Below are 84,936 nucleotides of genomic sequence, written 5' to 3' on the forward strand. Positions count from 1 at the left end.
CTGCCCCTAGTACGAGAGGACCGGGGTGGACGGACCTCTGGTGCAGCAGTTGTCGACCAACGGCACGGCTGCCTAGCTACGTCCGGCGCGGATAACCGCTGAAGGCATCTAAGTGGGAAGCCGCCTCCGAGATGAGTTCTCTCTTTGGTAAGGGCCCTCCCAGACGAGGAGGTCGATAGGGCGCAGGTGCAAGCGCGGCGACGCGCTCAGCCGAGCGCCACTAATAGCCCGAGCTCTTCGCATCGCATGCCCCGCATGCGGCGGTCCCCGGTTCGATGCTCGCTGTGCGGCCGCCAGGGTGGCGCGCGTGCGCGCGCCCTGCGGCGAAGCCGCGCGAGGCGCCGAGCGCCCTGCGCGAGCGCGACCATGGAGGCGGGGATCGCCCGGTCCCGTTCCGAACCCGGAAGCTAAGCCCGCCATCGCCGAGAGTACTGCGGCCCCGGCCGCGGGAGGGCAGGACGTCGCGCTCGCGCAGGGCGCTTCCCGCGCCGAGGGGCCCCAAGGGGCCCCTTTTTCTTGCGCGCGGGGCGCCGGCTGTGCGTTCCGCGTGAGACTGTCTTCGCATCGGTGCAAAAGGGTATAATATCGGTATGTTCCGATTCCACCCTTCCCTTTCTGATGAACGAAGGAGCTGCCCTGTGAATGACAAAATGCAGGTGGCGCGTAGCGCTGCCGAAGAGGCCCTTGGCAACGAGGATAAATTCCTGCAGTTGATCGAGGCGTTGTCGGGTTCTTCGAGAAGGGCTCGTCAATCGGCCGCATCGGCGCTCTCCATTCTTGCCAAAGAACACGTCGATCTGCTTCTTCCGTACGGGGACAAGGTGGTTGACGCGCTCAATCGTCCCGAGGCTCAAACGCGTTGGGAATGCTTCGAGGTCATGACCGCGCTTGTCGATCAGGATTCCCGCTTGTGCGACAAAGCGGTGCCCGAGGCGGAGGGTTCTCTGTTCGACGAGGACAGCGGGCTTGTGCGTCTTGCCGCGATGCGGTTTCTCTGCAAGCTTGGCGCGACGACCGAGAGCCGTTCGGAGCGCGTGTGGCCTCTGATCGACGAGGCGATCCAGTGCTACCATGGCGACTACGAGTTTCAGGACATGCTGGGCGCGGTCGACGATTTTGCCGCTGGCAAGCTGTCTGCGCGCGTGAAGGGCGAGTTGGCGTCGCGGATGTCCTTTGACGCCGCCAACGGCAAAGGGGCCCTCAAGCGCAGGGCGCAGCAGATTGTGGAGCGCGTTCAAGCGTGATCGATACGATAGGCGGGCTTCGATGCCCGCCTCTTGCGTTGTGAGGCCGGTTTCGGGCGGTTGGGCAACGGCGGATGCGAAAGGGTCGGATGGGTCGGAACCTCTCAGGGCGGCTGCGGCGGTTTCCGGACGCATCGACAAGAGGAGGAGGTTTTCGTATGGCGGTCAAAAACGAGCGGTTCGCGGCTTTGCTGCAGGCGGGCGGGGCGGAGTACGCGTACTACTCCGTCGGCAAGGTTCCTGGATCGGAGCGTTTGCCGTATGCTCTGACGGTTCTTCTGGAAAACGTGCTGCGCAACGCCGAGACGCCGGAGGTTGCGGAGAAGCTGGCTGCCCGCATCGTGGAGGCGGGCAGCTCCGGCGCGGTGGGCAGCGAGGTTGAGTTCAGTCCCGCGCGCGTGCTGTTTCAGGACTTCACGGGCGTGCCGGTGTTCGTGGACTTCGCGGTCATGCGCGAAGCTTGCGAGCAGCTGGGCGGCGATCCGGCGAAGATCAACCCGCAGATCCCCTGCGATCTGGTGATCGACCACTCGGTCATCGCCGACGAGGCGGGGTGCGCGGGCGCGCTCGAGCGGAACATGGAGCTGGAGTTCGCGCGCAACCGCGAGCGCTACGACTTTCTGAAATGGGCGCAGGAGTCCTTCGACAACGTGCGCATCGTTCCTCCGGGGGCGGGCATCTGCCACCAGCTCAACATCGAGCAGTTCGCGCGCGTGGTCATGACGGCGGACGGCGGGGAGGGCAAGGCCCCGGTCGCGTATTTCGACACGCTGGTGGGCACGGACAGCCACACGCCCACGGCCAACGGCATAGGCGTGCTGGGCTGGGGCGTGGGCGGCATCGAGGCCGAGGCCGCCGCGCTCGGGCAGCCCATCACCACGCTCGTGCCGCGCGTGGTGGGCGTGCGCTTGACAGGCGAGCTTTCCGAAGGCGTGGCCGCCATGGACGTGGCGCTGACGTTTGCGCAGATGTTGCGCGAGAAGGGCGTGGTGGGCTCGTTCGTGGAGTGCTTCGGTCCGGGGCTTGCGAGCTTGAACGCCACGCAGCGCACCTGCATATCGAACATGACGCCGGAGTACGGCAGCACGTGCACGTTGTTCCCGGTGGACGGGCAGACGCTTGACTACCTGCGTCTGACGGGCCGCAGCGAGGAGCAGGTGGCGCTTGTGGAGGCGTACGCGAAGGCGCAGGGGTTCTGGAACGATCCGGAGGCGCCCGAGCGCATCTACGCCGAGGTGGTGGAGCTTGACCTGGGAGAGGTGGAGCGCTCGCTGGCCGGGCCGTCGCGTCCGCATGACCGCATCCCGCTCGCAGGCGCGCAAAAGCGCTTCCAGGCCGTGTGCGCCGAACGCGGGCTGGACGACGGCGCGCGTGCGCGGGTGGAGCTTGGCGGCGAGACGTGCGAGCTGGGCCATGGCGCCATCGCCATCGCGGCGGTGACGAGCTGCACGACGGCCACCGATCCGCGCATGATGCTGGCCTGCGGGTTGGTGGCGCAGAAGGCTGCCGCGGCGGGGCTTGCTCCCAAGCCGTGGGTGAAAACCATTTTGGCGCCGGGCAGCAAGGCGACCGAACTTTTGCTGGAACGTGCGGGCCTTATGGAGGGGCTGCGGAAGCTGGGCTTTCACACGTGCGGGTTCGGGTGCATGAGCTGCATCGGCAACTCGGGCCCTATAGCCGAGGAGCTGCATGCCGTGGCCGACAAGGTGGAGCTGGCAAGCGTGCTTTCCGGCAACCGCAACTTCGAGGGGCGCATCTCGCCCGACGTGTCGCAGAACTACCTGGCCGCGCCCGCGATGGTGGTGGCTTACGCGCTGGCGGGCACGATGGACATCGACCTTGCGCATGATGCGCTGGGCGCGCGCGAAGATGGCGTGCCGGTTTACCTGGCCGACATCTGGCCGACCGATGCGGAGGTGGACGCGTTGGTGGCCTCGTGCGTGGACGAGGACCTCTACGCCGAGGGCACGCGGGGCCTCTATGACGGCGACGCGCGCTGGCAGGCGCTTGGCAAGGAGCCGAGCGCGACGTTTGCCTGGGACGACGCGTCCACCTACGTGCGCCGTGCGCCTTACTTCGACGGCATGACCCGCGAGCCGTCGGCGCCCGCGCCCGTGGAGGGCGCGCGCGTGCTGGCGCGCCTTGGCGACTTCATCACGACGGACCACATCTCGCCTGCCGGCTCCATCGCCGCGGATTCGCCGGCGGCGCGCTACCTGGAGGAGCGCGGCGTGGACCCGGCCGACTTCAACACCTACGGCGCGCGTCGCGGCAACCACGAGGTGATGATGCGCGGCACGTTCGCCAATGTGAAGCTGCAAAACTTGCTGGCCGAAGGAAGGAAGGGCGGCTGGACGCGCGACTTCGGCACGGGCGAGGTTCGGCCTCTGTTCGATGCGGCCATGACGTACGGCGAAGCGGGCGTGCCGCTTGCGGTGGTGGCCGGCAAGATGTACGGCAGCGGATCGTCGCGCGACTGGGCGGCGAAGGGGCCGGCGCTTCTGGGCATCCGCGTGGCGTTCGCGGAGAGCTTCGAGCGCATTCATCGCAGCAACCTCATCGGTATGGGCATTTTGCCCTTGCAGTTCCAGGAGGGCGAGAGCGCCGAGGGCCTGGGGCTTGACGGGACGGAGCGCTACACGGTGGCGCCCATCGACTTCTCGGCCGGTTTGCCCGAGCCGCGCGTGGTGGACGTGACCGCCGAGCGCGAGGACGGCTCGACGACGACGTTCAAGGCGACGGTGCGCGTGGACACGCCGACCGAGGGGCGCTACTACGAGCATGGCGGCATCCTGCCCTTCGTCCTGCGGCAGCTTGTCGGTTGACGCCGTTTTGTAAAGACACGGTAACGGAGGCGCCCGGTCGCGATGAGCGGCCGGGCGCTTTGGTGTATAGTGGATCCTTTCAGTACGCGACATAGGGAAGGGTATGCCGTGAAGCAGACATCTGGGTTCGACGCGCTCCTCGAAGCGCTCAGGCAATCGGGCGTGAACGTCGACGGGGGCTTCGGCGGGCAGGGCGGGCGCTCTCCGTTCGGCGCCGATTCCGGCGGAGACGGAGGCAGGAGCGGGCGTCGCGGAGGGGGCGGGTCGAAGCCGCCGCACGTGAGCGTGGAGATACCGTTCGCGGATCGCATGGCGTCGTGGGGCAAAAGGGCGCTCATCGTGCTTGCGATCGTCATCGTCGTCGTGGGTTTGGCCGCCTACTGGTGGTTCCATCCGCCCATCAACATCCACAGCAGCGACACGTGGACGTTCGTGGCCGTGTTCGTCCTGCTGCCGCTGTTCTTGGTGTTCTGGAGCAAGTCGCGCAGCTACAAGACGGGTTCGGGCAAGGTGGAGGCGAACGCAGGGAAGGCGAAGGCGTTCAAGTGGGCGTCTTTCGTTCCGGTGCTCGTGGCTCTGGTGGGCGTGGCGGGGGCGCTCATGTCGCTTTCGATCTTCCCGGGCAACGCGGAGAAGTACGCCAACGTGCTCGCGGTGGAGGACAGCACCTTCACCGAGGACATCCAGGAGGTCAACTACTCCGAGATCCCCGTCATCGATCAGGATTCGGCCATTCGGCTGGGCAACACGCAGCTTGGCTCCATCCCCGAGTACGTGAGCCAGTTCGAGATATCGAACCTGTACAGCCAGATCAACTACAACGGCAGTCCGGTGCGCGTGAGCCCGCTGAACTACGCCGACCTGTTCAAGTGGTTCACGAACCGCGACGCGGGCCTTCCGGCTTACGCGCTGGTGGACATGACCACGCAGGAGGCGCAGATCGTGAGCCTGCCCGAGGGCGAGGGCATCAAGTACTCCTCCTCCGAGCCGCTTGCGCGCAACATCGACCGCTACGTGCAGCTGAAGTACCCGTTCTACATGTTTGACCAGAAGTCGTTCGAGATCGATGACGACGGGCGTCCGTGGTGGATCTGCCCGGTGCAGACGCGCACCATCGGCCTGTTCGGTGGCACCACCATCGAGCGCGTGGTGCTGGTGGACGCCGTGACGGGCGAATGCCAGGACCTGGCTATCGGCGACTGCCCGCAGTGGGTCGACCGCGCCTATCCCTCCGACTTGCTCATCGAGCAGTACAACTGGCACGGGGCGTACAACAGCGGCTGGCTGAACTCGTGGCTCGGCCAGCAGGGCGTGGTGCGCACGACGCCGGGCACCGACGGGCAGCTGGGTTACAACTACATCGCCAAGGACGACGACGTGTGGGTGTACACCGGTGTGACCTCGGCGACGGCCGACAATTCGATCGTGGGCTTCGTCCTGGTGAACCAGCGCACGGCCGAGGCGCACTTCTACTCCGTGTCCGGCGCGACCGAGGACCGCGCGATGCAGTCCGCCGAGGGCGCGGTGCAGGATTTGGGGTACTCCTCCACCTTCCCCATCCTCATCAACGTGGCCGACCGTCCGACCTACTTCATGTCGCTCAAGGACGGCGCGGGCACGGTCAAGCAGTTCGCGATGGTGGACATCCAAAGCTACAACAACGTGGCGGTGGGCGCGACGGTCGCCGATTGCCAGAAGTCCTACGAAGCGCTGCTGGCCACTAACGGCGTGCTGACGGAGAGCGGGTCGGATGCGGGCGCGCTTGAGGCGCGGGGCACGATCGACCATATCGCCCAGGCGGTGGTGGAGGGCAACTCGCACTTCTACGTGACGCTTGCGGAGGGCGAGGGCATCTTCGACTTCGCGCTGCCGGGGCTCATAGAGATCGTGGGCTACAAGGAAGGCGACGCCATCTCCTTCACCTATTTGGAGACGAGTCCCACCAACACGGTGCAGGAGATACTGGAGGCGCCGGGCGAGACGCCGGACGAAGCGGCGGACGAGGCGGAGGCGACGGGCGACGCGCAGGGCGACGCGGCCTAGCGCCGAATGCCGGCGCGCTTGGAGGCGTGAGGACGCGAAGGTTTCTGCGGGTTCTGCGAAAAGGCGGTTGACAGGTGGCGGGACGATACTAAAATATAAGAGCTGCTTTTTCGGAAGCGGCATCGCATAGGATTGTTCCGCTGCCCGAGACAGCAGGTACCGCAAGGTTCAATCGCGCCAGATCGCGGCCCGCCGAGGTGGTTCGACAAGCTTCGCGCTTCGACGACCCCTGTTGTCCCGAGGACGGCAGGGGTCGTTTCTTTTCCGAGCGACGATCCCACCCGCAAGGGGCGGAACCCGAGTTCGGGAAAAGGAGGTGCATTCATGCCCAACGCAAAGAACCAAGAGATGCTCGCCAACATCAAGGCGGATCTGGAGGGCTCTTCCGCCGTGTGGATTGTGGACTACTGCGGTCTGACGGTGAAGGAGATCCAGGCGCTGCGCGCGCAGGTTCGCGAGGCTGGCGCCGGCCTGAAGGTGTACAAGAACACCCTCATGCGCCTTGCGCTGTCCGAGTCCGACCTGCCGACGCTCGACGATCTGCTGGAAGGCCCGAGCGCGTTCGTGTTCGCCGGCGGGGACGTGGCGGCCGCTGCGAAGGTCGTCAAGAACTTCGCCAAGGCAAACGACAACCTGGAGATCAAAGGCGGCCTGATGGAAGGCGCGGCGGTTACGGCCGCCGAGGTGGAGGCTATCGCCTCGCTGCCGTCCCGCGAGGAGCTGCTGGCCCAGATTGCCGGCGCCATTTCCGGCGTGGCCCGTGGCCTTGCCGTGGCCCTCAACGGCGTGCCGAGCGGTCTGGCCCAGGTCACGAAGGCTGTGGCCGACCAGAAGGAAGCTGCCTAAACGCAGCATAGGCGGTGCGAGGCGCGCCGCCGCATGATGAAAGAGAACCAAGGCCGGCAACGCCCGGCCCCTTTGAAAGGATACTGACATGGCTGTTACCCGCGAAGAGATCATCGAGGCCCTGAAGGAGATGTCCCTGCTGGAGGCTTCCGAGCTGGTGAAGGACATCGAGGAGACGTTCGGCGTGTCCGCCGCCGCCCCCGTGGCCGTGGCCGCCGCCCCGGCTGCCGGCGACGGTGCCGCCGCTGCCGAGGAGAAGAGCGACTTCGACGTGGTGCTCGAGGGCTTCGGCGACAACAAGATCGCCGTCATCAAGGTGGTCCGCGAGATCACGGGCCTGGGCCTGAAGGAGGCCAAGGAGGTTGTCGAGGGCGCTCCGAAGCCCATCCAGGAGGGCGTGGCCAAGGACAAGGCCGAGGAGATCAAGGCCAAGCTGGAGGAGGCCGGCGCCGCCGTCACCCTCAAGTAGCCTCGCGCTCGATCGACCGAGGTTCGGAGCCCGCTGCTTCGCAGCGGGCTCTTTTGCGCTCGGGCCTCTGACAGGATGGCAACGGATTGTCAAACGAGCGGCGCGCGCGTGTAAGGTGGACGAAACGGAAATTCGGAAGGAAGGGGTTCGCTGTGCAAAGAGGATACCTGCGCACCGTCTGGGATGACGTCAAGAACTCCCCGGGCTGGTTCGGAAAGCTCGCGCTTTTGTCGCTGGTGGGGCTTGTTCCCGTGTTCGGTTTGATCGTCGTGTACGGTTACGCGTTCGGGTGGGCGCGCGACATCGCCTGGAACGTGCATGCGCCGCTTCCGGCGCGCGTGCTGGGCAACGAGGACGGCCGGCTGTACAGCCGAGGGTTCTTCGCGCTGGTCATATTCGCGGTGTGCATGCTTGTTCCGTGGGCGGTCGAACTTGCGTGGACCGTCGTGACGGGGGCGAGCGCGGCGAGCGGCTTGGGACGCGGCGGGACGTTCGTGCTGTTTGGCGCGGTTTCCTTTTTGTTTTCCCTGGTCATCATGGCGGCTCGTCTGTTCGTTTCGGTGTTGGGGTACGTGGGCGCTATGCGCATGAGCATCTACGGCCGCCTTGCCCCCGGTTTTCAGCTTGGGAGGATATGGGCCATGGTCCGCTACGATACCGGGGGCTTGGCGCGCATCCTCGGCATGGGCGTGGCGCTTTCGGTTGGGGCAAGCGTTGCGGCATGGCTTCTGATTGTGCCGATGATGCTCGCTGGGACCGCCCTCCTCTTCGGCGTGGGCGTGCCGGTCGTCCATACGAACGATCCGGCGGTTCTCGCCCTTGCGGCGCCGGCCCTTGTCGTGCTGGGCGTCGTCCTGTTCGCGGTCATTGCCGTGGTCGTGGTGATGGCGAGTGTGTTTTCGCTGGTCATGATTACACGCGCTTTGGGATACTGGACGCGCCAGTTCGACGTGCCGTCGTGGGGTGGGCAAGACGATCCTCTGCCTTTCGAGAGGCGCGCGGCGGGCGGATGGCAGGGGTGAGATGAACGCGTCGTTTCTGCCGGTGAGCCGGCGTGACATGGAGGAGCGCGGATGGGAGGGCGTCGACTTCGTGTACGTGTCGGGGGACGCCTACGTCGACCACCCCTCCTTCGGCATGGCCATCATCACGCGGCTTCTGGAGGCTCACGGCTACCGGGTGGGCGTGGTGGCCCAGCCCGATTGGAACGACCCGGCGTCGGTTGCGGAGTTCGGCGAGCCTCGGCTGGCGTTTCTGGTGTCGGCGGGGAACATGGATTCCATGGTGAACCATTACACGGTGGCCAAGAAACGTCGGAGCAAAGACGCGTACTCGCCCGGCGGCCGGGCGGGGCTGAGGCCGAACCATGCGGCGGTGGTGTACAGCAACCTGATTCGCCGCACGTTCAAAAGGACGCCCATCGTGCTGGGCGGCATCGAGGCCAGCTTGCGGCGGCTTGCGCACTACGATTACTGGTCGGATAAGCTCAAGCGCTCCATACTGCTGGATTCCGGCGCCAACCTGGTGAGCTACGGCATGGGGGAGCGCTCCATCGTGGAGGTGGCCGACGCGTTGGCGGCAGGGCTTTCCATCGAGGATCTGACGTTCATCGACGGCACCGTGTACCGAACGCGCTCGCTCGAGCACGTCTACGATGCGGTGACGCTGCCGTCGTTTCCGTCGATGCAGGCTGACAAGCTGGAGTACGCCCGCAGCTTTGCCGTGCAGTACGCCAACAGCGATCCGTTCACGGGCAAGCGGCTGGTGGAGCCGTATTCCGACCATGAGTTCGTCGTGCAGAACCCGCCCGCGGCCCCGCTTTCCGCCGAGGAGCTGGACGCTGTGGCGCGCTTGCCGTTCGCGCGGACCTACCATCCCAGGTACGAGCGGGACGGGGGCGTTCCCGCCATCGAGGAGGTGCGGTTCAGCCTGACGAGCAGCCGCGGCTGCTTCGGCGAATGCTCGTTTTGCGCGCTCACGTTCCACCAGGGGCGCATCGTGCAGGCGCGCAGCCGCGAATCGCTGGTGGAGGAGGCGCGCGCTTTGACGGCCGAGCCGGGCTTCAAGGGCTACATCCACGATGTGGGCGGGCCGACGGCGAACTTCCGCGCGCCGGCATGCGCCAAGCAGCTGAAAAGCGGCGCCTGTTCCGGCAAGCGCTGCCTCGCGCCCGAGCCGTGCCGCAAGTTGGAGGCGGACCATGCCGACTACCTGGCGCTTTTGCGCGAGCTGCGCGCGCTGCCGGGGGTGAGGAAGGTGTTTGTGCGCTCGGGCGTTCGCTTTGACTACGTGCTGGCGGACAAGGAGCACGGAGATGAGTTCATCGACGAGCTGGCCGCCCATCACGTGAGCGGGCAGCTGCGCGTGGCTCCGGAGCACGTGTCGGACGCGGTGCTGTCGGTGATGGGCAAGCCTTCGCGCGCGGTGTACGACCGTTTTCTGGAGCGCTTCGAAGCGGCCAACGAGCGTGCGCGGCGGAAGCAGTACGCCGTGCCGTATCTGATGTCGTCGCATCCGGGATCAACGCTCAAAGAGGCGGTTGAGCTGGCGGAGTATTGCCGCGATCTGGGGTATATGCCCGAGCAGGTGCAGGATTTCTACCCCACGCCGGGCAGCATGTCCACGGTCATGTACTGCACGGGCGTGGATCCGCGCACCATGAAGCCGGTCTACGTGCCGAAAAGCCCGCACGAAAAGGCGCTCCAGCGCGCCCTTGTGCAGTACCGCGATCCGAAAAACCGCGCGCTGGTGCTGGAGGCGCTTCGGCGCGCGGGACGGACGGACTTGATAGGGTATGGGCCGAAGTGCCTGGTGCGGCCGGAAAAAGGGTCCTGCGGGCGACCGGGCGGCGCGAAGGGTTCGAAGCCGTCTGGCGGCGGCCGGCAACCGAAGGGCGCCGAGGGCGGGCGACCGGGCGGCGCGAAGGGCGCGAGGGGGCGCTCGAAGAGAGCCGGGGGCCGTCGTCGAGATTGAGGGCGCGCGAAGGCGCGGGTTGTGGCACAATGCTGTCGGTCGGCTCGGGCTTTCGAGGCCGAACGGCCGCGTTGCCAGACGCCTTGACGGGAAAGGGGATCTGCGTGAGCGAGAGCAGGGACGTGCCGACCATGGGGGCCGCAGACGCCCCCGACGCCATCTACGACGCCCGCACGCTGGGCGCGCCCAAGATGGCGGTGTTCGGACTTCAGCACATGTTCGCGATGTTCGGCGCCACTATCTTGGTGCCGACCTTGACCGGGCTGTCCGTGTCCGCGACGCTTCTGTTCGCCGGCTTGGGCACGCTTTTGTTCCATTTCGCGTCCAAGGGCAAGGTGCCGGCGTTTTTAGGGTCGTCGTTCGCGTTCATCGCCGGTTACGCAGCCATAGCTCCGGGCGGGGAGCGAGACCTTCTGCCGTACGCCTGCCTGGGGGTGGCCTGCGCGGGGCTTCTGTACCTTGTGCTGGCGGCGCTGTTTCGCGTGTTCGGGCCGGCGCGCGTCATGCGCTTCTTCCCTCCGGTGGTCACAGGACCCATCGTGATCTCCATCGGTCTCATCCTGGCAAGCTCGGCCATTGAGAACGCTTCTGCGAACTGGCTTGTGGCGCTGGTGGCCGTGGCCATCATCGTGACGGCCAACATCTGGGGCAAGGGGATGGTGAAGATCGTCCCCATCCTGCTGGGCGTGGCGGGATCGTACGCGGTGGCGGCGGCTCTTGGCGAGGTGGATTTCGGCGGGGTGGCCGAGGCGGCGTGGGTCGGGCTGCCGGTGGCATGGGAGGACACGGTGTTCTCGGTGTTCGGGGCGAACTTCGACGCGGGGCTGGCCATCACGGCCGTCATCACCATCGTGCCGCTTGCGTTCGCCACGATGATCGAGCATATTGGCAACGTGTCGGCCATCAGCTCCACCTGCAACCGCAACTACATCTCCGAGCCGGGGCTGCACCGCACGCTTTTAGGCGACGGCCTGGCCACCATCCTTGCGGCGCTGTTCGGCGCGCCGGCCAACACGACGTACGGCGAGAACACCGGCGTGCTGGCGCTGACCCGCGTGTTCGATCCGCGCGTCGTCCGCATTGCGGCGCTGTTCGCCATCGTGCTGTCGTTCTGCCCGAAGTTCGCGGCCGTCATCGCCGCCATGCCGCCGTGCGTGATCGGCGGGGTGTCGCTGGTGCTGTACGGGATGATATCGGCGGTGGGCATCCGCAACCTGGTGGAGAACCGCGTGGACTTCACGAAAAGCCGCAACGTGCTGATAGCGGCGCTGGTTTTGGTGCTGTCGCTGGGCATCGCCTACAGCGAGGCCGGCGCCATCGTGGTGGCGGTGGGCGGGATGGCCGTGTCGCTGTCGGGTTTGGCCGTGGGGTCGGTTGCGGGGATTGCGCTCAACGTGGCGCTTCCGGGGCACGAGTACGTGTTCGGCGAGGCCGGCGGAAGCGACGCCGAGGGGCCGCTGCCGCTCGAGGGAAATTTGGAGGGGCTGGACGTCCGCTAGAAAGGCGCCTCTCGCCCTCGCCGCCGCTCCGCTTGCCAAAGGCCGTTGTGCGCATGTTGTGGAGTTGGGTCTAAATTGCCATTCTATGCATATCATATGCGTCGTAGCATCTTAACGATACATTGTATCATTAGAGAAAGGCAATCATCATGTCCCTCATCGGCAAGGAGATCTCCGAGTTCAGCGTCCAGTCCTACCAAGGCGGCGAGTTCAAGACCGTGACCAAGGACGACGTCTTGGGCCAGTGGAGCGTGTTCTTCTTCTATCCGGCGGACTTCACCTTCGTCTGCCCGACGGAGCTGGAGGACCTGGCGAACAAGTACGGCGAGTTCAAGGGCGCCGGTTGCGAGATCTACTCCGTGTCCACCGACACGCACTTCGTCCACAAGGCGTGGCACGACGCCTCCGAGCGCATCCAGAAGATCCAGTATCCGATGCTGGCAGACCCCACGCACGCCCTGGCGCGCGACTTCGAGGTGCTGATCGAGGCCGACGGCGTGGCGGAGCGCGGCAGCTTCATCGTGAACCCCGAGGGCAAGATCGTCGCCTACGAGGTGACCGCCGGCAACGTGGGCCGCAACGCCGACGAGCTGTTCCGCCGCGTGCAGGCCAGCCAGTTCGTGGCCGAGCACGGCGACGAGGTGTGCCCCGCCAAGTGGGAGCCGGGCGCGGAGACGCTCAAGCCGAGCCTGGACCTGGTCGGCCAGCTGTAGGCCTTCGCAAGCAATGGCGAAGGAGCAAAGCCTCTACGACGCCGTCATCGTGGGCGGTGGGCCTGCCGGGCTCACCGCCGCGCTGTATCTGGCCCGCGCCCGCTACCGGGTGGTCGTCGTGGAGAAGGAGCGGTTCGGCGGGCAGATAACCATCACGTCCGACGTGGTGAACTACCCGGGCGTGCCCCATGCGAGCGGCGCGGAGCTGGGAGAGGCCATGCGACGTCAGGCCGAGTCGTTCGGCGCCGAGTTCTTGCTGGCGGAGGCGACGGGCGTCGATGTGTCCGGCGATATCAAGACGGTGCGCACGACGCGTGGGGAGCTGCGGTGTTTGGGCGTGCTCTTGGCGACGGGCGCCCATCCGCGCCATCTGGGATTTGCGGGCGAAGAGGAGTTCTGTGGCCGCGGGGTGGCGTACTGCGCCACGTGCGACGGCGAGTTCTTCACCGGCAAGGAGGTGTTCGTGGTGGGCGGCGGCTTCGCGGCCGCCGAGGAGAGCGTGTTTCTGACCAAGTACGCCAAGCACGTGACCATCCTCATGATCACCGACGACTTCACCTGCGCGCCGGCCGCATGCGAGGAGGCGCGGCGCCATGAGAAGATCACCGTGCTGCCGCGCACCGAGGTGGTGGAGGTGTCCGGCTCAGGCGCGCTCGAGGCCATCCGTTACCGCAACCTTGACACCGGCGAGGAGGTTGAGCGCCGCGCCGCCGACGGCGAGACGTTGGGCGTGTTCGTGTTCGCGGGGTACGAGCCGGCGACCGAGCTGGTCCGGGGCGCGGCCGAGGTGGACGAATGCGGCTACGTGCTGACCGACGGCTCCCAGCGCACGAGCGTCGAGGGGCTCTACGCCGCCGGCGACGTGTGCGTGAAGAGCCTGCGCCAGGTGGTGACCGCCACCGGCGAGGCGGCGCTCGCGGCCACCGAGATGGAGCATTACCTGGCCTCGGCCCAGGAGAGGACCGGCCTGGTGCCCGAGCGGCCGGCGACGCCGGTGCGCGCGGAGCGGGGCGAAGCCCACGCCGCGCCGCCTTCGGCGGCGGGCTTCGGGGAGCTGTTCGACGAGGCGACCCGCGCGCAGCTCGACGCGGTGTTCGCGCGCATGGAAGCGCCGCTTGCGCTGAGCCTGTCGCTTGACGGCGGCGCGGCGTCTGCGGAGCTGCGCGCCTACATGGAGGAGCTTGCGCGCTTGAGCAGCGGCAAGGTGTCGGTTGAGGAGGCCGAAGGCGCGGCCGGGGACGCGGAGGCGCCGTGCGTGCGCGTTTTGCGCGCCGATGGGACCTGGACGGGCCTGGCCTTCCACGGCGTGCCGGGCGGCCACGAGTTCACCTCGTTCGTGCTGGGCCTGTACAACGCCGCCGGCCCGGGGCAGCCGATCGACGAGGAGCTGCGCCGAAGGATCGAGGGCGTGGAGGGGCCGAAGCGCCTCAAGGTGCTCGTGTCGCTGTCGTGCACCATGTGCCCCGAGACGGTGGCGGCGGCCCAGCGCGTCGCGGCCGGCAATCCGGGCGTGACCGCCGAGGCGTACGACCTCAACCATTTCCCGAAGCTGCGGGAGCGCTACAACGTGATGAGCGTTCCCTGCCTGGTGGTGAACGACGGCGAGCAAGTGAGCTTCGGCAAGAAGGACCTGCGCCAGGTGCTCGACCTGATAGGGTAAGGTCGCCGACCCGCCTTCGCGGCTCCCCTCGGTCTGCGTTTTGGCACGGGCTCGCCGGAACGCAGACCGAGGGGAGCCGTTTTTTTTCGGGCGAGAGCGCGGCCCGTTGCGTGAGCGGCGGCTCGCGCGCCTCGGACGGCTGCTTTGCGCTTGACCAATCCATAGATAACAAGTAGGATTATTCGCGACACAGAAGAATGCCCGCTTCGTCCGGCGTGCGGTTCGGCCGGGACGGCGGGATCAGGCGAGAAAGCAGGCGCGTCATGACCATCCACAAAAGCGTAACCGATCTGATCGGCGGGACCCCCCTTTTGGAGCTTGCGAACTACGAACGCAGCCACGGTCTGAAGGCGAGGATAGTGGCCAAGGTGGAGTCGTTCAACCCGGGAGGGTCGGTGAAGGACCGCATAGCGAAGGCGATGGTGGACAAGGCGCTGTCCGAGGGCCTCATCGGCCAGGACACGGTCCTCATCGAGCCCACGTCGGGCAACACGGGCATCGGGTTGGCGGCCATTGCCGCCGCGCGCGGCATGAGGATCATCATCGCCATGCCCGAGACCATGTCGGTCGAGCGACGCAACCTCATGCGCGCCTACGGAGCCGAGCTGGTGCTGACCGACGGCGCGAAGGGCATGAAAGGCGCCATCGAGCGCGCCGAGGAGCTGGCGCGAGAGATTCCCAACTCGTTCATTCCGGGGCAGTTCGAAAACCCGGCGAATCCCGCTGTGCACGAGGCGACGACCGGTCCCGAGATCTGGCGCGATGCCGAGGGCTCGGTGGACGTTCTGGTGGCCGGCGTGGGCACGGGCGGCACGATCAGCGGCACGGGCGCGTATTTGAAAAGGCAGAATCCCGCCATTCGCGTGGTGGCCGTGGAGCCGGCATCGTCGCCGGTGCTTTCGGAAGGGCGCGCCGGGGTGCACAAGATCCAAGGCATAGGGGCGGGCTTCGTGCCCGACACGCTGGACGCAGACGTGTACGACGAGGTGCTGGCTGTGACCGACGAGGACGCGTTTTCCGCGGCTCGCGAGCTGGCGGCCAAGGAGGGGCTGTTGGTGGGCATTTCCTCCGGCGCCGCCGTGGCGGCCGCCACGCAGGTGGCGAGACGGCCGGGAAACGAGGGGAAGACCATCGTGGTCGTGCTTCCCGACACGGGGGAGCGCTACCTGTCCACCGCCCTGTTCGACTTCGAGTAGCGCGAGCCGGCGAGCGCTTGGGTGGAGGGCGTCCCGCGAAGGGGCGCCCCCTTCTTTCCGTGCGTCGTTTCCCAATATGTGGTAATTTCACTATCAATATATGGTACGATGGGCGACCGAAAACCGATTCGCAGACGAAGGATGGGCCCATCATGCAGATTTCCAAACGCAACGGCGCGAGGGAGCCGTACTGCGCCGACAAGATCAAGCGCGCCATGGCGGCCGCGTTCAGGAGCGTGGGTTCCGTGCTGGCCGACGAGGAGGCGGACCGGCTTGTCGCGGGCGTCGAGCGCGCAATGGCCGATGCGGCGCAGGGCGGCGTCGTTGCGGTGGAGGACGTGCAGGATCTGGTGGAACGCGCGCTCATGGAGGCCAACCGCTACGAGGAGCTGAAAAGCTACATCCTGTACCGCGAGGATCGCGCCCGCAAGCGCGCCTCCCGCGAGCGCCTGTGCGCGCAGCTGCCCGGCATGCCCGAGCTGCCGGGCGTGCTGGCCGCCGTGCAGAAGGAGTTCGCCGGCGAGGAGTACGAGCTTGCGCATTTGCTGGGCAAATTCCAGTCGTTTGCGAAGCCCGACGCCACCGACGATCAGAAGCTGGCCATGCTCGTGAAGGCGGCCGTGGAGCTGACCACCCAGGAGGCGCCGCGTTGGGAGATCATCGCCGCGCGCCTGCTCATGGTGCAGTTCGAGCGCGCGCTCGCAGAGCGCATGGCCGCCCGCCATATCGAGACGTTCGCGCAGAAGGTGGCCTTCCTCGCCGAGGAGGGCCTCTACGGCGACTACATCCTGCAGCGCTACGCGCCCGCCGAGCTTGACGAGGCGGCCTCGTTCATCGACCCCGCTCGCAACAACCTGTTCACCTATGCGGGTCTGCAGCTTTTGCTCGATCGCTACGTCATCCGCACGCACCAGGGCGCGCCGCTTGAGTCGCCGCAGGAGATGTTCCTTGGCATTGCGTTGCATCTTGCCATGGAGGAGCGCGCGGACGAGCGCATGGGCTGGGTGCGCCGCTTCTACGACATGCTGTCCACGCTCAAGGTGACCATGGCCACGCCCACGCTGTCGAACGCGCGCAAGCCGTTCCATCAGCTGTCGTCGTGCTTCATCGACACGGTGCCCGACAGCCTGGACGGCATCTACCGCAGCATCGACAACTTCGCGAAGGTGAGCAAGTACGGCGGCGGCATGGGCCTGTACTTCGGCAAGGTGCGCGCTTCTGGCAGCGCCATCCGCGGGTTCGACGGGGCGGCCGGCGGCGTCATCCGCTGGATCCGCCTAGCCAACGACACGGCCGTGGCGGTCGACCAGCTGGGCATGCGGCAGGGTGCTGTGGCGGTGTACCTGGACGCGTGGCATCGCGACCTGCCCGAGTTCCTGGCGCTGCGCACGAACAACGGCGACGACCGCATGAAGGCGCACGACGTGTTCCCCGCCGTCTGCTACCCCGACTACTTTTGGCAGCAGGCGCGCGACAACATAGAGGGCGACTGGTACCTCATGTGCCCGCACGAGATTCTGACGGTGAAGGGGTATGCGCTTGAGGACTGCTTCGGCGAGGAATGGACGCGCAAGTACCTGGAATGCGTGGCCGACGCGCGCATCAAGAAGCGCGTCATCCCCATCAAGGACGTCATCCGCCTCATCATCAAGAGCGCGGTGGAAACGGGCACGCCGTTCACGTTCAACCGCGACGCGGTGAACCGCGCGAACCCGAACAAGCACAAAGGCGTCATCTACTGCAGCAACCTGTGCACCGAGATCGCGCAGAACATGGGCGCCATCGAGCAGATGGAGCAGCGTATCGAGGACGTCGACGGTGAGCAGGTGGTGGTCACAGTGACGAAGCCGGGCGCGTTTGTCGTGTGCAACCTGGCAAGCCTCTCGCTTGGCCATATAGACGTGGACGACCCGCAGGAGCTGGCGCACGTCACCGAAAGCGCGGTGCGGGCGCTTGACAACGTCATCGACCTCAACTTCTTCCCCGTGCCGTACGCCCAGATCAACAACCGGCAGTACCGGCCCATCGGCCTGGGCGTGAGCGGGTACCATCACATGTTGGCGAAGCGCGGCATCAAGTGGGAGAGCGACGAGCACCTGGAATTCGCCGAGCGCGTGTTCGCCGACGTGCATTACGCGGCGGTGCGCGCGTCATGCGCTATCGCACAGGAGAAGGGCGCGTACTCGTTCTTCGAGGGCAGCGGCTGGCAGACGGGCGAGTACTTCCGCGACCGCGGCCTGACGGAGGGCCGCTGGGCGGAGCTTGCGCATGATGTGGCCGATCACGGCCTGCGCAACGGCTACCTGTTGGCCGTTGCGCCCACCAGCTCCACGAGCATCATCGCCGGCACCACGGCGGGGCTTGATCCTGTTATGAACCGCTACTTCCTTGAGGAGAAGAAAAACGGCCTCATGCCGCGCGTGGCGCCCGAGCTGTCCATGGAGACGTTCTGGTACTACAAAAACGCCCACCTCATAGACCAGTCGTGGTCGGTGCGCGCCTGTGGCGTGCGGCAGCGCCACATCGACCAGGCGCAGAGCATGAACCTGTACATCACGAACGAGTACACGTTCCGCCGCGTGCTCGACTTGTACCTGTTGGCCTGGGAAGAAGGCGTGAAAACCATCTACTACGTGAGGTCGAAGAGCTTGGAAGTGGAAGAATGCGAAGTGTGCTCATCGTAGGTTGATTGCGCTCGTGGGACGGGGAGTCTTCGGCGGTGCCCAGTCGCTCAGACAGTCCTCGCTTCTCTGCGGAACTCGCTTGATGGGCACCGCCGAGGACTCCCCTGGTCGCTGTCGGGCCTCCCGCGTCGCAGGTCGCATCGACCCTCTGATTCTCTTGTTGTCCGTAGTTGTCTTTCCGGAAGGATACGAAGTATGTCCGAACTGAAAAAGAAGCCGCTGTTCAACCCGTTGGGGGACACCGATGTGCTCGACCGGCGGATGATCGGGGGCAACACGACGAACCTTAACGACTTCAACAACATGAAATACGAGTGGGTGAGCGACTGGTATCGCCAGGCCATGAACAACTTTTGGATACCCGAGGAGATCAACCTGGGCGTGGACGTGAAGGACTACCGCAGGCTGCCTGCGCCCGAGCGGCGCGCTTACGACAAGATCCTGTCGTTTCTCATATTCCTCGACAGCCTGCAGACGGCGAACCTGCCCAACGTGGGCGAGTACATCACCGCCAACGAGGTGAACCTGTGCCTGGCCATCCAAACGTTCCAGGAGGCGGTGCACAGCCAAAGCTACAGCTACATGCTGGACACCATCTGCGAGCCGCAGGAACGCAACGACGTGCTCTACCAGTGGAAGGAGGACGAGCATCTGCTGGCGCGCAACGAGTTCATCGGCAACCTCTACAACGAGTTCCAAGACGACAAAAGCCCCGAAGCGCTTGCGCGCGTGCTGGTGGCGAACTACATCCTGGAGGGCGTGTACTTCTACAGCGGGTTCATGTTCTTCTACAACCTGGGGCGCAACAGCCTCATGCCCGGTTCGGTGCAGGAGATCCGCTACATCAACCGCGACGAGAACACCCACCTGTGGCTGTTCCGCAGCATTTTGCTGGAACTCAAGGAGGAGGAGCCTGCGCTGTTCATGCCCGAGTTGGTGGAGGAGTACCGCGCCATGATCAAAGAGGGCTGCGAGCAGGAGATCCGCTGGGGCCATTACGCCATCGGCGACGAAGTGGCGGGCCTCAACAAGCAGATGGTGACCGACTACATCCAGTATCTGGGGAACCTGCGCTGTTCGCAGCTGGGCTTCGAGCCTTTGTACGAAGGCCATGACCGCGAGCCGGAGAGCATGTCGTGGGTGAGCCAGTTCTCGAACGCGAACATGATCAAGACCGACTTCTTCGAGGCGAGGAGCACAGCCTACGCGAAGTCGAGCGCGCTGGTTGACGATTTGTAGGGGCGGCATGCCGGCGCGTGGCCCGGCGCTGTGCGCGGTGGGTTGACGTATCGTGGCGGCATGGGTCCGCCTCCCTGTTCGGGTGGAGCCTCTTCAGCGAACGAGCCGGTACGAGGTGCTGCGGCCGCCGCCCTCCTCCTTTTCGAGGATGCCCTTTTCACGGAGGTCGTTTATGTCGCGCAGGGCGGTGTCGGGGGACACCTTGCACATCTTCGCCCATTTGGCGGCTGTGAGCTTTCCCTCGAAGCCGGCTTTCAGCCGGCCGAGCATGGCGCGCTGTCGCCCGTTGAGCGCAACACCCGAAAGCGAGGTCCAGAACGCTTCCCGTTCGAGCACGCCGCGAAGCCTCTCCCGGCTTTGCTCGATGGCTCCCGCCAAGGCTGCGAGGAACCAAACGAGCCAGGACGTGATGTCGCCCGAGCCTTTTTGGGTCCGCTCCAGTTCGGCGTAGTAGGTTTCGCGATGCGAGAGGATGAAGCCCGCCATACTGTAGAATCTGCGCGGGCTGCCGTCGGCCCGCGCGAGCAGTTGCTCTGTGAGCGCGCGGGCGATGCGCCCGTTGCCGTCGTCGAAAGGATGGACGGTGAGGAACCTCAGGTGTGCGATCCCCGCTTTCAGCAAGGGTTCGGTGCTTTCGTCCTCGTTGAACCATTGTACGAAGTCCTCCATGAGAGGGCGCACTAAAGCGGCGTCGGGGGCTTGGAAATGAACGCGTTCCTTGCCGATGGGCCCGCTCACGACGCTCATGGGGCCGCTGCGATACTGCGCCGTGCGGATGCGCCGCAGGCCGCTGTATCCCGTCGGGAAAAGCGCGTTGTGCCAACCGAGGAGGCGCTTGTGGGTTAACGGTTCGTCGGCGTGCCTGGTCGCGTCGAGCATGATGGACACGATGCCGTCGACCTCGTGCGTATCGCGAGGGTCCTGGGGATCGTCCAGTCCGAGTTGGCGGGAAAGGGACGAGCGCACCTTGCGCGCATCGAGCTTGATGCCTTCGATGCGCGAGGATGCGACAACCTCGCCGGAAAGGGTGTCGCGCTCCGTTTCGGCCTCGATGCGAAAACCCATCTTTGACATGCTTCCCAGCAGATGCCCTTGGGCGAATCGCACGTTGGCCAGAAGCGGGAGCATAGTCGCGTTGTCCCAGGAAAAGTTCGTCCATCCAGTATGTTCGTGCAAGTACATGGTTGCAGTATAGCTCGTGCGGAGAATAAGCGTCTATTCTCCGCACAATATGCAGAGAATAGAGGGCGGAAAGAAGCAGCGAGAAGAAACCCGATGGTACAATTGCACAAGTGCGCGGATTGCGCGCGATGAGAGGAGGCTTTCGTGGAGTACAAGTGCAAGGTGACGGTGCTGGACAAACGCGTGTTCCCGGAGTTGCAAAAGGAGTATCTGGCCGATCCGCAGTCGGGGGCGTGCCCGTGCTTTGAAGTAGGGCAGGAGTTTTTGTTCGAGCGCAACGCCGAGCGCGACGACTTCTGGCACTTCGGGCGCGACCTTGACCCGAAGTTCCCGTGCGCGGAGGCGTGGGACTGCATCAGCCGCTACATCTACGCGGCGCTGCAGGGCGGATCCATCATGCGCGGCTGGACGAACGACGAACGCATGATGATCGCGTGCTGCAACGACGGAACGCGGCCGGTCATCTTCAAGATAGAGCGCATCGACGTCGAAGGGTAGGGCGGCGGCGGGCACAACGCTGGCGGGAAAGGGCGGGGCGCGTGCGGTTGGGCGCCCCGCCCTTTGCGTGCGGTTAAGCTTGCTTGATAGCGTCCACGGCACCGATCACGGAGCCGCGCAAACCGCTCTTCTCAAGCGCCGCCACGCCTTTGATGGTGGTGCCGCCCGGTGAGCAGACGGCGTCTTTCATGGAGCCGGGGTGCTCGCCGGTTTCTAGATGCAGTTTGGCGGTGCCCGCCATCATCTGGGCTGCCAGACGGTACGCAGCCTGTCGGGAGAGGCCGTGTTTCACGCCGGCGTCGCCGAGCGCTTCTAGAAACATTGCGGCGAAGGCGGGGCCGCAACCGGCGATGGCGGTGGCGGTGGGCAGCAGCGCGCCGTCCATCCATTCGATGAGCGCGATGGGGCTAAACAGGCGCTCGAACGCCTGCACGTCATCGGGGGTGAGCGAATGGCGCTGCTCGCAGGCGATGATGCCCGCGCCCACGGCGATGGGCGTGTTGGGAATGGTGCTGAGGTGACGGCTGCCCGGGGTGAGGATCTCCTCGTAAAACGCGAAGTCGCATCCGGCGGCCACCGAGATCACCGCCTTGTCGGCCAAAAGGTCGCGCACCGGCTCTGTCACCTGCTTGACGAGGTGGGGCTTCACCGCGAGGATGATGGCATCGCTCGCTTCGATCACTTGGCGCGCGTCCGCGCAGGCGTTCGCGCCGAACCGTGCGGTTGCGGCTTGGAGCTTGTCGAAGTGGGCCGCGCATGCGTGGATGCGCGATCCCGGGAGCGTGCCCGATTCGACGAGTCCCCGGGCCATCGCCTGGGCCATGTTGCCGAACCCGATGAAACCGAGTTCAACGCCTGCGCTTGCTTCGTGTGCCATTCGGTGCTCCTTTGCTGTGGAGGTGTGTTTGCGGGTGCGTGCCTGTTCCGTCAGATTGTACGCCAGGTGCGTCGCGCGCCCAAGGGGTTCGCTCATTCTGCGTATGTCGCTTATGGAAGAATTGGTGCAAATTAGCAATAATTTTTATTGCTAATTCAACATAGCAATAATTTTTATTGCTATGTCTTGATAGTGACTTTTTTTGTTGCTATAGTTTCCACTCTACGAAGAAGGTTCTGCGAGGGAGAGAAGTTTATGCAGCATTATGTGGCCCTCATAGCCGATATTAGACGGTCGCGTACATATCAAGCGCGAGAGCGGGAGTACTTGCAGGAACTGTTGGCAGAGTCGCTTCTTTTTGCCAACGAGCTTTTCAGGGGAGGGCTTGAAAAAGACGTTGTATTCAGCGCAGGCGATGAGGTTCAGGGGTTGTTTCGAGAGCCGGCAACGGCGTTTCTTTACTATCGACTTCTTTGCTTTTTGCTTGGTCCCGGAGTGCTACGGGGTGGTCTGGGCGTTGGGACGTGGGATGTTCGTCTTAAAGATGGGGCGTCAACGAGCCAAGATGGAGAGGTGTATCATTGCGCCCGTGCCGGCATCCTTGAAGCTCATAAAAAGAAGCGTTTCGACCTCGTTCTTCGCTCAACAGGACTTTCAGATGAGGCGTTGACGACCCTTATGGATCATTCGTTGAGCATAGGTAGGATGAGAACAGCGACCCAGAACGATATGGCGCTTGCAGTGGAGCTTTTTTATCCCGTGCTCTTTGGCCGAGGATCTGATGAATTTCCTGGCGATTTGGACAGGCGGCGTAAAAGAGTGCTGAATCTTTTGGCGACAGGTGTTTCGCGAAACCGGTCGGGATCCGTGTTGTTCGAAAGCTTGCAGCTGCTTTCCGCTGAAGAGAAAAGCAGCTTTTGGAAGCCGGCCAGGATTGAGATTAACCACTGTATGAAGTCGTTTCGTTGTCTTGAGGGGGATCTAGTGGGAGCTTCGTATGCGCTCTCCCAGCGCTCTGGTATGTCGCGTCAGGGGATCGATCGTCTCCTAGCTCAAGGTCGCGTCATTCAAGAGCGCAATGCTGCAGCGTTCTTCGCTTTTTTCTCAATGCACGAGTTCGGGCGGTGAGGGCTTTATGACGTTTGGGTTTGCTTTGGGGTTCGTGCTGCTAGGGCATGTAGTCGCCGATTTCTACTTGCAGACGAATCGCGTTGCCCGGAAAAAGAGCGAACGCGCCTCCTTGCTTGTCCTGCATTGCGGATGCTATGCGTTGTGCATGGCTCCGTTTGTTTTCGCGTCGCTTTCGTTTGAAAGCGTCGTTCTTGCTTGGCTTGTTTTGTCTCTATCTCATGCTTTGGTTGATTGCGGTAAAGCGCGGCTTGAGGGGAGAATCGAAAAACCTCTGGCTGTGTTCTGTGTTGACCAAGCTATTCATGTGCTGCTGTGTGTGGTGGTGGTTGCGACGCTCTTCGACGAGCGTCCAGCATTCGAGATTGCGGGGATTTTTGTTGGCGTTATGGATGCAACATCGGTTGCAGCGGCGCTGGGGATAAGTCTGACATTGTTGGTTGTTTGGCGTCCGGGGGCGATTTTCGTCCGCCTTTTGCTCGAGTCGGTGCGAATCAAGGGGTCGGACATTGTGTGCAGCGGAAAGGGTGCCGCCAATGGATTGCGGACAGGCCGTTGGATAGGAATGCTTGAGCGAACCATTGTTGCGGTGCTCGCATTTTGTAATCAATTCGGTGCGATTGCTTTCGTGCTGACAGCCAAGAGCATTGCGCGTTTTAAGATGCTCGACGATAAGGAGTTTGCCGAGTGCTACCTTGTTGGCACTCTCGCAAGTACTGCGTTCGCCATCCTTGCATCGTTGGCAGTTCGGGAGTTGGTCGCATGGAGTTAGCGGATCCCACTGAGCGCATGTTCTTCATTAGAGAGAGCGGAGCAGTTCCTTTTGGCGATGTTCCTGCTGACGTATATGAGTACGAGTATGCAGAGGGGAAGTGTCGGATCAGGCACGAAAAAGGAAAGAAAGCGTACTCTTATGGAAGAGTCCGCGTGAAAGAGGTTCGTCCAGTAGAGATGAAGGATCCGCAGCGGACGATTGTTAGAAGGAACGGTCGGACGTTTGACAACGTGGAGCGCATTGCGGTTTATGATGGCCATCTAGTCGTGCGTTTTTCGAACGGCAGTTGCAAAAGGTACGCAATCAATGAGGTGTCTCTTGAGAAAAACGTGCTTACGGATCCGAGGTCGAAGAGCGTTTTCGAATATTTACGGGCCCTCGCGTCTACGGATGAGCTTGTGAACGAAGAGACAGAGAGATCCGTGCTTGGAGGGCGGTACGACGGCATAGGAGCGGTCGCGAGTGGCACCATACTCTCCTGCTACTTGTCGGGTGACGATCCCGGACCTCAGCAAGGCGGTTCCAAGCCGCTAATCTTTCCTTTTGGTCTCAACGCAAGTCAGAAGGTGGCGGTTGAACATGCGTTCACTGACAGGCTCAGTGTGGTGCAGGGACCTCCGGGAACTGGGAAGACCCAAACTATTCTCAATATTATCGCCAACAACATCCTGCAAGGTCGCACTACGGCTGTTGTGTCGAACAATGCATCGGCTGTCGAGAACGTTGTGGATAAGCTCGGTCGAAACAATTTGGGCTTCATCTGCGCGCTGTTAGGAAAGAGCGAGAGCAAAGAGAAGTTCATTGCAAACCAGCCGGTGTATCCGCGTGACCTCAAAACCTGGGGCATGACCTCAAAGGATCGCACAAGGCTCCTTGCCGAAGTGGGTGCGTTGGTAAGCGGATTGGATCGGGCTCTTGAAGATCGCAAGCGCCTCGCCGAAATCGACGCATTGACGACGGCGTATGAGCGGGAGTACGAATACTTCAAAGCCTACATGGCAAGCCTTGACGCGGGGGCTATCGGGCCGCATGATCCGCGCTTGGGGCGATCCTCTCAGAGCATTCTCCGTTTTTGGGTGCGAGAGGGTCGGCGTGTTGAAGAGGGGCGCCCTGTTGGGTTGCTGTACCGTACCTATGTTTGGGCCGTTTTTGGCGGGTTCTATCTCAACATGATCGAGCGGGATAACTTCCTTACCATACCCCTATTGCAAGACGCATTCTATCGAGCGAAACTCAAGGAGTTGAGAGACGAGGCTCGTCTCCTCGAAGAGAGATCGTATGATTTTGAGGAGAATATGGCTGCCATAGAAGAAAAGTCAATGCGGGTATTCAAGGCCCAGCTTGCCGAGCGCTTCTCATCGAATCGGGGTCGCGGGGTGTTTAAGATTGAGGATCTTCGGAAGAGGTCGGCGGCATTTGTGAAAGAGTACCCGGTGGTGTTGAGCACAACGCATTCGATCACGACTTCCCTTAGTCCCGGTTTTAGGTACGACAGTGTTCTCATGGATGAGTCATCTCAGATAAGCGTGGTGGCGGGGGCATTGGCTCTCTCGTGCGCCGAGAGCGTGGTTGTCGTTGGCGACCACAAGCAGCTTGCTAATGTGGTGAAGAAGCCACGTGCGTATGAAGCCGACTACATCGCCGATGAGTATCGTGTTCCTGCTTGCTATCGTTATTCGAAGCAAAGCATGCTTACGTCGGTCCTCGACCTTTGGCCTGCGTTAGAGCCAACCCTGCTTAAGGAGCACTATCGCTGTCATCCTCAAATCATTGGCTTTTGCAATAAGATGTATTACAACAACGATTTGATCATCATGACGGAGGATGAAGGAGAACAGGATGTGCTCTCTTTTCATCGCACTGTACCGGGGAGTCATGCGCGGGGACGTAAAAACATGCGACAAGTTGGTGTGGTATGTGATGAGATCGTTCCCCAATTAACCAATTCGGGAATTCGGGATATTGGTGTGATAGCTCCTTTTGGGGATCAAGTAACCGAACTGAAGAAAGCGGTTCCCGAAGGCGTTGCAGTGGCGACGGTGCACAAGTTTCAAGGGCGCGAAAATGACGCCATTGTGCTTTCCACTGTCGAGAATTCTATTGGTCCTTTTGTCGGCGATCCCCAAATGGTGAACGTCGCGGTTTCCCGTGCGGTCAAAAGGCTTTGTGTGGTCGCGTCGCAAAACTCTCATGGACACAAGAATAATGATAATGATATTGAAGAGCTTGCACGCTACATCGAATACAACGGGTTTGAAATTGTTCAGAGTCAGATTAGATCCGTGTTCGACCTTCTATACAAGGAGTATGCCGAAGAGCGCGCAAGGTATTTAGGGAGGCGGCCACGTGTTTCTCGCTATGATTCCGAGAATCTCATGGCGACGGCATTGGAGGATATGCTTGCGACGGGGCGCTTCCCGTGCGTGTCGTTGAGGTGTCACGTGGGTTTGTCCACGCTGATAGGGGAAGATGTTGTCCTGTCGCCGCGTGAGGAGGAATACGTAAGGAATCCTCGCACCCATGTTGATTTTCTCTTCTTTCGCGAAATGAACAAACGCCCCTTGTTGGCCATTGAAGTTGATGCTTGGCGTTTTCATAAAGAAGGAACAAAACAGCATGAGAGAGATCGGATGAAAAATGCGATCCTTGAGAGGTGTGGACTGCCGTTGCTGAGGTTGCAAACTGACAGCAGAGGATGTGAGTACGACGTAGGTAAGGTTGAGAAGGCGTTGGAGCACTATATTACAGAGCGCGGCGATGGGATCGAAGAGGATGCTGTCTAGAAGCACTTGAACCTTCAGTTGGTCAGAAGGGGTCGACTCCTCTTGATCATGCGGCAAAATATAATATAGATAAAAATCATAATATTTCGCTTCAACACACTCAAGCGTGATATTCGATTTAGCTAAGAGGCGTGCGATGACGTCTCGTTTTTCCTTAAAGAGCCACAAGTTTGTAGTGGCTTTTTTCTGTAAGCGCGTGGTTTGCTCAAAGTTTTATGTAGCGCAAGGGTTGCGAGGATTCTCGGAGGATTTTCGACAAAGGCCGCACCGATGGGCTGCGGGATTCGTTATAGGGGGTAGAGGCAAGCGAAGGAGGCGAGGTTGAGGCGGCGGGTGCGAGGCGGCGAGGCGTTCGAGCGTCTGGTGGAGGAGCATTACGACGACGTGTTGGCGTACTGCCGGCGTCATGCTCCGTCTTGGGCCGAGGCGCCTGACCTGGCGCAGGAGTCGTTCCTGCGCTTCGTGCGCAGCGGGCGCGTCCCGCGTGAGGGCAAATCGGCCGCGTACCTGTTCGCCATTGCGCGCAACCTGTGCATCGACGCGGCGCGCAAGCGCCAAGTGCCTGCGGATTTGCTCGATGAGGACGTGCCCGATTGCTCGTCCGGCGCGGACCCGGCAGAGGCGCTTGTCGGCAGCGAGGTGGGGGCGTTGGTGGAAGCGTTGGACCCGGTGCTGCGCGAGGTGGTGGAACTGCGCTTTGACCAGGGGCTTAAGGTGGGCGAGATAGCGGAGGTGCTGGGTGTTTCGCGGTTTGCGGTGAACCGGCGGCTCAACCGGGCCCTTGCGGAGCTGAGGCGGGGCCTTGAGGGAAAGGACAACGTATGAGCGGAGCCAGCAGGAGAGAGATCGAAGGGCTGCTGCGCGCGCACTACCGCGGCGCGCGCGGCGTGCCGGACGCGGAGGGCAAGGCCGCATGCATGCGCGCGGTGCACGCGGCGGTGGCCTCGGATGGGCGGGCGCGCGTGCCGGCCCCGAGCGAGCAGGAGCGCGCGTCGGCCCGCGAGGCGGCGTTTCCCGGATTCGTGGCGACCCAGGCGCTTTTCGTCCGCCCGTGGACATGGGCGGCGCAGATCGCGCTCGTGGCGCTCATGGTGGCCGCATGCTTTCAGGCCGACGGCATGTCGTACGGCTTCTCGTGCGCGTCGGCGGCGTTGGCGGCGGCTACGGTGCTTGTGGGGCTGCCCGACCTTCTGGGCAGCGCGGCGCACGGCATGGCCGAGCTTGAATGCGCATGCCGCTTCGATTGCCGCGCCGTCGCCGTCGCGCGGCTCGTTGTGCTGGGGTGTTCGGACGTGGCGGTGGTCAGCGTCATTGCCGTCGCGCCGCCTCTTGCGTTGGGCGCCGACCCTTTTGCGGCGCTCGTGCACGCGTGCGCGCCCTACTTTCTCTCATGCGCGGGAGCGCTGTTCGCGGCGCGTCGCCTTGGGCGGGGCGCGTTGCCGGCGGCCTGCGCGTGGACGCTGGTCGTGGCGGCGGGGGCGTACGCTGCGTTCTCCCTTGCGCCGAGCGCGTACGCGCAAGCTTCGGCGTGGGCGTGGGCCCTTGTGGCGGCTGCGTCGCTTGCGTGGGCTGCCCGCGAGGCGTGCGCGTGGCTTCGCCGCATGGCCGAGGGGCTGGACGCGTTCTTGCCTTCCCCGGCCCCTCGCTGGTGACTTCGACGACAAGGAGCATGGCATGGAACTGACGATAGATCGGCTGACCAAGCAATTCGGCCCGAAGATCGCCGTCGACCGCGTGTCGGCACGGCTCGCGTCCGGCGTGCACGGCCTTTTGGGAGCCAACGGCGCGGGCAAGACCACCCTCATGCGCATGGTGTGCGATGTGCTGCGGCCCACCTCCGGCGAGGTGCGCTTTGACGGCCGCGATGTGCGTGCGCTCGGCGGCGCGTACCGCGCGCACCTGGGCTACCTTCCGCAGGACTTCGGCTACTACCCGGACTTCACGGCGCTCGATTTCATGCGCTACTTAGGCGCGCTCAAGGGTCTTGGCCGCCGCGTTGCGCGGAGCCGCTCGCTTGAGCTGTTGGAGACGGTGGGGCTTGCCGATGTGGCGAACGCCAAGGTGCGCACGTTCTCCGGAGGCATGAAGCAGCGGCTCGGCATCGCGCAGGCCGTCATCAACGACCCGGCGGTGCTCGTGCTCGACGAGCCGACGGCCGGGCTTGACCCGAAGGAGCGCGTGCGCTTCCGCAACCTCATCGCCAGCTTCGCGCAGGACAAGGTGGTCATCCTGTCCACGCACATCGTGTCGGACGTGGAGTGCGTCGCCGACGACATCCTTGTCATGCGGGATGGCGCGTTTCTCATGCAGGGGACGCCGGCGGACGTGGTGGCTCAGGCGGCGGGGAAGGTGTGGGAATGCCATGTGGATGCTCAAAGCGCCGATAAGCTGGCTGCGGGAAACTGCGTGAGCAACGTTCATTACGCTGCGGACGGGCATGCCGTTGTGCGCGTGGTTGCCGACGAGCCGCCGACGGCGGGTGCGCGTCCGCTCGAGCCCACGCTCGAAGACGTGTACCTGTACGTGTTCCGCGACGAGGCGCGCGACGACGCGCCGTCTTGGCGGATGTGACGGATGGCGGAGCGCCTTGACGCTTTCCGTTGGCGTGCGCATGATCGGTGACGAGGGAGGAACCATGTTCGATCTGATGGGATTCGAGTTGAAGAAGCTGCTTTCGCGCCGCACGTCGCTTGTTGCGTGCGCGGGCATCCTGGTTTTGCTCTGCGGCATCATGACGCTCAACATCGTGCAGCAGAAGACGACTTCGAACGCCGAGGAGACGTTGAGCGGCGTCGCTGCCATAGCGCAGCAGAAAGAGCGGGCTTGCGCGCATGCGGGCGTGCTTGCCACCGAGCGCGTGCAAGAGGAGGTGGCGGCGTACAAGGAGCTTGCGTTTTCGAAGGTGGATCCTGCCGAGGTGGAGGGCTTGAGCGACGCGGCGGCGTACGCCGTCATGCGCGAGGCGTACGACGACGAGGAGTTCCGCGCGATCTACGACCCCTATTACTCCTACCTGCTTTCGCCTTGGAACCCGGGCGGGCTTGAGCCGTGCCAGGTGGCGGCGACGCTCGATGAGGGTGCGGCCGCCGGATTCTACGAGGCTGTGGCCGACAATCTGCAGCGCGCGCTCGACGACGGCATGGGCGGCACCTGGGAGTACTCCGAAGCCGAGCGCGCCTTTTGGACGGACAGGCAAAAGGAAGTGGAGGAGCCGCTCTCGTACGGTTACGCCGGCGGCTGGGAGGACGTGCTGGCGTGCGTCGGCTTCCTCGCGTTTCCCATGGTGGCGGTGTGCGTGGCGCTCTCGCCCGTGTTCGCAGGGGAGTACCAGGACCGCACCGACGCCGTGCTGCTGGCCTCGCGTCACGGGCGCCTCAGGCTGGCGGCGGCCAAGGTGGCCGCGTCGCTTCTGTTCGCTGCCGCGTACTTCGCGTTGTCGGCGGGCATCGTCATGGGCGTGGCGCTGGCGTTCTTCGGCGCGGACGGGGCCGACCTGCCGGTGCAGGTGCTTGCGCTCGGCATCCCCTACGACCTCACGATGGCCGAGGCGGCGCTTGCGGCCGTGGGATTGGGCCTGCTCATGACGCTGGGGTTTGCCTCTCTTGCGCTGCTGCTCTCCGCGAAGCTGCGCTCGCAGCTGGCGGTGTTCGCCATCTGCGCGGCGCTTGTGTTCCTGACGGCGATGATCCCGACGGGCGGCAACGGCGCTCTGTTGCACGTGCTCTACCTGTTTCCCATCAACGCCTTGGTGGACCAGGTGCTCTACAACTCGCTCGTGTCGTATCAGGCGGGACCGTTCGTCATCGATTTGGCGGGGCTGCTGGCGGCGGTCTACGCCGCCTTGACGCTTCTCTGCGCGCCCTTGGCCGCCCGCGCCTTCAGCCGGCATCAGGTGGTGTGAGGGGGCGCGCATGCCGGCCGGCTCGCAAGCGTTTTGTCTGCGAGCCGGCCGGCCTTGGCAGGAATCTTAGACGCCCTTCGCCGCGTTCTCGCCGGCGAGCTTGCCGAAGGTGATGGCGGTTCCCAGGCTGATGCCGGCCACCGTCACGGGGTATTCGACCAGGAATCGTCCGCCGCCGGTGTTTCCGGTGACGTACAGGCCGGCAACGATCTGGTCGTTTTCGTCAAGCGCGTGCATGTCGAGGTCGCACTTGATGCCGCCGCAGCATACGAGCATGCCGGCCTGGTCGAACTTCACGCCGTAAAACGGCGGCTTCTCCACGGGGAACATGCGGCGCGCGTCCTTGCCGAAGTCCTCGTCGACGCCCTTTTCGCACAGCTCGTTGTAACGCTCGATGGAGGCTTTCACCCGATCGGCGGGCAACCCCATTTTCTCGGCCAGCTCTTCGATGGTGTCGGCCTGGCAGGTGACGCCGGCTTTGCGGAAGTCGCTGTCGCCGTTGAGGAACACCTCGTCGGTGACGTAGCCGAGGAACACCGAGTTCATGACCCAGGGCATGCGCGCGGCCTCTTCTGCGGTGAGGTAGTGGTTCACGTAGCCGTGGCCGGTGCCCTGCACCTCCAGCTGGTCGCGCCAGTTGTCGTCGATGATCTGCCAGGACACCCCTCCGGGCTGGCGCGAGAGCTGATCGGCGATGTTCTGACCGGGGATATCCTCGTTCATGAAGCGGTCGCCTTCAAGGTTGAGCTGCAAAAACGCATCCACTCCAAGAGGGCCGCCCATGTGGTGGGTCATCGGCGCGTAGGGTCCCAGCTCCATCGCGGCGCCCGCCCACAGCGCCATGCGGTGCCCGTCGCCGGTGTTGGCCTGGTTGCCTTCGCAGTCCATGCGCGTGTAGGAGCAGTTGAACTGCACGGCGTGGGGCACGAAGTGCTGCATCATCTCCTTGCTGCCGCCGAAGTCGCCGCAGCTCAAGATGACCGCTTTGCAGTTGAATCGGTAGTAGTCGCCTTTCTTGTCGCGGGCGTAGGCGCCCACGACCGCTCCGGAGTCGTCGGTGATGAGCTGCTCGCCGAACATCTCGTACTTGAACTCGGCTCCGGCCTCCCGCGCCTTGCTCTCGCAGTTCTCAAGGAGCCATTGGGCGCTCGGCAGCGTCATGAGCGATCCGTGGAAGTAGGGGTAGTACTCCTTGCGATGGTCGTAACCTTCGAGCGCGGGGAACATCTTGGGGCGGATGAACAGCTTCTGCGTCGGTTCGGCTATGGACGACTCGAGCAGCTGGAAATCGACGCCTTCCACGGCCCAGTCGAACGCCTCGCCGGAATGCTCGTACCAGTAGTTGAGCAGGCGCGGGTTGGGGCGGTAGCACATGTCTTTCATGAGCTGCATGACCACCTCGTTTTTGGGCGCCCACTCGATGCCGAGCTGTTTTTGGTACCGGGAGCCGACCACGCCGAAGTCCTGGGTGGAGGGGACGAAGCCTGTGTCCGATCCCTTGTCGATGCCGATGACCTTCGCGCCCGCCTCGGCGGCGGCGCGGGCTGCGGGGTTGCCGGCCGTGCCCGTGCCGATGACGAGCACGTCGCAATCGAACTCCTCTTTGACGCTTTCCGGGGTCGGCGGCTTCTCAAGGAAGCTGGGCGTTGCCGTCATGACGTCGTAGGTGCCCTCCTGGGCGGCCGCGCCTTCGGCATCCTGGCGGGCGGCTTGCTGCGGCGCGCAACCTGCGAGCGCGAGCGTCCCTAGGGCGCCTGCGCCGGCCGCGCCTGCAAGGAACTGGCGGCGTGAGAACGATTGCTTCGTCATGGGGGTCCCTTCTCTTCGTTTTCGCTGCTTTCCGCGAAATGGCTCGTCTCCCCGCCGTGTTGGCACGGAGGGGCGATGTGGAGGCTATCGTTTCGAACCAGAAGGCGAAAGCGGGAGCGGCGGGTGAATCTTTTCGCGGAGAGGGGGAGTTTTTTACCACTTTGCTCGCCGATAAGGTGATGGTAACCTCCGATCGAGGAAGGGAGGATCACGATGGAACGGATGGCGACGCTTGGCGGGGCGGCGCTGGCCCAGGCGCTGTTCTGGACATGGTTCTACTGCCTGCGGTACACGACGGCGCTTCAGTTCGGTTTTCTCGAGTGCGCGGTCATGGTGGTCGTTTCCCTTGCGGTGGCGGTGGCCATGGCGCTGCGTTCGCGGCTTGGGGCGTTGCACGCCCGACGCGTGGGGACGGTGGTGCTCGGCAGCGCTTTCGCGACGGCGGGCACGCTGCTCAAGGCGGGCGCGGTCCTGTCGGCCGATGTGCTTGCGGGGCGGATTGCCGGATGGTCGAGCTGCGTGTGCATAGGCGTGAGCATGTCGGTTCTGTTCGTCGTTGCGATGGAGCGCCTGGCGGATCTGGGGATGCGCGACACCGGCAAAGCGCTCTCGTTCGGAGCGCTGGGGGCGGTGGGCCTGTCGGCGGCGGTGTCGACGCTGCCTTTCGAGGGGTTCGCGTTCGCGGCAAGCGCGTTGCCGGTGGCGCTCGGCGCCCTTCTGCTTTCGCGACGCCCGTCGGCGGGGTTTTCGCCGTGCCGGCATCCGGCCGATGCTTCGGCGGATGGCCCTTGCGCTTCAGGCGATGGCGGGGGGGGGGCTGATGGCGGCGAGCGGGAGCGATCCGGGACCAAGCTTGTCGCTCCCGTCCGTCCGGTGCTCATGATGGGGGCGGTGGAATTCGCCGGGTGCTTCGCGTCCTTTCCGTTTGTGGCCGAGGGCGTGTCGTCTCTCTCGCTGGCGGTTGGGGCGGCGTTCGTGGCGCTGGTGTTCTTGGTTGGATGCTCCGTGCTGGCGGATCGGTTCGACGTGAGAATGCTCTACCAGGGGTCGTTGCCGCTCATGGCGGCCGGCCTTTTGCTCGGGCCTCTGCTTTCGCGGGATGCGCCGCTTGCGCCGTGCCTGCTTATCGATGCGGGCTATTTCGGGTTCCTCTTCCTCACGGTCACCGTGCTCAACGAGAACTGCCGCCGCCATGGAGTGCCGCCAGGCTGGGCGTTCGGCTTTCTGCGTTGCGCCTTGCTGGCAAGCCAGCTGGCGGGCGCAGGGCTTGTGTTTGCCGTGAACGAGGGGGCGCTTGCGCGAATGGAGGTCGAGCTGCTGTACTCGGCGTCTATGCTGCTGATCGTGGTGCTGTCGATGGCGTTTCTCAACGAGTACGATTTCGTTCGCAGCTGGAGGCTTTCGCGCGATGTGCCCGCCGACGTGCGCCCCGAAAACGCGCTCGAATCGCACGAGGCGCGCTGCGCGCTGGTGGCGCGGGCGTTTGGCCTCACTCGCCGCGAGGAGGAGGTCATGGTGCTTGTCGCGGCGGGCAAGACGGTGCCCCAGGCCGCCGATGAGCTGTTCGTCTCAAAGGAGACGGCCAAAACCCATCTGAAGCACGTGTACGCGAAACTCGGCGTCCACACGAAAGACGAGCTTGCCGCCTGCATCGATGGCCGGAAGGCCGGGGGCTTGCGGGAGGGTTCCGGATGAGGGGCGCAGCTTGGTTTGGCGCTCCTCCTTTTCGCATGGCGCGCCCAGCGAGGCGCCGCCGGGCGCGCCGAAAGGGGAGGAGGGGCGGGGGCTACTCCCAAAACCCTGATTTCCGCACTTCCTCCAGCAGGTCTTCCGCAGGCAGCAGCGTCGCGTCCGCCACGTTTGTCCCGGTTTCGTCCAGAAAGCGCTTCACCAGATGGTAGCCGCAGGCGTATCCGGCGCAGTACGGCAGGCCGACGGCGGCGTATCCTTGCGCGGCGGCGATGTCGTCGCCGTAGAGGTACGCCGAAAGCGCGGCCATGCCCTGCGCCTCGAGGGCCTCGCGGATGACGGGCTTGATGGCGTCCAGCGCATCGGCGCTCGTCTTCGTCACCCAGGGGCCGGCCAACTCTTCGCCGTACAACGCGACGGCGAAGTTCTCGGCGAGGCCTTCGCTCACCATCATCTCGCCCAAGGTGATGTCGTTGCTCCAGGCGATGAACTGGAAGCGCACGTTGTGGTTCGTCTCGTGGGCGAGGGCGGCGGGAAGGCGGCGCATCGTTTCGGCCGAGGGGACGAGCCATGCCAGCACGTAGCCGGGGATGCCGCCGTCGCCGCAGTACCCTTCGCTTGCGGCGAGCGCGGGATTATCGGGATTGCCCAGCAGCAAGGAGAACAGGTAGTCTTGCGTCGGCAGCGCGATGCCGCGCTCGGCGAACCGGGCGAGCGAACGTTCGACGGCCTGTCGGCTCGCGTCCCACAGCGCGTCGTTGCCGAGCAGCGCCACGGCGTCCGCCCAGCTCTCGTCCACGCGCTCGGGCGGCAGAATGCCCAGCATCTCGCTCGCCATCACCACGTCGTAGCCGCCGGGCTGCGCCGCGCGCAGCGGCACGTGGTAACAGTCCCACTTCGCTTTGAACGGCGCCATGAGCTCGTGGCGGTAGAGGTCGGCGCGTTTCTCGGGCGGGGCCGCCATCATGCGGGCGTACGGTTCGGCGGAGCGCAGGGCGCGCACGGTCGGCGGGGAAGCGGTCATGGAAATCCTTTCGTCGGGGTGTGTCAGGCGGCACCATCTTATGCCCTCACGTCGCGTGAGGGTCAACACCCCGCGTTGCGCGCGCTTTCGCCTCAAGCGTCGCTTGTTCGGTGCGGCTAGCGCTATGTTCGGACGGCCTGCTGGTTGAGAAGCGCTTCCGGGATGCGCGGCGCCCCATGGGCGCCGCCTTCGCCTACAGGTCCTCGAACAAGTCCTCGGCCGAGATAAGGAGCAGATCGCTGCGGGCGGCGGCCTTTCTTTTTGTCGCGTCGCTTGCCGGGCGCTTGGTGAACAGCGCAGTGCCTGCTCGGTTTTCGTCCGCGCGCTTGGGCGGCAGGATGTCCGGTGTTTTGCTCGACATCACTGTGTCGTAGCTATCGAGCAAGCTTTGCTTGAGCTAGCAGGTCGGTGGTCATGGATTCTATGCTTGAGAAGGTTGCGAATACGTTCCGAAACCCTGTTGCGAGCGGTCGAAGGCGAGGCGTGAGAGTCTGGATCATCTGTAACTGGCTCTCGAATTCCTTAACGTCCGGCGGCATCGAGGAGGATCGTTTTATTCCTTCTAGCGTGTTCTCGATACTGGTGAGGAGTTCTGATTTACTGGGCCCGTTCGGTAGTTGAGAGGCGATTTCAATGGCTTCTCGAATAAAGTTGTGCAGGTCGAGCCATACGTCGTTGATGCCAGTAAGATTCTTGCTCATCGCTTCAAGGTCGACGCTCGTATCTTGGGCAATGGCTGCACTCCAATTTATGAACGCGGCGGGCTGTTTCAACACGGGTGCAGGGTTCTCGCTCATGGTGCTCACGACGTTATTCATGCTTTCGAGCAAGCTGTTGCACGCTTCTTCGAAGGAGGGTATTTCCTCGGCGATCTCGGCCATCTTTTCTAGCAAGCCTTTTTCATCAGTTGGCTTCGCTGGGACGCTGCTTGGGAGGGGATGGCTGCCGACGGCCTCGCTTGCGTTCCTCTCGATAACCTTCCTTAGCTCGCTCACGAGTTCTCTTACGCGCTGTTTGTACGCTCGGTCTTGAGGTTCCAGGTCTTGAAGATCCGCGACGTTCCTGTATTGGTGCTTCTTTACGATTTTGTATGCAATATCGTTTTCTACGGAAAACCCTGCTTTGTCGACGTCTTGCCAAACGAGCGAAAGGATCATGCTGTTCGTCGAATTTTCGGTTTGCTGGTAGAACTTCGTCAATTCATCTCGGCAAGGGCCGCTTTTCAGATAGCGCGGTGTTATTGAGGGCATGATGAAGTTGGTTGCTTCGATATTCTGGTCGAGCGTGCGCTGCCAATCGGCGCCCCAGTCGATGGAGTCGACATCGGTGAAAAGGCTGAGGGAGCTTCCGAACTGAAAGCTGTATTCAGCGACGATGCTCTGGGCGAGCCGGATGATCGCTCCATCCAAGTGCTCGTTATCTTCGTGGCAATAGCTCAAAAAGATGCTGGCATCGATGACGGCCTTCTCTTGAGGGATAAGATCGATGCTTGTCGAGGAATGCTCGTGCGGTTTTTCTTCCATGGTGAATGCCCCTTCTTTCCAGAATGCAGCGATAGGGATGGCCCAAAGATCGTCCGACTCTTTGATGAACCGATCGCCCGTATATACGACGAATCCGCGAACGAACCGATCGTCTTCCGATAGCTTCCTCAGCCCATTGAAATCTTCCGACCTAATAGTGGAAGCCGACTTGACTTCGATTCCGATGAGCTTATGATCGCAAAGGAGGACAAGGTCGACTTCTTTAGGGTTCTTTCCCGGCTCGCGCCAATAGAAGCATTCTGCTCGTTTGTTCGACCATTGCGCTTCCGGAAGAATTTGATTGGCGACGAACGATTCGAACACCCCGCCAAATAAAGAGGGGTTTGCCGCGGGGTCTTGGCCTGCGCGATGGAGTGCGTTCGTTGTGAACGAGCTGTCGCACGGGTGGATTTTCGCGCGTGCGATAGTCTGCCGATGAGCCGCCAATCGAAGATTCGGAAGTGCGGTGATGAGAAAACGTCTTGTGAAAATACTGATATATCGCTCTATCGTTCGATTGTCGTAATGCAATTCGGCCGCAAGACGGCTGACGTTCAGTATTCCGCCGGGCAGCGCGAGCAGTTCTTGCAGGATGGTTTGCGCTACCGTCTTGTCGAGATACTCATCGGGAAGGATTGATTCCCCTAAAACATTGTCGATGTCAGAGGCGATTTGCAAGTTCCTCTCGTTCTCGCTCATATGCAATATGGTGGCTGCATAGCCAGGAAATCCTCCTATGTTGATTCTTCGCCGTAGCTCGTCCTTTGAAACAGAGCCTCGGAACGATTCGTTGGGAATTCCCTTCCAGAGATCGTCGATGAGGCTTCGGTTGATACCGGCGAGCTCTCTTTGAGTGAAAGGATATAAAGTGAGCTGCCTTGATCGGCGAGTGAGAGGGTTCTGCCCACCGAGACTGTATTTGTTGATAGAGGCAGAGCCGGTCAGTATGAAGATTGGGGAATCGCTTTCTATGCCGTCCACGCGCTCCTTGATCGCCAGCGGCAATTCGGGGATTCTCTGCGCCTCGTCGATGATGGCGGGTATGGGTAGGTCGGATACCCAAGATTCGAGGTCTTTAGAAGCGAGACGAAACGTGTTTCCATCGGCGAGCGTGAAGTATTGGTAACCGAGGTTTACGAATTCGCGATTCATGAGCATCGTTTTGCCTACTGCTCGTGCACCTTCAAGAACGATGACTTTGCTTTTCGCTGATTTTATCGTTTTAGCCAGCGATCTCACGATGTATCTGTTCTCCACCCTGCCCGACCTCCCTATGAGAAAATTTTATACCATTCAATGGGAAAAATTTTCTGCATTATATCATATAAAGTGATGCGAAAAGCGAAACTGTTTCGTAATCAAGGGTCTGAAGCGAATTGCAATCTGGCTTGGGTTTGGGTGTGGCGAGATGGGGCAGCGCTACGTTTGAGCGATCTGCTGGTCAAGGAGCGCCTCTAGGGTGCGCCAGGCCAGCTCGGCGCATTTGACGCGGGCGGGCATGCGGGCGATGGACTCAAGTTCGGCGGCTTCGTCGAGGTCTTCGCGCTCGGCGTCGGTGAGCGGCTTGCCTTTGATCATGCCAAGGTAGAGGGCGGTCAGGCGACGCGCCTCGTCAACCGTCTCGCCTGTGACGAGGTCGGCCATCATGTCGGCGGCAGCCTGGCTCACGGCGCATCCGTGGCCGGTGAACGCGGCCTCCTTTATGAGGTTGCCGTCAAGGCGCAGCGCGAGCGTGAGCTCGTCGCCGCAGCTGGGGTTCACGCCGTCGAGCGTGCAGGTGGGTTCGTCCATCTCGTACTTGTAGTCGGGGTGCGCGTTGTGCTCCATGAGCGCCGCAGTGTAGATGCTAGCCATTGAAGGTCCTCCAGACGGTGTCCAAACCGGCGATGAGCGCGTCGATGTCGCCTTCGTCGTTGTAGAACGCGAGCGAGGCGCGGCAGCACGACTCCACGCCAAGCCACGTGAGCAGCGGCTGCGCGCAGTGATGGCCTGCGCGGATGGCCACGCCTCTCTCGTCGAGGATGCTCGCCACGTCGTGCGGGTGAATGCCGCGCACGTTGAAGCTGATGGCGCCATGGTGCTTGTCGGGGTTGGGATGCCCGATGATCTCGAGGTAGTCAAGCGCGGCCAGGCGCTCCATCGCGGCGCGGACGAGCGCCTGCTCGCGTGTCTGCAGCGCATCCCAGCCGACGTCCTCAAGGTAGCTTAAGCCGGCCGAGGTGGCCACGATGCCGGCGGCGTCCTGCGTGCCGGCCTCGAACTTCTCGGGCACGGGCGCCCATACGGCGTCGGTTTGGGTGACCGAGGAGATCATCTCTCCGCCCGTGAGGAAGGGTGGCATGGCCTCGAGCAGCGCGAGCTTGCCCCACAGCACGCCGATGCCGAAGGGGCCGAGCGCTTTATGCGCCGAGAACGCGAAGAAGTCCGCACCGAGGTTCTGCACGTCAACCGGCATATGCGGCACCGATTGCGCGCCGTCCACCACGAGGTAGCCGCCGTGGGCGTGCACGCGCTTTGCCATGGCGTTGACAGGGTTCTCGATGCCGAGCACGTTCGACACGTGGGCCGCCGCGACGATCTTCGTGCGTGGGCCGATTTTCGCGTCAAGCTCCTCGGGCGTGATCACGCCGTTCTCGTCGGGGTACAGGTACACGAGGCGCGCGTCCGCCGCGCGGCACGCCTGCTGCCAGGGGATGAGGTTGCTGTGGTGCTCCATGATGGTGATGCACACCTCGTCGCCCGGCTCGAGCACGGTGGGGGCGAAGGAGCGCGCCACCAGGTTGAGCGCCTCGCTCGCGTTGCGGGCGAACACGATCTCGCGCGCATCCGCCGCGCCGATGAAGCGCGCGATGTGGGCGCGCGCCTGCTCGATGGCCTCGGTGGCCTCGACCGACAGGCGGTACAGGCCGCGCAGGGCGTTCGCGTTCATGTCCTCGTAGAACGCGCGCTGCGCGTCGAGGATGACGGCAGGGCGCTGCGCGGTGGCCGCGCTGTCGAGGAAGGCGAGGTCGGGGTTCGCGGCGAGCAGGGGGAAGTCGGCGCGGTAGGGGTTCGCGGCGATGTCGATGCGATTGCGGCTCATGCGAGTGCCTCCTCGTCTTCGTTTTCGATGTGCATGCCGCGTTGCGTGGCAAGGCGGCCGATGGCGGCGCGGGTGCGCGGGTCGGGCGCGGCGAGGGCCGCCTCCTCGAAGGCGGCGGCGGTGAACAAGCGCTCGGCGTCGTCGGGCGAGATGCCGCGACTGGCCAGGTAGAACAGCTGCTTCGGCGCCACGTGCCCGATGGTGGCGCCGTGGTTGCCGGCCACGTCGTCCTCGTCGCAGAGGATGACGGGAACGGTGCGGTTCGCCACGCGCTCGTCGGCCAACAGCACCGTTTCCTGCTCGGAGCCCGTGGAGCCCTTGCAGCCGTGCGCAAGCTCGATGGTGCCGCGCAGCGTTTTGGAGGATTCGCCGGCCAGCACGCCGTTCGCGTCAAGGTTGCACACGGTGCGCCGTCCGCGCTGATGGGCCACGTAGTTGAAGTCGCGCGTCTCGCGCGCGTGCCCCAGGTAGCGCGTGTCGACGTCGAGGCGCGCGTCGTTGCCGCGCAGGTCGGCCGCAAGGCCCGTGTAGGCGCGGCCTGCGCCGAGCACCGTTTGGCGCACCCGCACGCAGGCGCGCTCGTCAGCTAAGATGCCCGCGTCGTCGAGCGCGATCCAGCTGTCGTCGAGCGTCTGCGTGCTCATGATGTCCACGCGCGCGTCGGCGCCGGCGAACACGCGCAGCCGCGTGCCCACGACGCCCGCGCCCGGCTCGGGCGAGTCGAGCCCTATGGCGAGGGAGAGAAACGACCCGGGAGCGGCCACGACGTCGATGGCCGCCGCGTTGGCCGCGCCGTCCACGCCCGTGACGCGCACCGTGGCGCAGGCGCGCTCGCCCGTACGGGTGGCGAACACAATGGGCTCGCCCGCCACGAATTCAAGGTACTCGGAAGCCTCGGGTCCCATCCCGGTAGAGAAGACGTCGGCAGGCGAGAGGTGCCGGGCTTCAAGAGCCTCCATTTGAAAAGAGGAGAGAGCCGGCTTGTCGATGGCGACGCTTTCGCCGATGGCCGCCTCTTTCCCCGTGGTTGCCCCTCCGTCTATGGCAGCCCTGCCATCTTTGGCTGCAGCGGGGCTTTCCTGGCCGTCAACCTGGTGCGCAGCCGACGTCGGGAGGCTCGCGGGTTCGCCAAGGGATGCCTCCGAATCGGCTGCGCACGTGGCGGGTTGACCCCCGGCTTCGCCGGCGGCCATGAAAGAAGTGGCGGCCGTGAAGGGGGAGAAGGGGATTGCGGCCAAAGCTTCCTCGAACGCCCCGGCGTCTCCCCGCAGCCCTTTCTCGGCTTGCACTTCCACCTTCTGCGCGGCTTCCAGCACGGGCAGCTCAATGTTCACGTCGTTTACGCCCAGGCGGTGCCAGGTGGGGGCGGGCAGGGCGTTCGCGTGTTCTATCGTGAGGGTCTCCATTATCCGATGGCCCCTTCCATTTCAAGTTTGATCAGGCTGTTCATTTCCACGGCGTACTCGAGCGGCAGCTCTTTGGACACGGGATCGGCAAACCCGTTCACAATCATCGTGCGCGCCTCCTCTTCCGACACGCCGCGGCTCATGAGGTAGAACACCTTATCGTCGCCGATGCGGCCGATGGTGGCCTCGTGACCGATGTCCACGTGCTTGCAGCGGATGTCCATGGCTGGGATGGTGTCCGAGCGGCTCATATCGTCGAGCATGAGCGACTGGCACGACACGCTTGCAGCCGAACCGGTCGCGCGCTCGGTGGCCACGATGGACGAGCGGAACGTGGACGCGCCGCCGCCCTTCGAGATGGACTTCGTCTCCACGGTGGCCGACGTGTCGGGCGCCGCCAACACCGCCTTGCAGCCGGTGTCGAGGTTCTGTCCCGCGCCGGCAAACGTGATGCCCGTGAAGCTGGACGTGGCCCCCCGGCCCGCCAGGATGGACATGGGGTAGAGGTAGCCCACGTGGCTGCCGAACGACCCGCTGATCCACTCGACAGTCCCGCCTTCCTGCACGACGGCGCGCTTCGTGTTGAGGTTGTACATGTTCTTCGACCAGTTCTCGATGGTCGAGTACCGCAGCGACGCGCGCTTGCCCACGAACAGCTCCACCGCGCCGGCGTGCAGGTTCGCCACGTTGTACTTCGGCGCCGAGCAGCCCTCGATGAAGTGCAGGCTCGCGTCGTCCTCCACGATGATGAGCGTGTGCTCGAACTGCCCCGCGCCCTTGGCGTTGAGGCGGAAGTAGCTTTGCAGCGGGAAGTCGAGCTTGACGCCCTTCGGCACGTACACGAACGAGCCGCCGCTCCACACCGCGCCGTGCAGCGCGGCGAACTTGTGGTCAGTGGGCGGGATGAGCGTCATGAACTTCTCGCGGATGAGCGCCTCCCACTGCGGCTCACGCAGCGCCTCTTCGATGCCCGAATACACGATGCCCATGTCGGAGGCCGTTTTCTGCATGTTGTGGTACACAAGCTCCGAGTCGTACTGCGCGCCGACGCCGGCCAGGTAGGCGCGCTCGGCCTCCGGGATGCCCAGGCGGTCGAAGGTGTTCTTCACGTCATCAGGCAGGCTCTCCCAATCGCTTTGCTGGTCGGTGTTGGGCTTCACGTACGTCACGATGTGGTCCATGTCCAGGCCGTCGAGCGCCGGACCCCAGTCGGGAGTGGCGAGACGATGGTAGGTTTCAAGGGACTTCAGGCGGAAGTCGAGCATCCAGGCAGGCTCGTCCTTCTTGGCCGAGATCTCGCGGACGATGTCGGGCGTGAGGCCCGCGGCCAGGCGCTCGGCGTCCGTTTCGACGTCCGCGATGTCGTAGAGGGCGCGGTCGACGTCCTCCACGTAGGTGCGTTCCTTGGTCACGGCGGCCTCCTTTAGCGGGTTGCGGCGGTTTGGGCGGCGCGGTCCGCGCTTGCCGGCGACGGGTCGGCCTGCCGGGCGGCTTCGGCGCCGTCGCCGCGCGCGTTCGGGGCCGCGCCTCCGTTCCGGGCCGCGTCCTCGGCCGCGCGCTCGAACCGCTCGAAGCCGTGCGCGTCTATTTCGGCGACAAGTGACGCGTCGCCCTCGGCCACGATGCGCCCGCGCACCATCACGTGCACGCGGTCGACGTCGAGGCGCTCTAAGATGCGGGTGTTGTGCGTGATGACGACGAGCGCGCCGTCCGAGGTGCGGCGGTAGGCGTCGATGCCGCGCGACACCACGCCGAGCGCGTCCACGTCAAGTCCCGAATCCGTCTCGTCGAGGATGGCCAGCTTCGGCTGCAGCAACAGCAGCTGCAGCATCTCCAGCTTCTTCTTCTCGCCGCCGGAGAAGCCCACGCCCAGCTCGCGGTCCAGGTAGGACGGGTCCATGTCCAGTTTCTCGGCCAGCGCGCGCACGCGTTTGCGGAACTGCTTGCCCTTGAGGTCCAAGCCGTCGCGCCCCGCCGCCGCGGCGCGCAGGAAGCTTGACACCGGTACGCCGGGAATCTCCGCAGGCGCCTGGAAACTCAGGAAAAGGCCCGCGCGCGAGCGCTTGTCGGGGGAGAGGCCGGCGAGGCTTTGGCCGTCGAAGAGGATGCGGCCGCCGTCAAGGCTGTAGGCGGGGTCGCCCATGATCACGTGGCCGAGCGTGGATTTGCCCGCGCCGTTGGGGCCCATGATCACATGGGTCTGGCTTGCGCCGACGGCCAGATCGACGCCGTGCAGGATGGGGGAGTCCTCCGCAGAGGCCGAGAGGCTTTCGATGGAGAGGAGGGGCGCGCTCGTCTTCGTCATGTCCGTGCCTTTCTTTAATCCTATAGTTTTTATAGGATTAAAATACGGCGAGGCGCCGTATTGTCAAGGAGCAATCTGGTGAAGATGCTAGAATCTAGGGAAACGTCACAGAGGCGCGCTCATCCGGGCGGCTCGTTCGAGGGGGCGCCGACGCGCTTTCAGGCGGCAAGGCGGCTGTTTTTCGCAGGATGCGCGGGAGGATAGGGAAAGGACGGACGAATGCTCGTGTCGACGAAAGGGCGCTACGCTCTGCGGCTCATGGTGCGCGTCGCCCGAGGCGGCGAGGGCGGGCGGGTGTCGCTGCGCGAGGCGTCGGAAGCCGAGGGCATTTCGCTCAAGTACCTCGAGCAGCTGGCGCGGCCGCTTGTGCAGGCGGGCCTTCTGCGCAGCGTGCGCGGCAAAGGCGGCGGTTACGCGCTCGCATGCGAGCCGTCGGCGATCAGGGCGGGCGATGTGCTGCGCGCCGTGGAGGGCACGACCGCGCCGGTGGCGTGCCTGGCGCTTGGGGAGGGCGAGGAGTGCCCGCGCGAGGGCTTCTGCAGCACCGTGCGGTTTTGGGCGGGGCTCGACGATGTGATCGAGCGTTATGTGAACGGCACGACCTTGGCCGACCTGGCCGACTCGGCCGATTCCGGCCAGGTCGACCGCTAGCGCCTCTCAGGCGCCTCGGCGGGATCCGCGGGCAGCGGGAGCGTCCGGGGGCGGCCCTCGGCGTCCAGCTCGACGCGCAGCGGGCGGGCCTGGGCGGGATCTGCGACGGGGAAGTCGGCGCGGAAGTGCGCGCCGCGGCTTTCCGTGCGCGCGAGGGCGGTTGCGGCGAAAGCCTCGGCCAGCGCGAGCTGCCGACGCACGAGGGAGGCGTTGGCAGCCGCCGTCGCGTCCTTTGTGGCGCGCGCTTCGTCTTTCGCGCGGTCGGAGAGCTGCCGCAGGGTGGCGAGGGCTTGTTCTAGCCCGTCTGCCGTGCGGACGATCATGCACGACTCCGTCATGATGTGGCGCAGCTCGCGCGCGATCGCGGGGGCGTCGGGCAGCGCGGTTGCGGGGATGTCCGCAGAGAGCGAGGCGCCGTCCCCTCTGTCGCCGCGCCCCTGCGCCCAGGTTGCCGCCGCGCGTCCGGCGCGCCCGCCGAACACGAGGCCGTTCGCGCTCGAAAGGCCGCCTATGCGGTCGGCTCCGTGCATGCCGCCTGTGGCCTCGCCGCAGGCGAACAGGCCCGGCACGCCGCAGGATCCGTCAGAGTCGATGAGGATGCCGCCGTTGGCCGCATGGGCGTACGGCGCGATGCGCAGCTCGTCGGAGGGTCGCACGCCCGCCGCCTCCTCAAGCCAGTCGAAGTAGGTGCGCACGAATTCGGGAAGCTTTCCGCCTCCGGTGCGGTAGCGCACGACAAGCCCCTCCGGTCGCGCGGCGTCCATGGCGAGGTCGATCGCGCGCGACGAGAGCCGCGCGGTGAAGGGGCCGTGGCCCGAGCGTTCCTCGAGAAGCGCTTGGACGTCGGGTCGGCCCGCGAAAGGATCCGTGCCGTCCGGGTTGCGCAGATCGACGTGGCGAAACGTCTTCTCGTTGAACACGATGCCGCTCACGGGGCTCGCAAGGCCCGGCATCATCTGCATGAACTCGAGGTTGACGAGCGCGCATCCGTGCGCGAGCGCCACCGCGTGCGCGCCGCCCGCCACGTCGTTGGCGGTGAGCCGCCGCTCGAACAGGCCCCCGAACCCGCCTGTGGCGAGCACCGTCGCCTTGCTTCCCACCAGCTCGAAACGCCCCTTGTCGCGTGCGGCCAGCACCGCGCCCGCAACGGCGTCGTCCTGTTCCACGAGGTCGACAAGCTCGCGTCCGGGCAGCACCTCCACGCCGAGGCGCGCAAGCTCGCGTCCTGCCGCCTCCTCGTAGCTTTCGCGCACGATGCCGCGCCAAAGCCGGTGCTTGCGGTCGAAGCAGGGCACGAACTCCCGCTCGTCGGGGCGGTCCGGGTGCAGGAGGCGCACGCCGATCTTCTCAAGCCCGTCGATGGCGGCGGGGATGTCCCGCACGAACGTCGAGACGAGGCCGGGGTCGGCCACGCCGCAGCCGACATCGAGTATCGCGCGGACAAGATCGTCCTCGTCGTCGGGCGATTCCGGGCCCACAAGCCCCAAACCCCACGTGCCGGGGTAGAAGCTTGAGCCCGAGAACAGCGCGCCGGCGCATGCGAGCGCCGTTCGCGCGCCTGATCGCGCTGCATGCAGGGCTGCCGTGGTGCCGGCGATGCCGCCTCCCACCACGAGCACGTCGAACGTTCGCGTTTCCTCGATTTCCATGCGCTTCCTCTTTCTTGATCGGCCGCATCGCAACCTACCCCATGCGCGTTCTCGCGTCAAGCGCTTGGGGCCGGGGGCGGTTATGCGGAGGCGGGAGGCGACGCGGGCCGGGGTCCGGCGGGGGCATGTGTGGGCCGTCCCGCCCTCCTTCGCCCTGCTCTCCGCTAAGCCGCCGTTGACACGGACCCTGCAAGCGGTGGCTTGCCCGTGTCGACGGCGGTTTGGCAGAGAGCTGCCTCATCGAACCTCGACGCGGCCGCCTCCGACGTCCCAGCGGATGCCTGTGCAAGCGGCGAGGAAATCCCGGTCGTGGGAGACCACGACGAGCGCGCCGGGATAGGCCGCCAACGCCCGTTCCAGCGCCTCGGCGGAGTGAAGGTCCAGGTGGTTGGTGGGCTCGTCCATCACGATGAGCGCCGGTCCGTCCAGCACGCCTTCGGCCACCATGAGCTTGCGCAGCTCTCCCGGGCTCACGTTCTCGCCGGACAGGATGCGCTCGGCGTCCGAGTTGAGCTGCGCGACAACCGACAGGATGCGTCCCTTGCGGGCCTCGTCGGCCGCGCGCAAGCGCTCGATCGCCTCGCGCGCGGCTTTGGGCGGCACCTCCTGCGGCACCACGAGCGTGGGGATGTCGTTCGGAAGGCGCTCCAGAAGATGGTGGACGAGCGTTGATTTGCCCGCACCGTTTGGCCCCGCTATGCCGATGTGGTCGGTCCTGCCAACCGCCAGCGCGGGCAGGGAGAGCATCCCCTGCCCGCACGGCACGGCATGCGCGTCCATGAACAAGAGCGTCGGCCGGGGATGGGGCTTCGCGTCCAGCCAAAGGGACCCGTCGTAACGCTTGGCCACGCGGATCTGCCGCTCCTTTTGCCGCGCGCGGGCGGCGCGGGCCTCCATGGCGGACGCGAGCGCGCCCGCCTTGCCGTCTTGCCCGGTGAACACGGCCAGGCGTCGTTTGGCCCTTCCGTCGCTGTCGTGCTTGTCCAGATGGCGGGCGCTCAGGCGCGCCGCCGTCCGCGCGGCCTGGTGCGCCCGCGCGTCGGCCTCGGCGGCAAGGCGGGCCGCCTCCCGCTTGGCGGCCGCCTTCCGGGACAGAGCCTCTGCCCGCTCGCGCTCGCTTTGGGCGCGCGCCTGGTCGTAGGCGCCCGGCCGCTGCACCCAGGCGCCGTCCTCGTGCATGAGGCAGCTGCTTGCCAGGCTGTTCAGCAGCTCGCGGTCGTGGGAGATGAGCAGCCCTATGCCGGGGAACTTTCGCAGCGCGTGCGTGAGCTGAACCCGGCAAGGGGCGTCCACGTGGTTCGTGGGCTCGTCGAGCACCAGCACGTCGGGGCTTTGCCAAAGGGCGACGGCCGCCTGGATCTTCTTCCGCTCGCCGAAGCTCAGGGCGTCAAAGCGCCAGGGCATGTCATCCTCGATGCCCAGGCTTGCGCGCAAAAGGACGGCCTCGCGCGAGAAGTCGCAGGCGAAGTCCTCCAGCAGGGCGGGCGGTTCGGCGGCGCTTTGGGGGCAGTAGGCGCTTGCGAGGTGCGGAAACACCTCGCCGGCGTCGGGTGCCAGCAGTCCGCAGGCAATGCGGGCGAGCGTGCTTTTGCCGCATCCGTTGTCGCCGACGATGCCGCACCAGCCGACGGCGAAGGTGGCGGAGACGTTGCGAAGGGCCGGCTCGGGCGATGCGGGGTAGGTGTAGGCGATGTTGCGAAGGGTGAGAACCATAGATGACCTCCTGATGGCAAGAGGCCGTGCGCGGGCGGGTCGCAGGGGTTCGCGGAAAGGGCGGACCGGGCGGTCCGGTGGGCCAGGGGCATGAAGCTGCGATGCGGGTCCGCGCACGGCCGCGCCGCGTGGGCGCAGCGGACGTGTCGGATGGGCGGCATCGCTAGAACTTCATGTATCGCGCTCCTGTCGTCGGCGGGCGCTTGGCATAGGGGCGCCTGCGGGTTGGTTGCGCGCGAGAGTATAGCATGCGCGGTGCCGGAAGGCAAGGGCGAGGGGTTCGGCGGGGGCGGGGCGCGTGTGGCGAGCCGGCTTCGCGGGTGTTGGCGGGGAGGCAGCCCGATGCCGGCGAGCACGGGCGGGGCGAACGGACGTCTTCTTGCCTGCGCGCACGCGCGCGTCCGGGTATACTGTGCGCAGCGAGAGGACGACCGGAGAAGGAGGGGTTGTGCAGCTGGGCGTCACCATACCGTTGCAGCGGTTCTTACGGCTGCCGCGCCCGCCCTACGGCGAGGCGGACGATCCGCTGTTTTGCTGGGAGGCGCATCGCGTGCGGCTCGACGGGTGCGACGTGCTGCTGGCGGTGAACGCGAGCAACCGCTTTCTTGCAGCGGCATGCATGCAGCCGGGCGACTGGGCGGGCTGGGAGGGTGTTGCGGTCGCGTCGATGCGCGCGGCGCTTGCGCAGGCGGGCGTGGGCGGGCCTGCGGCGGACGCGTACTTGTTTTTCGCCGGAGCTCCCGAGGTCACGCGCACCCACGGGCGGCGACCGGTGGCGTTTCTCAACGTGCTGGCGGACAAGCTGCTCTCGGGGCCGGCGCGCGTCGACCCCGAGAGCTCCTTCCAGCCCGAGCTGTGCCGCTTCGCCAACGACGAGCTGCCCGGCCGCGCGGCGGGCTTCGAAGGCTTGGGCCTTGCGTCCGAACGCTTCGCAGCCGATCTGAGGCGGCTCGGCATAGGAGAGCCGACCTAGGCGTGGCGCGTGAGCGCAAGGCGATGCAAAGCGCAAGGTGCGAGGTTTCCGCTTCGCGCAGGGTTAGGCGGCCGTTTCCTCGCTGCCGGACTCGGCGGCGGCGTTCCTTCCGGCGATGATGCCGAAAGTGAGGACGTCGGCGACTGACGCCCCGCTTCCCATGTACCAACCGAAGATGCTGCCCGAGTTTCGCCCTGCGGCGTACAGGCCTGGGATGACGTTGCCGTCGCGGTCGAGTACGTGCGCGTCGGTGTCTATCTTGAGGCCGCCGCATGTGCCGATCACGCATGCCTCCGAACCGCATGCGTGCACGTGGTAGGGACCCTGCTCGAGCGGGACGAGGAATTGCGGGTCTTTGCCGAACTCGCGATCCTCCCCTAGGGATGCGGACTCGTTGTAGAAGGCGATCGTTGCGCCCATCACGGCCGGGTTGGCGCCCACGGCTGCTGCCACCTCGTCAATGGAGTTGCACGTGGCAACCGGCTCCCCGAGTATCTTTGCGGCGCCTCCCTCCGTTTCGGCTCGGTCGTCAAGGATGAGGAAGCAGCGCTCGGTCGACGCTGCCATGATGGCCCTCCCAACGAACGTGTTGTACTCGTCCTCGGCGACGATGCGGCGTCCGTGCCCGTCCACGAGCACTCCGCGCGGGAGGGCGTCGCTCATTGTGGATAGCGGCTTGCCTATCTGAAAGCATCCCATCCCGCGTGTGGCGGCGCCGACGGCCTGCCCCATGAGGATGCCCGATCCGTTCTCGTTACCTGCCGAGATGAGGGATTGGCCATGCCTGTTGGTGTGCGGGTAATGCTCGGCCATCATGCTCTCGTTGTCGGCGAATCCTCCGGCAGTCAGGACAACGGCCTTGCGTGCGCGGATGGCGATTTCGCCGTCCTTCCCCTCTGCCGACACGCCTACAACGCGCCCCTCGGCGTCCGTCACGAGGCGCTTTCCGGCGGTCTCCGTGAGCACCTCGACGCCTAAGGCGTCAGCGGTTGATTGGAGGGCGGAGAAGACATCTGCGCCCGATGAGTTGGGCAGCGAGGAGTGGCCACGGGGAACGGGCGGGGTGATCTCGGCGAAGGCGCGCGCTTGCTCGTTGCCGGTGTAGAACAGCGTGTAGCCTTTCTTGTTGAAGCTGTTGATGTGGGGGCCGGGATACAGCTCGCCGCCTTCGAAATCCATGCCGCATCCGACGCACCAGTCGTAGAGTTGCGGCGAGAAATCGCAGAGAACCTTGAGCGCCTCCTGGTTGGCCGCTGCGCCGCCGGCGGCGCACATGTAATCGTAGAAGGCCTCCACGCTGTCCTTTAGCCCGAACTTCTTCTGCAGCGGAGTGTCCGCCATGAGGATTGATCCCCCGCATGCCGCAGTCGATCCTCCGGGGTGATCGAGCTCCTCCAAAACAACGACTTCGGCGCCCGCCCGTTTCGCCTCGATGGCCGCCGCCCCTCCGGCGCCGCCGAACCCGACGATCACAACGTCGGCCTCCTTGTCCCATGAGACGTTCTCGCTCGCAGCGGTTGCCGCCGAACGAGCCTCATCGGCTTCCTGCCCTTGGGGCGAGCATCCTGTCAGGCCTATCGCTCCGGCCGTCAATGCTGCGGCGCCTCCGAACTCCAGGAACGCGCGTCGAGTGATGGGTTTTTCGGGCATGATCCTCCTCCTGTTCCCTCATGTTCCCTTGCTTGCGATCTTTGTCGAATCGGGATTGATTCGACGTTTTGAATATGGCATACAATAGCGGTTGAGTTCAATGGCTATTTGCTGCGAGTGAAATCTATTTTCGCAGGTCAAATGGTCACTAGGGGTGGGGGATTTTTGGACTTCCCCTCTCACCCGCACCGGGTGACAAGCTTGTTTCCCGGTAAATCAAGGGGTTGGCGGTTCGTCGTGGCGTTTCGGGGAAGGGGCGAGGATGCAAGACGGTGGTCGCACGAAGACGAGGGTCGGTCGGCTTGCGCGGTCGATAGCTGAAACCGCTGCAGAGGATACGGCCCTCTGGGTCAGCTTCTGCGTGTTCTGGCTGTGGCCATGGCTCCTGTCGAACTCGGCCGCTCGTTTTCAGGAGTCGTTGGCCGGGCAGGGTGTGCCGCTTTTCTTTGTCTTGTTCGACAGGCTCTCCTTCTTCGCCTTTCTCGGATCGACGTTGCTTGTGTTTGCCGTTGTCTATCGTCTGCATGGGAAGCGAATTCCCCGCGGGTTCTCTCCGTACGTTGTGAGCACCTCGCTTGCGCTCGCCTCCTTTCTTGCGCTTGCGGTGTTCCAGATCGGTTTTGACGATCCGGTTGTCCTGATCGGGCTTGTGGCAGCAAGATCGCTCTTTGGCGGCATTGGCATTGCGCTGCTGTGTTTGGAATGCGGGATGTCGTTTGGGATGATAGGGGCCCATAAGACGCTTTTGTGCGGAGCGATCGCGACCGTTGCGAGCGCTGCTGCGGCTTTCGTCCTCGCATCGGCTCCCGTGCTGGTTTCCCAGATCGCGCTTGTGCTGCTTGCAGTGGTTTGTGCGTTTTCGCTGAGGGCGGTGTCACGAAAGCGGGCGGCTCTCGAAGGGGGCGCGATGTCGGAGTCGTCGTCTGTCGTGTCGGCGGATTCGGTTCGCATTCCGTGGAAGCTCACCATCACGACGATCGTCTGGACAGGTTCGTTCGGAGCGGTTTCCGCGGTGTTTGAATTTGGATCGTACTGGTCCGATTACGGACTGGCTTCCTATGCCTGCGCCGCCTTCGGGCTGCTTGCATGCATGGCGTATCTCAAGGTGAATTTCAACGACCTCATCTACAAAGCCGGGTTTCTCGTGGCGGCTGCGGGGCTCGCGCTCATGTTGTATTCGGGAACGCTGTCCCCCGAAGGCTACATGCTCTTCGTTGCGGGGTACCGGTTCATCGAGCTTTTGGTGTGGGGGCTTTACGCCCACCTGATTCGCACGCGGAGCCTGTCTCCCCTCTGGACCGTCTCCTTGAACGTTGGGGTGTGGACGCTTGGCCGTTTTTTCGGGTATCTTGCGGGTTACGCCGTTCTCGGTCGGCCGGTGGCGGCGTTCGGGGAGGAAGCGTTCGCGCTTGTGCTTTCCGTGGAGCTCCTTTTGCTCGTGAGCGCCCTGTTCCTTTCGAACCGCAACAATTTCGTCGAAGGATGGGGGATGGAGCGTGTGATCGACAGGCATAGAAGCGAGCGGCAGATAGCGTATTGCTGCGATCGCATTGCGTCGCAGTGCGATCTTACGCTCAAGGAAAGGGAGATTCTTGCGTATCTGGCCAAGGGAATGTCGAGGACCGAAATAAGCGACGAGCTTGTCGTCTCTCCCGAGACGACGAAGACCCATGTGCGCCATATCTACCGAAAACTGGGAGTGGGGTCGCGCGAGGAGATTCTCGATATGATAGACGAGGAGATAGCACTGTCGAACGACTGCTGACCTCGTGCGCTTCCGGCGTTTCGCAGGGCGTGCGCGCCGCGCCGTGCTACCATGGTCGCCGACGGAAAGGAGCGGTGGGTCATGGAGGCAGGCGGCGGGAGCGCCACGGAAAAGCTCGAGCTCATCATGGGGCGCGGCGGCGTCGAGCGTTTGGCGGCATCTGCGGTGATGGTGCTGGGGCTTGGCGGCGTGGGGTCGAACTGCGTCGAGGCGCTGGCGCGCGGCGGCGTGGGGCGGTTCGTGGTGCTTGACCGCGACGTGGTGCAGAAAAGCAACATCAACCGCCAGGCCATCGCGTTTCACAGCACGCTTGGGCGCAAGAAGGCCGAGGTCGTGCGGGAGATGATCGCCGACATCAATCCGGCGGCGCAGGTGGAGGCGCTCGATCGGTTCCTCCTGGCCAAGGACGTGCCCGCGTTTCTGGGCGCGTACGCCGGCCAAGTGGACTACGTGGTGGACGCCATCGACACCGTCTCGACGAAGCTCGCCATCGCCCAGTACGCCGACGAGCACGGCCTGCGCCTGATCAGCAGCATGGGGGCGGCGAACAAGCTGCGGCCCGAGTGCTTTCGCGTGGCCGACGTGTACGACACGGTGAACTGCCCCTTGTGCCGCATCATGCGCAAGGAAGGCCGCAAGCGCGGCATCCGCCGCCTGCGCGTGCTCTACTCGTGCGAGCAGCCCGTGGACGTGCCCGTGCGCGAGGGCGCGCAGCGGCGCGAGCGGTCGAACCTCGGCACGGCCTCGTTCGTGCCTCCCATCATGGGGCAGATGATCGCCGGCGAGGTGCTTTGCGAACTGGCCGGCGTGGAGCGCGGACGATGACGGGGTTGCAGCTGTTCGACATGCACTGTCATCTGGACTTTGCGCCGGATGCGCGGGCGGCGGCGCGCGGATTGGCAAAGCGCGAGGCGGGGGCGTTCTCGGTCACGGTGGAGCCGTCGGGCTTTGAACGCTCCTCGGCGCTGCTCGCGGGCTGCGAAAACATGCGTGTGGGGCTGGGGTTGCATCCGTGGTGGGTCGCTGAGGGTCGCTGCGGGGAGGCGGACGTGGAGGCGTTCGCGCGCTTGGCTAGAGCGACGCGCTTCATTGGCGAGGTGGGGCTTGACTTCGGGAAGCGCTGCGAGGGCGCGCGTGAGGCGCAGGTGGCGGCGTTTGCGCGCGTGGCGGAGGCGTGCGTGGACGGGGGACGCGTGCTGTCGGTCCATGCGGTGCGCGCCACAGCCGACGTGCTTGACGCGCTTGCGGGGGCGGGCGCGCTCGGCGGCAACGCGGTGGTGTTCCACTGGTTCTCGGGAACCTCCGACGAGCTGGGTCGGGCCGTGGACGCGGGCTGCTTTTTCTCGCTGAACCCGCGCATGCTGGCTTCGAGGCGCGGGCGGGCGTACGCGCGGGCCATCCCCGAGGACCGTCTGCTGCTGGAAACCGACGCGCCCGGGCAGTCCGGCGATCCGTACGACCCTGCGGCCGAGGTCGCGCTCCTCGAGCGCATGCTCGACGACCTGGCCGATCTGCGCGCGGTTTCGCGCGGGCGCCTTGCCGCCCGCATCGCCGAGACGGGCGCGCGGCTGCTCGACCTCTGAGGCGCTGCGCTCATCTGGAGGATTCTCGGGTCCTGCGGCCGCCCGGCCCCCTCCCGGCGCACCGAGGTCCTCCGAAGGCCCCCTCCCCCTGTCTTGGCCGCAAAATGAACCCTATGGCACGCAAAGGGGCGGTTTTCCGTGGCAAGGCCGGATCGCGGTTTTTGCGACCTGGGCTTTTCCGGTCGCTGCAGTCGAGAGGACCGCGAAAAGGGCTTCGAGTGTGCCACAGGGCGCGATTCGCGGCCAAGGCGGGGGTTCTCTCTGATAAACCAGCGTTGACGCGGACCTCGCTGGCGGGTGGCCGGCCCATGTCAACGGTGGCTTAGCAGCGGACGGGGGTTCGGGTGGCGAGAAATCACCGAAGTCGGAAGGATGTCGGCGGCTTCGGTGTCGGCGGTCGTGTTTCGATTTCGTGCGACCTGGCCTTTTTTGTCGCGTACCTGCCATGGCGCTCGCGTCCGCCCGTTCGATCTTCCGATTTCGGTGATTTCTCGCCACTCCGCAGGGGGGTTCGGACTTGCGGGTGCGTTCGGAGGCGGGGATGCGCGTTTGCGATGCCTTTCTCCGTGCGGTTGCAACCGGAGTGCTTTCGGGGCGGGGCGTCGACTGCCCCGGGAGGGGCGGGGCAGTCGCAGGTGGGAGACAGGGGTTCGCTACTCCTTCGCGATCAGTTCGCGGGCGGCGATGCGGCCGAACACCATGCACTCGGTGATGTTTCCGCTGCCTTGGTACTTCGACGCCCAGATAGAACCGAACTCGCCTGACGAGTACAGGTTGGGGATAGGCTCGCCGTCCACGTCGATGATCTGCGCTTTCTCGTTGCGGCGTGGGCCGCCGTCGGTGTTGAGTATTTCGGGAATGCACTCGATGGCGTAGAACGGAGGCGTGCGCACGGGCGTCATCTGGTCGGCCGGGCGATGGAACTGCTCGTCTTCGCCGTTGTCACATGAGGCGTTCCAGCGGTTTACCGTGTTCGTCAGCTCGTCAACTGGAACGCCTATCTGCACAGCAAGGTCCTCGACGGTGTCGGCGATGTAGGCGTAGCCATCGGCCACGGGGTCGATGCTCGGGTCGTTCTCCGTCGTCTCCGTCTGGTTCTGCAGCGTGTTGCTCGTGGAATTCGCGCCAAGGTAGGCGCTGAACCTCAGTCCCTCGGAATCGAAGATGAACCACTGTTTGGGCGGCAAGGGCAGGCAGCGCCAGTCGCCTCCGAAGTTCTGATGACCGTGCCGGCAGCCGTAGTGGAGTTCGAGCGGGCCTTCTTCGCCGGGTGTGAACATGGTGGTGCCCTCCCACTCTTGGTAGAAGCGGCGCCCGTTGACTCCCACCACGATGCCCTGCGCTTTCTTGAGGGTGCGGTAGGCCATCATCTTCTCGCCGTCGATGCTGATGCCGTTTGACCACGCACCCGCGAAGCTGTTCATGTGCCACATGCTTGCGCCAAGTTTTGCGCAGATGCGGTGGCCGTCTCCCGTGTTCATGGTGGCCCCGGCGGCGTGCATGCGCTCGAACGAGAGGTAGTCTTGCAGCATCTCGGGATCGTTCTCGAAGCCGCCGCAGCACATGACCACGCCGCGCCTGGCTTTCACGTACACGCTTTTGCCGCTCTTCTCGTACACGCCGCCGAGCACGGCCCTTGTCTGAGGATCCTGCACGAGTGCGGTGAGGGGCGTGTTCGTGTGGCGCGTCACGGCGTCGGGATGCTGGTCCAGAAATTCGCTCAGAAAGATGCTGATGTGCGCGGGGCGGTCGGTGTTATCGGCATTGAACTGGCATTTCGAGAATGCGTCGTGGTGCTCTATCTCGTAGTACTCCGCCTTGCCCGCCTGCGGGGTGATCTTCACATCGCTTTCGAGCATACCCAGGCCCGTGAGCCATTCCCAGTTCTCGGCTGCGCCTTGGGCGTACACTTCGTACATGGACTCAGGCGTGCACGTGAAGCCCTCGACGAGCGCCTTCACGTAAAGGGCGAAATTGTCGGGGTCGTCGGTGATGTGGAACGATCCGCTGCACACCGGCGAGTTGCCGCTTCCGGTGGGCATGGCGCCCTTTTCCAGGAGCAGCGTGGTCAGGCCTTCGCCTTCGGTTGCCATCGCGGCGGCCGTTGCGAGGCCTGCCGCGCCCGCGCCCACCACCACGACGTCGAACTCCTCGTCCCATTCGATGTCGGCAGGTGAGGTTGCGGCGTCGTTGGCCGTGTTCGCCGCAGGGGCGCCTGCGCAGCCGGCCAGACCGAGAGCCGCCGTTCCAAGCGCTAGCGCGCTGCCGGTTTTGATGAAGTTCCTCCTCGAGAGCAGGCTTCTTTTGTCCATTGATTCCTCCTTGCATTCGCGGGATTCGTTCCTGGTGCGGTTGCGACGGGCTTGCTTGTCGCTGGGATCCGCATCGACGATGCCGACGATACGCCGGTTGGCCAAGGGCGTGCGAGGCCCGGATCGGAGCAAAGGGCGGGTTGAGCTGTCGCCCGAATCGGGCGAACTTGTTCTGAGAGGTCGTTTGGAGGGCGTGCAGCGCGTGCCGCCATGCGATAATGCGCGACGAGGAAAGGGGGCGCACATGCGAAAGTTGGCGGGGCGGCGGATGGCCACGGCAGCTATGGCGACGGGCTTTTTCGTATGGTACACCTGCTCCAACTGGGTGAGCGCGCTGAGCTACGACGCGTCGTTTTCTTATTGGTGGCTCAACAAATCGGGCGCGGTTGTGCTGGCGACGGTGCTTCTGTGCGCGGTCTTGTCGCGTGCGGGCATGCCGGCTCGCGCGACGCGTGCGATCGACTGGGCTGCTGCGGTGGCCTATGCGGGATCTTTCGTGATCCTGTGGGTTGGATCGGCGTCGTATCCTCCGTTTGCGGACGTCGGGGCCTTGGGGCTGTTCGCCTTGGCCGAATGCTGGATGGTGGCCCGCTGGGGGACCCGCTATGCGGGTTCTTCCATCAACGAGGTGGCGCGCGCCCTGGTGCTGGCCATTGTGCTTGTGGCCGCCATGAAGTGCGTGACCGCCCTCGTGCCGCAGGAGGTGACGATGGCGCTCATGCTTCCGCTTCCGTTCCTGTCGATGGCCGCGCTGGGCGCGCGGTGGGAGGACGGATCGTCTTCGAGCGAACGTGCGGCGGAACTATGGTTCGGTCGTGCATCTCTGAGGTCGTTCGCGCGCATTGTGGTGGCTATGGCGGTGTTCTTCTTTATGTGGTCCATCCTCAATATGACGCTCAAGCACGGCACCGGCCACTATAGCTTCGGGTCGGAGGCCACGCCGGCGTACACCCTGCTCTCGCAGATGATCCTGCTCTTGTTTTGCGCGTTTGTGGGCTGGTGGGTGTTCGAGCGTCGTCGGGGCCTCGACATCACCGTGGTATGGCGCTTCACCTACGTGCTCATGGCCCTTGCGTTGTTCATGTTGGTTGCATTTGGCATGGCGCAGTTCATCCAAGCGTTCACGGGGGCGGCCGTGGTGGTGGCGAAGATGTTTCTGTGGTTGGCGTTGGCCAACGTCGCGCATCACAGCTCGTTTCGCCCCTTCCTCGTGTTCTGTCCTGGCATGCTCCTTTACTCGCTGCCTGACTGGTTTGGACGCTGCTCGGCGTCTTTTTTGGGATTGGAGTCGCTCAACCCGGCCGTCGCTTCGTTTTTGCTTGTGGTGACGGTGGTCATGACGGCGTTCTTTTTGCCTTCGCGCTCGCCTGACGTGCAGTTGCTGTTGTCCGATTTGAACGGGCCTGCGCACCGCGCCATCGACGAGGCCGACGGTATCGATGGGCGCTGTGCGGCGGTGGGCGAGGCGTATGGCCTCTCGCCGCGTGAGGTGGAGATTATGCAGTACCTGTGCAAGGGGAGGTCGCGTCCCTACATCGCCGAGACGCTTTATCTGTCCGAGAACACGGTGCGCACTCATTCGCGACGCATCTACGGCAAGCTCGACGTGCATGATCGCCAGGAGTTGCTCGACCTCGTGCGCGGCGAGGAGCGCGCTGGCGCGGGAGGCCGGCCGGGCTAACGCGGGAGGCCGACGTCCATAGTTGGCCCGAGATGGCGAGAAATCACCGAAGTCGGAAGGATGTCGGCGGCTTCGGTGCCGGAGGTCGTGTTTCGATTTCGTGCGACCTGGGCTTTTTTATCGCGTACCCGCCATGACGCTTGCGTCCGCCCGTTCGATCTTCCGATTTCGGTGATTTCTCGCCACTCCGCAGGGGACCCGCGGGTGCGTTCGGGGGCGGGCGGGGCTGTGGGGCGCCGTCGAAGTCGGTGGCCCTCATGCGGCGTGGGTTCGGGCCTGCGGTCGCGTTCGGAGGCGGGGTGGATGGGGGCTGCGGTTGGCGCGTTCTCGGCGCCTTTTCGGCGCGCAGGGAGCGCGGCCGCAGTTGGGGTGCTTTCGGAGCGGGGCAGCGTCGTTCGGTGGTACCATGGACGGCGAGGAGAAAGGAGGGGCCATGCCCATCGTGCGGTTGGACGGGACGGGCGATGTTCGGCTCGCCGTGTACGCGGGGGCGACCGACGCGCGGCTGCGTGACGATCCCGATTACGCGAACGGCCTGTTCATCGGCGAGTCGCGCAAGGTGATCGAACGGGCGCTCGATGCGGGCGTGCGTCCGGTGTCGCTGTTTTTGGAGGAGCGCTGGCTCGATCAGACGATGCCGCTCATCGAGCGCATGCTGGCAGACGACCCGGCCTTTCCGGTGCTGCTGGCCACGCGCGAGCAGTTTCGCGCCGTGACCGGCTACGAGGTGACGCGCGGGGCGCTTGCGGCGTTTCGCCGCCCCGCGCTGCCGAGCGTGCTCGACCTGCTGAAAGACGCGCGCCGCGTGGCCGTGCTCGAAGATGTGACCAACTACACGAACGTCGGCGCCGCGTTCCGTTCGGCGGCCGCGCTCGGCATCGACGCGGTGCTCGTCACGCCGTCGTGCCACGATCCGCTCTACCGCCGCGCCGCGCGCGTGTCGATGGGGACGGTGTTTCAGGTGCCGTGGACGCGCATCGGCTGCGAGCGCGACTGGGCTGCCGAAGGCGTGCCGCTTCTGCGCTCGCTCGGATTCTCCACCGCCGCCCTCGCGCTTGCCGATAACGCGCTGCCCTTGCACGATGCGCGCCTGCGCGCGTGCGAGCGCCTGGCGCTCGTTCTGGGCACCGAAGGCGACGGGCTGGCGCCCTCCACGGTGGCCGCCTGCGACTACGTGGTGCGCATCCCCATGGACCACGGCGTGGACTCGCTCAACGTGGCCGCCGCCAGCGCCGTGGCGTTCTGGGAGCTGCGCACGAAGTGGCGGGACTGACGGCGCGCTCGCGCCCAAGTGGGCGGCCCCGCCGCAACAGGGCGGGGCCGTGCCAAGCTCATGCGAGCGCGCTTTGCGCGGCTATGCGGCCGAACGTGAAGCCGAACCCGAGGGCCGTTCCGCTTCCGGGGTAAATCCGCCCCCGCCATCCTCCCGTCGTGCTCCCTGCGGCGTACAGCCCGGCGATGGGCTGGTCGTCGACGTCGAGGACCTCGGCCTTCTCGTTGATGGTCAACCCGCCGGCGGTGTCGGCGAAAGCGGGCACGATCTTCCCGGCGTAGAAAGGCGGCGTGTCTATCTTGTTCCCCATCCCCTTGGACTGGTCCTTCCCGAACTCCTTGTCGACGCCCTCCTCGACGAAGGAGTTGAGCTTGTCGACCTCGGCGACGAAGACCTCGGCAGGCACGCCGATTTTCTCCGCAAGCTCTTCGAGCGTGTTCGCGCTGAGGATGGCGCCCGAATCGATCTCGCTTCGCAAGCCTTCGGACAGCGGGGGAACGGTGATGACGGCCGGACCCTGCTGCACCACCTTGTCGTCCCAGGCCGCCCACACGAAACCGTCGTGGTTGTTTATGATCTCGACGCTCATGAGCTCGCCCATCATGCCCTCGTCGAAGGCGCGCGTGCCGTCCATGTCGATGCATATGCACTGGTTCCCCCAGTTGGGGAGCACGAAGAAAGGAGCGCTGCCTTGGCCTGTGTCGATCCCCTTCCCGGTGGTCTGCGTGGCCCACATGTTCGTGAGCTTCGCGCCGAGGCGCTGGCCCATGACGATGCCGTCCCCCTGCTGGCGGCTCGAGCCGTTCGAGGCGCCGTCCACGAGGTCGGGCATGAAGTTGCGGAGCATGTCCTTGTTCCGGGAGAACCCGGCCGAGGCTATGATGACTCCCTTGTTCGCCTTGCGTGAGGTTCCGTCATCTGCGGAGACACCGCACACCCTGCCTGTTTCGTCCTGATAAAGGCCGGTTGCAAGCGTTCCGAAAGCGAATTCCGCTCCCTTCGCGACGGCCTGCTGGTAAAGCGCGTCGCAGATGGAGGCTCCTTTGCTGTCGAACGCGATAACGCCGCGCGCGACCGGTTTCGTGACGTCGGCGTAAGCGTCTTCGGCTCCCGATTTGTACAGCTTCTCGACCGGGAAGTCCGCTCCGGCCTCCCTCAGCCAGTCGATGGTCTCGCCCGACTTCTCCGCCCAGAGGTGGGTGAGGTTTTGGCTGTCAAGCCCGTCGTTGATGGCGTCGAGGTACTTTTTGAACTCCTCCACGGAGTCCTCGACGCCCGCCTCTTTCTGGATTGAGCTGCAGCAGCCCATGACCACCCCTCCGCAGAGCGCCGTGTTCGAGAACAGGTGCGAGTTCTCGCACTCGAGGACCATCACGCTCGCGCCGGCGCGGGACGCTTCGAGCGCGGCTGCGAGCCCCGCTCCTCCCGCGCCAACGACAACCAGGTCATGCTCGCTGGTCCATTCGGATGGAAGCTCGGCGCTCGTTGCCTGCGAGCTCGCCTGCTTCTGGCCGGGCGCGCACGCCGCCAACCCAAGGGCTGCGGCTCCCGCTCCCGCCGCCATCGCCGTTTTGACGAAGCTCCTTCTGTCGATTTCCCTCATGTTTCCTCCTTGGTCGGTTTTTCGAACCTTGGAGGCTATTCTGCGCGTGCCCGAGGGGCGCCGCCATAGCGAAAACGGTATGAAAAAGCGGTGGCCTTTGTAGCGAGTTTGGTGCTACATAATACATTGATCTGCGAAAACTCTAAGAGACAAGTTGGTCTTGCACAAGGGTTATGAGTTCTTGGCGATTGCGGATCCCAAGTTTTTCGTACCCCCGCCTGATATGCGTTTTGACGGTGTGCTCGGAGATGAAGAGATGGTCTGCAAGGTAAGAGGAGCTTCTGCCCTGCAAGAATTCGAACAGGATCTCTCCCTCCCGTTTGCTCAGACCGTGCTCCTCGGAGAGCTTGCCCCAGGCTGCTTGGATCTGGGGGTTCTCCGTCCCAGGGGCCACGATCCACGGGTCGCTCGGCTCGCTTTTCTCAGCGAGCGGTTGCGAGGGCTCGCCGGCCTTCCGCTCCTTTTCGTTCGAGGCGATGAAGAGGCAGGCCGCAACGAGCATGACCAGGAGGGGGAGGCTTGCGTCGGCGTCGCCGCCCAGCCAGCTCGACGCAGGCTCCCATGACAGGAGCGCGGCGGCTCCCCTTCCGCACAGCAGGGCCATCCGGGAGATGGCGAGTCCGATGCCGAACAGGAAGAAAGCGGGGTAGATTCTCCGATTCGCCTCCTTTGCGAGCATGATCCAGAGCATGAGGTAGTAAAGGTTCAGCACCGCGGTGTTGACGGATCCCCCGATGCCCGGATCGGCTGCGAGCGTGTCCTTGAGCGCGATGGTCAGGCCGAAGCATGGGGCGACAATGACGAAGAGGTAGTTCGCGTTTCCTTTGAAGCTTCCCAGCAGGGAGAGGATCAAAATGGCGCAGGCAAGGAGAAAGGTTATCAGCGCCGTGTGCTCCGACTGGGCGTAGTGGGAAGCCTGCGCCTCGATGTCGCTTTGAAGCGCCATGCCGTAAGCGACGGAGAAAGCGGCTGCGCCAACGTAGAGCCGGCGAAGGCGCTGCGGGGTTGTTTGCGCGGAGGATAGGACGCGATCTTTCTCCTCCCGATCCCTTGGAGGAGCGGCGTCCGCCATCTTCACCGCCGAGAGCAGAAGCGCGAGGCAGCAAGAGAACACAAGGAGTTGCGCGTAAAGGCTTTCGCTCGTCTCCGGCGCGGCGACGAAGCCGGAGAAGAGCTTCACCAGCGCCGAGATCATAAACGCGCTTGCGATCGAAACGGACGAGAGAAACGGGGGGAGGGCGGAGAAGACGTGGGCCCAGCAAAGCAGCAGGCACGCCGCCGAGGTTGAGGCCACCGTTCGAAAGACCAGCTGAAACGACGGTTCCTGCCCGTTGATCAGCGCAAGGACCATAAACAGCAGGCCGAGGGCGGCCCCTGACGCGAAAAGGGGCTTTGGGCGGACCTCCTTTCCGTGCCAGGACAGGCAGGCGAAAGCAAGGTAAACAGCGCCTTCCACGAAGAGTCCGAAAAGGGAGAACGGGTTGCTCGTGTAATGGCCCACGACGAACGAGAGCATCTGGGCGCCTTGGTAGAATCCGAATCCGAACGCTGCGACCATTGTCAGGACGACTGTCTTCTTGCGTGGCACGACCGGACCTCCTCCCTCTCCTGCGTCGCTTCGGACTCAATCTGCGCGCCGCACGCGGCGCTTCGTCATTGGAAAGGCGAAGCGCAACGTGTCGTTCGCATGCTGGCTCGCCGTCGCGGCGATCGCTAGCTTGTTCTATTTCAAATCCAGCCCGGCGATGACCTGCTTCAGCGTGTCGGCCGACGCCTTGAGCTTGGCTTGCTCGCGGTAGTTGAGCGACGGGGGCATGCGCGCCTCCACGCCGTCTTTGCCCACGATGCAGGGGGTGGACAGCGCCACGTCGCCTATCCCGTACTCGCCCTGCATGAAGTTGGACACGGAAAGCACCGACTTCTCGTCGCGCACGATGGCTCGGCAGATGCGCGACACGGCCATGGCGATGCCGTAGTAGGTGGCGCGCTTGCGCTTGATGATCTCGTAGGCCGAGTTGCGCACAAGGTCGCTCATCTCGGTGCGGAACTCCTCGTAGGAGCCCTCCGTGCGCATGTTGAAGTAGTCTTCCAGCGGAATGCCCGCCACGTGCGCGCTCGACCAGGCGATAAGCTCGCTGTCGCCGTGCTCGCCCAGGATGCGCGCGTGCACGTTGCGGGAATCGACGCCCAAACGTTCGCCGATGGCGTGTTTCAGGCGACCGGTGTCCAGCACGGTGCCGGAGCCGATGACGCGGTGCTCGGGCAGCCCGGAGAGGCGCAGCGAGACGTAGGTGAGCACGTCCACCGGGTTCGACACGACAAGCAGGATGCCGCTGCATTCGCGTGCGCGGATTTCGGCCAGGATGCTCTTGAAGATGGCGACGTTGCGGTTCACAAGGTCGATGCGCGTCTCGCCCGGCTGCTGGTTGGCGCCGGCGGTGATCACGATGATGGCGGCGTCGGCCACGTCGTCGTAGTCGCCCGCGTAGATGTTCATGGGGCTGGCGAAGGGCATGCCGTGGCTGATGTCGAGGGCCTCTCCCTCGGCGCGCTCTCGGTCCACGTCCACAAGCGCCATCTCCGAGAACAATCCGCTTTGCATGAGGGTGAACGCCGTGGCAGAGCCCACGAACCCGCATCCTATGATGGCGACCTTTCGTCCGTCGACCGGCTTGCCCATGAAACGACCTTTCCCTAGTATGGTTCGCTGTTCGAGGTGACCCTACTGGAAGAAGCGGCCCCCGTCAAGGCGGCATGGTTCCGGGCGCGGTTTTGGCGCGGCGGCGAGGCTTGCGGGCAGAAAGGCGCGGCATGGCGAAGATCGTGATGGTGGAGAGCGATTTCGAGGACGCGGAGGTGGAGGAGCGCTTGGCGCGCGAGGCGGGCGTGGAGTTCGCGTGCTGCAAAAGGTGCCCTCCGGACGAGATCGTGCGCGTGGCGGCCGATGCAGATGGCGTGGTCACGTCGTACGGGGATTTGTCTCGCGCGGTGATAGAGGCGCTTCCGCGCATGCGCGTGATCAGCCGCACGGGGGTGGGCTACGACAACATCGACGTCAAGGCCGCCACCGAGTGCGGCGTGGCGGTGTGCAACGTGCCCGGTTACGGGACCGAGGTGGTGTCAGATCACGCCGTTTCGCTTGCGCTGTGCGTTCTGCGTCGCATAAACGAGGTGGACGCCGACGTGCGCGCCGGGGTGTGGGACTACGCGCGGCGCCGACCGCTCGGGCAGGTGCACGGGCGGACGTTTGGCGTGGTGGGCATGGGAGACATCGGCCGCGCGACCGCGCGCAAGGCGGCCGGGCTGGGGTTTCGGGTGGTGTGCTGGTCGCGCTCGCAGCCTGCGGGGCGGCGCACGCCGGAGGGTTACGAGGCGCTTGAGCTTGACGAGCTTCTGCGCGCGAGCGATGTGGTGAGCCTGCACACCGCGCTCACGCCCGACACGCGCCATCTGCTGGACGCGCGCCGGATAGCGCTCATGAAAGACGACGCGGTGGTGGTGAACACGGCGCGTGGGGCCGTGGTGGACACCTGCGCCTTGGCCGCCGCGCTTGAGGCGGGGCGTTTGTGGGGCGCGGGCATCGACGTGTTCGAAGGGGAGCCGGTCAGCCCCGACCATCCGCTTCTGCGCGCCCCGCGCACGGTGCTCACCTCGCATGCGGCGTACTGGTCGGAGGAGTCCGGGCTGGAGTTGCGCACGCGCGCCATGCGAAACGCGATAGACGGGGTGCTGGGCCGCCGGCTGTCCGACTGCCTGAACCCGGAGGTTCTGAGGTAGGCGAGACGGCGGCGCTTGGGAAGGGCGGCGCCGGAAAGGGATGCGGCTCCTGCGTTGGAGTCCCGCGCGCCGCGCTCCGCGCAGCTGCACGGCGTATATGGTTGTTTCCCGGCGTTTTCGTGTCGATGCGCGAGGGCGGCTTTACGTCGCAGGGGAGCATCGGCTACTTTGGAGCATCACCGCACGAACACTTGAGCGATGCACCGCATCGGACATGGGGGACGAACGTGGCCGCACTTTCGATCGCGCCGAAGTCGAAGGACGACGCGCGCATCGCACGACAGCTGAACAGGCATGCACGGCGGGTGGAAGCCACCCCTCCGGGCGTGTGCCCGCTTGTGGCCCAATTGTCGCTTTTGCGCGACGGTGCGGCGCAGACCTGCGGCAAGTGCGTTCCGTGCCGCGACGGGCTGCCCCAGCTTGTGGCGCTGCTCGAACGGGTGGCGGCCTGCGAGGCTTGCGAGGACGACGTCGCGCGCCTGCGCGCCCTTGCCGAGATGGTGCGCGACACCGCCGACTGCGCCATCGGCTACGAGGCGGCCGAGGCGCTGCTTGCGGGCATGGACGAGTTTTCCGCCGAGTACGAAAGCCACCTCCTGCACGGCGCGTGCCGCGCGGGCGTGGGCCAGTCGGTCCCCTGCGAAACCCTGTGCCCCGCGCACGTGAACGCGCCCGCCTACATCGCGCTCGTGGCCGAGGGCGACTACGCCGGCGCGGTGAACATGGTGCGCAAGGACAACCCGTTTCCCACGGCGTGCGCGCTTGTGTGCGAGCACCCGTGCGAGGAGCGCTGCCGCCGCCTGCTCGTCGATGCGCCCGTGAACATCCGCGGCATCAAGAAGTACGCGGTCGACCAGGCGCCCGCCGACACCGTGCCCCCGGCGCCGCGCAGCGTGGACACCGCGCGGACGGTGGCCGTCATCGGCGGCGGCCCAAGCGGGCTGACCTGCGCGTACTTCTGCGCGCTCATGGGTCATCGCGTGACGGTGTTCGAGGCGCGCGAGCAGTTAGGCGGCATGCTTCGCTACGGCATTCCCTCGTACCGCTTCCCGCGCGAGCGCTTGGACGAGGACATTCGCGGCATTCTGGGGTCGGGCACCATCACCGTGCGCTGCGGCGAGCGCATCGGGGCGGAGGAGCTGCGCGACATCGTCGGCACCTACCATGCGGTGTACGTTGCCGTGGGCGCGCAGGCGGGCAAGCGGCTGGACATCGAGGGCATGGACGCTGCGGGCGTGATGTCGGCCGTGGAGATGCTCGGGCGCATCGGAGACGGCGACTACCCCGATTTCGCGGGCAAGAAAGTGGTTGTGGTGGGCGGCGACAACGTGGCCATGGACTGCGCGCGCACCTCGGTGCGCGCGGGCGCCGACGAAGTGTCGGTGGTGTACCGGCGCCGCAAAGAGGACATGACGGCGTTGCCTGCGGAGGTGGAGAGCGCCGTTGCGGAGGGCGTGGAGATGGTGACGCTGGAGGCGCCCGTGGCCATCGAGGCCGACGAGGCGGGCCGGTGCGCGGCGCTTGTCACCCAGCCCCAGATGATAGGGGCCGTTCGCGGCGGCCGGCCCGCTCCCGTGCCGGCCGACAAGCCGCAGCGGCGCATCGAGGCCGACGTCGTTTTGGTGGCGGTGGGCCAGGATGTGGAGTGCGCGCCGTTCGAGGAGCTTGGCCTGTCGGCGGCGCGCGGGCGCCTTGACGCCGACGAGGGCCTGCGGGCCGTGTGGGCCGCAGGCGACGGCGAGGAGGCGGGCGTGGCCGTCGCCTGCGGCGTCGCGCCGGCGCCTGCGGCGTTGCGCAACGTGTTCGTGGGCGGCGACTGCCAGACCGGCCCCGCGACGGCCATCCGCGCCATCGCGGCGGGCAAGGTGGCGGCCCGCAACATAGACGAGTTTTTGGGCTACCATCACAAGCTGCGCTGCGAGGTCCGCGTGCCGGATCCTCGTCCGAACGATCGCGCGCCCAAGGGGCGCGTCGAGGTAGCCGAACGGCCCGCGCGCGAGCGCAAGCGCGATTTTGCGGGTGTTGAGCTGGAGATGACGCGCGAGGAGGTTCTGCAGGAGTGCGGGCGCTGCCTGCGCTGCGACTGCTTTGGGCCGGGCTCGCTGGAAGGGGGAAGGGTGCACTATGCCTAACATCACGGTAAACGGCAGCGCGGTGGAGGTGGAGGAAGGTTCGACCATCCTCGCAGCCGCGCAGAAGCTGGGCGTGCGCATCCCCACTTTGTGCCACCTCGAAGACGTGAGCGCAGCCGCCTCGTGCCGCGTGTGCGTGGTGGACGTGGAAGGCGTTGACCATCCGGTTCCCGCCTGCTCCACGCCCGTGCGCGAGGGCATGGCGGTGACCACGGACTCGCCGCGTGCCGAGGCGTGCCGCCGAACGGCGCTTGAGCTTGTTTTGGCCGATCATGGGCTGGACTCCACGAACTACTGCTTCTCGTGCAAGAAAAACGGCGCGTGCGAGCTGCAGGATGTGTGCCGGGAGCTTGGCGTGACCGGTTCGTCCTTCGAGGTGGAGCGAAGGCGCGAGCCGGTGCTGGACGCGAACCCGTTCCTCTCCTACGATCCCAACCTGTGCATCCGCTGCCAGCGCTGCGTGGGCGCGTGCAACGCCGCCGCGCGCAACCACACGCTCGTGGCCGGCAAGCGCGGCACGCGCACGACCATCGAGGCCCCGTTCGGCGAAGGATGGCGCGCCACCGACTGCGAGTCGTGCGGCAACTGCGCGCAGGCGTGCCCCACCGGCGCGCTCACCGAGAAGCGCCGCGCGTCCTACCGCTCGTGGGAGACGGAGCGCGTGCGCACGACGTGCCCGCACTGCGGCGTGGGCTGCCAGCTGGACCTCGTGGTGAAAGACGGGCGCATCGTGGACGCCGAGGCGGCCGACGGCCCCTCCAACCGCGGGCTTCTGTGCGTGAAGGGGCGCTCGGCCAGCTTCGACTTCGTGGGCGCGCCCGACCGCTTAACCACGCCGCTTGTGCGCAACCCTGCCACGGGCAAGCTGGAGCCTGCCGCTTGGGACGAGGCGCTCGATCTGGTGGCGCGCCGCTTCGCGGAGCTGCGCGACGAGCACGGGGGCGAGGCGCTCGCGGCGTTCGCGTGCTCCCGCTCCACGAACGAGGACATCTACCTGTTCCAGAAAATGGCCCGCGCGGCATTCCACACGAACAACGTGGACTGTTGCGCGCGTGTTTGACACGCCCCCACGGTTGCCGGTCTGGCAACCATGCTTGGTTCGGGGGCGATGACGAACTCAATTGAAGATGTGACGCGCGAGGCCGACGTCATCATGCTGGTGGGGTCGAACCCCGAGGAGGCGCATCCGGTCATCGGCATGCAGATCCGCGCGGCGGCGGAGCGCGGCTGCCGGCTCATCGTGGTGGACCCGCGCGACATCGGGCTGGCGAAGCGCGCCGACATCCATCTGAAGCTGCGTCCGGGCACCAACGTGGCGTTTGCCAACTGCATGGTGAACGTGCTTCTGCGCGAGGGCTTGGTGGACGAGGAGTTCGTGCGCGAGCGCACGGAGGGCGTGGAGATCATGAGCGCCACGGTGCGCGACTACACGCCGGAGCGCGTGGAGGACATCTGCGGCGTGGACCAGCGCGATCTGGTGGCTGCGGCCAAGATGTACGGCACGGCCAAGGCGGCCGCCATCGTGTACTGCCTGGGCGTGACCGAGCATTCCACCGGCACCGACGGCGTGATGGCGCTTTCCAACATCGCCATGATCACGGGCAACCTGGGACGGCGCGGCGGCGGCGTGAACCCGCTGCGCGGCCAGAACAACGTGCAGGGGGCCTGCGACATGGGCGCCGGGCCGGACGATCTGACGGGGTACCAGAAGGTGGCCGATCCCGAGGCGCTGCGCCGGTTCGAGCGCGCCTGGGGCGTCGAGCTGCCGCGCGAGCGGGGGCTCAAGGCCACCGAGTGCTTCCCGGCCATGCTGTCGGGAAAGGTGCGGGGGCTGTTCTTGTTCGGCGAGGATCCCGTGCGCACCGACGCGGACACGGGGCACGTGATCCGCGCTTTGGAGGCGCTCGAGTTCTTGGTGGTGGACGACCTGTTCCTCACCGAGACGGCCGCCTACGCCGACGTGGTGCTGCCCGGCTGCGCCTACGCGGAGAAGGAGGGCACGTTCACCAACACCGAGCGGCGCGTCCAGCGCGTGCGCAAGGCGGTGGACGCGCCGGGCGGGGCGCGTCCCGACACCGAGATATTCACCGAGGTCATGAACCGCATGGGCTACGAGCAGCCGCGTCTGGCCCCGGCCGAGATCATGGAGGAGATAGCGGCGGTGACGCCCACCTACGGCGGCGTGAGCCATGCACGTCTGGACAGCCGAGAGCTTGGCGGCCGCGGCCTGCAGTGGCCGTGCCCGAACGCGAGCCATCCCGGGACGCCCATCCTGCACGCGCGCGAGTTCTCGCGAGGCGTGGGGGCGTTCTCCACGCCCAGCTACCGGCCCTCTGCGGAGCTTCCCGATGAGGACTACCCACTCATGCTCACGACCGGGCGCATCCTGTACCAGTACAACGCCTGCGCCATGACGGGTCGCACCGAAGGGCTGGGCGAGATCGCGGGCGGCTCCTTCATCGAGCTGAACGATCGCGACGCCAAGGCCCTCGGCGTGGCGGACGGCGACCGCGTGCGCGTCTGGTCGCGCCGCGGCTCCATAGAGACGCGCGCCCGGGTGTCGGGCAAGACGAATCCCGGCCAGACCTGGATGCCCTTCCATTTCCAAGACGGCAACAGCAACTGGCTCACCATCGCGGCCCTTGACCGCACGTCGAAGACCCCCGAGTTCAAAGTTTGCGCCGTGCGGGTGGAGAAGGTCGGCTAGTTTGAGAAACGCGAAGGGCCCCGCGCGGGTCCTTCGCGTTCGGAGCCGACGCGCCGCTCCCGCGACGCTTGAGGGCAAGTTCGAAGGGGCCGCTTCTCACGTTTCCAATTCGTTTCGCTGGAATGGGGCTTTCTTGGAGTCGGCTTGCGCGCGTTGACGGGGAGGGCGGCGTTCATGGATGATCGTCGGGACAAAAACGGACGCGTCGGCAAGGAGCGAAACATGGCGAAAACGCGCATCGGCATTTTGGGATACGGCAACCTGGGCAGGGGAGTGGAGCTGTCCTGCCGTCAGAACGACGACATGGAGCTGGCGGCGGTGTTCACGCGCCGCGATCCTTCCAGCGTAAGGCCGCTCACCGAGGGCGTGGCGGTGCATTCTGCGGACGACCTTGCGGCGCATGCGGGCGACATCGACGTGCTGGTGCTCTGCGGCGGCAGCGCAAGCGACCTGCCCGAGCAGACGCCGGCGTGCGCGTCTTTGTTCAACGTGGTGGACTCGTTCGACACGCATGCGAAGATCCCCGAGCATTTCGCGAACGTGGACGCGGCGGCTCGCGAGGGCGGCAAGGTGGCCGTCATCTCGGCCGGGTGGGATCCGGGCATGTTCTCGCTCGCGCGTCTGTACGCCACGAGCATCCTGCCCGACGGCGCCGATTACACGTTCTGGGGCCGGGGCGTTTCCCAAGGCCACAGCGACGCCATCCGCCGCGTCGAGGGCGTGGCCGACGCGCGCCAGTACACGGTGCCGGTGCCCGCCGCCCTTGAAGCCGTGCGCGCTGGCGAGACGCCCGAGCTGACCACGCGTCAGAAGCACACGCGCGAGTGCTACGTGGTGGCCAAGGAGGGCGCCGACAGGGCCGCCATCGAGCGCGCCATCGTGGAGATGCCGAACTACTTCGCCGACTACGACACCACGGTGACGTTCGTTACGCAGGAGGAGCTTGACCGCGACCATGCCGGCATCCCGCACGGCGGATCGGTCATCCGCTCCGGCAAGACCGGGCGCGATGGCGAGAACCGCCATGTGGTGGAGTTCTCGCTGACGCTGGATTCGAACCCCGAGTTCACCGGCAGCGTCCTGGTGGCGTGCGCCCGCGCGGCGCACCGCCTTGCCCTTGAGGGGCAGACGGGCTGCAAGACCATGTTCGATATCGCACCGGCCTACCTGTCGTCGATGAGCGGCGAGGAGCTGCGCGCGAGCATGCTGTAAGCGCTCGACGCGCCGACGGGCCCTGCTGCGGACGCAACGGGGCCCGTCGGTTTTTTCATGAGAGGGATTGTATGGCCGTCAACCAAAGGCTGAGGCTTTTGCACCTCGCGCGCATTCTGCGGGAGGAGACCGATTCCGAGCGCGGGCTGACGATGCCGCAGATCCTCGGGCGCTTGGAGGAGGCGGGTTGCCCGGCGGAGCGGAAGGCGGTGTATCGCGATCTGGAGGCGCTGCGGTCGTTTGGGCTGGATGTGGGGGCCTTGCGTGCGAAGCCGGTCCAGTACGCGCTTTTGAACAGGGATTTCACGTTGGCGGAGCTGCGGTTGCTGGTGGATGCGGTGCAGGGGTCGCGCTTTCTGACTCAGAGCATGAGCGATAGCCTGTCGCAGGGCGTAAGGCGCTTGGCGTCCGCCGGGCAGCGCGAGCTTTTGGACAAGCGGCTGCACGTGGCGGGACGCGTGAAGCTGCAGAGCGAGTCCGTTTTGCCCAACGTCGATGCCATTCAAGAGGCCATGGCCCGCCATCGCAAGGTGTCCTTCCGCTATTACCGCTACGACGAGGCCAAGCGCAAGGTCATGCGCCGAGGTGGCGAACGCTATGTGGAAACGCCGGTTGAGCTGGTGTATTCCGACGGCTATTACTACCTGGTGGCGTACAACGAAAAGCACGACGGCTTCCCTGCGTACCGCGTGGACAGGATGGCGGCGCTCAAGGTGACCGACGAGGCGGCGTGCCGCAACGCCCGCATCGCGTCGTTCGACGTTGGCGAGCTGGTGGAGCGCGCGTTCGGCATGTACGGCGGCGAGTCCGTTTTGGCGACGCTGCTGGTGGAGCGGCAGGCCATGGACGGCGTGATCGACCGCTTCGGGAGGGGCGTTGAGTCGGTGCCGACGGGCGACGGGAAGGCGCGGGTCTACGTGCCCGTGGTCGAAAGCCCCGCGTTCTTCGGGTGGGTGTCCCAGTTCGGAGGGCGGGTGCTCATAGAAGGACCCGCCTCGCTTGCGGAGTCGTACCGCCGCTATTTGCGGGCCATCTTGGACGCGTACGAGTAGGGGAAGGGGTCGGCGCGGTGCCCGGGGCCGTGCCCGGCGCGCAGTGCGTCCGAGGTCGCATCCGATGTGCGGCGCGCGCCGGGCGGATTGCCGCGCAGCACCCGGCACCGCGCCTGTCGTCAGAGGATCGCCGCGGCCAGCGCCATGAGGAGGAGTACCGTTCCCGCCGCCGCCGCGAGCGCGCGCTCGCGGCGCGTGAGGTCGAAGCCGACCCCCTGCGCCCGTGCAAGGACGTTGCTCGCCCGTGCAAGGAGGCTGACGGCTCGCGGTGCGGCGGGCGCGGGTGTGGGCGCGGGCGCGCAAATGGGCGCGTCTGCGCAGTTCATGGGTGCGCGGGCATGGCGGGGAGGCGTTCGGTCCGCCGCTTGGCCCCCGGGGATGACACAGATCTTCGGCGTCTCGTTGCTGGCGGGGAGAGGGTGGGCGGTTCGTCTGTCGTCGTGCTTCGTTGGGATGGCTGCGGCTTCCATGGCGCCTCCTTGCGTCGGCTCGTCTGCGTTCTGCTGCGCAGTCTAACCGATGCGCCTGCTCTAGCTGTCCCACAAATGGGACAGCTAGAGAGGTTTTTGGAAACTTCGCCGAAAAGGGGATTCGGGCCGCCGTCTGGAACCCGATTGCGCGTGGAAAGGCCTCCGCTACTCCCTGCCGTTCCAGCAGTAGGTGCACACCTTCTCGCGGTCGATGCCGATGGCCTCCAGCATGCCGTCGAGCGACTGGTACCCTAAGGAGTCGAAGCCCATCTGCTCGCAGATGGAGCGCAGCATGCACGTTCCGCGCTCGGTGGAGCTGTCGGCGTACTCCTCCAAGTGCCGCTGCCCCTCGTCGCCTTCAAGCTCCTGCACCACGCGGCGCGCGATCAGGTCCATGTCGGATTTGCCGCGCGAGAAGCTCAGGTACTTGCAGCTGAACATGATGGGCGGGCACGCCGATCGCATATGCACTTCCTTGGCGCCGGCGCCGTACAGGAAGTCCACCGTCTCGCGCAGCTGCGTGCCGCGTACGATGGAATCGTCCACGAACAGCAGCTTTTTGCCGTTGATGAGCTCGGGGATGTGTATCTGCTTCATCTTTGCCACGTGGTTGCGCACGTTCTGGTTGCTGGGCATGAACGAGCGCGCCCAGGTGGGGGTGTATTTGATGAACGGGCGCGCGAACGTGACGCAGCTCTCTGTGGCGTAGCCGATGGCGTGGGGCACGCCGGAGTCCGGCACGCCGGCCACGTAGTCCACATCCGGCAAGGCGCCGCGCGCTTTCTCGTCGCGCGCCATGACGGCGCCGTTGCGGTAGCGCATCATCTCGACGTTGACGCCCTCGTAGTTGGAGTTGGGGTAGCCGTAGTACACCCACAGAAACGCGCATATCTTCATCTGGTCGCCGGCGGGGGAGACGGTGCGGTAACCGTCGGCGTCCACGAGGACGACCTCGCCGGGCCCCAGCTCGTACTCGTCGTCGTAGCCCAGCTTGTGGTAGGCGAACGACTCGAAGGAGATGCAGAAGCCCTCGTCGTTTTTGCCGATGAGCACGGGCAGGCGCCCCATGTTGTCGCGGGCCGCGTAGATGGATCCCGCATCGGTCATGAGGAGCAGCGTGAGGGATCCTTCGACGGCCTCCTGCGCGTGCTTGATGCCCGAGACGAGGTCGTCTTTCTGGTTGATGAGCGCGGCCACCAGCTCCGTGGTGTTCACCGCGCCCGATCCCATGGCCATGAGCTGCCGGCCGCCGTCGGCGAAATACGATTCCACCAGCTGTTCGGCGTTGTTGATGGCGCCCACGGTGGTCAGGCCGAACGTTCCCAGGTGCGAGCGCACCAGAAGCGGCTGGGGATCGGTGTCGCTTATGCATCCGATGCCGGAGCATCCGTGGAAGTCCGGCAGATCGTCTTCGAAGCGCGTGCGGAACGGGGTGTTCTCGATGGAGTGGATCTCGCGCTGAAAGCCCCCGTCGCCGTCGCGAAAGATCATGCCCGCGCGCCTTGTTCCCAGATGGGAGTGGTAGTCCACGCCGAAGAACACGTCCAGCACTACATCGCGGTGGGATGCAGCTCCGAAGAATCCGCCCATGGTGCACCTTTCGTCTCGCCTATTGCCCGGCTACGCCGGGAAAGCATCAGTATACGGCTCCGGAACCCCCGACGGGGGCATTTGGGATGTGATTCTCGGTTTTCTGCACGAGCTGCGGGGGATTGGCGGCGCGCGGCTTAGCGCCGGGTGGGGAGCAGCGCTGAGTGCAGCGGCTTGTAGACGGCGCCGGCGCGGTCGAGCGTGCTTTTGAACAGCGTGACCGAAGGCGCCGTGCCGTTTTGCGGAAACGCGAGCGCGGGCAGGGGCGCGGCGGGGATGCGGACGCGGCGCGCGAGCGTGATGTGGGGCCGGAAGGGCTTGGCGTCGAAGGGCACGCCGCGCGTGGCAAGATGGGCGCGCAGGTTGTCCGCCAGGTTGGAGAGCGCGGAATCGGGCGCGATGCCGAGCCATAGCGTGGCATCGCCGGCGCGTCCGAACTTCCCCAAGCCCTCGCTCGCCAACGCGACGGGACGTGCGCGCCGGCACGCTTCGTCCACCGCCCAGGCGGCGTCGGCGGCTTCGCGCTCGCCGATCTCGCCGAGGAAGGCGAGCGTGAGATGGTAGGTTTCGCGCGCCAGGAAGCGCCCCTTCATCGTCGGCTCCAGCCGACGTGCGAGCGCCGCGACGTCCGAGACGAACGCGGGGTCCAAGTCCAAAGCGATGAACGCTCTCATAGGCGGCTGTGCGTGAAGGGGCGAGAGGGCGCGGCCTAGACCAGCTTGCCCTTGCAGTGGTCGATCATGTGCTGGACAAGCTCGGCCGTCCAGCCGGTGAGGTCGGCCGAGCGCTCGACGAGCGCGCCGTCTTTCAGCTCCTGGAACGAAACCTTGATGCGCTCGAACCGCGTCACCTTCGATTCGGCCTCCCGGGTAAGGCACCCTTCGACGGCCTTGTAGGAACCCAGTGCCCTGAGCAGCTTGGGGTTGAACATGACGTGCGGCTGATCGGCGTCATCCAGGTAGGCGGCGATGCATTTCGTGTGGCCTATCTGATTGGCGGCCAGGCACGCCGCGTCGTCGAGCGAGGTCAGCGTGTCGAGGAGATCCTGCGCCACCTGCGCGTCGTCGGCCGTGGCCTCCTCGCAGGGTTGCGAGAGGACGGCTTCGTCAGTCACCAGGTCCTTGATCATGGGGCATCCTTTCGGGACGGGATTTGCTTTGTCTAGGGCTTTCGGTGAATTCTACCACGACGCGGCGGCTGCGGGAGGAGGCGCGGCCAAGGCGGAGCCGGGGCCGCATGGCCGCTAGCGCATCCATCGGTCGCTTCGGATGCGCAGCCCGTTTGCCAGGGCGCGTCCGCCCATGAGCACGATGTCGAACGCGGCCCACAGAAGGGCGACGCGCATGAGGCCGCTGGGCAGAAGCGGGGCGGCAAGCACGAGGGCGCACAGGGTTGCGATGTGCGCGGCGGAGGCAAGGGCGCAGGTGAGCGCGAGGTAACGGAAATCGCCCGCGCCGATGAGGATGCCGTCGAGCGCCCACATCCAGCCTTGCAGGGGCAAACCGACGCCAACGACGACCATGCCCACGGTGGCGATTTCGCGGACGTTTTGGCTCGGGGAGAACAGGCCCGGGGCCGCAAGCCCCGCAAGTGCGAACGCCGCGCCCACCGCCGCTCCGGCCAAAAGCCCCGCGCGCGCCGTCTCGCGCACGAGGGCGCGCGCTCCCGCGTGGTCCTTCGCGCCCAAACGCGCCCCCGCGAGCGTCTGGCCCGCGATGGCCACGGAGTCCAGCACGTTCAGCGCGAAGTTCCAGGTGGCGTTGACCACCTGGTATCCTGCGAGCACGTCGGTTCCCAGGGAGGCCGCGGCCATGACGGTGGCCACCAGCCCCGCGCGAAGCGCCAGCGTGCGCAGGAACAGGGGCAGCCCGTCGCCGCCCGCCGACGCAACGCCTGCCGCGCGCGGGCGCAGGCCGGCCCCGCCGGATACGGCCCAGCGCACGGCCGGGATCACCAGGAACGCGGCCATGAACCATTGGGCGATGCACGTGGCTATGCCCGATCCGGCGATCCCCCATCCGAACCCGATGACGAACAGGATGTCGAGAGCGGTGTTGAGCGCCGCGCCGCATGCCGCCGCAACCAGGGTGATGCGCACGTTCTGGAGTCCGCGGAAGATGCCGTTGGCCGCGTAGACGAGCAGCATGCCGGGCACGCCGAGCGCCACCGTCTGGACGTAAACGGCGCCGAGGCGCGCGTCGTCTCCGCGCCCGCCAAGCGCCTCGCAAAGGGGGCCGGCGAAGGCGAACAGCGCTGCGGCCAGCACCGCGCCGATGGCGGCGGACAGCCACAAGCCGTCCATGCCGGCCTGCAGACCCTCCCGCCTTCTGCCCGCGCCGAGCAGGTGTGCGACTTGGGAGGTGGTCGAGTAGGCCAAGAAGATGCACAGTCCCACGGCGGTGAGGATGACGGTGGAGCCCAGCGAAAGTCCCGCCAGCGCCGCGTCGCTGACATGCCCAACGATGGCCGTGTCGATGAGCACGAACACGGGTTCTGCGATGAGCTGGCCGAATGTGGGGACAGCCAGCGCGAGGAGTTGTTTGAGGGTGGAGGGTGCGGTCATGGGGTTGGTCGCTTGCGTCTTAGTTTCGAGGTGCGGGCTTGCCGGGGGTTTCCGAAGCCGCAGCTGCTGCGGCGGCATGGGGGGTTTCGGGGAGCCAGGCTTTCGGCACGGGGATGAGCGATCCCACGACCGCCGCCGCGAGCATGGCGACGACGCCCTGCGCGGGGAAACACAGGAACAGCAGCAACGCCGCCATCAAGGGTTGGCGCATCATGGCACCGAGCGCGCCCGCCGTGCAGACGCACAGGCAGAACACGGGGTCTGCGCCGGTGAGGGAGGCCAGGCCGTAGCCGAGCGCGATGCCGCTGAACACCATCGGGAAGAACTTGCCGCCGCGCCAGCCCAAATTGAGGCAGAATTGGAGGATGAAAGGTTTGACGAGGGCGGTGGCGATGAGGGCTGCCGCGCCGATTTCCGTCCACGCGATCTCAAGCTGCATTGCCTGCGTCTCGCCTGCGAACATCGTGTAGGGAAGGAGGCAACCTGCCGTGCCGAGGACAGCTCCTGCGACAAGCGCCTTGGCGACGGGGCGCTCTCCCATGGCGCGGGCGCATGCGCGGGCGAGCGCGCCCGCTGCGTGGCTTGTCCAGCCGACGACGGCTCCGGCGAGCGCGAGGGGAGCGAGCAGGAGCCATTCGCGCGTGCCGGCGTTCAGGTCGGTGAAGCGCGGGAGGCCTCCCATGCCTCCGAAAAGCGCGCCCAAGCCCATCATGGCCGCAAGGGCGGAGGCGATGGCAACAATGTAGACGGCGATCTTGGCCGGTTTGGGGATGAGCACCTTGGCGTCGGCCATGCTCTCACGCGCCTCGCCGTCCCCGAACACGGGCACGGCCAGCCCGTACAGGGGTGCGGAGAACATGGCGCCCGCGATGGCGGCGATGCCGACCGACACAAGCTCCCTGAACTCGCGTCCCAGGAATTTGAGTCGGTCGCCTACCCACGTGCACGCTCCGGCGATGACGCCGGTAAGTCCCGCTTCGGGGCCGATGCTCGCGCCGAACAAAAGCGGCAGGAGCGCTCCGGCAAAGCCGACGAAAACGGTGCGGTACTCGTAGCGGCCCGTTGCCTTCACCTCGGTCATGACCTCGTTCATCTCGCGTGGCTGCCCCGGCCACCTTTTCTGGAAAAGTCCGACTGCCAGGCCGCCGACAAGGCACATCGGCAGCGGCCACCACCACGCGCCCGGCGCAATGGCGCTTGGCAATGCGTCCCAGAGAAGCTCTATCCCATTGTCCATCAAAAAGAAGAACACCCAGCAAAACGCGCCGGCCAGCGCTCCCAGAAGGATCACTGCGAGCGCGTACAGCGCGTAGGTTGCTGCTTTGGGCGTCATGCTCATTTCGTCTCCGTCGTTGGTCGGGGGTGCGGTGACTTTCGGGAAGCGCACGCTTTCAATGGACCCAAAGCGCAACTTCCACTGCTCCGTTCATGATGGAAAACGTGTTCGCGCCCATTATAGGGAATGTTGCGGGTTCGCGGGTGCGGCCATAGGTGCCGGGTTGCACCATATGGCGCCTGATTTTGCTTAAGACGAATAAAAAACGAAGGGTCCCGTGTGGGGCCCTTCGTTTTCGGAGTCAAACTACCGCCTCCGCGGCGCCCCGAAGGGCAGGTAAGGCTAAGCCTTTATTTTGACTCGCAGTGACATCTTGACTGGTATCAAGATATACCCCATTCTAACAGGTACATTGAGAAAGGGGAACCCATGAATCTGCGCAATGTCAAGTCGTATCAGGTTGGGTTGGATATCGGTACCGGGTCGGTGGGGTGGGCCGTTCTTGACGAAAACGGGGACCTGTGTCGCTTCAAGGGAAAACCCACATGGGGAAGTCGTATTTTCCCTTCGGCGCAAACCGCGGCCGAAACACGTGCCAGTCGTAGTCTGAGGCGCCGTTACGACCGCCGGCGTCAACGACTTGACCTGCTGCAGGAGTTGTTCGCGCATGAGATGGCAAAGGTTGACTCGGAGTTCTTCGTTCGGTTAAACCAGTCACGGTTGCATCCCGAGGATCGCGATCCTGCACATGCGGACTATCAGTGGCCGCTCTTCAACGGCGAGGACTTTACCGAACGCGATTATTATCGGAATTTTCCCACAATCTACCATTTGCGCGCGCGTTTGGTTGAGTCGAACGAAAAAGCCGACATTCGGCTCGTGTATCTGGCATTGCATAATATCGTGAAGCATCGAGGAAACTTCCTATACCAAGATAACCCCTCATTGAGCGCTAAAAATGCCAATATGCGGGATGCGGTAGAGGGTCTGTGCCAGGCGCTTGCAGATTGGTGCGAGAAACACGAGATTGGATGTTCCTGCGACAAGGAATCGCTTGTGAAAATTCTGAGCGACACCTCGCTTCGTTCGTCAGACAAGCGCGATAAAGCCGAAGTGGCACTTGGGGTTGAAAAAGAGTATAAAAAGTTGGCTAGAGCGGTGTCCGATGCCATAGTGGGGCGCTCGGCAGAGTTTGCGCATATTTTCTTCGCGGAGGCTGAGGGCAGTAAGTTTTCTCTTTCCAACGATGAGAAGGTTGAAGCGTATGCTTGCCCTGATGAGGGGTGTGATCTGTTTGAGGCGCTACAAAAGGCGTACTCGTCTTACGTGCTGTCAGAAATTTTGAGTGACGCACAGGGACAGGGAAAGACACTTTCGTTTTGCAAAGTAATCGAATATGAGCGCTATGGCAAGGAGCTCAAAACACTTAAAAGCCTGGTACGCACATATGGACCTGAACGCTACGACGAGTTCTTCCGTGGTGCGTTCTATGAGGGAACGCACGAGTACGATCCTTCCAAGGCGAAGGGATACACCAAGTACAATCTAGGTGCGGACAAGCTATCGTATGAGGATTTCCTGAAAGAAGCAAAGAAGCTGCTCGAGGATATTGGCGCGCAATCGGATGAGCGCTATGCAGACGTTGAGCGCGCGATAGAGACGGAGACGTTTTTGCGCCGTCTCAAAACCAATAACAACGGTGTTATTCCCTATCAGCTACATCGCGAGGAAATGGATGCGATCATTGATCGGCAGGGACGGTACTACCCCTTCCTGCTGGAGGAGAAGAAAAAGCTGCGGTCCCTCGTTGAGTTCCGCATACCTTATTACGTGGGACCCCTCACGCAGAAACATGCTCCGCGCGACAGCAAGGGAAAGACGCGGTTTGCGTGGGCATCGCGTAAGCAAGGGATGGAAAACGAGCGCATATACCCTTGGAACTGGGAAGAGGTGATTGACAAAGACCAGAGTGCCGAGGACTTCATTCGCCGTATGACAGGAACTTGTACGTACCTGAAAGGCGAGCCAGTGCTTCCACGTTGCTCGCTTACATATGAGCTATTCTGCGTGCTCAACGAACTGAACGGGGCGCATTGGACGCAGGATGGAGACAGGAGTTACCGCTTTGATGCCGCTGACCGGTTGGGTCTTATTAATGATCTGTTCAGGAGGCGGAAGCGTGTGACGTATGCGGCTGTGGAGAAATGGTTGGCACAAAAGCATGGTCCGACCAGTGGTAAGTCTGTCGGTGGTGCGTACCGTGTGTCTGGCGGTCAAGGGGAGGACGCGTTTGAATCGCAGCTTTCCTCATACTATGATTTTTGCAAAATCCTCGAGGTCGATGAGCTGTCCGATGCCGATGCGGCTATGGCCGAAGACATTGTTCTTTGGAATACCGTATTCGAGGATCGCTCCATCTTGAAGCGCAAGATTAAATCTGCCTACAGTGATCGTTTGGATGATGCGCAGATTGGTAAGTTCTGTCGGAAACGCTATACCGGATGGGGTCGGCTCTCGAAGGAGCTTTTGTGCGGGGTTCGCAGTAACACCGACAACGGTTCGAAAACTATTATGGATATTTTGCAAGAAGGGGATCCCAACCATGCCACTCGTGTGGGCGCAGCCATGAACCTCATGGAAATACTTCACGACGATTCACTTGAGTTTCAGACGAAGATAGACGAGCGCAATCTTGAGCGTGCGCGCGAGGCTGGTGGCATATCTTTGGACGAGGTGACGGGTTCTCCGGCTCTCAGGCGCGGTATTAACCAGGCGCTTCGAATAATGGATGAGATTGCACACATTGCTGGGAAACCTCCTGCGCATATATACATCGAGGTGACGCGTGACGAAGATGCCCGTAACAAGGGTAGGCGAACTACAAGTCGTTATAAGGCTTTGGAGGCAGCGCTTTCCAATCTTAAAGAGCAGTACGGAGATGTGCATAGAGAGCTTAAGGCGCACAATCCGCGAGAGTTTGACAATGAAAGGCTCGTTCTCTACTTCATGCAGTGCGGCAAATGCATGTATTCGGGTAAGCCTTTGGACATCAATAAGCTGCAAACCTATCAGGTTGATCATATTTTGCCGCAGTCTTATACCAAGGATGACAGCTTTGAGAACAAGGTGCTTGTGTATGCGAGTGAAAACCAGCGCAAGCTCGACACCTTGCTGTTGGATCAGGATCTTATTCAGCGCATGCAAGGATTCTGGCGCAATCTGCGAGATGCCGGTTCTATTGGAGAGAAGAAGTACGACAACCTTACGCGCGCAAGAATAAGCGACGAGCAGATGAAGCGGTTCGTCAACCGTCAATTGGTCGAAACGAGCCAGATTGTGAAGCAGGTGCAACAGCTGCTTCGAACGCGCTACCCTGAAACCGACGTACAACCGGTGAAGGCGGGAATGTCTCATCAGTTACGTGCGCAGTGTGAGTTGGCGAAAAGTCGCGAGGTTAACGACTTCCATCATGCTCACGACGCCTATCTGGCTTGCCAGTTGGGGCGTTTTATTCGGTATCGGCACGATTCTGTGTATAGCGAACCGGTGAAAATGGCAGCAGTGGTGAAGCAGTTCATCAAAAAGCAGGCCGATGATTACCGTCGGACGCGAGAGCTTCCAGGGTCCGCCGGGTTCATTGTGTCGAGCTTTCTGACATCAGGATTCGATGTGGAGACCGGAGAAGTGTTCCGCGATGCCTGGGATGCTGATTTTGAGGTAGATCGCATCAAGCGGTGTCTTGACTACAAGGATTGTTTCATCTCGCGCATGCCCGAAGAATCACATGGTGCGTTTTGGAAACAGACTATCTATTCGCCGAGGGCGGGGAAGTCGCTGAATCTTCCCTTGAAAAAGGGCCTTGATCCGCAAAAGTATGGAGGTTATTCGAGCGAACAGTTTGCGTATTTTATGCTTTACGAAGGAAAGAATCCTAAAGGCAAGAACCAGGCGAAATTGGCCGGCGTGCCAATTCCTATTGCGCAAAAAATATCAAAAGGTGAATTGTCGATTACTGAATATGCGCAAGAGATTGCTCGTGAGGAAGGTCTTGTCTTCTCGAGAGTTTTGAGGGGGCGTATTCTGAAGTACAGCAAAATACGTTATGGGCAGGATGAGTATTTCATACCAGCGCTGGATGTCGTGTATTCGGCAAGGCAGCTAGCGTTAACGGGTGATTTGCTCAAAACAGCGCAAGACGTAGGCGATAACAAAGTGAGTTCTTTCTGTCTTGACGATGGCGCGCTCATGAGGCTATACGATGAATTGCGAGATAAAGCTCTGTTTTTGTGCTCCGGGTTCAAAAACGTTCATAAAGCTCTGGAGCAGGGTAGAGAAACGTTTTCTCAGCTATCTTGTGATAAAAAACGTAAGGTTTTGCTCGTTGTTCTTGGATTTTACAAAGGAGATACCGCTCGTGTGGATCTTTCTTTTATAGGCGGATCGCGCAATGCCGGAAAAATTAGTAACAATTTTATCGCTAATCATCTCAAGGATATCCAGTTTGTAGATTCCTCGGTCACTGGCATGTTCGAGAGGTGTGAGACGATTGGCCTTTAGGACCATCTTTATCGAAAGCCAGTGCCGATGTAGCTACCAAGGTGGCTATCTTGTAGTGCGGAAAACGGACGATACGAAAAAGATTCACCTTTCGGAAATATCATCTATTATCCTGCAGACTACACAGGTGTATTTGAGCGCGTATCTCCTTGCTGAACTGGCGAAATGTAAGATTTCACTCGTTGTTGCTGACGAGAAATGCAACCCGATAGGGCAGTATCTTCCGTTATATGGAGCTCATAACGCCAGCAAGCGTGTGGCAGAGCAACTTGCGTGGGGCGAGCCTATCAAAAAGCGTGTATGGCAGCAGGTGGTTAGGGAGAAGATCCGTCAGCAGGCTCGTTTGCTTGAAGAAAAGGGCCAGGCGGAGGTTGCAAAGTTGCTATACATGGCTCGTGATGAGGTGAAATCGGGGGATACGACCAACCGTGAAGCCCATGCGGCGCGTTTGTATTTCAATGCGTTGTTCGGACGCAATTTTTCTCGCGATGCTGATACGCCAATAAACGCCGCCTTGAATTATGGCTACGCGATTCTTTTGTCCATGGTGAACAGGGAATTGGTCTCACGTGGATATCTGACGCAATGCGGTATTTGTCATCGCAATGAGTATAACCAGTTCAACTTCTCGTGTGATTTGATGGAGCCGTTTCGTCCGATAGTCGATCATGTGGCGTACATGTATGCTCAGGAGATTTTTGACCAAGATGTTCGCCGCTTGTTGGGCGATCTGGGAAACCGCGTTGTGGTCTACAAAGGGGGATCATATCGACTTCATTCGACGGTGTCGCTGTTCGTGCAGGACTGTCTTTCGGCGCTCAATAAGAACATTACGGCATCGAAAATTGAGGGCTTTGAGCAATTATGAGTTCTCGAGAAAGAGCAAGGTTCATGAGGGTGTTCGTGTTTTTTGATCTGCCGATAGAAACGGCTGCGCAAAGAAGGGATTATCGGCTATTTCGCAAGTACCTGGTTAAAGAAGGGTATCTCATGTTGCAGGAGTCAGTGTACGCCAAGCTGGTAATAAATGACGCGCAAGCGAATGCCGCTATCGGTCGTTTGCGTCAGCATCGTCCTCCGGCTGGTTTGGTGCAAGCGCTCAAAGTGACCGAAAAACAGTTCGCGACGATGGAATTCATTGCGGGTTCCCGACACGAGCATGAAGAGCTTGACACAATGGAGGAGTTTGTGGTGCTATGAATCTTACGATTTCGGGTTTTTCGGAACCGCTGGTTTTAGGAAGCGACCATGTGTCGGTTTTGGAAATCCATAATCGCCGACTGTTTGCTCGTGTGTGTCAATCGCTCATGTCTGAACTCGATGGTGAGGCGTTGGAGCCATATACGCTGTGGGACGGCGATGATCAACGTAGTTCTAGGAATTACTTTCTGTTCATCTGTAACCCGTTTGAACTTCCTTGGTCGGAGCGGGCGTTGATCGGAGAAGTGCTTGAGCGCATAGAGGACATGTTTTTGCATGAGGATGAGGCGCGTCAAAGAATCGAGACTGCGGGACGGTCGTTGTCGGAACAGGTGGCATCTTTGGGGCTACGCTTGCAGTCGGATTATGCTTTTGAAGTACAATGGGATATGCGAAAATATTTGAAGGCTTTCGATTTTTGCGTCGAGGTTGATCCTGCTGACGAGCTCCTTGACAATTTGACAAAATTTTTGAAGTTCGCATCTGACGCCGCATTCAGAAAGCAGCTTGTATTCGTGAATTTGAAAAACTTTTTGGTAGAAAAAGAGATACAAGAGTTCTATCGACAAGCAGTTTTTTTCGAATTGAATGTTCTGCTGCTTGAGAATGCATCTGATGATTCGGCTTTTGAGTACGAAAGAAAAATGTGTATTGACATGGACTTTCTTCAATCATGAGAAACTGTACCAGCCAGTTGCCCATCCTCCCGCAGAGAGGATTTTGCCCCAACGGTTTTGGAGTAGTGACAAACTGACTGGTAGTCAAACGCTTCCGCACCGAGACCCACCGCTACATGCGTTTTGGAGTAGTGACAAACTGACTGGTAGTCAAACCCCACATGGGGTATACCAGGCCCTCGGCCTGTTTTGGAGTAGTGACAAACTGACTGGTAGTCAAACACCTCATGGACGCGCTGCGCTACATGGTGAGTTTTGGAGTAGTGACAAACTGACTGGTAGTCAAACCCCGACGCGTAATTGGTTAGCACCACCGAGGTTTTGGAGTAGTGACAAACTGACTGGTAGTCAAACTCGCGCAGGCGCAGGTTCACGACGTTCTGGTTTTGGAGTAGTGACAAACTGACTGGTAGTCAAACCCGTGGACGCCGTGGTGGTGTCGATCGCCCGTTTTGGAGTAGTGACAAACTGACTGGTAGTCAAACCGGCGACGAGTGGAGGATCCCGGTCATGCCGTTTTGGAGTAGTGACAAACTGACTGGTAGTCAAACGCGTGCAGGGACTCCACCGCTGACACGAGGGTTTTGGAGTAGTGACAAACTGACTGGTAGTCAAACTCGCCCTGGAGCTGGTAGCCGAGCTGAGCAGTTTTGGAGTAGTGACAAACTGACTGGTAGTCAAACCACCAGAGGACCGACCAGGACTACTGCCGGTTTTGGAGTAGTGACAAACTGACTGGTAGTCAAACTCTGCCTGCTGCATCTTCTTCTTCCCCTCTGTTTTGGAGTAGTGACAAACTGACTGGTAGTCAAACCGTCGTAGCTCGTCACCAGACACCCTCCTCGTTTTGGAGTAGTGACAAACTGACTGGTAGTCAAACCATCGTGAAGATCGGGCATACGCTCCACGTGTTTTGGAGTAGTGACAAACTGACTGGTAGTCAAACAACGCAGGCGCAACCGAAGCCGTTCTCGCCGTTTTGGAGTAGTGACAAACTGACTGGTAGTCAAACAGGCTCTCGGACTCAAAAAGTACCTCACAGGTTTTGGAGTAGTGACAAACTGACTGGTAGTCAAACGCCTGCTGCATCTTCTTCTTCTTCTTCTCCTCTGTTTTGGAGTAGTGACAAACTGACTGGTAGTCAAACCTGTGGCAGGCCCGACAGGCCCCACAGGCCGTTTTGGAGTAGTGACAAACTGACTGGTAGTCAAACCCTTGTCAGGAATCATGTAATCCACTGTCTGTTTTGGAGTAGTGACAAACTGACTGGTAGTCAAACTGCTGACTCATACAAACACTTGTACTCGTGTTTTGGAGTAGTGACAAACTGACTGGTAGTCAAACAAACGTTCGAACCGTTGGGATCGTAAACCTGTTTTGGAGTAGTGACAAACTGACTGGTAGTCAAACCGCCAAATCGCTCGGTATGCAGTGGGGATTGTTTTGGAGTAGTGACAAACTGACTGGTAGTCAAACAAGCCTACGCGATCCAGCGTC

At 63.8% G+C, this 84,936-nt stretch carries 62 protein-coding genes, 2 rRNA genes and 1 CRISPR repeat array; of the genes, 40 read left to right on the plus strand and 24 right to left on the minus strand.

The window, feature by feature from the left end:
• The 15 genes from ACWKY3_RS09850 to ACWKY3_RS09920 form a co-directional block, all read left to right on the plus strand.
• Nucleotides 1-244, plus strand: a 23S ribosomal RNA gene (locus tag ACWKY3_RS09850); the annotation flags it as partial.
• A gap of 112 nt (nt 245-356) precedes the next feature.
• Nucleotides 357-470, plus strand: a 5S ribosomal RNA gene (rrf, locus tag ACWKY3_RS09855).
• Nucleotides 471-650: 180 nt separating this feature from the next.
• The gene (locus tag ACWKY3_RS09860) at nt 651-1,244 is read left to right on the plus strand and encodes a hypothetical protein (RefSeq protein ID WP_449316293.1); all 594 of its coding nucleotides are present in this window, start codon (nt 651-653) and stop codon (nt 1,242-1,244) included.
• 158 nt (nt 1,245-1,402) lie between these two features.
• Nucleotides 1,403-4,069, plus strand: coding sequence for an aconitate hydratase AcnA (gene acnA / locus ACWKY3_RS09865; protein ID WP_449316233.1), 2,667 nt, complete (start codon nt 1,403-1,405; stop codon nt 4,067-4,069).
• A 108-nt stretch (nt 4,070-4,177) separates the two neighbouring features.
• A complete protein-coding gene (locus tag ACWKY3_RS09870; RefSeq protein ID WP_449316234.1) occupies nt 4,178-6,112 on the plus strand; it encodes a Tat pathway signal sequence in 1,935 nt (644 codons plus the stop codon).
• A 324-nt stretch (nt 6,113-6,436) separates the two neighbouring features.
• Entirely contained in the window at nt 6,437-6,958 is a 522-nt protein-coding gene (rplJ, locus tag ACWKY3_RS09875; protein WP_449316235.1) for a 50S ribosomal protein L10, read from the plus strand.
• 88 nt (nt 6,959-7,046) lie between these two features.
• On the plus strand, nt 7,047-7,427 hold the full coding sequence (gene rplL / locus ACWKY3_RS09880) for a 50S ribosomal protein L7/L12 (protein WP_449316236.1): 381 nt from the start codon (nt 7,047-7,049) through the stop codon (nt 7,425-7,427).
• Between the two features lie 152 nt (nt 7,428-7,579).
• Nucleotides 7,580-8,449, plus strand: coding sequence for a DUF4013 domain-containing protein (locus ACWKY3_RS09885; protein ID WP_449316237.1), 870 nt, complete (start codon nt 7,580-7,582; stop codon nt 8,447-8,449).
• 1 nt (nt 8,450) lies between these two features.
• Nucleotides 8,451-10,400 (plus strand): YgiQ family radical SAM protein, encoded by a 1,950-nt coding sequence (locus ACWKY3_RS09890; protein ID WP_449316238.1) that lies wholly within the window; start codon nt 8,451-8,453, stop codon nt 10,398-10,400.
• Between the two features lie 131 nt (nt 10,401-10,531).
• Nucleotides 10,532-11,899, plus strand: a complete 1,368-nt coding sequence (locus ACWKY3_RS09895; protein WP_449316294.1) for a uracil-xanthine permease family protein — start codon at nt 10,532-10,534, stop codon at nt 11,897-11,899.
• A 149-nt stretch (nt 11,900-12,048) separates the two neighbouring features.
• Nucleotides 12,049-12,612: an alkyl hydroperoxide reductase subunit C gene (ahpC, locus tag ACWKY3_RS09900; protein ID WP_449316239.1), complete on the plus strand. Its 564-nt coding sequence runs from the start codon at nt 12,049-12,051 to the stop codon at nt 12,610-12,612.
• Between the two features lie 13 nt (nt 12,613-12,625).
• Complete coding sequence (locus ACWKY3_RS09905; protein WP_449316240.1) at nt 12,626-14,272, plus strand: FAD-dependent oxidoreductase; 1,647 nt, start codon at nt 12,626-12,628, stop codon at nt 14,270-14,272.
• 263 nt (nt 14,273-14,535) lie between these two features.
• Entirely contained in the window at nt 14,536-15,468 is a 933-nt protein-coding gene (cysK, locus tag ACWKY3_RS09910; RefSeq protein ID WP_449316241.1) for a cysteine synthase A, read from the plus strand.
• 152 nt (nt 15,469-15,620) lie between these two features.
• Entirely contained in the window at nt 15,621-18,152 is a 2,532-nt protein-coding gene (locus tag ACWKY3_RS09915) for a ribonucleoside-diphosphate reductase subunit alpha (protein ID WP_449316242.1), read from the plus strand.
• A 195-nt stretch (nt 18,153-18,347) separates the two neighbouring features.
• The gene (locus ACWKY3_RS09920) at nt 18,348-19,391 is read left to right on the plus strand and encodes a ribonucleotide-diphosphate reductase subunit beta (protein ID WP_449316243.1); all 1,044 of its coding nucleotides are present in this window, start codon (nt 18,348-18,350) and stop codon (nt 19,389-19,391) included.
• A 93-nt stretch (nt 19,392-19,484) separates the two neighbouring features.
• Here ACWKY3_RS09920 and ACWKY3_RS09925 read toward each other — a convergent pair whose 3' ends face one another.
• Nucleotides 19,485-20,573, minus strand: a complete 1,089-nt coding sequence (locus ACWKY3_RS09925) for a Fic family protein (protein WP_449316244.1) — start codon at nt 20,571-20,573, stop codon at nt 19,485-19,487.
• A 144-nt stretch (nt 20,574-20,717) separates the two neighbouring features.
• On the opposite strand from ACWKY3_RS09925, the gene ACWKY3_RS09930 reads away from it, so the two are divergent.
• Nucleotides 20,718-21,071, plus strand: a complete 354-nt coding sequence (locus ACWKY3_RS09930; RefSeq protein ID WP_449316245.1) for a TIGR04076 family protein — start codon at nt 20,718-20,720, stop codon at nt 21,069-21,071.
• 73 nt (nt 21,072-21,144) lie between these two features.
• Here the strand turns inward: ACWKY3_RS09930 and proC are convergent, their stop codons facing one another.
• Nucleotides 21,145-21,948, minus strand: a complete 804-nt coding sequence (proC, locus tag ACWKY3_RS09935; protein ID WP_449316246.1) for a pyrroline-5-carboxylate reductase — start codon at nt 21,946-21,948, stop codon at nt 21,145-21,147.
• A gap of 255 nt (nt 21,949-22,203) precedes the next feature.
• Between proC and ACWKY3_RS09940 the strand changes: the two genes are divergently transcribed.
• The 7 genes from ACWKY3_RS09940 to ACWKY3_RS09970 all read left to right on the plus strand — a co-directional run bounded on the left by ACWKY3_RS09940 (nt 22,204) and on the right by ACWKY3_RS09970 (nt 30,535).
• On the plus strand, nt 22,204-23,076 hold the full coding sequence (locus ACWKY3_RS09940) for a SatD family protein (protein WP_449316247.1): 873 nt from the start codon (nt 22,204-22,206) through the stop codon (nt 23,074-23,076).
• Nucleotides 23,077-23,083: 7 nt separating this feature from the next.
• Nucleotides 23,084-23,848: a DUF3307 domain-containing protein gene (locus tag ACWKY3_RS09945; protein WP_449316248.1), complete on the plus strand. Its 765-nt coding sequence runs from the start codon at nt 23,084-23,086 to the stop codon at nt 23,846-23,848.
• Between the two features lie 155 nt (nt 23,849-24,003).
• Complete coding sequence (locus tag ACWKY3_RS09950; protein WP_449316249.1) at nt 24,004-26,634, plus strand: AAA domain-containing protein; 2,631 nt, start codon at nt 24,004-24,006, stop codon at nt 26,632-26,634.
• A 321-nt stretch (nt 26,635-26,955) separates the two neighbouring features.
• Nucleotides 26,956-27,459, plus strand: a complete 504-nt coding sequence (locus ACWKY3_RS09955) for an RNA polymerase sigma factor (protein ID WP_449316250.1) — start codon at nt 26,956-26,958, stop codon at nt 27,457-27,459.
• Nucleotides 27,456-28,286 (plus strand): hypothetical protein, encoded by an 831-nt coding sequence (locus tag ACWKY3_RS09960; RefSeq protein ID WP_449316251.1) that lies wholly within the window; start codon nt 27,456-27,458, stop codon nt 28,284-28,286. The genes ACWKY3_RS09955 and ACWKY3_RS09960 overlap by 4 nt, the downstream gene beginning before the upstream one ends.
• A 22-nt stretch (nt 28,287-28,308) precedes the next feature.
• On the plus strand, nt 28,309-29,205 hold the full coding sequence (locus ACWKY3_RS09965) for an ABC transporter ATP-binding protein (RefSeq protein WP_449316252.1): 897 nt from the start codon (nt 28,309-28,311) through the stop codon (nt 29,203-29,205).
• Between the two features lie 64 nt (nt 29,206-29,269).
• On the plus strand, nt 29,270-30,535 hold the full coding sequence (locus ACWKY3_RS09970; RefSeq protein WP_449316253.1) for an ABC transporter permease subunit: 1,266 nt from the start codon (nt 29,270-29,272) through the stop codon (nt 30,533-30,535).
• A 66-nt stretch (nt 30,536-30,601) separates the two neighbouring features.
• Here ACWKY3_RS09970 and ACWKY3_RS09975 read toward each other — a convergent pair whose 3' ends face one another.
• Nucleotides 30,602-32,344 carry an FAD-dependent oxidoreductase gene (locus ACWKY3_RS09975; RefSeq protein WP_449316254.1) on the minus strand — a complete coding sequence of 581 codons (1,743 nt, stop codon included), beginning with the start codon at nt 32,342-32,344 and terminating at the stop codon, nt 30,602-30,604.
• 213 nt (nt 32,345-32,557) lie between these two features.
• On the opposite strand from ACWKY3_RS09975, the gene ACWKY3_RS09980 reads away from it, so the two are divergent.
• Nucleotides 32,558-34,039, plus strand: a complete 1,482-nt coding sequence (locus ACWKY3_RS09980; protein ID WP_449316255.1) for a helix-turn-helix transcriptional regulator — start codon at nt 32,558-32,560, stop codon at nt 34,037-34,039.
• Between the two features lie 91 nt (nt 34,040-34,130).
• On the opposite strand, the gene ACWKY3_RS09985 is transcribed toward ACWKY3_RS09980, so the two are convergent.
• From ACWKY3_RS09985 to sufC, 8 genes are all read right to left on the minus strand, one after another.
• Nucleotides 34,131-35,057 carry a DUF2268 domain-containing protein gene (locus ACWKY3_RS09985; protein ID WP_449316256.1) on the minus strand — a complete coding sequence of 309 codons (927 nt, stop codon included), beginning with the start codon at nt 35,055-35,057 and terminating at the stop codon, nt 34,131-34,133.
• A 193-nt stretch (nt 35,058-35,250) separates the two neighbouring features.
• Nucleotides 35,251-35,442 carry a hypothetical protein gene (locus ACWKY3_RS09990; protein WP_449316257.1) on the minus strand — a complete coding sequence of 64 codons (192 nt, stop codon included), beginning with the start codon at nt 35,440-35,442 and terminating at the stop codon, nt 35,251-35,253.
• Nucleotides 35,432-37,837 carry a DUF4143 domain-containing protein gene (locus tag ACWKY3_RS09995; protein WP_449316258.1) on the minus strand — a complete coding sequence of 802 codons (2,406 nt, stop codon included), beginning with the start codon at nt 37,835-37,837 and terminating at the stop codon, nt 35,432-35,434. The genes ACWKY3_RS09990 and ACWKY3_RS09995 overlap by 11 nt, the downstream gene beginning before the upstream one ends.
• 162 nt (nt 37,838-37,999) lie before the next feature.
• On the minus strand, nt 38,000-38,434 hold the full coding sequence (gene sufU, locus ACWKY3_RS10000) for a Fe-S cluster assembly sulfur transfer protein SufU (protein ID WP_449316259.1): 435 nt from the start codon (nt 38,432-38,434) through the stop codon (nt 38,000-38,002).
• Entirely contained in the window at nt 38,427-39,662 is a 1,236-nt protein-coding gene (locus ACWKY3_RS10005; RefSeq protein WP_449316260.1) for an aminotransferase class V-fold PLP-dependent enzyme, read from the minus strand. Before ACWKY3_RS10005 ends, sufU begins: the two co-directional genes overlap by 8 nt.
• Nucleotides 39,659-41,068, minus strand: coding sequence for a SufB/SufD family protein (locus ACWKY3_RS10010; protein ID WP_449316261.1), 1,410 nt, complete (start codon nt 41,066-41,068; stop codon nt 39,659-39,661). Before ACWKY3_RS10010 ends, ACWKY3_RS10005 begins: the two co-directional genes overlap by 4 nt.
• Complete coding sequence (gene sufB / locus ACWKY3_RS10015; RefSeq protein ID WP_449316262.1) at nt 41,068-42,480, minus strand: Fe-S cluster assembly protein SufB; 1,413 nt, start codon at nt 42,478-42,480, stop codon at nt 41,068-41,070. Before sufB ends, ACWKY3_RS10010 begins: the two co-directional genes overlap by 1 nt.
• Nucleotides 42,481-42,491: 11 nt before the next feature.
• Complete coding sequence (gene sufC, locus ACWKY3_RS10020) at nt 42,492-43,373, minus strand: Fe-S cluster assembly ATPase SufC (RefSeq protein WP_449316263.1); 882 nt, start codon at nt 43,371-43,373, stop codon at nt 42,492-42,494.
• 219 nt (nt 43,374-43,592) lie between these two features.
• Between sufC and ACWKY3_RS10025 the strand changes: the two genes are divergently transcribed.
• On the plus strand, nt 43,593-44,024 hold the full coding sequence (locus ACWKY3_RS10025; RefSeq protein WP_449316264.1) for an RrF2 family transcriptional regulator: 432 nt from the start codon (nt 43,593-43,595) through the stop codon (nt 44,022-44,024).
• Here ACWKY3_RS10025 and ACWKY3_RS10030 read toward each other — a convergent pair.
• Nucleotides 44,021-45,673 carry an FAD-dependent oxidoreductase gene (locus tag ACWKY3_RS10030; protein WP_449316265.1) on the minus strand — a complete coding sequence of 551 codons (1,653 nt, stop codon included), beginning with the start codon at nt 45,671-45,673 and terminating at the stop codon, nt 44,021-44,023. The two genes, ACWKY3_RS10025 and ACWKY3_RS10030, sit on opposite strands and share 4 nt — an antisense overlap.
• A gap of 237 nt (nt 45,674-45,910) precedes the next feature.
• The gene (locus ACWKY3_RS10035) at nt 45,911-47,386 is read right to left on the minus strand and encodes an ATP-binding cassette domain-containing protein (RefSeq protein ID WP_449316266.1); all 1,476 of its coding nucleotides are present in this window, start codon (nt 47,384-47,386) and stop codon (nt 45,911-45,913) included.
• Between the two features lie 448 nt (nt 47,387-47,834).
• Between ACWKY3_RS10035 and ACWKY3_RS10040 the strand changes: the two genes are divergently transcribed.
• Complete coding sequence (locus ACWKY3_RS10040) at nt 47,835-48,359, plus strand: DUF6933 domain-containing protein (protein WP_449316267.1); 525 nt, start codon at nt 47,835-47,837, stop codon at nt 48,357-48,359.
• Between the two features lie 63 nt (nt 48,360-48,422).
• Here the strand turns inward: ACWKY3_RS10040 and ACWKY3_RS10045 are convergent, their stop codons facing one another.
• The gene (locus ACWKY3_RS10045) at nt 48,423-50,009 is read right to left on the minus strand and encodes an FAD-dependent oxidoreductase (protein WP_449316268.1); all 1,587 of its coding nucleotides are present in this window, start codon (nt 50,007-50,009) and stop codon (nt 48,423-48,425) included.
• Between the two features lie 262 nt (nt 50,010-50,271).
• On the opposite strand from ACWKY3_RS10045, the gene ACWKY3_RS10050 reads away from it, so the two are divergent.
• The 3 genes from ACWKY3_RS10050 to ACWKY3_RS10060 all read left to right on the plus strand — a co-directional run bounded on the left by ACWKY3_RS10050 (nt 50,272) and on the right by ACWKY3_RS10060 (nt 53,357).
• Nucleotides 50,272-51,774 (plus strand): helix-turn-helix transcriptional regulator, encoded by a 1,503-nt coding sequence (locus ACWKY3_RS10050; RefSeq protein WP_449316269.1) that lies wholly within the window; start codon nt 50,272-50,274, stop codon nt 51,772-51,774.
• Nucleotides 51,775-51,855: 81 nt separating this feature from the next.
• The gene (locus ACWKY3_RS10055; protein ID WP_449316270.1) at nt 51,856-52,599 is read left to right on the plus strand and encodes a tRNA threonylcarbamoyladenosine dehydratase; all 744 of its coding nucleotides are present in this window, start codon (nt 51,856-51,858) and stop codon (nt 52,597-52,599) included.
• Nucleotides 52,596-53,357, plus strand: coding sequence for a TatD family hydrolase (locus tag ACWKY3_RS10060; RefSeq protein WP_449316271.1), 762 nt, complete (start codon nt 52,596-52,598; stop codon nt 53,355-53,357). The genes ACWKY3_RS10055 and ACWKY3_RS10060 overlap by 4 nt, the downstream gene beginning before the upstream one ends.
• Nucleotides 53,358-54,010: 653 nt before the next feature.
• Here the strand turns inward: ACWKY3_RS10060 and ACWKY3_RS10065 are convergent.
• Nucleotides 54,011-55,669: an FAD-dependent oxidoreductase gene (locus tag ACWKY3_RS10065; RefSeq protein ID WP_449316272.1), complete on the minus strand. Its 1,659-nt coding sequence runs from the start codon at nt 55,667-55,669 to the stop codon at nt 54,011-54,013.
• Nucleotides 55,670-55,913: 244 nt separating this feature from the next.
• Here ACWKY3_RS10065 and ACWKY3_RS10070 point away from each other — a divergent pair, with 244 nt between their 5' ends.
• Nucleotides 55,914-57,350, plus strand: a complete 1,437-nt coding sequence (locus tag ACWKY3_RS10070) for a response regulator transcription factor (RefSeq protein WP_449316273.1) — start codon at nt 55,914-55,916, stop codon at nt 57,348-57,350.
• Nucleotides 57,351-57,783: 433 nt separating this feature from the next.
• Nucleotides 57,784-58,623: a TrmH family RNA methyltransferase gene (locus ACWKY3_RS10075; protein WP_449316274.1), complete on the plus strand. Its 840-nt coding sequence runs from the start codon at nt 57,784-57,786 to the stop codon at nt 58,621-58,623.
• A gap of 58 nt (nt 58,624-58,681) precedes the next feature.
• Here ACWKY3_RS10075 and ACWKY3_RS10080 read toward each other — a convergent pair whose 3' ends face one another.
• The 3 genes from ACWKY3_RS10080 to ACWKY3_RS10090 all read right to left on the minus strand — a co-directional run bounded on the left by ACWKY3_RS10080 (nt 58,682) and on the right by ACWKY3_RS10090 (nt 62,906).
• Nucleotides 58,682-60,226 (minus strand): FAD-dependent oxidoreductase, encoded by a 1,545-nt coding sequence (locus ACWKY3_RS10080; RefSeq protein WP_449316275.1) that lies wholly within the window; start codon nt 60,224-60,226, stop codon nt 58,682-58,684.
• Nucleotides 60,227-60,368: 142 nt separating this feature from the next.
• A complete protein-coding gene (locus ACWKY3_RS10085) occupies nt 60,369-61,814 on the minus strand; it encodes a response regulator transcription factor (RefSeq protein WP_449316276.1) in 1,446 nt (481 codons plus the stop codon).
• Nucleotides 61,815-61,949: 135 nt separating this feature from the next.
• A complete protein-coding gene (locus ACWKY3_RS10090; RefSeq protein WP_449316277.1) occupies nt 61,950-62,906 on the minus strand; it encodes an L-lactate dehydrogenase in 957 nt (318 codons plus the stop codon).
• Nucleotides 62,907-63,037: 131 nt separating this feature from the next.
• Here ACWKY3_RS10090 and ACWKY3_RS10095 point away from each other — a divergent pair, with 131 nt between their 5' ends.
• The 5 genes from ACWKY3_RS10095 to ACWKY3_RS10115 all read left to right on the plus strand — a co-directional run bounded on the left by ACWKY3_RS10095 (nt 63,038) and on the right by ACWKY3_RS10115 (nt 71,106).
• The gene (locus tag ACWKY3_RS10095; protein ID WP_449316278.1) at nt 63,038-64,003 is read left to right on the plus strand and encodes a C-terminal binding protein; all 966 of its coding nucleotides are present in this window, start codon (nt 63,038-63,040) and stop codon (nt 64,001-64,003) included.
• Between the two features lie 227 nt (nt 64,004-64,230).
• A complete protein-coding gene (locus ACWKY3_RS10100; RefSeq protein ID WP_449316279.1) occupies nt 64,231-66,135 on the plus strand; it encodes an FAD-dependent oxidoreductase in 1,905 nt (634 codons plus the stop codon).
• Nucleotides 66,128-68,842, plus strand: a complete 2,715-nt coding sequence (gene fdhF, locus ACWKY3_RS10105) for a formate dehydrogenase subunit alpha (RefSeq protein ID WP_449316280.1) — start codon at nt 66,128-66,130, stop codon at nt 68,840-68,842. Before ACWKY3_RS10100 ends, fdhF begins: the two co-directional genes overlap by 8 nt.
• A 222-nt stretch (nt 68,843-69,064) precedes the next feature.
• Nucleotides 69,065-70,054 (plus strand): diaminopimelate dehydrogenase, encoded by a 990-nt coding sequence (locus ACWKY3_RS10110; RefSeq protein ID WP_449316281.1) that lies wholly within the window; start codon nt 69,065-69,067, stop codon nt 70,052-70,054.
• Between the two features lie 71 nt (nt 70,055-70,125).
• The gene (locus tag ACWKY3_RS10115) at nt 70,126-71,106 is read left to right on the plus strand and encodes a helix-turn-helix transcriptional regulator (protein ID WP_449316282.1); all 981 of its coding nucleotides are present in this window, start codon (nt 70,126-70,128) and stop codon (nt 71,104-71,106) included.
• Nucleotides 71,107-71,225: 119 nt separating this feature from the next.
• Here ACWKY3_RS10115 and ACWKY3_RS10120 read toward each other — a convergent pair whose 3' ends face one another.
• The 6 genes from ACWKY3_RS10120 to ACWKY3_RS10145 form a co-directional block, all read right to left on the minus strand.
• Nucleotides 71,226-71,576 carry a hypothetical protein gene (locus ACWKY3_RS10120; protein ID WP_449316283.1) on the minus strand — a complete coding sequence of 117 codons (351 nt, stop codon included), beginning with the start codon at nt 71,574-71,576 and terminating at the stop codon, nt 71,226-71,228.
• 165 nt (nt 71,577-71,741) lie between these two features.
• Nucleotides 71,742-73,166 carry an amidophosphoribosyltransferase gene (locus ACWKY3_RS10125; RefSeq protein ID WP_449316284.1) on the minus strand — a complete coding sequence of 475 codons (1,425 nt, stop codon included), beginning with the start codon at nt 73,164-73,166 and terminating at the stop codon, nt 71,742-71,744.
• A gap of 137 nt (nt 73,167-73,303) precedes the next feature.
• The gene (gene thpR, locus ACWKY3_RS10130; RefSeq protein WP_449316285.1) at nt 73,304-73,840 is read right to left on the minus strand and encodes an RNA 2',3'-cyclic phosphodiesterase; all 537 of its coding nucleotides are present in this window, start codon (nt 73,838-73,840) and stop codon (nt 73,304-73,306) included.
• Nucleotides 73,841-73,875: 35 nt separating this feature from the next.
• Nucleotides 73,876-74,295 (minus strand): peptide deformylase, encoded by a 420-nt coding sequence (locus tag ACWKY3_RS10135; RefSeq protein WP_449316286.1) that lies wholly within the window; start codon nt 74,293-74,295, stop codon nt 73,876-73,878.
• A gap of 114 nt (nt 74,296-74,409) precedes the next feature.
• Complete coding sequence (locus ACWKY3_RS10140; protein ID WP_449316287.1) at nt 74,410-75,729, minus strand: MATE family efflux transporter; 1,320 nt, start codon at nt 75,727-75,729, stop codon at nt 74,410-74,412.
• Between the two features lie 19 nt (nt 75,730-75,748).
• The gene (locus ACWKY3_RS10145) at nt 75,749-77,062 is read right to left on the minus strand and encodes a chloride channel protein (protein ID WP_449316288.1); all 1,314 of its coding nucleotides are present in this window, start codon (nt 77,060-77,062) and stop codon (nt 75,749-75,751) included.
• Nucleotides 77,063-77,434: 372 nt separating this feature from the next.
• Here ACWKY3_RS10145 and cas9 point away from each other — a divergent pair, with 372 nt between their 5' ends.
• Genes cas9 through csn2 form a run of 4 tightly spaced genes read left to right on the plus strand, consistent with a single transcriptional unit; the run spans nt 77,435 to nt 83,439 of the window.
• Complete coding sequence (gene cas9, locus ACWKY3_RS10150; RefSeq protein ID WP_449316289.1) at nt 77,435-81,562, plus strand: type II CRISPR RNA-guided endonuclease Cas9; 4,128 nt, start codon at nt 77,435-77,437, stop codon at nt 81,560-81,562.
• Nucleotides 81,543-82,430 (plus strand): type II CRISPR-associated endonuclease Cas1, encoded by an 888-nt coding sequence (gene cas1, locus ACWKY3_RS10155; RefSeq protein ID WP_449316290.1) that lies wholly within the window; start codon nt 81,543-81,545, stop codon nt 82,428-82,430. The genes cas9 and cas1 overlap by 20 nt, the downstream gene beginning before the upstream one ends.
• A 23-nt stretch (nt 82,431-82,453) precedes the next feature.
• A complete protein-coding gene (gene cas2 / locus ACWKY3_RS10160; protein WP_449316291.1) occupies nt 82,454-82,762 on the plus strand; it encodes a CRISPR-associated endonuclease Cas2 in 309 nt (102 codons plus the stop codon).
• Nucleotides 82,759-83,439: a type II-A CRISPR-associated protein Csn2 gene (gene csn2 / locus ACWKY3_RS10165; RefSeq protein ID WP_449316292.1), complete on the plus strand. Its 681-nt coding sequence runs from the start codon at nt 82,759-82,761 to the stop codon at nt 83,437-83,439. The genes cas2 and csn2 overlap by 4 nt, the downstream gene beginning before the upstream one ends.
• Before the next feature lie 54 nt (nt 83,440-83,493).
• Nucleotides 83,494-84,915: a CRISPR direct-repeat array (repeat unit 36 nt; unit sequence GTTTTGGAGTAGTGACAAACTGACTGGTAGTCAAAC).
• Nucleotides 84,916-84,936: the final 21 nt, after the last annotated feature.

Source organism: Rubneribacter sp., assembly GCF_965361815.1.

What these genes read in the sequence shown, in the direction of transcription:
- ACWKY3_RS10060 (WP_449316271.1), top strand. Translation starts at nt 52,596, where the DNA reads ATGACGGGGTTGCAGCTGTTCGACATGCACTGTCATCTGGACTTTGCG.
- cysK (WP_449316241.1), top strand. Translation starts at nt 14,536, where the DNA reads ATGACCATCCACAAAAGCGTAACCGATCTGATCGGCGGGACCCCCCTT.
- ACWKY3_RS10080 (WP_449316275.1), bottom strand. Translation starts at nt 60,226, where the DNA reads ATGAGGGAAATCGACAGAAGGAGCTTCGTCAAAACGGCGATGGCGGCG.
- ACWKY3_RS10120 (WP_449316283.1), bottom strand. Translation starts at nt 71,576, where the DNA reads ATGGAAGCCGCAGCCATCCCAACGAAGCACGACGACAGACGAACCGCC.
- ACWKY3_RS10005 (WP_449316260.1), bottom strand. Translation starts at nt 39,662, where the DNA reads ATGAGCCGCAATCGCATCGACATCGCCGCGAACCCCTACCGCGCCGAC.
- ACWKY3_RS10145 (WP_449316288.1), bottom strand. Translation starts at nt 77,062, where the DNA reads ATGACGCCCAAAGCAGCAACCTACGCGCTGTACGCGCTCGCAGTGATC.
- ACWKY3_RS09945 (WP_449316248.1), top strand. Translation starts at nt 23,084, where the DNA reads ATGACGTTTGGGTTTGCTTTGGGGTTCGTGCTGCTAGGGCATGTAGTC.
- ACWKY3_RS09965 (WP_449316252.1), top strand. Translation starts at nt 28,309, where the DNA reads ATGGAACTGACGATAGATCGGCTGACCAAGCAATTCGGCCCGAAGATC.
- thpR (WP_449316285.1), bottom strand. Translation starts at nt 73,840, where the DNA reads ATGAGAGCGTTCATCGCTTTGGACTTGGACCCCGCGTTCGTCTCGGAC.
- ACWKY3_RS10090 (WP_449316277.1), bottom strand. Translation starts at nt 62,906, where the DNA reads ATGGGCAAGCCGGTCGACGGACGAAAGGTCGCCATCATAGGATGCGGG.
- ACWKY3_RS10070 (WP_449316273.1), top strand. Translation starts at nt 55,914, where the DNA reads ATGCGAAAGTTGGCGGGGCGGCGGATGGCCACGGCAGCTATGGCGACG.
- sufU (WP_449316259.1), bottom strand. Translation starts at nt 38,434, where the DNA reads ATGGCTAGCATCTACACTGCGGCGCTCATGGAGCACAACGCGCACCCC.
- cas9 (WP_449316289.1), top strand. Translation starts at nt 77,435, where the DNA reads ATGAATCTGCGCAATGTCAAGTCGTATCAGGTTGGGTTGGATATCGGT.
- ACWKY3_RS10065 (WP_449316272.1), bottom strand. Translation starts at nt 55,669, where the DNA reads ATGGACAAAAGAAGCCTGCTCTCGAGGAGGAACTTCATCAAAACCGGC.
- ACWKY3_RS10035 (WP_449316266.1), bottom strand. Translation starts at nt 47,386, where the DNA reads ATGGTTCTCACCCTTCGCAACATCGCCTACACCTACCCCGCATCGCCC.
- ACWKY3_RS10140 (WP_449316287.1), bottom strand. Translation starts at nt 75,729, where the DNA reads ATGACCGCACCCTCCACCCTCAAACAACTCCTCGCGCTGGCTGTCCCC.
- ACWKY3_RS09970 (WP_449316253.1), top strand. Translation starts at nt 29,270, where the DNA reads ATGTTCGATCTGATGGGATTCGAGTTGAAGAAGCTGCTTTCGCGCCGC.
- ACWKY3_RS10125 (WP_449316284.1), bottom strand. Translation starts at nt 73,166, where the DNA reads ATGGGCGGATTCTTCGGAGCTGCATCCCACCGCGATGTAGTGCTGGAC.
- ahpC (WP_449316239.1), top strand. Translation starts at nt 12,049, where the DNA reads ATGTCCCTCATCGGCAAGGAGATCTCCGAGTTCAGCGTCCAGTCCTAC.
- ACWKY3_RS09975 (WP_449316254.1), bottom strand. Translation starts at nt 32,344, where the DNA reads ATGACGAAGCAATCGTTCTCACGCCGCCAGTTCCTTGCAGGCGCGGCC.
- ACWKY3_RS09920 (WP_449316243.1), top strand. Translation starts at nt 18,348, where the DNA reads ATGTCCGAACTGAAAAAGAAGCCGCTGTTCAACCCGTTGGGGGACACC.
- ACWKY3_RS10095 (WP_449316278.1), top strand. Translation starts at nt 63,038, where the DNA reads ATGGCGAAGATCGTGATGGTGGAGAGCGATTTCGAGGACGCGGAGGTG.
- ACWKY3_RS09940 (WP_449316247.1), top strand. Translation starts at nt 22,204, where the DNA reads ATGCAGCATTATGTGGCCCTCATAGCCGATATTAGACGGTCGCGTACA.
- ACWKY3_RS10075 (WP_449316274.1), top strand. Translation starts at nt 57,784, where the DNA reads ATGCCCATCGTGCGGTTGGACGGGACGGGCGATGTTCGGCTCGCCGTG.
- ACWKY3_RS09860 (WP_449316293.1), top strand. Translation starts at nt 651, where the DNA reads ATGCAGGTGGCGCGTAGCGCTGCCGAAGAGGCCCTTGGCAACGAGGAT.
- rplJ (WP_449316235.1), top strand. Translation starts at nt 6,437, where the DNA reads ATGCCCAACGCAAAGAACCAAGAGATGCTCGCCAACATCAAGGCGGAT.
- ACWKY3_RS09905 (WP_449316240.1), top strand. Translation starts at nt 12,626, where the DNA reads ATGGCGAAGGAGCAAAGCCTCTACGACGCCGTCATCGTGGGCGGTGGG.
- ACWKY3_RS09980 (WP_449316255.1), top strand. Translation starts at nt 32,558, where the DNA reads ATGGAACGGATGGCGACGCTTGGCGGGGCGGCGCTGGCCCAGGCGCTG.
- ACWKY3_RS10050 (WP_449316269.1), top strand. Translation starts at nt 50,272, where the DNA reads ATGCAAGACGGTGGTCGCACGAAGACGAGGGTCGGTCGGCTTGCGCGG.
- ACWKY3_RS09915 (WP_449316242.1), top strand. Translation starts at nt 15,621, where the DNA reads ATGCAGATTTCCAAACGCAACGGCGCGAGGGAGCCGTACTGCGCCGAC.
- acnA (WP_449316233.1), top strand. Translation starts at nt 1,403, where the DNA reads ATGGCGGTCAAAAACGAGCGGTTCGCGGCTTTGCTGCAGGCGGGCGGG.
- ACWKY3_RS10010 (WP_449316261.1), bottom strand. Translation starts at nt 41,068, where the DNA reads ATGGAGACCCTCACGATAGAACACGCGAACGCCCTGCCCGCCCCCACC.
- ACWKY3_RS10030 (WP_449316265.1), bottom strand. Translation starts at nt 45,673, where the DNA reads ATGGAAATCGAGGAAACGCGAACGTTCGACGTGCTCGTGGTGGGAGGC.
- ACWKY3_RS09925 (WP_449316244.1), bottom strand. Translation starts at nt 20,573, where the DNA reads ATGTACTTGCACGAACATACTGGATGGACGAACTTTTCCTGGGACAAC.
- ACWKY3_RS09890 (WP_449316238.1), top strand. Translation starts at nt 8,451, where the DNA reads ATGAACGCGTCGTTTCTGCCGGTGAGCCGGCGTGACATGGAGGAGCGC.
- ACWKY3_RS10115 (WP_449316282.1), top strand. Translation starts at nt 70,126, where the DNA reads ATGGCCGTCAACCAAAGGCTGAGGCTTTTGCACCTCGCGCGCATTCTG.
- ACWKY3_RS09960 (WP_449316251.1), top strand. Translation starts at nt 27,456, where the DNA reads ATGAGCGGAGCCAGCAGGAGAGAGATCGAAGGGCTGCTGCGCGCGCAC.
- ACWKY3_RS10025 (WP_449316264.1), top strand. Translation starts at nt 43,593, where the DNA reads ATGCTCGTGTCGACGAAAGGGCGCTACGCTCTGCGGCTCATGGTGCGC.
- ACWKY3_RS10055 (WP_449316270.1), top strand. Translation starts at nt 51,856, where the DNA reads ATGGAGGCAGGCGGCGGGAGCGCCACGGAAAAGCTCGAGCTCATCATG.
- ACWKY3_RS09895 (WP_449316294.1), top strand. Translation starts at nt 10,532, where the DNA reads ATGGGGGCCGCAGACGCCCCCGACGCCATCTACGACGCCCGCACGCTG.
- csn2 (WP_449316292.1), top strand. Translation starts at nt 82,759, where the DNA reads ATGAATCTTACGATTTCGGGTTTTTCGGAACCGCTGGTTTTAGGAAGC.
- ACWKY3_RS10135 (WP_449316286.1), bottom strand. Translation starts at nt 74,295, where the DNA reads ATGATCAAGGACCTGGTGACTGACGAAGCCGTCCTCTCGCAACCCTGC.
- ACWKY3_RS09985 (WP_449316256.1), bottom strand. Translation starts at nt 35,057, where the DNA reads ATGACCGCTTCCCCGCCGACCGTGCGCGCCCTGCGCTCCGCCGAACCG.
- ACWKY3_RS10045 (WP_449316268.1), bottom strand. Translation starts at nt 50,009, where the DNA reads ATGCCCGAAAAACCCATCACTCGACGCGCGTTCCTGGAGTTCGGAGGC.
- proC (WP_449316246.1), bottom strand. Translation starts at nt 21,948, where the DNA reads ATGGCACACGAAGCAAGCGCAGGCGTTGAACTCGGTTTCATCGGGTTC.
- cas2 (WP_449316291.1), top strand. Translation starts at nt 82,454, where the DNA reads ATGAGGGTGTTCGTGTTTTTTGATCTGCCGATAGAAACGGCTGCGCAA.
- rplL (WP_449316236.1), top strand. Translation starts at nt 7,047, where the DNA reads ATGGCTGTTACCCGCGAAGAGATCATCGAGGCCCTGAAGGAGATGTCC.
- ACWKY3_RS10110 (WP_449316281.1), top strand. Translation starts at nt 69,065, where the DNA reads ATGGCGAAAACGCGCATCGGCATTTTGGGATACGGCAACCTGGGCAGG.
- sufC (WP_449316263.1), bottom strand. Translation starts at nt 43,373, where the DNA reads ATGACGAAGACGAGCGCGCCCCTCCTCTCCATCGAAAGCCTCTCGGCC.